We start from the raw sequence: 115343 nt of genomic DNA, 5'->3' as shown, positions 1-115343 counted from the left end.
ATACGTTCGGCTATATTCTCAAAATGATCGGGGGAATTTTATGTCCAGTGAACTAAATGAATTGAAGGAGCTGCTGCAATCGCAACAGAAGATGCAGTCACAGCAGGGAATGTTGCAGACAGATCAGCGGCAGCCGGAAAAGCCGTCTTCGAAATCGCTCCAGGCAAGGCTTTTCCGTCGGATCGTTTTTTTAACGCTTGGAGCAATGTTAATGGCGGTTGGATTGGAAATATTTCTGGTACCGAACCGTATTATTGACGGCGGCATTACCGGAATCTCCATCATGGTTTCACATATCACCCAGATACCGCTTGGTATTTTCCTTACCCTCTTCAATCTTCCATTCTTGTTTATGGGGTATAAGCAAATCGGCAAAACGTTCGCATTGTCTACACTTTTCGCCGTTTTGGTTATGTCGGCAGGGACGTATTTTCTTCATCCGGTGTCCCCGCTTACCATTGATCCGCTGTTGGCTGCTGTATTTGGCGGCGTCATTCTCGGTATCGGTGTTGGTTTGGTGATCCGGTCGGGTGGTTCGCTTGATGGTACAGAGATCGTAGCGATTTTGATTAACAAAAAAGCGCCGTTTTCTGTCGGTGAAATTGTGATGTTCATTAACTTTTTTATACTTGGCAGTGCGGGATTTGTTTTCGGATGGGATCGCGCGATGTACTCTCTTATAGCATATTACCTGGCTTTCAAACTCATTGATATTACGATTGAAGGTCTTGATCAGTCCAAGTCGGTATGGATCATCAGTGAGAAATATAAGGAGATTGGTGATGCCCTTACTAAGCGTTTGGGACGCGGCGTAACTTATCTGGACGGGGAAGGGGCTTATACGGGCGACAGCAAGAAGGTTATTTTTGTCGTCATTACCCGGCTTGAGGAAGCAAAGCTGAAATCCATCGTGGAAGATTGGGACTCTCAGGCATTTCTTGCGGTTGGCAATATCCATGATGTAAAGGGCGGAAGATTCAAGAAGAAGGATATTCACTAAAAAAACCGCTCCGGAGTTGAAGTGCCCCATCCACTTGTTAACAAATGGGGGCAATTTAGTTCCGGCGCGGTTTTTGAATACATCGTTATGAGATTGGCTGATCAGGACCTTGCGTATACCTATCTTTATAGGGAATTTGGGTGATGCCCTGGTAGGTATAAAGGTTGGGGATGAATTGACAAATATGTACAGCAGAGACGGGGGAAGAAGACAGAAAAAGCCTGCTCCAACAAGGAAGGTATGAGTAAGAGCAGGCTGTTTGTTTGGCTACAGGAAAACTTATTTATGTTTTGAAGATAGGTGACGTAGTATTGGTTCCAGCGGTTGAGGCGGGAGCATTGCCAGAAGGTCGCCCTTCTCCTGCAGCCGCTCCACGATATTGAGCAGATGAAAATCCACAGGTGAAACATCTCGGGATACCTCTTCCCAGGTAAGAGGGGTTGACACGGTAGCCAAAGGTCTTGCCCGCGGCGTATAAGGTGCTGCGAGTGTTCTCCCTCTGTAGTGCTGAAGGTAATCAAAATAGATTTTGTCGCCGCGGTTTTTCTTCAGTCTTTCAATGGTGAACAGCTTCGGGTGCTTTTCGGTAACATATTGGGCGACAAATTGACCGATGCTCCGAAGCTCGTCAAACGTAATTTTTTCCGGAATCGGTACGATGATCTGAACCCCGGTGGCCCCTGATGTTTTAGGAACCGATGAGATGCCAAGTGAACGGAGCACATTGCCGACAATGGATGTCGCTTCCATAATTCTCGGTTCTTCCGGTTGGGAAGGATCGAGATCGATCATCCATTCGCATGGAAGATTGCTGCCGACATAGTGCAGAGAGGGATGAAATTCAAGCGCGGCAAGATTACCAAGCCACAGCAGCTCAGGCAGCCCGTTCAGTACAACATAGTTGATATTTTCGTGCAAGGCTGTTTTGACGAAGGAAGGTATAGGCTCCGGTGCATTTTTTTGATAGAAGAACTCACCGGATACACCGTGCGGGTAACGGATCGTTGTGAGCAGTCTTTCGCGGCAATAACGGAGCAGATACGGAGAGAGGGCGGCAAGTTTCTGCAAATACATCGCCTTCGTTATTCCAACCTCGGGCCACAGCGGTTTATCGGGATTGGTAATAGGAATTTTCTGGCCTTCGATCGTTAATGTGCCTTTGACCTGTTTTTTCATAAGCGATCCAGTCCTTGAATTTGAAGCAGCTTTGGATGGCGCATCATTCCGTCCTGACTCCACTCCAGGAACGTCACCTCAACCGTTAATGGCGTACTTAACCAAACGAGCTGTTCTTTTTTTAAATCAGTATGCAGTTCCTTCCACCGCGCGCTTCCCGGATGTAGCCCGGCGTAGTCCAACAGCTGCCGCTTGCTGCGTTCGTTTAATCCGAGCGAGGCCCTGCCAATATAAGAGCCGTCCTTCCCCGTAAGGACGAGACTGGCAACACGTCCCTCCCGCATAATTAGCGCTACAGCCTCTGTTTTCAACCGTATGGATATTTTTTTCTTATACCAGTCCCGATGCTTCTTTCCTTCTCGATAGGGGGAAGATAGACGTTTGATGACAATACCTTCCCAGCTATGATCTTCAGCCCACTTCCATAGGTTCTCCCCGTCATTGAACAGGTCGGCGATCAGCAAGCCTGGCGTATTTTTGATCATCTGCTGCAGATGATGATGTCGCTCAATGTAAGGCCATGATTTCAGGTCCCGGTCACCGTCCAAAAGTATATCAAACAGTACATACGTAAACTGGGGAGCTTGTGTGCTAATAGTTCGAGAGCGCTCCCGCTGCAAAACTTTGTGAAACAATGGACGGCCTAGCTCTGGATGAAAATATACGATCTCGCCGTCCAGCAGCAGGCGTTGGTGTTTAAATGTAGACAGGGAAGAGACGATTTCCGGGTATAGTGCTGTCTTGTTCAGAAGCTTGCGAGAGAAGAGCGAAACCTCGCCTTGATCCAGAAGTGACAGGATACGCACGCCGTCCCATTTTAACTGATACCCCCACTCGTTTCCTGTTGGGATGGTTTCTGACGTAATGGGAGCCATAGGTTCTTTAGGAAGATAGTCTTTTAAGCTGTTCATGATTATGAACCTGTTTCGGTTTTCTTGGATTTCGTAGTGCGGCGTTTCGGTTTGGGTCCTTCGTGGTCAGGCCCTTCACCGCTCGCTTTGGCTGCTGTTTTCTTGGCAGCGGTCTTGCGGGTCGTTTTCCGCGGTTTCGGTGTCGTTCCCGGATCGGTGGCAACCGGCGCTTTAACCGCTTCAATGCTTGCCTGAAGGGCGGCCATCAGATCGACGACATTTGTTTCTTGACGGGCAGGGGCGATCTTCACTTCTTCACCTGCGACTTTGCTTGAGATCATATCGAGTAGACGCTCGCGGTAATCATCTGTATATTTTTCCGGATCAAAAGGGGAGGAGAGCTGTTCAATGAGCATGCGTGCCATCGAGAGTTCTTTTTCATTTACATCTGCGTTTTCCGGCAAATTTGGGACCTGAGAGATCGGGCGGATCTCATCGGGATAAAAAATAGTCTCAATCGCCAGACATTCATCGATAACTCGGATTGCAGCCATACTGCTTTTGGAACGGATCGCAATTTTGGCTATGCCGATTTTTCCAGATTGTCTCATCGCTTCGAGCAGCAGACGGTACGCATTGGCTCCAGCTTGATCGGGAGACAGGTAATAGGTTTTTTGAAAATAGATCGGATCAATTTCTGTTAAATCTACAAAATCGAGAATGGTAATATTTTTACTGTTTTGTCCCGACAGCTGATCAAGCTCTTCTTTTTCGAAAAGAACAAATTTCCCTTTTTCATATTCATATCCTTTGCTAATCTCGTCCCATCCGACCTCTTCCTCACAAACCGGGCATTTACGAACATAAGAGAGCGGACTTCCGCATTCTTTATGGATATATCTCATGGATATATCCTTGTCCTCGGTGGCCGAGAACATTTTGACTGGAACATGAACAAGCCCGAAGCTGATGGCACCTTTCCAGACGGTATGCATGTATCATTCCTCCCTATGCTTTTTTTAGTAGAACCCCACTTTTAGCTTGCCCCAAAAAAAGCTTCTATATAATAAACCTACTACTATTTACTCCTCCATTTTTCTTTCTATCTGTATAAATTTTTAAGCTTTGAGGCATATTGACGTTGGATATAGGGGGAGCTCTACCTTGTGCAAGGAGGTGCAGGAATGAGCTTGGAGCAGAAGGCCGACAAAGAAGCGCAGACAGATTATTCAGCCGAATCAGTGAATGGTGAACAAGTGGATTGGGAGAACGTAACCTCAACTGAAAGTGAGATCATACGCGAGTCCACGATGCTTGACATTGACCGAATGGTAAATGAGGGACTGGGTGGCGGCAACGTAACCCGGGATAACGGTCTGATCGGCCATACAACAACGGATACGATGAAGACGGTGGATGAAGCACCGGGAAATATGGAAAAAAAGAAGGGAGAATAACGGATGGATCTGGATCGCGCATGGCGTATTTTTAAATCCGAAGATACGTTTAAGGTAAATCTGGAAGGAAAGCCGGTTTGGATTGAGGAGATTGATAAGGCTAACGGCATGGCGACGGTTCAAGTTGGCTCTCGGCCGACCGATACCGTGACGGTAAACGTTGAACGTTTGGAAGAAGGCGAGTAGAAAATTTTTTGCTGTCCGTAATCACCGTTTGATTCTGTGACAGCTCCGCAGCATGAGACACCATTTCCCGAGTGATTGCCGGCTTAACCGACTTTCACCGGAGAATGGTGTTTTTTTATCGCTTGTCAGACTCCCTTGCGGCATACTGTGGAGACCGATATAATTAAGGGCAAGTTTAAGTCATACAGCAGTTATGTCATAAAAAGGTGGGTATATCAGTGGTAGGAAGCGGTAATGAAGAGCAGTTCCGTTACATTTCCAAAAGTCTGGCTCATACGGAGCAGCTAGCCGCCTGGCTGGCCCGGCGATCCATACCGGGAACAGTCATCGGTCTTGATGGGGATTTGGGAGCGGGGAAGACGGCGTTTTCTCAAGCCTTCGCGAAGCATCTGGGTGTCAGTGATGTCGTGAACAGCCCCACTTTTACCATTATTAAAGAATATGAGGGGCGTCTGCCTCTTTATCATATGGACGTCTATCGTTTATCTCTCGATGAAGCGGACGAGCTTGGACTGGACGAGTATTTTTTTGGAGAAGGTGTTTGTCTTGTGGAATGGAGCAGTCTTATAACCGAGCTCCTTCCGGAAGGTTACCTTCATATATCGATTGAGACGGAAGATTTATCGGAGCGAACCATTACGGTTAGCGGCTTGGGTGAGCCATACGGTCAGTGGTGCCGGGAATTAAATGAAAATGGGGTAAACATCGATGAATAATCATAGCATGAAGCCGCGCCAGCGGTTTTTGGCGCTGGATTCGTCCACGGCTCAGCTGGCAGTAGCCGTAATGGACAATGATGAACTGCTTAAAGAAATGAACGTAAGTGGGGAGCGCAATCATTCCGTGCATATGCATCCAGTTCTAGCACAGATCGTAGAGGAAGCAGGCTTGACCATAGATGAGATTGATGGGATTGCCGTTGGGATGGGTCCGGGATCATATACGGGCGTTCGCATGGCTGTCACGGCAGCCAAGACGCTTTCCTGGGCAAAAGGCATTCCGGTTGTTGGTGTATCCAGCCTGAATGCGATCGCGTGGGGAGGACTTTCATTTGCTATGAGAGATTACTCTGCCCCTGCGGACAATGAACAGCATTGGGTGATCCCGCTGCTCGATGCCAGACGCGGACAGGTGTATACGGCACTGTTTACCAGCGGAGTGGATGACGCACCGCAGCGGCTGGAACCGGATGCGATTCGGCTAATGGCAGCATGGATCGACATTGTTGCCGCTCGTTTGGATGCTCTTAAGGAAGAAGAGCGGCCTGCATCGATCTCGTTTATCGGTGATGTTGCCATTCATAAGGAAGCGGCTGAACGTCTTGGTGACGTATACGGCGGAGTGCTGAACATGGTTCCGTATGAACTGGAAGGCCGATGGGTCGGCCGATTGGGAGCGATGCGGCTGCTTCAGGGAGAGTCGGATGAACGGCATGCATTGGTACCCAACTATACGCAGCTTTCAGAAGCGGAAGCCAACCTGCAGCGCAAGCGGTGAAGGGAGTGCACAATCATGGAACAGAAACATCAGACACAGATTCATGATGAAGGCTTGTCCTTTCGGTTGATGACACTTAAGGACATACCGGATGTTATGGTTGTAGAACGTGATGCATTTACACTTCCATGGACGGAAGAAGCTTTTCAGAACGAGCTTAAGCTGAATCATTTTGCACGTTATATGGTCATGGAGTATGAAGGCCGTACGATCGGTTATGCGGGGATGTGGACGATTGTCGATGAGGCCCATATTACCAACATTGCACTGCTCGGAGCATACCGTGGGCGCAAATGGGGGGAACGGCTGCTGAACGAGTTGATGAAGACGGCTTCGTTTTTGGGAATGGAACGAATTACGCTTGAGGTCAGGGTCAGCAATGAAGTGGCCAAGTGTTTATATTTAAAAAAAGGATTTCAGCCTGCAGGCATCCGAAAAGGCTATTATTCAGACAACGGAGAGGATGCGCTGATCATGTGGGCCGATTTGCCTCCGTACCGTGAGTACGAAAGCGAGGAAGGAAGCGAAGGTTGGGTATGAATGTACAGAAGACAGAACAGCACAGCTTGATTCTGGCGATTGAGACAAGCTGTGATGAAACATCAGTGGCAGTTGTTAAAGACGGACATGAAGTGTTGTCAAGTGTGATTGCAAGTCAGATTGAAACCCACAAAGCATTCGGTGGCGTTGTGCCCGAAGTGGCGTCACGCAAACATGTGGAAAGTATTACAATGATTTTGGAGGAAGCTGTCGAAGAGGCAGGAATCGAGCTGCGGGATTTGTCGGCAATTGCTGTTACCCAGGGACCCGGTCTTGTGGGGGCGCTTCTCGTCGGTGTCGTTGCAGCCAAAAGCCTTGCATATGCGCTCGGAAAACCGCTGATCGGAACACATCATATTGCAGGTCATATATACGCGAACCGCATCGTTGGGCCGATTGAATATCCGTCCATGTCCTTGGTTGTTTCGGGAGGACATACCGAGCTTGTATATATGAAGTCCGAGGGCAGTTTTGAGCTTATCGGCCGCACGCGTGATGATGCTGTCGGCGAGGCTTATGATAAAGTGGCGCGTGCGCTCGGTTTTCCTTATCCGGGCGGACCTCATGTGGATCGGCTGGCTCTGGAGGCGGATGATGCAGTAGAACTGCCTCGTGTCTGGCTGGAGCCGGATTCCTATGACTTCAGCTTTAGCGGCTTGAAATCAGCTGTATTGAATGTGGTCAATCAGAGCAAAATGCGCGGAGAAGAGGTCAGAACCGGGGCAATTGCCCGTGGATTTCAGGAGTCGGTTACCGAGGTACTTGTCGAAAAGGCGGTTCGCGCTGTGAAGGCGTATGATGCCAAGCAGCTTCTGCTTTGCGGAGGGGTTGCTGCGAACCGCAGCTTGCGTCGGTTGCTCTCAGAACGATGTGATGCTGAAGGGATTCCTTTGACGATACCGCCGCATGAATACTGTACGGACAATGCGGCGATGATTGCAGCTGCCGCTCATCTGAAATGGAAGAAGGGGGACCTGACGCCTTTGGATATGAAGGCTGATCCTCAGCTGTCTTTAGAAAAATGGGCAGAGTAAACAAAGAAAATCGTCCTTGACAGCTGTTATTAAAGGACGTATAATCAACCTCAAATTCCAGATTGTTGAAACGCGAAGAACAGGAATAGTAGGGATCTTTTGGACTTAGAAGAGAGCTGCGGGACGGTGCGACGCAGTGGCAAGAGACCTGAAGCTCGCCTGGGAGCGGAACGAAGGAACACAGCGCAGGATCGCTGGCCGGATATGGTTCGGCATTACTTCGTTACGGCTGGCCGCCGTCAGAAGGCTTGAGCATACGCTGAGGATTCGATGTGGCGTATGACGATGAGGGGACTTGAAGGACCGGCATTATCTTGTGCTCGGGACATCCTGCAAGTCAACAAGAGTGGTACCGCGATAGCAAAGCCTGTCGTCTCTTGAATAAAGAGATGACGGGCTTTTTTTATATAAGGAAATGTATATAACAAACGCAATGAACGGGAGCAAGTAGAAGGGGACTGCCCGACAGAGAGCTGCGAATTTGGTGCGATGCAGCGGCAAGGAACCTTTGAATCTCGCCCGGGAGCGGAAGAGGGGAAATGAAAGGACATAGCTTATCGTTGTTCTGATGAGCTTGGAATGGGGCGAGCATCCCGTTCTAACGTCCCGAACAGTACTCTCTTACGGGTTCCTTTCGTGAACAGGAAGTTCCATAAGCAATGACCCGGCCGGCGTTGTTTATGGAGCGTAAAGCGGATGTATTGTGATCGGCAGGCATTATGCCAGAGATCCATGCATCAAGTAGAGTGGTACCGCGGAGGGTTGCAAGCCCGTCGTCTCTAATTCATAGAGATGGCGGGCTTTTTTTGCTGCCGGCAGCAGTTAGGGTGGGGTTGGCGGACGTAAGTCGACGTACGGACGCATATATTCAGGTGAGAAAGCAGGCAAAGGGAAGTTCGATATGGCATATGAAAAATAAGGGAGGAACCCAGGATGGTACAAGAAGTTCGAACAATTCGGTTGATGGATACAACACTTCGTGATGGAGAACAGGCTCCTGGAGCAAGTTTGCAGCCTGAGCAGAAGATTATGCTGGCCGCCAAGCTGGCAGAGCTGGGTGTCGATGTGCTGGAGCCGGGCTTTCCCGTGTCCAGTCCAGGCGAGTTCGCCGCTGTCCAAAGTATATCTCGCAATCTTCAAAATGTTGAAATATGCGGCTTTGCAAGAGCGGTGAAAGGTGATATTGACGCCGCTGTCCGGGCGACTGAAGATGCTGCCAATCGGCGTATTCACTTGTTTATTTCCTCGTCTGACATCCATATCAAACATCAGCTTCGTAAAACACGCAAAGAGGTTGTTGCAGCTGCCCGGGAAATGACCGCCTATGCGAAGCAGTTCTGCGATCGGATAGAGTTTACTGCGATGGATGCATCACGCACGAATATAGATGATCTGATTGAGATGGTGGAGGCTGTAATCGAGGAGGGGGCAAGTATAATCAACTTGCCGGATACCGTTGGATACGCGCTGCCTTTGGAATATGGGGACATGTTCCGGCGAGTGCGAGAAGGGGCACGGGGTGGCAGTACTGTGGAGTACAGTGCTCACTGTCATAATGATCTGGGTTTGGCTGTCGCGAATAGTTTGGAAGCGATCCGAAACGGAGCCAGTCAAATTGAGGTGACGGTGAATGGTGTAGGTGAGCGTACAGGGAACTGTGCCCTGGAGGAGCTTGTGATGGCTCTGGCAACCAGAGGGGACGTACTTGGAGCCGAGACGGGGATATCGCCTGAAAAGCTGTATGAAACGTCCCGTTTGGTCAGCAGCGCGATGCATTTTCCGATCGCCTTCAATAAGCCGGTAGTTGGCCGAAATGCGTTTCAGCATGAATCGGGTATACATCAGGATGGACTTCTGAAAGAACGAAGCACCTATGAGATTATGAATCCAGAGGCTCTCGGCATTCCACGCAGCATGATTATACTCGGCAAGCATTCCGGCCGCCATGCGCTGAAAGACAGGCTCACCCGGTATGGTGTATCCGTTCAAGAGCAAGAGATGGAGCAGCTTTACCATACGTTTAAGGAGACGGCGGACCGGCAAAAGGTAGTGAGTGACGATCAGCTGCTGCAGATGGTGAGCAGCACGCTAGGAAAGCCAGCCCAGGTGTATGAGCTGGGTGAGGTGCAGGTCGTATCCGGTAGCGGTGCGAGCCGTGTCGCCGCAGTCAGCCTGCGTCACCTGCATGAGAATCAGGAGACGACTCATTCGAGCGTAGCAGACGGTCCGGTTCAAGCTGTTATATCTGCGATCAGTCAAGGGATAAACAGCAGTATTTCCTTTGTCGACCTCGAACTTCATTCACTGAGCAGCGGAGAAGATGCGCATGCAGAAGCGGCTGTTACCGTAGAAAGAGACGGGAAAGTGTTCCGCGGTACAGCGGTTCATCAAGATATTGTGATGGCGGCGGGGCTCGCATATGTAGCTGCATGCAACTCGGCCCTCTTGTCGGTTTAACTAACATTTGTCTATATAAAAGGAACCTATATATAACGAATCGATTAATCTGTCAAGTTGTGGACAATGTTATCCACATATCCCTTTAAAAATGTGTAAAATGCGAAAAAACGTTGATATAATAACGATTTTTCAAAGCTGAAAAAAGGGGGCAACATTTTCAGAGACGAGTCGTTGAAGTTGTGGATAATGTGGATAAGTTAGTGGATAAACCTGGGGGTCTCGCGTGAAAAGCTAGTTTAAAAGTAAAAAAGGCATTGAAGAGGTCATTTTCAAGCCTGACTTATGCACGGAAACTGGGGATAAGCTTGTGGATAAGAAAAATAAGGAGATTTTCAAACATATCTATGAATTTTTTTGAAATATAATAAAACGCCGTCCTTTATCAAGGACGGCAAAGTTTTTTCTCCGATTTTTATAAATGAAATGAGACTAATGTTCCAGCAAAGCTTCCCACTCTGTGAAAACTTCTTCCAGCAAAGTCTTTTTAGTATCAACAGCTTGTTGGCGTTCTTGCAGAGCAATGTAGTCTTGATATATTTCGGGAAGCGTCATCTCTTCCTCCAGTTCAGCAATTTCGGTCTCCAGTGCATGAATTTGCTCTTCCAGGCTGGCCAGCTTACGCTGCCGGTTTCTTTCTTCACGCTTTGCCTGTTTATCAGCTTCGAAGGAAGCGGCCCCTGATTTTTCAGTTGAAACTTCTGCAGTGCTCTCCTGTCTGGCTGCTGTACGGTTAAATGGATCGGATGGCTCTTGGTTCATTTCTTCGAGCTCCTGCTTTTTATCTGTGTAGTCATCATAATTACCCAGGAAATGTTGAATGCCGTCTGGATGCAGCTCGATGATACGTTCAGCCATTTTGTTCAGAAAGTAACGGTCGTGAGAAATGAAGAATAGCGTTCCTTCGTAATCCAACAATGCAGACTCCAGCACTTCCTTGCTAAACAAATCCAGGTGGTTGGTCGGCTCGTCCAGAATGAGCATGTTGGCTTCGAGCAGCATTAGCTTGGCAAGAGCTACGCGTGCTTTTTCACCGCCGCTTAGTGCGCTTATTTTCTTTAGAACATCTTCACCGCTGAACAAAAAGTTGCCAAGAACGGTTCGGATTCGCGCCTCCTCCATATGAGGGTATGTGCCCCATAGCTCTTCCAATACGGTGTTTTTCGGGTTGAGCTCGGACTGCTCCTGATCGTAATAACCGATCTTGACCTTGGTTCCCCACTGCACGGTTCCTGAAGCGGGCTTCATATTGTCGATTAGGCATTTGAGGAGCGTGGACTTGCCGATTCCGTTCGGCCCGATCAGGGCGACGGTTTCTCCTCTCCGCAGATCGAAGGATACATTGCGGAACAACGCTTCTCCGGGCTGAAAAGCAGCGGAAAGGTTTCTAACCTGAAGGACCTCTTTACCGGACATGTACTCGATCTCGAAGGAAAAATGAGCTTTTTTCAAATCGCCCATCGGCTTGTCCAATCGATCCATTCGTTCGAGAGCTTTGCGCCTGCTCTGTGCACGCTTTGTCGTGGAAGCACGTACGAGGTTGCGCTGGATAAAGGTCTCCATCCGTGCAATTTCTTCTTGCTGCTTCTCATATTGCTTCAGCTGAGACTCATATTCGGCTGCTTTGAGTTCAATATATTTGCTGTAATTTCCGGTATAACGTTTTGACTGATGACGCTCAATCTCAACAATCGTTGTCACAAGACGATCGAGAAAATAACGGTCGTGGGATACAACAAGCAGAGCTCCGGAATAGCCGCGCAGGTAGTCCTCAAGCCAGGTGAGTGTTTCAATATCGAGATGGTTTGTAGGCTCATCCAGCAGGAGCAGGTCAGGAGCTTGAAGCAGCATCCGTGCCAGCGCCAGACGTGTTTTCTGTCCGCCGCTTAAAGTGGCGATCGATGTATCCGGTGAGAAATCTCCGAAGCCCATGCCATGAAGAATGCTGCGAATCCGCGTTTCTATCTCATAGCCTCCATGGTCTTTGAACCAGTCAGAACGAACGGCATATCGATCAAGCAGTTCCTGATATCGTTTCGGATCTTCACTGGAGGCGGGATCAGCGATTTGCTGTTCCATTTGGCGAAGCTCCCGCTCCGTTTCAATGAGCGGTGTGAATACGTCCAGCATTTCCTCCCATATCGTACGCTCTGACTGTAAACCGCTGTTTTGTGCCAAATAACCAATAGTTGTTTCTTTGGCTTTAAATATTTGACCTTCATCATAAGATATTTCCCCGGCCAAGATCTGAAGCAATGTCGATTTGCCAGCGCCGTTTACACCAACAAGTCCGATTCGATCGCGCTCAAGAATTTGCAGATTGATGCCCTCAAGCACCGGGGTAACTCCAAACAATTTCGTAATGCCATTGGCTTGCAAAAGCATGTGAGTTAAAACCTCCATCTATATATAGTTCCAGATTCATCGGTAGAAATTAAAGAGGGATATAAGGTAAGTTTACATGAAAAATGGTAAACAATCGACTGAATCATCGGATTTCGCTATTCTTGGCGAAAGGAGGGAACAGTGGTAAACTAATCTTAATTATAAGCGTGAAGGGAAAGACCTGTGTGAACATTTCGGGCTCTAAAAAAGAACTTCGGGCACTTCAAGCTTCTCTTCGAGATTCGATCTCGGCTCATGATCGTGAACAATGGTCTGAGCGGGCTTGCCGTCATGCGTCAGATTTGCTTGTATCCTGTCAAGCGCGCAGTATGCTGGTATATGTTCCATTTCGTTCGGAGCTAGATACCCGGCCGCTGATTGCCTGGGCGTGGGAGCATGGGATCGATGTTATAGTGCCGAGAAGTCTTCGGGAAAATCGCATGATGGAGCTGTACCTGCTCCGCAGTTGGGACGAACTGATTCAAGGTGCTTATGGCATTCCTGAACCGGACCCTGAGCGTGCAGAGAAGTGTCCGGTGGATGCTGCTTTGGATGTGATATGGGTGCCGGGTTTGGCATTTGACCTAAAAGGTGGCAGGCTTGGTTACGGAGGCGGATATTTTGATCGTCTGCGGGATCGGGTGTTGTCGGGTGCTGCAACTGGAAACAAGCCTCCTTTATGGATCGGGCTATGTTATGAAACCCAGGTTATAGATTTTGTGCCTATGGAATGCCACGATCTGCGTCTGAACGGGCTTATAACTGAAAGTGGATACATAAAAACGGGATACTAGCGGAAGGTGATGGGATGGAGCTGAGTCATTTTAATGATCAGGGGAGAGCGAAGATGGTGGATGTAAGCGACAAGGACATAACATCCCGGACAGCTGCTGCACGAACAACTGTGAAGATGCATCCAGATACGCTCTGCCGCATTCAAGAAGGTGGGATACAAAAAGGCGACGTACTTGCGGTAGCGCAGGTAGCCGCAATCATGGCTGCGAAGAAAACATCTGAGTTCATTCCGATGTGTCATCCGCTTCCCGTAACAGGTATCGATGTGGAATTCGGCAATAATGGCCGGGATGAATTATATATTGAAGCAACTGTAAAGACAACAGGAAAGACCGGGGTTGAGATGGAGGCTCTGACCGCCGTTTCTGCCGCCGCGCTGACAATCTATGATATGTGTAAAGCCATACAAAAGGATATGGAAATCGGTCCGACGAAACTGCTCAGCAAAACGGGCGGAAAAAACGGCGATTACCTGTACGAAAGCAATTAAATTACGAAAGCAATTAAATGGGAAGAAGATTCGGCGTAGAGGGAAGGAGAGGGTTCTCATGTTGTGGAAAACGGCGATCCTGACGGCGAGTGATAAAGGCTCGCGAGGGGAACGTGAGGATACGAGCGCCCAGGTTATTCGGGAATTGATTGAAGAGGAATTGGGCGGAGAAATTATCGAATATCGTATTGTTCCTGATGAAGAAGATGAGATTATTGCTGCGTTGATCGAATTGACAGACTATTATCAAGTTGATTTGGTAATTACGACCGGGGGAACGGAACTGGCGATCAGGGATGTCACACCTGAGGCAACCATGCGGGTTATAGAGCGGGAAGTACCGGGCATTGCTGAAGCGATGCGGTCTACGGTGATGCAAAAGAATCGAAGTGCTATGCTGTTCCGTGGGGTATGCGGCATTCGCGGTCGAACGCTGGTTCTGAATTTGCCGGGATCGCCCAAAGGTGTTCATGAGAACCTTGCGGCTATTATGGATCAGCTGCCGGAGGCGCTGCTTATGGTGACGGGACAGTATCGGGAAGAATCATAAGCCTCTGTACCCCAACCCAGAGCAAATATGTAAAAAATATCGTGAATCGGCACTTTTTATGTGATTTTTGTTATGGTATGATGACGGTATACATGTTATTAGGGCTGATTTCATGCTATTAGGAGGAGAAAGCTATGGGTCCAATCGGGGTACCGGGGATTATTCTGCTCGTCATCTTGGCTCTGCTGCTGTTCGGACCGAACAAGCTCCCTGAACTGGGACGTGCTGTCGGCAGAACGTTCCGTGAGTTTAAGGATGGAGCACGCGAGATTATCGATGATGAGCCGGCTTCGAAGAAGAAGGAAGAAGCGCCGCAACCTGTTGTGGCACAGGCCAAGACGGAAGATCGACGTCTTCCGGAATAAAGAGCGGTTTCGTAAGTGAATCCCCTCCTGACGGAGGGATTTTGTTTTCGCACTTTTTTGGTTAGAAACGGATCTCTTTTACATATAAGGGTATATCCGTTTCTCTTGTGCTGCCCGGGATACAGATGAGGTGGTGTCTAGCATGTCGAAAAAAATGGAAGAGATGCCGCTTGTCGAGCATCTTGGCGAGCTTCGCAGGCGTATAATTATGGTGCTGATCGTGTTTGTATGCGGACTGATCATTGGCCTTTTCATCGCTGAACCGATTTATCAGTATTTGACGGGGACGGAGCAGGCCAAAGCCTATGCATTCCATGCTTTTTCTTTTTGGGATGGTATAGGGATTTATATGAAAATTGCGGCTATATTTTCGCTTGTCCTATCGATTCCGTTCATATTTTATCAGCTTTGGGCGTTTGTAAAGCCGGGACTGCGGAAGGACGAGCAGAAGGCGACGATTCGGTATGTGCCTTATGCCTTTATACTGTTCATTGTTGGTATAGTGTTTGGTTATTACGTCGTATTTCCGATGACGCTGTCCTTTACAACAAGCATTACAAAGAGCATGGGGCTTCAGGAGACTTACGGCATTACAAACTATTTAAACTTCATGTTAAATTTGATACTGCCGTTGGCTTTATTGTTCGAGCTTCCGCTGATTGTGATGTTCTTAACCAAAATTCGGATTTTAAACCCGCTGCGGTTGAAGAAAATGCGCCGAGTGGCTTATTTTGGACTTGTATTTGTCGCTGTGATCATTACACCGCCTGATTTTATTTCTGATTTTTTGGTGACGATCCCGCTGATTCTTTTATATGAACTCAGTGTGTATCTTTCGGCCATTGTGTTTCGCAAACAGCTGCAGGCCGATATGGAACTGGAAAGCCGATATGTACGCGTTGATGAACAGTGATGGTGAATTATTGTATGTTCCAAGCATAAACAGCTTCCGTTGCCTTAACAAGCAAAGCTTAGGTTTCGTGAAGAAAATAACCCGTTTAACAGTTACTTCGTTGCAGTGTCTGTTAAGCGGGTTATTTGTATTATAATTTACTCCTCTTCATATCTGGCGAGCGTCTTCATCGCTGATTCCTGCATACGCTTTTGCAGAACCTTGCCCTCTATGATTTTTACACGGAGACCTAGAAAGCGGATACGTGAAAGCAGGAAATCACGCTCATCCTCTGGATATTGGACAGTCACATGATATGTATCTGTGTCTTCATCGTAGCTCACCGTTTTTTCAAAACAGGAAAATGCGTATAGAATTCTGGACAGCTCTCTGTTAAATTTTCGGTTGATTTCAATGACAGCATGTTCTTTTCGGTTGTCCATCAGATTGGCTAACCGTCCTTTGATTTCCATCATGCGATCGGACGGGAGAGTCGTTTCCTGAACGTATAAAATATTAAATAGCTTAGTATACATCAGGCTTTTGCGCTTTGCACTGTACCAGATCAGTACCCAATCTCGTTTAACCATCGAATATTCAAGTTTGTAGGGGAAACCGGAATGATTGCTGCGCAGATCGCCAAGCTTCGTTTTGTAGGTCAGCCGAAAGCCCCGCTCCAACATGATCAGGCGGCGCAGTGTGCGAAGAAGCGGGTGGTAGATGCTGCGTTCATATCCTTTTGTTTTTTCAAGAATAATGTCTTGCACATCTGCGCTCGTATTTTCCAGGTGAAGTAGTTCCTTTAGGTGTTCCAGCGTACCCGGAGTAAAAGCATGAACGGCTTCGGAATGAGCCAGCATTGTTTTTAACCAGGATCGTTCTTGAGACGTTATGGCGATAGAGTCGCTTTCATCAAGCCGTGTCATAATCTGATAATTAAATATTTTCTCAAACAGATTCATCCGCATAATAAGCCACAATCTCCTTCCATTCTTTAATGAACTCCTGCCTTAGAGAGCGGGGCGTAAGCACCTCACAGCTGGAACCGAAGCTGCGGAGCCATGGTTTAATTTCGGTTGTGCCGTTCACTTGAATTTCGTACAAGAATGAATCCTCTGATTCCCATGTAATGGTTCCCCATTGTCCCTGTGCACGAACTCGTTCCAATACAAAGTTCACTTTGCTATTTTCGGGGTTGTAGAACCTGACAACGACCTGTACCGGATTGCCGGTATCCGTAACCCAGCTGTGCTCAAGCTCAGACAACGCGTTATGAAGTTTGCTCTGAAAAAACTCCTCTTGTACTTGTTCCCCTTCTTCGAGCTGTGTCAGCCCTTCCATGCGGAATTTCATCAGCCCCTGCCTTCGATTATGCCCGATTAGGTACCATCTGCCGTATTGGTGATCGTATATGATACGAAGCGGAAGTACGACTTCTCGCAGCCCCTTAGACTCCCGATGAAACAGCGGATTCGTGTTTTTAGAAGCGTATCTTGAAGTGCTTTTTGGTGATAAATAAAGAAACTTGAGCTTAGTCCGTTTTTGAATCGCTTGAAAAATGGTGTATAGATGGGCTTCGTCCAAGATACGGGAGTGGTAATGGTATTTATAAATGAACGTGCTCATGGCATTGTCGGTAAATCCGCGCTGCCGCAGCGCTCTTTTTAAATTGTCCCGAAGGATGTACCCCTGAACGGATGGAAGCTGTGTGTTTGACATGACATCAACGAAGTCATAAAGATCGACCAGTTCGTCGTCAGATAATCGGTTAATCAAATCCGTGGAAGCGCGGTAACGGAAAGGGCGTTCTCCATCCATCCTTACGATGACGCCGACTTCCTCCAAATATTTAAGGTCTCCACGAAGCGTCTTCTCATCAGGCAGCGTCTCTTCATAAGCCAGATGGCAGTCAAAACGTTCGAGCAATTCCTTCGCTGTAAGACTTTGGTGCTGTAGCTCGGTCAAGATCAGTGACAGCCTTGCACTTTCGGATGCCTTAAGTGATTTGCCGCGAAATAAAAAGAGAAGGAGCGGATCGGCTGACTCGTAATATGAGTAACGGAGCCCTTCCGACAAAGCGGTATTTTGCTCTGTAGAAAGTTCCGGCTGGAGCGTTTCAATCATCAATTTTAAATTTTTGAGCGTTTTATCGTAGGTATGCACCGATATGCCGAGTCGGTCGGCGAGCTGCTGGCGATTGTAGGCGCCACCGGCCAGTGCGAGAATGCGAAGGAACTGAATTTCTTTATCGAAGCTTTCTCTTGCCATGGTGTCCTCCTTAAGAACAAATTTCCATCGGACTTCTATTCATTATAAATGGTATGGCAAGGATGGTCTCTTCTTTAGGTTTCGGAAACTTATAAATTCTAAGGTGTCAAGAAACAATTGTATATTCAAAAGGAAGTCGGCTGTCACGCTTAACTGCAAAAGTGCATTAAAAAGGTGGTTTTTTCGATTTTGAGAGTAATTAACTGCAACAGTGCAGTTAACATTCAAACTTTTCGCCAATAAGCTTGTATCGGGCGGGAATAAATGTATTTTTGCAGGTAAATTGCCTAAAAGAGAAAATATGGCTCGTTTAAATGTACTTTTGCAGTTAAAAAAGTTATTTCACGCTTCAATGTTCAGATTGCCATACTTTCGCCCTGTTGAAAAACGGTCTAATCGAAGACAATGAGTATATTCCAAATGACCAGTCGATAACAGAAATAGAAAAAGGAAGGGGGAGAACTCCAAAATGAATGTAACAGAGGAAATGAAGTTATACATACAGCAAGAACTTGAACGCATCGAACGAGATGAGCAGGTCGTCATTTTGTATGCCTGTGAATCAGGAAGCAGGGCTTGGGGGTTCCCGTCCGAAGACAGCGATTACGATGTCCGGTTTATTTATGTCAGACCTGTGGAGTGGTATCTATCCATTTTCGATAAAAGAGATGTTATAGAACGACCGATTAGCGACGCTCTCGATATAAGCGGTTGGGACTTAAAGAAAGCGCTGGGTCTTTTCCGCAAGTCCAATCCATCGCTGCTTGAATGGCTTGAATCCCCGATCAGATATTTGGAGAGACACAGCATAGCCGGCCAAATTCGAAGCATTTCACCCCTGGCGTTCTCGCCTAAATCTTGCATGTACCACTATCTCAGCATGGCAAAAGGGAACTACCGCAAATACCTGCAAGGGGAGTTCGTTAAGATTAAGAAATATTTTTACGTGCTTCGCCCGCTGTTGGCCTGTCAATGGATTGAACAATATAACGAAATGCCGCCTATGGAATTTGAAAAGCTTGTGAATCGGCTTTTGGAGGCGGACAGCGAGCTTAAACGAACGATCGATACGTTGCTTATCCGCAAAAAATCGGGCCAGGAGATCGATTTCGAGCCAAGACTTCCTGTGCTCAATGATTTTATTGAGGAGCAGATCAGCGTTTATGAAGGGCGGGTCCGTGAAATACAGACACAGGAAACGCAGCTGGATGATCGATTGGATCATCTGTTCCGCACCGCTTTAGCGGAAGCATGGGGAAGAGAAAGACCATGGATATGTAAACATTAGAAGGGAGAGAGCAGCTTTGGCTATTGTACAGTTAACCTCAAGGAACCCGCAATTTTCATTTTTAATCAAAAAAAATCCCGAGTCGGGGATGCAGCTGCGCAGCCTCCGTCAAGGAATGGCTTACGGCTGGTATTCGGAACCGTCCGTTTTCAATGTGTACTTCAAGGATGCGGATAACGACATATCCTATAAGCAGCATCAGGGGGATAGCTTTGAATATTTGAACGTATCGAGATATAACACGCCGCTGTTTCCGCTGGCCGCTATCAGTGAATTTTTCTCGGCTCCCTTCAGGAAGCAGGACGAACGGGATGTGGACGGTTATGAGCATATTTTTTTCATCAATCTCATTCATATTGAAAAGCTTCATTACATTGAGTTTTTTCGGAAGCACCTCGATGGATACACGTTCACTCTCCGGCATGAGGCTCATAAAAGCTATGCATTAACGATTTCTACACGGAAAGGTCTGTATGATCTTTTGCATACGGTAAGCGTGTTAAGCCTGTTTCTGTCGATGTTTGGCAACGAGTATCTCGATACGTCGGATGCTGTGCTTGAAAAATATATCCGAAGCCTGAATGTGATCGATGCACCTTACTACATACGCAGCCTTTTTGTACGCAATTTCCTTAACAACCGCAAACGTTTCAAAAAATACAAGCATGAGCTTGAGCAAACCGAAAAGTACAGTATTGATTTTGCTTATGGGAATACGGCGATGCAACGCAGGAGCTATATTGCGAGCGTGCTTCCACTGAATAAGCCGATTTTGGATATCGGCTGCGGTGAAGGATTCTATGCCTTGTCTTTTGCCGGAAAAATGGATGACTCCTACTACGCTGTAGATGTGAACGAGGATGTACTTGCGGTTGTTGAACGCAAAGCAAGAGTCAAAGAGCTGGATAATCTGGTGACCTATCCATCCCTGTCGCATTTTCTGGAAACGTACAATGAAGAGATGGTGGATGTGATTTTGACGGAAGTGATTGAGCATATGCCGGTCGAGGAAGCTGCCGAGTTTATACAACAGATTGTGCATAAGGTTCAGTTTGAGAAGTTGGTCATTACGACACCAAATGCTGATTTTAACCGTTATTACGAGCTTGCCCGCTTTAGGCATGATGATCATCAATGGGAAATGGGGCAGGATGAGTTTCGGTCGTGGATTAGCGAAATACTGCAAAATCAAGCTGTCCAGTATGAATATGTGATGATAGGTGACGGGGTGGACGGCATGCATACGACACAAGGCGTAATTGTGATGAAGGGGGAGTAAGGCGTGAAAATTCATACCAAAATGCATACGATCTTTTTGCTGGTAGGACCGACAGAATGCGGAAAAACGACGTTTGCGAAAGAAGTTCTTATTCCAGCGTTGCAGTGGGAGTACCCGCAAAAAAATTATAAAAGCAATGTCCAGTATTTGTCTTCTGATGCAATCCGGCAGGAGCTGCTCGGGTACAGCTACGATAAATATGATCAAGTGATGTTGGAGGCAAGTTCACACGCGTTCCAGTTATTGTTCGAACGGCTGAAATTGACGACTTCTTTTCCGATTCAGGCTGATTTTGTTGTTGTGGATACGACGGCGTTGTCGGATGATTTTCGAAGCAAAGTGCTTCAGGTGGCACGTGATAATAACTACCGGGTGGAAGTGATCCTGTTTGATTATCGCAAACGGGCAGACTATTACGCCTCGGATCGCTCCAAGAAGCTGATTTCGACACATATTAGCCGATTGAAAAAAGAGGTTCTTCCTGTTCTCGCGCGTGAGGGATATGATGCGATTCATAAAGTGCGGGCCAAGGATTTTCTGGCTTCAGATGGAGCGCGCCTGAATCCTGTCTATGAAGTGATTGTAAACAATAAAGAGGAATATTTATCTTCCATTCTTCTTCAAGATGAAAAATATATTATCGTTGGGGATGTACATGAACGTGTCGATGCGCTGCAGGGCCTTTTGAAGAGCTATGGATATGAGCTGGTTGCAGGCAAGCTGGTTGTCACGGATAGGGTGCGGAACACTCGTATTATTTTGGCGGGGGATTGGATTGATAAAGGGAAGCGTACGAGGGAAATCATTGATTTTCTCTATATTAACCGTGAGCATTTCCTGCTTTTGACGGGGAATCATGAAAACTTCGTCTACAAGTATATGAGAGGGGAGATCAAGGGCGCTGATCCGGAGCTGCTGCGTAGTTATTTTGACTCAACGGAAACGCTTGGCGGGGATGAGATGTTGCTGCAGAGGTTTAATGAACTGGTTAGTCGCTCTAAGCCCTTCTATCGATGGATCGGCCAAGGCGGGCCATCTTACTATGTGACACATGCTCCTTGTCGGAATAAATATATCGGTAAACTGGATAGCCATTCCATGCGTCACCAGCGGTCATTTCGTCTGGATCGACAGGAGCTTGAGGTTACGATCGAGCAGCAGCTTTCTTTTCTTGAAGAGGAAGCTGTCACTAATCATCCATATCATATATTTGGGCATATCGCTGCGAAAAAACCGTTTCGGATCAAAAATAAAATTCATATCGATACCGGAAGTGTACATGGGCACATGCTGACCTCGGTTGTGATCGGACAGAGGCCGGTCTACAGAAGCTATAAATCGCCGCTTATGGATGCAGAACGGTCCATTCTTCAGGAGGAACTGCCTGAATTGTTTAAGAGATCAGAGCAGAACAAGATCAGCATTGAGGATCTGGATCATGAAGCGCTGCGAAGATTGGATTATTGCTCCAAACATAAGGTCAATTTTATTTCTGGAACGATGTCGCCAGCTGATAAGGATATGGAGGCGGGAGACCTGGAGTCACTAGCACGTGGACTTGATTATTACAAGGAGCAGGGGATATCTGAAGTCGTGCTGGAACCCAAATACATGGGATCGAGATGCAATATTTATCTCTACCGTGATATTGATCGCTGCTATGCTGTTAGTCGTAACGGTTACCAGATTCGCGGCGTGGATCTGTCAGCTATTTATGAACAGCTTCAGGTAAAGTTCGCATCCTATATGCGAACGGAAGGGCTTGAAATGATGCTGCTGGATGGGGAGCTGCTGCCGTGGAAGGCGCTTGGAGAAGGCTTGATCAGAAGGCAGTTTCAGCCCATTGCTCGTGCGCTTGAGACTGAGACACAGTTTTTGAAGGAAACGGGGTTTGAGAAGGCATTCGGTGAACTGCTGGCAGCTTATGATGCAAGCGGGTTTGAGAAAGAACAGTTCCAATTTTCCAAATCGTCATTGATAGAAAAACATGGCTCCAGTCATTATCAATCTTATAAAAATATGAGGGCTGCCCGGAGATCCTATATGCCGCTATCAGAACATGAGAAAGCATATGCAATGTATAAAAAGCAGTTGGACATTTATGCAGGTGACGCAGAGCTCAGTTACAAGCCGTTTGCTATATTGAAGGAGGTTTTGGAGAGCGGGGAGGAACGAATTCCGGATATGAAGACCTCGGAGATGTTTCGCTTTTTGAATGAGGATGGGCATTTGGCATTGGATTTAAATGCGACGGACAGCTATAAGCAAGCGGAGGATTTCTTCTCCAAACTGACGACGGAAAAGCGAATGGAAGGCGTTGTAATAAAGCCAGAAAAAGTACAGGCTCACGTTGTTCCATATTTGAAGGTGCGTAATCCGGAATATCTGTCGATTATTTACGGATATGATTACCGTTTTCCACACAAATACGCCAAGCTGTTGAAACAAAAAAGCATACACAAAAAGCTTCGTACTTCTATAACCGAGTATCAGTTGGGAAATCAGATGCTTGCTGTAAAATACGAAGATATTACCCCAAATCATGAGGAATACAAATCGATAGCAGTCCAGCTGATGTTTGAGATGGAAAAAGAGAAGGAGATTGATCCGAGGCTGTAAGGGGGTTACCGTGAATACGGTTGGGAGTTGCGGTACTGCTACTGCCTGCGGTGCTGCGGTGCGGTCATATATGACCGCCTGGGCCTGGCGCGTGTAAGCCGCCGCCTGTGTCTGCAAGCGGGAGTGCTTGCCTGACGGCGGCACGAGATACGGGCTTTGGCGGCTGCAGCAGCCCGAAGCGCGGTAGCTTCGTGAGATAGAGCTTTAGGGCGCCCACGGTGGCAAGATCGTATGACTGAGGCATGTTTTCTCCAAGCATATTTTGCCTATCTACGGATAGAATGGAAGAATGGGTTTGCTGAAGAACTAGGTAAAATACATTTTAAGGGAAAAAAAGAGTAAAAAATAAATGCAAAGGACTTGAAATCTTTAAGCAACTTGAGTATCATAAAATTGGTTGTTAGCACTGACGGCAGTCGAGTGCTAACGAATAAGGCTTTAATCCAAAAGCACGACAACATATTTTAAAGGAGGCTATTTTTTCATGATCAGACCTTTAGGTGAACGCGTATTGGTAGAACCGATCGAACAAGAAGAAACTACGGCATTCGGGATTGTACTTCCTGACTCTGCTAAGGAAAAGCCGCAAGAAGGTAAAGTAATCGCTGTAGGCAGCGGCTCCATTAAAGATGGCACTCGCGTACCTTTGGAAGTTAAAGAGGGCGACCGTGTTATTTTCTCTAAATACGCTGGCACGGAGATCAAATACGAAGGTAAAGAATATTTGATTATGAAAGAAAGCGACATCCACGCGATCTTAGGCTAATGAACGCCTGAATATATCTGTTTAAACATTCATTAATCCACTAGGGAGGTAATGTAATACCATGGCAAAAGACATTAAGTTCAGTGAAGATGCTCGCCGCGCAATGCTTCGTGGTGTAGATGCTTTGGCAAATGCAGTTAAAGTAACACTCGGACCGAAAGGCCGCAACGTGGTTCTTGAGAAGAAATTCGGAAGCCCGCTCATTACTAATGACGGTGTAACGATTGCTAAAGAAATCGAACTTGAAGATGCATTCGAAAACATGGGTGCTCAGCTCGTTAAAGAGGTAGCGACTAAGACTAACGATGTTGCCGGTGACGGTACGACAACCGCTACGGTTCTTGCTCAAGCAATGATCCGTGAAGGATTGAAAAACGTAACCGCTGGTGCAAATCCTATGAGCGTTCGCAGAGGTATGGACAAAGCGGTTAAGGCTGCTGTAGCCGAGCTTAAAAACATTGCGAAAGAAGTTAAAAACCATCAGGAAATCGCTCAAGTTGCTTCCGTTTCCGCTGACGATGAAGAAGTAGGTCAACTGATTGCAGAAGCTATGGATAAAGTTGGTAAAGACGGTGTTATTACCGTTGAAGAATCCCGCGGATTCCTGACTGAGCTGGAAGTTGTAGAAGGTATGCAGTTTGACCGTGGCTACATCTCTCCATACATGATTACAGATACGGATAAAATGGAAGCTGTCCTTGACGATCCATACATCCTGATTACCGATAAGAAAATAAGCAACACTCAAGAAATCCTTCCGATCCTTGAGAAAATCGTACAACAAAGCAAGCCACTCGTTCTGATCGCTGAAGATATCGAAGGCGAAGCTCAAGCGATGCTGATCGTGAACAAGCTGCGCGGAACATTCAACGCGGTTGCTGTAAAAGCACCTGGCTTTGGTGATCGCCGCAAAGCGATGCTGCAAGACATCGCTGCATTGACTGGTGGTCAAGTGATTACAGAAGAGCTTGGACTCGACCTGAAATCCGCTACGATCGATCAACTCGGTACTGCTCGTCAAGTTCGTGTTACGAAAGAGAACACGATCATCGTTGACGGTGCTGGTAAAAAAGAAGATATCGAAGCTCGTATTAAGCAAATCCGTAACCAACTGGAAGAAACAACTTCCGAATTCGATAAAGAGAAGCTGCAAGAGCGTCTGGCTAAATTGGCTGGCGGCGTAGCTGTTATCAAAGTTGGTGCGGCTACTGAAACTGAGCTGAAAGAGCGTAAACTGCGCATCGAAGATGCTCTGAACGCAACTCGCGCTGCGGTTGAAGAGGGTATGGTATCCGGTGGTGGTACTGCACTCGTGAACGTATACAATGCTGTTGCTGCTGTAAATGTAGAAGGTGACGAGAAGACTGGCGTGAACATCGTTATGCGTGCTCTGGAAGAGCCAATCCGCACGATTGCATCGAATGCGGGTCAAGAAGGTTCCGTCATCGTTGAGCGTCTGAAGAAAGAAGACATCGGCATCGGATACAATGCGGCTACCGATGAGTGGGTGAACATGTTCGAAGCAGGTATCGTTGACCCTGCGAAAGTAACTCGTTCCGCACTGCAAAACGCAGCTTCCGTAGCAGCGATGTTCTTGACTACTGAAGCGGTTATCGCTGACAAGCCAGAACCAGAAAAGCCAGCAGCACCTGATATGGGTGGCATGGGCGGAATGGGCGGCATGATGTAAGTTAAGGTCTACAAACCTTATAATACCGCTATTTAAAAGGCTCCCGAGAGGGAGCCTTTCTTACAATTGAGTATCAATATTTAATATATCTGCGAAATAAACCTTTATTTTTTCGGTTACACGCTTTCTATTAGGGAGTGTGTTTTTTTATGCTTTCAGTTAGGTAAAGCTATCAAGGTAGATTAATCTAGTGGGAAGACCATCGAACAATCTTTGCATTTTATAGATTTATAATACTAACCGATAAGCTTCAACTAACGGGCAGGATTACATAACCGATTATGGAATATAATTGTATATCAAATCAATTATGTGAGGAGGGAAAATTTGCGTTATAGAGCATTTTCATCTTGCAGCTTACTAAATTTGGTTGTAGTAAAATTTTGGGAGGTAAACTTATGCACGAGAGAAAGCTTGCTCCTTACAAGCACTACTTATGCGGCTTGTTGACGGTTTGCTTATTATTTTCAATGATACCGCTATTAAGCAGTTCGGCATATGCTGAAGCTCTGCCTACAGAGATCTCTGCTTCTACTTCCTCGCAGCAGCTAACGGATCAGAAGCTAACTTCAGCCGCAGAGCTCCTCGAATATGAGGCACAAATGGCATTTATGGCGGCACTGCACGCTTGGCCAGCTTTGGACAAGCTATGGCCAGACACTCAGTATCAATCTCGTCTTATACTCCTCACGAATGGCGAACAAACGTACGAGATAACCACGTCAGGCTATAAGCTAGTCGAACCGTCCAATCCGGGACTACCGTTAGAACTGTATTTTGACAGCCAGTATAAAGCACTGGATTGGAACGGCAAGAAGGCAGTTGCCATTTTTGTTGATAAAGATAAGCCCCTTCAGGATCGATTCGAGCCTCATACGAGTACGCCAATAAGCTTTATAATCGCTACACATGAAATGTTTCATTTCTACGATCAACCGTCATGGCCAATAGTACAAGATCCGAATAAAAACTATTCCCGTTCATCCATTTATCCAGCTGAAGTAAAACCACGAATCCAACGAGCAATGCTTTTTCAGGCCTTGTATCAAGCGTATACGGATCCAGAAGCAACCCCCATGCATCTCGGTCATGCTGCTTATTGGTATCAACAGTATAAACAAGACAATCCTACTGAATACGAAAATAGTCTGTATTACGATACTATAGAAGGTATAGCATCGTATATTGACAAAATGTCAGTGATGTACAATGCTCTCGAAGGTAGCGCATCAGCCCAGCAAATACGTGATTTTTTCACAAAGCAGTATCAAGATATTAATATGAATGGCTTTATTACCTTCGATCAAGAATCATACCTAATTGGGAGTTGGTCGGCGTTCTTGTTGGATGCATTGAACAAGGATTGGAAGGGGTTGATGACAGAGGGGCATACTCCGATTGAACAACTTCTGGAGGGTGTTACGCCGATACCTCAGCAAGCGGATGACAAGATTATAGCAGAACGTGAGGCAACGATTGCACAGTTTAATACGGATCTTGCCATTACGCTTGATCCGCTGAAAAAAGCGTTGGATGACCCCAATATACCACTCTTATTGATTCCACCAGATATTAAAAGAGGTGCGTTCGGCACAACAGGATTTATTACATTGAAAGGTTATGAGCCAGGCTATGTCATTATGAAAATGTCTACCCAATTCTCAACGAGTGCTGGAAAGTTAGAATTGAAAGAACGCTCGATGTTGAGAATGCTTACCTATAATGAGACCAAAAAAGGAGATTATCTTATTACACCGCTGCAAGCAGACGAGTATGTAAGAACAGATGGCACGCTTACGTTCGATAAGAACGGGTTGAAGGGTACTGTCTATGTTAAGCCATTTAAGTATAATGGGCGTGAAGCTTATATGGTGGCACCGTAGTACGGTCATCTTTGGCTATTTTCAAGTGAAGAGTAGCTTTGCCATTCTATTAGAACAGAGAGCCGAATGTATTCGACTCTCTGTTTCATATGTCCCGTTCTCCAAATTTCTGAAAAGCTGATCACTCATATAAGTCTCTGATACCTTAGTTATTGTATAGAAGCATTAATATGCTGCTTGAAGTTATATTAATTAAAATGTGGGCTATCATAACAGGAAGAATGCTGCCGTTACTTTTCTTCTCAAGAATATAACCAAATGTATATCCTAATAAGAAAGCATTTATTATTCTAACAATAATGTCAATATAAGATGCTGAGCCGTTTATTACGAAGTGAGGTAAAGCAAATATAGCTGCTTGAATAAGGTTTCCTTTTTTATATCCTAAGATAGAAAATAATTTTTTGGCAATAAACCCTCTAAAAAATATTTCCTCAGCAATCCCTGTTTTGAGACCGTAAATAATAATGGACAAAACAATGGAAATCCCTGTATATTCCAGACCTTCACTACTTCGTAAACTGTTCCCGGACTCTATTACAATGATATTTGCAGCTAAAGTAATAATATAAACTGTCACTATCATAATTATTACTTCAAGTGAATTGAACTTCTTAGGTTTAAAAATACCAATGGATTGGAAGAAGCCCTTAAAGCTTTTATTCCGAATGATATACCAGATAAAAGGAACGGATGAAAATAACAATATATTTGAAATCATACTTATTATTTCAGCACTTAAGCTATTTATATAATTCATACAATCCCCCATGTTTCAATAATGCTTTAACTATAAGTTTACCTTATTTTTCAGCCTAATGATGTGTTATATGGATGTAGTTTTGTACATTGTCATAATTTTGATGTGGAAAGGAGAATAGCAATAGAATCAAGAAAACATTTAGGATCGTGGTATCACATTAATGTTTTTGTAAACATTGCAATCGAAAAAAATTAAAAGACGATCAGAGACTTGTCATTGATATCAATAAACTTGAGAGGAATCCTGGTGCTATTAGTCGATCATTATTTTGTGATTTCTGAAAAATTGGCTAATCAAATAAAAGGAGACTGATCTAATTGCTTTGTGGGAAATAAAAATAACGCCCGAGAATTGGGCGTATATCTCATGTTTTTATTAAATTGTTCAGTTAAGGGATGAAGGCAATTAGAGAGTGATGGATCCAAAAATCGAATTGTCACTTGGGTTTCTGAAGGTGATCGAAGTGATGCTTGTGTTTTCCGGCAAGGTAATCAAAATTTGGACAGTTTTTGTCTCGCCATTCAACAAATTAATATGGTCGTATGAGGAAGCTGCACTTATTTTTTTGCCGCCAATCATAGCATGATCAAAAAAATCCAAGGCTCCCCAGGATGATCTGTCCTTCGGATCAGCTTTTAACGTCGCTTCAAATTGGATGAGAGCAAACTTGTTTCCTTTTTCGGCAATCATACCAGATGTTGCTTCGGATGCATAAGGGATAAAATCGGTATAGTTCACGCCTTTTATTGTTAAGGTCATATCATTTCTAGTAACTGTTTCATTGAGCTTGAGTTTGAGTGGTTTTGGTGGCTCTGGTTGTACGTTTTTTTGTGTTGTTGGTGTTTGTGATTTATTTGTTTTCAATTCGATTTTTTTAGACTTGTTATCGACTGAAGACACTTCGGCATCTAACATACTTGCAATCTCACGAACCGGAAGGTAGGTGGTGCCTTTATAAACAAGTGGATCTGATTTAAGTGTTTGTTGTTCTCCGTCAACGATAATTTTAAACTTGGATAATACAGCTTGGACCGTATCGGGGGCAGCAGCCACTACAGTTGCTGATCCAATCATCATGCCTACTATTAATGTTGCGACAGTTTTGACAAAAGATTTTTTCAAGGGTGAACACTCCTTTTTTGTTTTATTATACCATTTATTTAGGAGTATATTGGATTTTTAGTTTTAGAGGGGGGAAGTATGAAGGCTGTACAAACAGAAATACTATAAAAATATCGTCATCAATCCAAACACTAAAAATATGGAGCCTAAGCATATCGTAATTAATCCACCGAATTTAGCCCATTCAAGATAGGCATAGCTTGGTTCAGGATCCCATTAAAATAAGAATCTCAACTTATTTATAATTAACTGTTCTATCCATTGAATCTTTATTAATTCCAAACATACTAATTGGTTTGTAATTGTCATCATATATCATAAGATTATAATCCAAGTTATTAAGTAGCAGCTCAATCTCTTCATCTGATAATTCATTGTTCATAAACAGTGGTAATTCTATAGCGTACTTTCTTTCCCCATCAGGTTCGATAGGTTGAAGTTGAAAATAATCGGATTCTTCAACTTTAAGAATATTTGAGACTTCTTTTGGAAAAAGTAATTTGTAATATATTTTTGGTTTTGTGTTTAATAATTTTTGATAAAATTTCTCGTGAAATGTAAATGTCCAAGTATAAACTAGTTTATTATTTCCAGACTTTATATTAAATGAACTTACACTGAAGTTGGCAGGCACAAACCAAAGATTATTTTCGGTTCCAGCGGCTTCATCCAATTGACGATTAATATTTTCAAACGACATATCCTGATAATCATTGCTACAGCCAGCAAGAAACAAACAGAGAACTATAACAAATAGTCGTAATTTAGGCATGTCTATTCACATCCGATGTTTTACTTCTTTTTAGGAGTATATTGAATTTTTAGTTTTAGAGGGGGAGGTATGAAGGCTGTACAAACAGAAATACTATAAAAATATCGTCATCAATCCAAACACTAAAAATATGGAGCCTAAGCATATCGTAATTAATCCACCGAATTTAGCCCATTCAAGATAGGCATAGCTTGGTTCAGAATCGCCATTTACTTTCCATCCTTCGTTGAACTGCCACCCGAAATCAGGCTTCTTTCTAATCCAGATCCCAAATCCAATCAATATAATGGCTATAAATAACAATAAAAATCCATTCATTTTATCAGCTCCCTTCAAGGTATATACGCAAGAGTCGGCGGATAGGTTCCATTATGTGTAAATTTCCTTCAGCCTTTAATTGATCAAAGTTTACAATGAAAACCTAAATATGGTAGGGTTTGAATGGTTGGGCTGGCCAGTCTACATGAAAACATCTATGAGATTTAACAATGAGAACAAGGCTTAGATTTCTAATTCTTACAGCTTACTTCGCAACGCAATCCATCGTATTACATTCGGAGGAAGATTTTTTTATGAGACTATATAAAATTATACTAACTATTCTCTTTGTGTTTTTGCTAGGCGCTAATCTTGTTCAGTATCATATTCACTCAGAAAATAAAAAGGAGCAGTTAACCATTAATTCTGATTTTGCAGCTGCGATCGGTCGAATTTCAGCAGGGCTAGAAGAAGGTAAACCTCCTTCAATCATATCTTTAGAGCATGCATTTAAGGCAAGTGCTTTGGAAAAGTATACTACCTACAATAAAAGTAAGATACGATTTATTTCCATATTAGCAAATACATTAAGACATGAATATCTAAATAATCAACCTATTAGTCATGTTGAAAAGATTCAAGAATCTTTAATGCAGTTATCTAATAATCCAGAGGATCGAGAGCTTGCAGACAATATCATATTAATGATCAAAAAAGAATAGGAATTTATTCTAAGTCAACATAAGAATTATAGGGTAGCACTTAAAAGCGTAAAATAAAAGCGATTCACTGAGGCTGAATTGAAAGCAGGAGGTGGTTTTGCTGCATTTGTCAAAACAATACATAATGAAAAAACATTGGGGATTATGGATAACTGTCTTTATAGTTGTATCTATCGCCATTTATTTTTATCTGTCTACCTTTACTTTGCTTTTTCTACCAAAAGGAGATTTGATTTTAAGCTTCGATTCACCTACTACGAAAATATTATCATAATTAATGATAAGCAGCTTGATGTAAACAAGGATAGTTATGATTTTAGAAAACATAGAAATTAGAAACAAACAACTAGGCAATATAAAAGAACAATTTATTGAGATCATAAATAATATCATATAATGAACATTTCACTTAGAAAGGCAATGTAAAAATGACTACACTACTCGTAAAAAATTTCTTGCTTGCTTTTGGCATATCTATATTTGTGAGCATCGTTATAGCCGTTAAAAACGCTTCGAAACCTGAATATCGGTTTGGGTTTACTGACATAAAACATAGTCTTTTTTTGTCACTAGCTTTGGCAATAATTTTTACGGTCATTGATTTATTGTTTGATTTCTGGCATCACATATAACGATATAAAATATTGTTAATGTGGTTGGAGGTGGTTATTCTTTCAAAAAGAAAAATACAATGATAAAGACCTCTCAAATTATTTGAATGGAGAGGTTTTTATTTTGCGAGTAAATCAAAGCCCCAGTTTATATGAATATATACTTTCATATAAATTTACTTGTAATTCCGGTATACTCGTAAGAACAATCAGTTCTAAAATGGAAATTACAGTTCACAACTGGACAACAGAAGCTTTGCTTAATCTGGTGAAGAATTGCTCAGAACATACACCGGGTGGGGGAAGCATAACGATTGCTTGCGATCAGAATCCGATCTGTACACAAATTGTTGTCGAAGATACAGGGTCTGGCTTTATAAAGGAGGATACTCCACATTTATTCGAACGATTTTTATAAAGGAAAAACGGCAAGCAAAGATAGCATTGGAATTGGTTTGGCATTGGCAAAGTCAGTTATAGAGAAGCTAAATGGTTCGATTCGAGCGGAAAATAAGCCTGAGGGCGGTGCACGTTTTGTTGTAAAGATCTATAACGATTGAGTTTCCTGCTGTCACCGTAATGTCATTTTGGCTTGGTACATTGAAGCCATCAGCAACTACAGGAGAAGATCAGCGTGGAAATTTTGCGTTGCAAGCAAGTTAACAAAATGTATGGGACGGGGCTAACGAGTGTAACTAGAATGAATCTACGATGATTGAGAGGAAAATTAAGTTTTTATTTTTCTCTAATGTTAAATTAACCTGCCATTAAGTCTTGCATCTTACTATATAGATAACTCCTTTATATATAGTGAAGTCCCTCTAAGCTCGGTTAGAGGGACTTCGTGCGTTTTTTATCTCAGACGCAATTAGTTTGAACAAGATTTATGTACCCCTAATGTTAATTTAATCTCTTATTAAGATTCAGGACTTATTATGAAAATACCCCTTATACATTTCTTTATATAAAGGAAACCCCTCTTACATTGATTAAGAGGGGTTTCGTGGGTTTGCACGGTTTGGAAAAACATACATGACAGAAGAGGTTTGACAACCCGATTTAAATTCAATATACTGACGTTAATCAAAAACAACAAATACAATGAAGGAGATAAGTAGCAGCTTTGTCCCTGTTTCCAGAAAGCTAGGGGTTGATGGAACCTAGCACACACAAACCTGTGAATTACACTCTGGAGTATCTTAGTTAACGCTAAGCGGTTTGGCAATCGATATCATTGCCGAGAGTGGCATTATTAGTGACTGCAGCGCTAATAATGCAAGCTGGGTGGTAACACGGTTAATAAATCGTCCCTATGTCTACAATAGACAAGGAGACGATTTTTTTGGTTTTTAAATACAATAAACACCACATAAAGGAGTGGAAATGATGAACATTATTGATGAACTGGAATGGCGTGGAGCAATTAACCAGCAGACTGATGCAGAAGGACTTCGCGAATTAGTAGAAAAGAAAAGTATTTCTCTATACTGTGGTGTTGATCCAACGGGCGATAGTATGCATATCGGTCATCTGATTCCATTTATGATGTTGAAGCGATTCCAGTTGGCAGGACATCGACCTGTAATTCTGATCGGCGGAGCAACCGGTACAATCGGTGATCCAAGTGGCCGTTCAACAGAACGTCAACTGCAAACTATGGAGCAGGTCCAAGCGAATGTTGATGCATTGACTGCACAGATGAAAAAACTGTTCGATACAGATAGCAATAATAAATTGAAAATGGTAAACAACTACGACTGGACACACAACTTAAACATTTTGGATTTCTTGCGTGACTACGGCAAAAATTTCAGTGTCAATACGATGTTAGCCAAAGATATCGTAGCAAGCCGTCTGGAAAGCGGGATTTCATTTACTGAATTCTCATACCAGATTCTTCAGTCGATAGACTTTCATCACCTCTTCAAGAATGAAGATGTTCAGCTTCAGATCGGTGGCGCTGATCAGTGGGGTAACATTACGAGTGGTCTGGACTTGATCCGTAAAAAAGAAGGACCTGAAGCGCAGGCGTTCGGACTAACCATTCCATTGATGCTGAAAGCAGACGGTACGAAATTTGGTAAGACAGCCGGCGGAGCTATATGGCTGGATGCGAACAAGACGACACCGTTTGAGTTTTACCAGTTCTGGGCCAATACGGATGACCGCGATGTCGTGAAATACTTGAAATTCTTTACCTTCCTCGACAAAGAAACGATTGATGGCCTGGAGGCAAAAGTGAAAACCGAGCCTCATAAGCGGGAAGCGCAAAAGGTATTGGCAGAAGAGATGACCCAATTTGTACATGGTGAAGAAGCCTTGAAACAGGCGAAGAAAATAACAGAAGCATTGTTCAGTGGTGATATCAAGTCTCTGACAGCTGATGAAATCGAGCAAGGATTCAAAGATATGCCAACCTTCGAAGCTTCTACAGAAACCAAAAACATTGTGGATTGGTTAGTCGATCTAGGTATCGAGCCTTCGAAGCGTCAAGCCAGAGAAGATATCGCAAACGGAGCAATCACCATGAACGGTGAGCGTGTCAATGATGTGAATATGGATGTCACACCTGACAATTCATTTGATGGAAGATTTATTATTATTCGTAAAGGGAAGAAAACTTATAGTTTGGTGAAGCTTGTTAAATAATACAGGCTCGGATAAACGCATTTTGCAGGTAAAAGGGACTTTTCCAATGCCAATATGGGCGATGGGAAAGTCCTTTTTTTGCTGTTGAAAAAATTCAGGTTTTTAGAATACAAATCCATACATTTAGACATCATAAAGCCATTCAGTGATAATCACGACCAAATACGACTTAAAAGGACAGAAAGAAGGGCAGATAAATGGCCAAATCAAAACAGTTAACACTATTTGGGTTGATCGGGATTACGATGGCTTTCTTTGGAACGGTTCGAAGTGTCCCGACACTATCGATCACAGGCTGGACGCAAATATTTTACATGCTTGTTGCAGCGATATTGTTCGCACTTCCCATCGCTTTGATGTCCGCCGAGCTTTCCACTGGATTTTCGGGAGAAGAGGGAGGGCCGCAAGTATGGGTAAAGAAGGCATTAGGCGAAAAATGGGGATTTGTAACCTCCTGGCTGCTGTGGGTTCAGATGTTCTTCGGCATGGTAATGGTGGCCTCAACCGTTGGTGTGCTCTTTGGATATGTCATTAACAAACCAGAGCTGTCTTCCAATAACCTGTTTATTTTTGCGGTTATTTTAATTTCGTATTGGGGGGTCACGATCCTAAATATTAAATTTGATATGGTAAAAATAGGGGGTAACTGGGGAGCGGTGATTGGGGTATACATTCCATTTGTGCTTCTCGTACTTCTCGGGTTGTGGTTCTTTTTTAAAAATGGAATTCAGCAAGAGAGCTATTTGGGCAACTTTCAGGCCAAGGATTTATTACCGAATTTTAGTGATTTAGGGAGCTTAACTTATTTATCAGGCATTATCTTTATATTCGCCGGGGTAGAAATCTCATCCGTACATGCGAATAATATCGATAATCCAAAGCGTAATTACCCGATTGCGGTTATTGCATCGGTTATTTTGCTGGTTATCTTTAACCTTGTGGCCGGACTTACGGTTTCCAATGCAGTGCCGTTAGGGAAAATGGAGCTGTCTAACATTACGCAGCCTTACCTTATTTTCTGTCAAGATCTCGGCATACCGCTTATATTTGTCAATATTATTTCGGCCATGATTCTGATTGGGGTATTGGTGCAATTAAGCGCATGGGTGCTTGGACCGAGTAAGTCCATGATTAAAGTTGCTGATGAAGGAAACCTGCCACCATTTTTCCAAAAGAGAGGCGAAAGAGGCATCCCGATTACGTTTGTTCTCATTCAGGCGTCAGTGATTTCCTTGGTGGCATTGCTATATGTTGTTGTGCCTGACGTCAATAGCGCCTTTTTGATGATTACCATTACAACCACGATTTTGTATTGTATCGTTTATGCTTTGATCGGCATTTCGGCGATTAAGCTTCGCTACACAATGCCAGATCTCGAAAGACCATTCCGGCTTGGAACAAAGGGGAACGGCTTAATCTGGTTCATCTCGATCCTGTCATTGATCAGTGTAGCCCTGACGATCGGTGTGAGTCTGATTCCGCCATCTATTCTTGATCCGAGCCAGTATACAGGCTACATCATATTCCAGGTTGGAGCGACAGTCATCATGGTAGCTATCGCTTTGATCATATACAGATTTAAGAAACCAGAGTGGAAGAAAGAAAAATAAAAAGTGGAGGAAACAAAAAATGCATAATGAGAAACTTGAAATTACGGATATTAATTTAAAGGCGTTATTTTTAGGCGATAAGGGCGAAAACGTCGATATCTTCAAAGAATTACTGCTTAAAATGATTGATGAACATGTAGGCTGGCGTCAAAATTATCAGCCTCAGGATGCTCCGGTTATAACTCCGTTTGATAAAAGCTCGGAAAGTTTTAATGATACGGTGGACCATGTTCGCAACGTATTTAATGAATTATCTTCCAAGCTTCGCTCGAAGTCGCTGCCTTGGCATACGGCAGGTCGTTTTTGGGGACATATGAACTCTGAAACACTGATGCCGGCCATTATCGCCTATTCAGCTGCTACATTGTGGAATGGTAACAACGTTGCTTATGAATCCTCTCCCGGCACTTCGGAAATGGAAGAAGAGGTCGGCCATGAACTTGCAACATTGATGGGATATCAGGAAGATGAGGGTTGGGGCCATATTTGTGCCGACGGTTCCATCGCTAACCTGGAGGGTTTATGGTATGCACGGAACTTGAAGTCACTTCCGCTTGCTATTAAAGAAGTAGCTCCAGAACATGTAGAGGGCAAGTCCGAGTGGCAGCTTCTGAACATGTCTACGAGAGAAACTTTGGAAATCATGGAGAAAATACCGGAAAAGCTGGATGATATCAAAGCTAAATCGGTTCGGAGCGGCAGACATATCGAGAAACTTGGCAAGTGGATTATCCCTCAAACGAAGCACTATTCCTGGCTGAAAGCTGCTGACATTATCGGTATAGGTTTGGATAATGTAATTTCAATTGATGTAGACAACAATTATCGGATGGACATTGAAAAACTGGAAGCGAAAATTCGCGAGCTTGCAGCGCAAGAAATACCTATTCTTGGTGTCGTTGGAGTAATTGGTACAACAGAAGAAGGCCAAATCGACCGGATTGACAAGATTGTCGAGTTGCGTGAAAAATTGGAAAAAGAGGGCATCTACTTCTACATTCATGTGGATGCGGCTTATGGAGGCTATGCACGATCCATCTTCCTTGATGAATATAATAAGTTTATCGATTATGACAAACTTGATAAAGTTTATAAAAAATACGGTGTCTTTCAAGGGAAAAATGAATGGCTAACGAAGGACATCTATGACTCCTTTAAAGCGATGGATAAAGTGGAGACGATTACGATTGACCCTCATAAAATGGGTTACATTCCTTACTCCGCCGGGGCCATTGTCGTTAAAGACAAGAGAATGCGTGACGCTATTTCGTACTTTGCTACGTATGTGTTCGAGAAGGGAGCCGATATTCCGGCACTGCTTGGAGCTTATATTTTGGAGGGGTCCAAAGCGGGTGCAACGGCTGCTGCGGTATGGACTGCACACAAGGTGTTGCCGCTCAACGTAACGGGCTACGGAAAATTAATGGGAGCAAGTATCGAAGGTGCTTTTTACTTCTATAACTTCTTAAAGGACAGAAAGTTCCATGTTAACGGGAAAACCATTAATGTTTACCCATTGACTAAGCCGGACTTCAACATGATCGATTATGTGTTTAATGAAGAGGGGAATACAGACCTTGGTGTAATGAACAAGCTGAACAATGAGTTCTATGGACACGCCTCATACGTTAAAGGCGGCTTGTATTACAATGAGTTCCTTACGTCCCATACAGACTTTGCTGTTCCTGACTATGGAAACAGTCCGCTGCCATTCGTAAAATCGCTTGGATTCAGCGAAGAAGAATGGGAGCGTGAGCAGAAAGTAACCGTACTGAGAGCTTGCGCAATGTCTCCGTATGTGAATGATAAGGAAGTATTTGATGAATATGCAGAGAAGATAGAAGCTGCCATTCAGACTAAGTTGGAGACCATTTTTAACGAAATGGAGAAAGCTTAAGAAAAAGGACGGAATGCGTGACGGTTCGTCACGCATTCCTTTATATCTTGATTCCACCTTAGAGCATCACTTTACGACAAGGAGCTATATCCATGGCAAAAGACGTGACTTTAAGAGAAAGCACCTTCCTTTTGATCGTAATATTGGCGATTATAGGGGTATGTATTATCGGCTTAGGCATGGACCCTCAAGTGCCGATTTTAATCGCTATAGGTGTATTAATTATCTTTGCAAAAAGCAAAGGTGTTTCATGGGATTCGATTCATAAAGGTTTTCAGAACGGAATTACCCCGGGCCTGATTCCAATCCTTATCTTTATGTTGATTGGAGCTTTAATCAGCGTTTGGATCGCGGCTGGAACAATACCTACAATCATGGTGTATGGATTCAACATTATGCTTCCTCAGTTTTTCCTTCCCTCGGTCTTTATTATTTGTGTCGTAGTAGGAGTCACCGTAGGCAGCTCCTTCACGACGATATCGACCATCGGTATTGCTTTGTTCGGCATGGGTCAAATCATGGGGTATCCTGGTGCCATGACGGCCGGGGCTATCGTATCGGGGGCCTTTTTAGGCAATAACATATCTCCGCTGTCTGATACAACGAATCTTTCCTCTGCCATTGCAGAAGTAGATCTGTTTGAGCATATCCGTAATATGATGCGAACGATGATTCCTGCCTTTATCGTTTCGCTTGTTTTCTTCATTATTATAGGACGCTCGAATGCATTGTCTACAGGGAGTCAGATCAATGAACTGGTTGATACGCTGCGTTCCTCATTTACGATCTCAGCGTGGACGCTGCTTCCTGTCTTAACGCTATTTCTATGTGCGTGGAAGAAGGTTCCGGCTATCCCCACTTTGCTATTGAGTATCGTGATTACAATCGGTGTCATTTTCTTATATGAGCCGCGCACCAATTTTCTGGACATTTCAAGATTGATGCAGGATGGGTTTGTATCGAATACAGGCGTAGCCAGTGTGGATGAACTGCTTACACGAGGCGGTATTCAAAGTATGATGTGGTCTGTCTCACTCATTTTGCTGGCACTTGCTTTAGGGGGACTGCTTGTCGAACTGAAAATTATTAGAACGTTAATCGACAGAATCTCTGCCTTTGTCAGCAGCAAGGGAAAATTAATTCTGATGACAACGCTGAGCTGTATCGGTGTTAACCTCCTCTTGGGTGAACAATATTTGTCCATTATTTTACCAGGTGAAGCTTTTAAACAGCAATTCAAGGAGCTTCATCTTGCATCCAAACATTTGTCGTCAACAGTCGCTAATGGTGGAGCAGCCTTCAATGCGTTGGTTCCTTGGGGGGTCAGCGGTGTATTTATTGCAGGGACTTTGGGAGTTTCTACATTAGAGTATTTACCTTATGCTGTATTCTGTTTTACCGCTCCATTACTTACGATTCTGTTCGGCTTTATAAGCAAGGGCAATAGAGATTTAAATCAGCAAAATGTATAATAAATAGTGGTACGACAGGTAAAAGTTGGCGCTAGCCAACTTTTTTCTTAGTCGTATAATGAAATCAAGAGAATGATTGATGAATAAAGCAAAAGTTTCGTGAATGAGTAATGTTTATCCTAAAGAGGAGGAAAAGATATGCTTATCGACAAATTAAGGGGTCCTATGTTAGATGAATTTTTTGAAGGTATACTGGCATTGGAATCCGTTGAGGAATGCTATGCTTTTTTTGATGATCTATGTACACTTAATGAAGTTAAAGCGTTAACCCAACGATATCAGGTTGCCAAAATGCTGCATAATGACCATACGTATATTGAAATAGAGGCCAGGACCAAGGCAAGTACAGCAACGATCTCTCGGGTAAAGCGCACGGTTACGAACGGAAGCGGCTCTTATGACATGTTGTTTAAACGATTGGAAAAGTAAAAAAACATAAATCATATCTCGAAGAAACGCAACTCAACTCATCCTAATGGCTGCACTGAAAGCGTTTCTTCTTTTATTCAAAAATTATTCAGTGGCTTATGCTTTAATTGGATTGATGTGCTTTTTTGCATAAATTATTTACTAAAAATATGAGTGGTGAGATTTACAAGATGAATAGAAAATTATCAAGTAAACAGAAAGAGGCTCTTAAAAAGGCAGAGCATAACGGCGGACGGCTGATCAGAGGCAAGGGGGGACTATGGACATACGAAGGAGCAGCCACTTCTGGAGAGACATGGTATGGGCTCGTTACCCCGGAATGGTATTGCACAACGAATACAATTTTTGCTTTAGTGCGGCGGGGACATATGACTTTGGATGATTTTGATACATGTTCCCTAGTAAAAGATGAGCAAGGACATAAAACTGGAGAACAAAAGGGAGATCAGTACATATATAACATTTAAAGTTTGAATGCGGAACAATCGTCTTCTATTTTTCTTGATATGATAAAGTTAATCGAAAGACAAGGGGGAAGTTTCGCAGATGGAGATGCATTTAAAGGCTATTGTTGTTGATGATGAATGGCTAGCTCTGAAAAAAATGGAGAATCTGTTGGCAGTAAAACAGTCCGGGTCTAACGTTAAAGTTGAGCTAGCCGGAATTTTTCATGATCCATATGAAGCTTTAAAATTGGTACAGAAAGAAAAGGTCGATATTGCCTTTTTAGATGTGCAGATGCCGGTAATCGATGGATTTGAGCTGGCTGAACGGTTACAGCAAATTCAACCGCATATTCGTATTATTTTTGTTACAGCTTATCAAGAATATGCAGTAAAAGCTTTTGAGATGAACGCACTCGATTATTTGCTGAAACCCGTACATCAGAGCCGATTGGTGACGACATTGAACCGTGCGGTTGGATCGGCATCAATAAGCAAACCGATGCCTGAACATGCAGCTCCGATTACCCTTTGTTGTTTGCAAAGCTTGCGCTATATCGATGCCCATGGCGAAGTTCAATTTTTTCCGTGGAAAACATTGAAGGCGCCTGAACTATTCGCTTATCTTGTGTACCACCGTAATAAAACGGTTAGCAAGCAAATGCTGATCGACTTGTTATGGCCGGGATACGATGCTGAAAGAGCAACGGCACAGCTGTATACGGCAATCTATCAAATCCGAAAAATTATTAAAGCAGCCGGTTTAGATCTGGAAATAAAATACAAGGATGAAGGCTATAGAATGATATGGGGGACCTTGAGATTGGATGTGGAAGATTGGGAGAATGATGTACGTCAAGCTGCTGAACTCACTTCCGATTCCCTTAACAAGCATTTATCGATAAAAGCACGTTATGCAGGTGACTATTTGGAAGAACATCGTTATCTATGGGCTGAGTACGAGCAAGAGCGGATTCGTCTGATCTGGCTAAGCCATGTGAAACAAATAGCGGAATATTATATTTCGCAAGATCAACATACGGAAGCAATACTGTTGTATCAGGAAATGAAAGAAAAGGTACCTGATATGGAAGAAGGATACTTTGGGTTAATGAAGCTGTACGCCTCTTTGAATTATCAGGCTGAAGTCCGAAAACAGTTTCAATTGGTTACGAACAAATTTAAAGAGGAGTTTGATGTCCCTCCAAGCAAAGAGTTAACGGATTGGTATGGTGAATGGAACAATGAAATGCAGAAATTAAATCTTAAGGTAGGGCAAATATAACATGAAAATAAAAATATCAGCTGCGCTACTCATTGTTTTTGGAATTTTTGTTCTTTTATATCCAACCATTTCGGAAAAATATTATGAGAGTCAGCAGCAAAAAATAGCAAGTGATTGGCTAACTAGTATGGCAAATATAAGTACAGGCAATGAGGATGTTGAACCGAAAGCACTGGTTAATGACAACGAAAATAACACCGAAGAAGCTGAAAGCGATGAAACCGCTGAAGACCGCAAAGATTCAAGTCTTTCAAGCTATAATCCGAATGCAGAAGGCATTTTAATGATAGAAAAAATCAATCTGCGTCAGCCTATACTTCGCGGGGCTACGACCAATCATTTGAATATTTCCGTGGCTAGTGTTGAGAACACAGGAAAAGCTGGCGAAGTCGGAAATTATGCTGTGGCGGGACATCGAAACCGTACGTACGGAAGGAATTTCAACAGGCTTGATGAGATGAAGAAAGGCGATAAAATTCAGGTTAACAACGGAGAAGAACAATTCGAATATACCGTTACGGAAAAATTGTATGTAAAGCCGGAAGAAGTATGGGTGCTTGAACCCAATGGTAAAGATAAAGAGATCACCTTGATCACTTGTCACCCGATGGTAAACCCTACACATCGCATTATCGTCAAAGGTAAGATCATGGAAGAGCCTAAAACTGAAACATCGTCTCTTTAGGGAGACGGTGTTTTTTTGTGTGTTTTCATAGGTTCTAAGGCGTATTCAGAAAAAATTCAACATGCTGCTGTATATTTTATGTGAATTGTCATTGCCTTGACCCGAACATCAAAAAGAGAAATATAAAAAATTAGATCATACCTGCTTTAACCAGGGTTGATGCATTGAATATGTGGATGAAACATAAGGGGGGGGATCAGGGGGCATAACACGTCTTTAAAGTTTGATTGATCCGTTTAAATCGCAATGCATCATGCACGGAAGAATAAATTAGGTGAAATATGAGGTGAACATGACTCGCTATGAGGAAAATCGGGAAAATATTATCTTTATTATTAACAGCAATGTTATTCATAAATCTCATGACTCCTTTTTCAACGGCCAGTGCTGCTGATGAAGTGACAGCTTCTCAAGAAGGGCAGAACGGAGCAACAGGACCAAATATAGAAGAAGGTACTGTAGGTGAAGGTGGCATAGATGAAGGTTCCATCAATGAGGATGCTACAGGTGAAGATGTTTCAAATGAAGGTGTCCCAGGTGAGGATACTACAGGCGAGAGCGCCCCAGATGCAGGTTCAGAAGGTGAAGGCACTACGGAAGGGGAGAAGCCAAGTGAAGGTGCAATAGATGAAGGCGCGGTAGAAGAAGGGACTGACGTGGCAACTCCGGAAAAGGCTAACATTATCACCGAAAATCTTATTACAGATGTGAAAATGAAAGATGGCGAAGATACGGAAGGTCAACCAGCGAATAATATTGAGGAGATTCGTCCAGAACAAGGATCGCGTGTCACGATTTATTTTGACTGGAGGCTTCCGGCCAATCACGGGTATAAGAGTGGAGCTACCTTCACTTTCAATCTGCCGGATAAATTTGGAGTAGATAGAGTGTTGAGCGGTAATCTTGATGGTGAAGTAGGGACGTATGAAGTCTCTCCAGAAGGCACAGTTACCTTCACTTTCAATGATTCAATCGAGGATAATGAAGAGCTGAAAGGATACTTTTTTGTATGGAGAGAGTTTGATGAAAGCAAGTTCGAGGGAGGAACACAGCAGGAGATTGTTTTCGAATTTATTGAAACGGATAAATTCACTATTCCTGTTCATTTCAAGAGTAAATCAAACAATGAAATCGAAAAACGTGGAATAAAAGATAAGGGGATGAACCCTAATGAGATCAGCTGGGAAGTTGATTTTAACATTGGAGAAAAGAAGATCGAGAATGCGCTCTTTACAGATGAACTGCCTGATGGATTGGAACTGATTAAGGATTCAATCGAGGTATATCCAGTGGAGGTTCAATTAGATGGAAGTGTCATTCCTGGATCGCAACTTACCGATGTGACACCTCATTTTAATGGCAGCACGTTTGAACTACAATTTGGAGATATTGACAGTGCTTATCGGGTAAAATATACAACCAAAATTACGAATACGATCGAAGATAAAACATACACCAATAAGGCAACTGTCTCTGGCAGCAATCTTTCAATGGAATTGCAGAAGTCGGCTAATGTATGGGTTGACTTCAGTGAGCCTTTGAGTAAAGCATCGACTGATTATGATTCCTCGACTCAAACGATTTCCTGGGCTATTCAGTATAACTACAATGAACGGGCCATCGAGCAGTCCAAGGCATGGATTGAAGATACGTTTCTTGACAAGAATCAGCGACTGGATTTAGAGTCTTTGAATGTATATGAGATGACGATTGATGATAACGGAAAAGCAGTACAAACAACAGGGACACCGCTCGTAAAGGACGTGGATTATACAGTTCAAATCAATAACGCAGAAGATGGATTCAGATTAGAGTTTAAGAATAATATTGAAGCAGCTTACGAAATCACCTACAAAACTTTTGCTAAAGAACGTGTTCATGATGATGCGTTAACGGTTATGAATGAAGTGGAAATGTATGAAGGTGAACCCGTAACAGGAAAGCGGAACATAAAACAGGTGATTTTCTGGAAATCAGTAGATAAAGTTAACTTTTCTGAAAAAACAATTACTTGGGGACTCCGTCTGAACGACGACAAGAAAACGATGAATGAGGTCGTCATTCGCGATAGCTTTGCTGGCCAGAATTTAGAGTTTCTTCCGGAAACCCTATCAGTTAGCGGTCTTACTCTAGATGAGGGAGACGGCAATGGAGATTACACTATTGAACCCAATACGACATATCATATGGGTTTTGTACTGAAGTTTAAAAATCCGGTATCTACAAGCCATTTTATCACTTACAAGACTAAATTTGATCCCCGCTTACCGATACCTCAACATGGCACTGAGAATGGGTACAAAAATAATGCAGTGCTGGATTGGGTAGAAAACAACACAGCTCATTCTATTACCAAATCAGCTCTAGCAAAACCGGATAACTATACGCAAGGAAACGGTGATAAAAAGGGTAAATATGATGCAACAACAAAGGAAATTACCTGGACGATCGATGTAAACTATAACCTCCACAATATTGAAGAAGCAGTTGTGCGTGATTTTTATACAGGTGAACAAACTTTTCTTCCGGAATCACTGACTGTTCATCATTTAACCCTTAACGGAGCGTACAATGGAGTACTTGTCGGAGAAGAAGTGCCGACGGATCAATATCGATTTGAAGTAAAAACGGAAGGCGACAACAATGGATTTGAACTCAATTTAGGCTCCATCCATTCTCCTTATCGTATTACTTACAAAACAAGTCTCAAAGGTCATCCTGTCGTTTCTGAGTATAGCAATTCTGCGACTTTACATGATCATAAACAACCAGACCACATACTGTTTACAGATACAGCTAGTGTTAAGCCTCAACATGGCGGAGAATATGTTTACAAAACAGGAACGCAAGGGACAGGTGCTGAAAGTGATTTGGCTTTTTGGGAAGTAATTATTAACCCCGGCCTATCACATATTAAAGCAGGATCTGAATTGACTGACACACTGACTGGCGATCAGATGCTTATTCCGGATTCGATCAAGCTTTATCACCATATTCCGAATATTTTCGGTGAATTGAGCAGAGGAAGTCTGGTAGATGAGTCACAATACTCATTGAATATTAATGGTAATTCCTTTGCACTCACCTTTAAAGATGAGATTGAAGGCGCGTTTGTTTTAGAGTATCAGTCATTCATTAATGCGGATCACGGTGCAATTATAAGCAACGAAGCTAAATTTAATGGACAATCCTCTTCAACTGTGACAGGGAACGAGAACGGGCGGATTGAAGTAAAGTTATTTGGAGCAGGTGGCGGAGCGATCTCTTCCGGCAAAGGCAACTTGAAAGTGATTAAGGTAGACGCTGCAGACGGAAAGCCGTTAGCGGGAGCTACGTTCGGACTTTATGACAAATCAGGAAAAATACTTTTGGAAGAGCTTGTGACAGATAGGAATGGGGAAGCGGTATTTAAGGAATATAAGTATAAAGATTACATTCTTAAAGAACTGGCCGCACCAGAAGGATACTTGATTACAGAAGAGTGTAAGAACGGGGTCAAAATTAAATTCAGAGATGATGCTACCAACTTTACCGTCGAGAACACAAAAGGCAACTGGGATGTAGAGTTGGCGAAGGTAGATCAAGGCGATGAGACCCGAACGCTAGAAGGGGCTGTCTTCAAGCTTCAAATCCATGATGGTGCTGGTTATGTCGATGTACCCGGGCAAACAGAACTTACTACGGATGCCAATGGGAAAATCCAGCTTACTGATTTAGAGCCAGGATGCTATCAGTTTGTCGAGATCAAAGCGCCTAAGGGCTACAAGCTTAATACTACTCCGATTTCATTTACAATCGAACCTAGCCAAACAACGCCTAAACAGCTGAAGGTATCGAATGAAATTTATGTCGGCTCTGTTGAGCTTTTGAAAGTGGATGCACACACAGGTACCGTTCTTGCAGGTGCTGAATTTGAGCTTCGAGATGCAGAAGGGAAGGTTCTACAGAGCGGGTTGATTACAGATCAAGACGGCATGCTGTTGATAGAATCTTTGAAAGCCGGAAGCTACCAATTGGCTGAAATGAGAGTTCCTGAAGGTTATCTGTTGAATGTTGAGCCGCTTGTGTTTGAAATTGTTGACGACCGTCAAATACAAGTAGTGTTTAAAAACACACCAGAAACGGGCTCGGTAAAACTGATTAAGATCGAACAAGATCAACCGGCGATTACATTGACTGGGGCGGAGTTTCGGGTGCTGGATGCCGATAAAGAGCCTGCCAAGAACAGCAAAAATGAGGAAATAGCAGTGCTTACTACGGATAGCCATGGCGAGCTGCACATTCCGAATCTTTTGCCAGGTAAATATTATATTGAAGAAATAAAAGCACCATATGGTTACAGCATCAAAGACGAGTTGACAGAAATTGAAGTACGCAGTGGGGAAGAAACCATAGTCTTCGTGGAAAATAATCGGGTTCCATCTACAGGTGGCGGGGGAATTACCCCGAACCCTCCTGACAATTCGGAAACACCGATCAAGCCTGATCCGGAAGAAACTGTAGATCCTGTAGATCCAACTGAGCCGACAGAGCCAGTTGAACCTACAAAACCTGGGGAAGAGACAACAGTTCCGACAGATCCGGCAGATGGCGAAGGTTCACAACCATCTGGTGAAGGAGAAACAGAATCAGATGATGTAGACAGCTCAGGCAAAAATCCAAATGAAGGTGCAAAACCTGTAGACGGAGGTAATGGTACAACCTCAACAGAAGGAAGACATCCTGAACATCCATCAGGCAATGTATTGCCAAAGACAGGTGAGAACAGTCCGCTTCCATTACAGTTGGCTGGGCTCAGCTCCATCATGATGGGACTTGGATTGCTTGCTTATAGGAAGAAACGAGCAATCCATAAATAAAGACAGTGATCTAGTATTTACAAAAGCAAGGCGGTGCAGGAACTTTTTCTGCGCCGCCTTTTCGTTATTTTATGTCATCTGATTATAGTCCAGTGGAACTTTAAAAGAAACTTTCGTACCTTGATTCGGCTCACTCCATATACTGAGCCCCTCACCATACAATTGCTTCAAGCGTCTGTCCGTATTCAAGAGCCCGATTCCCCTGCTTTCCTGAGCTTCATAATGAAGCAATCGATTCAGCTGATCTTTCTTCATTCCAAGACCATTATCCTCAACTGAAACTTCAATATGCTGCCCATGCTGTTCTACTCGAACTAGAACCGTCCCGCCCTTGGAAAGGCTGAGCACTCCATGTCTTACCGCATTTTCCACGAGCGGTTGTATCGTCAGCGGCGGTATCATGATATGAATACCGGATTGTATATCCCAAATGAAGTTCAATCGGTCCTCAAAACGCTGTTTCTCTATGTACAAATAAGAATGAACGAGATCAAGCTCATGTCGGATCGGGACGAGCTGTTGTGAATTCCAAAAATCAAAGCTGATTCTCAAGTATGAACTAAATGCATCAATCAGATCATTCATCTTTGGCAGATCAAATTCACTTAATGCCGTTATCGAATTCAATGTATTAAACAAGAAATGGGGTTTGATCTGTGCTTGCAGATAGGCTGCTTCCAGGCGCATCCGCTGGCGTACCGAACGTCTTAAATCAGTCAAGGCGGCAACCCTCGGCTTCAACTCGAACGCATGAATCGGTTTGGTAACATAATCATTGGCCCCTGCCTTAAATCCCGCGTTCACGTCCTCCGGCTGACTGCGTGCGGTGAGCAGCAAGATAGGAAGCTCCGAAATGGTGTAGCGTTCACGAATAAGCCGGGTCATTTCATAGCCTGACATTTGCGGCATCATCACATCGGCGATGACCAGATCCCATGAAGCGGAGTCCAGCTTGGAAATAGCGTCCTTTCCGTTGGTTACCTTCACCACATCGTATTGATCTGCCGATAGCATATCGCCAAGGATCTTCAAATTCACGATGTCATCATCAACGATCAGGATTTTAGGTTTGTCAGTCAATGAAATTATCTCTGCGGATGGTAGGACCTGATCATTGCCCCCTACTGCTATGTAAGATTTAGAAGTTTGAAGCATCGTTACAGCATTCATCTCTTCATCATCTGTCAGCTTGAGCGTGAAAGTGAATACGGAGCCTTGACCAGGTGCAGAACTTACAGTTAAAGTGCCTCCATGCAATTGAACCATCTGTTGGCAAATGCTAAGCCCAAGCCCGATCCCGCCAATCGTTGTTGACGTTCCCGTGCTTCCTTGTTCATAAGCTTGAAAAACCCTTTTCTTTAAATCTTCGTCCATCCCGATTCCTGTATCTGAAACATGAATCCATGCCTTTTTATCCCGCACCTCTGCGTTGACGGAAATCATCCCTTCATACGTAAATTTGATGGCATTATGAACTAGATTGTACAGAATCTGGACGAGTCTCTTCTCATCGGCAATAACACGGGGAAAAGAATCAGGTATATCCATGGACAAGGTGATCGGTTTGCCCTCGGTCATAAATTTAAGCATGTCCATAACGCCAGTTGCTATGGATTGAACCCGGATGCTGTCGAGTTCAAGATGGATTCGCCCTTCATTTAGTTGTGATAAATCAAGCAGGTCATTCAGCGTGTGGGACATGCGTTTGCCAACTGTCATAAGCAGCTCCAAGTTTTGAATGTTTTGCCGATTGATCGATTCCTTTTCTTCATTTAATACATGCTGAGCGATATTCATTATTCCATGAAGAGGTGTTTTAAGCTCATGTGATGTATTGGCCAAAAAGTCATCTTTCATTTTGTCTGCCATCTGAAGTTTTTTTGCAAGCAGTTTGGTTTGATTGGCTGTTTGAATAAACCGTTTGAACCAGAATGAAGCTATGGCGATTAAAGCGATAATTAAATCAAAAGGATAGTACAGCATATAAATGGAGCCAACATTTTTCATAATGCCCCAAAAAACATTGGTCGTCAGGGCAGAGGCTGCCAGCATTAACAATGCTGCGTCCTTGCTGCTTCTTAGCGCCATCTTTACAGCGAATAGCGGCATGGCCAGATAAGTAGGAAAATATAAACAATAAAATATCGGCAGTGAAAGCAGGATAAACTTCGCTGGTGATAGCAAAATGAACACGATATATATCAGGTTCAAAATGCTAAGCCAACGGAAGGATTGAGCAACTGTAAACTCGTGCAGGGTAAATCGTATACAATGAAGCAAAAATAGAGCAGTTCCTATATAAGACAGAAAAAATATTTTTACGCTCCATTCGTAGTTGATAGACAGCCAGTTAAACAGCAGTTGACTGTCGTCAATGAGTATACAAAAGATACCAAAAATCAAGGAAAGGGACAGAAAGATCAACGATTTCTGACGGTATCCGCTCATATACAAAATACTTGCATAAATGGCGTGCAGCAGCAGAACAACAGCCATCATAATTTGCAGACTTATCGTTAAGTTTTGCTCACTGCTGATTGAAGTTCCACTTCCGAAGCGGATGGCACTCAGAATGCCGCCTTCAAGGGGACTATTAAAGTTTGCTACATGGAGGATGAGCTCAATGTCATTCTCATTTGTAGAGAACGTTACGGTTGATGGTGCGGTTCGGGCTGTATACTGCTCTTTCGTTGACGATGGATAGCCTGATTTCGTTAATGAATGGCTGTTTACAAACAATTCAAACGAGGTTTGAATATGAGACAGGTGAAGGCTGTAGGTTTGGCGTTGGTCCGGATTAATCAAAATACGCAATCGATAAGATCCGTAACCTTCAGCGGTTTTCTGCTCCTTAGGGAAGTGGCTTTTCCAGTTCCCTGGAACCTGGATAAAGTCACCCCTTTCGGATGAATCCTGATCGGTTTTCTCATGCAGAAGAAACTCGTTTGGGTAGAACTCCCACTCCCCATCCAATGAGATCGGGCGACTGGATGATATATCCCAGTTTCGTAAATCCAAAACTCCCTGTACCGCTTTCGGTTGATTCGGCGCATTATAGAAAAAGATCCAGCCCAAACGCAGCAATGTGAGAGAAATTAAAAAACATATTAAGATGATAAATACTTTTCTTTTCGTCATCATGTTACCTATTTTCGACAAATCATTCGTTATATCCTTTATCGTGTAAATATTAAAAAGAGCTGAACACCCCGTCACGCCCTTGTGGTCACGCCGGCCTTGGTTCTGCTCTTCTAAAGCCATTGTATAGTATGAAAAGCATACCAGAGCAAGCCTTTTATTCAAATTCAATTTATTCCCCATTCTCGTCTAAAGATGATTCCGAATACAAAACATGCTACTATTCAAGCTAAGGTACAATAATCAATAGGGGGGACATTGAAAATGGCCAATATTAAAGAAATAGCCAAGCTTGCAGGCGTGTCGGTGTCCACAGTATCTCGTGTACTGAACAATCATCCATATGTTAGTGAAGAGAAAAGAACACGGGTAAACGAAACGATAAAAAAGTTGAAATATGCGCGTAACATGAATGCGGTTCATCTTATAACAGGAAAAACCCAAAATATTGCGATCATGCTGCCGTTTATAAACCATGCTTATTTTTCGATTCTGTTGGAGGGGATTGGCAAGGAAGCTCTCGCGAATCACTATCGACTGATTATATGTCAGACTGGTTACGACCAGGATGAGGAGCGCGAAGTGTTCGAAATGCTGAGGAACAGAGAGATTGACGGAATTATCGTGCTCTCAACCGCAACGCCCGTAGAAAAAATTGAGGAATACTGTAGTTACGGACCGATTGTATGTTGCCAGCAGGCGGGCAAGAGAGCTTTTTCATCTGTCTATATAGATCATGCACGCGCGTTCCGTTCGGCCATGGCGTGTCTCATTGACAAAGGCCATCGGCACATTGGCTTTACCGTTGGCCGCATGGATAGTCCAAGCACAAGAGCTCGTATGAGCGAATATGAGAAGGTATTGAGCGAGCTGGGAGAACCGCTGCGGGAAGAGTGGATTTTGGACGGATGTCTCGACATGGAGGAGGGGGCAGCAATTATGAAGCGTCTCCTTGATCTGTCCGAAAGGCCGAGCGCGATGCTGGTTACCGGTGATCATGTCGCAGCAGGATTAGTATGGGAAGCCAGAAGGCTCGGCATTTCAATTCCGGAGGAGTTGGCTGTGATCGGTTTCGATAATCAGCCCATTGGTAAAATGATCGGTTTGACGACCATCGATAATCGATTGTACGAAATGGGAGCTGAGGCGTTCCGCATTCTGTTTCAGTGTATAGAAAACCCTGATCAGGAATCCGTTCAAAAGGAACTTGATTTTGAGCTGATTAAACGTTCATCGGTATGAGGATATGGGAATAGCCGTCTACAAGTAATTACAAACTTCGACAAATATGATATTCTTAAGATGTTTAAATTTATTGTTTTCAAGATTGATTTTTTGCGTCTGCAAGATTGTTGCAGGCGCTATATTTATGATTGAAAGGAGGTCATCTGGTGAGTTTTTGGACACAGTTTAAAAAAGCTTCACGGATGCAGGTCATTCCGGTTATGTTGATTCCGGTAGCCCTTGGTGCGTTAGGGGCCTATGTATGGACAGATACATTCCACCTTGGGCTTTTTATCCTGACTTTGGTCGGTGCAGGAGCTGCCCATTTGTTTTCCAATATGGTCAATGATCTGTGGGATTATAAGAACGGAACCGATGTTGAAGCGAATAATAGTGTCGATGCTATATCCACAAACTCCGGTTTTTTGACCCAGAATAAATGGTCGGTACGTAAATTCAAAGCCATCACCTGGCTGCTATTTGCGATTGCGGCCTTGTGCGGTATTGTTCTTAGTCTGTTCAGCGGTTGGTGGGCATTCGTATTCGGCGCATTTGGTGGATTGATCGCTTATTTTTATGTGGCTCCGCCGATTCGCTTCGGATACCGCGGCAAGGGTTACAGTGAGGTAGCGATTTTGCTTTCCTTCGGTATACTGCCGGTGATGGGGGCTTATTATGTGCAAACTTCTCATTTGGACCTTCGCGCATTGCTCCTTTCGTTGCCGATCGGTCTTTTGACTACATTAATTTTGTTTAACCATCATTTTTTGCACTGGCAGGCTGATCGTCTGGCGGGGAAAAAGACATTGGTGGTTGTGTGGGGGGAAAAAAGAGCACTTCGTTTCTCAAGGGTACTGCTGTTGTTAGCTTGCTTGTCTCTGATTGCCTGTGTGGTTCTAGGTATATTGCCACCATACGCACTCGTAGCATTACTTACAGTGATTCCACTTTATTTAATGTATGGACGCTTAAAGGAAACCAATCGTTCAGAGGCGTATCTGCCGCTCATGAAAATATCGACCATTACAACTTTACGCTGCGGCGGGGTTCTCATCCTATCGCTGATCGTTCAGGGATTAATTCAATCTATATAAGAAAGAAGGGACTAACATGGAACAAGAACGTATTTTTGGTGATTTTCATACGATTTTGTCGGAAGGCGAAGTTTGGAAAATAGGAGGATTCTCTCTTCCGGACGGTACGTTCTGGGAATACCGGGAGCCTAACGCGGTTGTTATCGTCCGCAATGGCATCCTGTATGTTCGCGCTCCGCTAAGCCGTCAGCATGACCAGATTCAAATACTCGATAATGCAAAGCATATGTATTATTCCGTTGAAGAGGTGCAGGTGCCTGAGTCGGGTGAGGTTAGTTTTGAGCTGCAAATGCGCGCTCGGACCCAAGGGACGGCGCCGGGTGACTTGTACGATGGCTATGTGTCATTAAATTTGCTCGATTTTTCCACAGGCGCCGCACTGGACTTCTTTGCCTCCAATGATCAGTATGCAAGCGTGTATGCCGTACTTCAATTTCCGGGGGTGAAGGTACCGGAGTCGGACAAGACCCGTTATTTCTGTATTTTCAAAGAAGAAGACACCCATTTCAAACCGCGTGAATTCAACACCTATAAAATTACGTACAACCGCGGAAATGACGAAGCGATTTTTTATGTCAATGGTGAGGAAATTCGCCGGGAACAGAACGTTCCGATCAAATTCAATAAGTTCACGATTGCTCTAGGCATTATGACTGAAAAAGACTTAACACCGGAAGGCAGCGTGTCCATCCATGGCCAGACCGTCATCGCGGAGTATTCGCCGGTAAAAGTGACGATTAAGGAATAAAACTGGTCAACCTAGAATTAGGTTGGTACTATATTGGCATCTGTATGATCCTTTTTTGTTGTTGGCAGGAAGCTCAACAAAACAGGACTGGCAGATGCTTTTTTTGTTTAATACTATGGTCTTAGCTATTGGCTTTTGTTTTGAGCTTTAAGATTGGGGGAAATGGAAATGATCAAATCGGCTAAAATTTTAATTATTGATGATGATCTTGATTTGGGTAGACTGCTTACAAACTGTTTAAAAAAAGAAAATTATCTGCCAACTTATGTTGAAAACGGAATTTTGGGATTAGAAGAAATTAAAAAAACGATTTTTGATTTGGTTGTTTTGGATATTATGCTGCCCAAGATAGATGGTTTTTCCGTAATAAAAAGTATAAGAGAAATTAGCAATATCCCTGTTCTCATGTTAACTGCCAAAAGTGAAGAAGGAGACAAGGTTATGGGACTGAAGCTAGGAGCGGACGATTATTTAACAAAACCATTTGGTATTGATGAGTTCTTGGCAAGAGTAGGCTCGATTATAAGACGAGCAAACAGCTACAACCAGGAACCGGAGAGGGGAATTATAAAGTATGGAAATATTGAATTAAATAGCTATCAACGAACATTGAAGATAAATCGCGAAGAAATCATATTAACCAATAAAGAATTTGATTTATTGCATCTTTTAATGAGTAACAAAAATAAAATTTTCACAAAGGAGCAACTATATGACCAGATATGGGGAGTTGAAGAGTATGATTTTTATAACGAGAAGAATATGGTATCATTCATCAGCAAGTTACGAAAAAAGATATTTATCCATGAGAAAGAATACGGTGGTTTTATTGAAACAGTTTACGGATTGGGGTACCGATGGAGGGTAAAATAAAATGTTTTATATAAAACTATTATTTCTTCCTCTGTTTGGTTTGCTTGTATATTTAATGTATAAGAGATACCTGGAAAAGAAAAGGTTGCTTCAACTAAAAAAACTTTTAAAAGAAGTGAAATCCGGCGATTATGGCAGGCGTGGTATCATTGCTCCCAATGATGAATATTCAGAAATTTACTATCTTATCAATGAAATAATAAGGAAAAATCAGACTGATTTACTTCAGATCAATAAGCTTAATGAACAGAACAAGAGAATGCTTACAAGTTTATCTCATGATGTAAAGACCCCTGTTGCTTCGCTTTTAGGGTATTTAGAAGCTATACATAAAGGAATAGTAAATGAAGAAGAAAAAGAAGAATATTTTAAAGTAGCATTGGATAAAGCTTATAAACTAAAAGAATATATTAATCAACTGTTTCAACTGCTTCAGCTGGAATCGGGTGAATATAAATTGAGAAAGCAGCCTTGCAATATATGTGAGGAAACAAGGCGAATTTTTATTTCATGGGTACCTATGTTAGTGAAACTTAGCATAGAGTATACGGCAAACATCCCGGATGAAAGCATTATCATTACATTAGATGTTGACGCCTATGAAAGAATTTTGGATAACTTAATTAAAAATGCTGCAATCCATAGCAAATGTGAAAAAATATCGATTACTTTGTCAGAGGACGAGAAACTTTTACAAGTGATGATAGATGACGATGGAATTGGAATACCTGAGAACGCTAAAGAAAGGATTATGGATAGATTATATAAAGTAGATGAATCGAGAGCTAATGAAGGAAGCGGACTAGGACTGGCTATAGTAAAGGAGCTGTCAGAGAAATGTGACATGTCATTAGAATATACTAGTGAAGAAGGGAAAGGCACATCTTTTATTCTTTGTATACAGAAGACTCCATAAAAAACGTTATGCAGAAACGCCGTCGCATTTAAAAGAAGGGCACAGGCGTTTTTTCTTGTTGGTTATAATTCAGCAACCATTGATAGCTATAATGAGAGTAAGGAGGGAGAGGGATGCAAGAGGAAGCGATCATTCAGATAAGAGGATTAACTAAAAAATTCAATAACTTTTTAGCTTTGGATGATGTTTCATTAGAGGTCAAGAAAGGGAGGATTTATGGTCTTTTAGGGAAAAATGGAGCGGGAAAGACTACGATTATGAAGTCGATTCTAGGACTTGTATTTCCTTCAAGCGGAGAAATTTATATTAAAGGCAGGTCTGTAGACTATAAAAATAAGGAGCAGTTTTCAATAATAGGCTCGATGATTGAGACTCCTGCTTTTTATCCTAACTTATCTGCTAAAGAAAATTTAAGGTTGTTCGCTTTAAAAAGGGGGATGACGAAAAAAGATGGGGTAGAACAAGCTCTGGACTTGGTTGGACTAGAGGTTAACTCCGACAAACCTTTTAAATCGTTTTCCATAGGTATGAAGCAGAGATTGGGTATAGCCAATGCTTTATTACACGAGCCAGAGGTATTAATTTTAGACGAGCCTACTAATGGACTGGATCCAGTTGGAATTGTCGAGATTAGAAAAATATTATTAGACTTATGCAAAAATTTCAATAAAACGATTGTAATATCCAGCCATATCCTCTCTGAGATTGAAAAAATTGCGGATGATGTAGCTATTATTAAAGAGGGAAAAGTAATAGAAGAGTCATCATTAGAAGATATAAGAACAAAATGCAAAAAATACACTGACTATACTGTTTCAGATGTTAATAGTACTGCAAGATTGTTAAATGAGAACTTCAGTAAACCTAATTACTTAGTTATAGATGATCAAAAAGTTAGAATTTTTGGAATGGATGATCAAACAAGTATGTTTAACCGGTTATTTATAGGAAATGGCATTGATGTGTTCCAAATAGTAACTCAAAATGAGAGCCTAGAAGATTACTTCAAAAAAACGACAGGTGATGATGCACATTGAAGAATGGAATAATCGTTGAATGGAGGAAGGTTAGACATAATAATTTATTAAATATTGCGTTGACAATTATTTTTATTATGACAACTATTGTAGTGCTCAAAGATATTTTAATCAATGTTGGAGTTAAAGACTTGGGGCTAGAATCTTGGGTCGTATCATTAGGGACGATCTTGAATTATTTGTTGATACCCATTGTTAGCGGATTATTTTATACGAGAATGATGAATAGTGAATATACTGAAAGGACAATTATTAATTACATACCAGCTGTAGTCAAGAGAAGTATTTTTGTCTCTAGCAAAATAGTTGTTTGGATGGTTTGTCATCTTTTAATGGTTTTTATAGTGTATTTGGTAGCTTGTATAGGGTCATTAATATTATTTCCTATAGCCAATCCGCTTTTGAGACTATATGATCTGGGTATATATTTTTTGAAATCTGGTTTGCTTGGTTTTCTTTCTCTTGCATTGTTAGTGCCTACGTCTATTCTTCAAAGATCATCCTACATTCCTTCTATTGTAACAGCGATCGGAATAGCAATCATTGGAATTACAGCAACACAATTAAATGGGATGCTACCGTTCATATTCCCGTGGACAGCTGCTTTCATTTTAAGTCAACCAGTCGCAATACCTGATGCCTTGAAAATTACAGGTTATGCGGTTACAATTGCATCCTCATTAATGTTTTATACGCTAAGCATGGTAATATTTAATTCTCAAGATATATGAACTGGTATCATGATGATGATTAGAGTTAGTGTACCGTAGGGAATATTACAAAAACAAACGCCCTTTCAACTACTTAACATGAAGTTGAAAGGGCTGAAAAATCTTGTTTATTTCGTTTTCAAATCCTCAATCGAGTTAATGTCCATGTAAGATGGAACGACCAGTCCTGTTTTTACACCTTCCATGTTAGCACCCAGATCTTCTACCTGGTCCTTGAACTCGTTCCAGTAGTCTGCGTGAGTTAGTGGAAGCCAAGCGGCTACTGTCGCATCCACATCACCATTGGCAACACCTGTCCACATTGGACCGGCTTCAACCTGCATAGCCGTTACCGTATATCCGAGCTTCTCCTCAAGAATGTACATAACGAGATGTGTACTTGCGATCTCGGAGTCCCATGCTACATAGCCGAGTTTGATCTCTTTGTTTTCTACAGGCTCGATGCCTTCAATCCACTCATTGACACGGTCTGGATTGTTCTCAGCCCATTCCTTGGCTGCATCCACAGGTGACTTATTATCCTGGATGGCGGTCATGATTTCCCCCATCTCTTCAGAAGTCCATTTGAAATTTTGCAGGAATTGATACGCTTCAGGATGATCGTCTTTTAGACCTTTTCGAGCTAACGTATGAATTTCCTCAGCTTCACCGAATGTTTTTTTCGGATCTTCCAAATATTTAAGATCATACTTGTTGAACATCCAGTGCGGAGTCCAGCCGGTAATAATGATCGGCTCTTCCTTTTTGATTGCTTTGTCCAAAGTGGCGGTCATTGCAGCACCGGAACCTTCAATCAGTGTCCAATCCGTCAAGCCGTAATCTTCAATCGCTTTTGTGGTAGATTTCATAATGCCGGCACCCGGATCGATACCGATGATTTCATAATTCACCTGCTCACCGACTGTTTTCGCTGCAGCTTGATCACCTGTACTGTCTCCGCCGCCGCTGCTGCAGGCAGATAAAACAAGTACGGTTGCCAAACTGAGAAGCGTCAATAGCTTAGTTCTTTTCATGTTACTACGCACCCCTTTTTTTAGATTTAAATATATTTTGTGTGAAGCGGTCGAGTACAATCGCCAGGATGACGACAGCAAGACCGGCTTCAAACCCTTTACCAATCTGAAGTTGGGTCACTGCACGGTAAACCTCGGCTCCGATCCCTTGTGCTCCGATCATCGATGCGATGACGACCATGGAGAGGGAGAGCATGATTGTCTGGTTTATACCAGCCATCAAAGTAGGCATGGCAAGTGGAAGCTGTACCTTGAACAGCTTCTGTGCAGAGGTAGAACCGAATGCGTCCGCCGCTTCTGTCAGTTCGCCAGATACTTGTTTGATTCCGAGCTGAGTCAAACGAATCGTTGGCGGAATAGCAAAAATAACGGATGCAATAACACCTGGAACAACCCCGAGACTAAAGAAGGTGACAGCAGGCAATAGGTATACGAAAGCGGGCATCGTCTGCATGAAATCAAGCAGCGGGATGACAATCCGCGAAGTCGTTTTGCTGTAAGCACACCATATGCCGATCGGTACACCCAGAACGACAGATATCAGTGCTGAGGTCAGAACAAGGCTTAATGTATCCATCGTTTGAGCCCAGTAGCCCAGATTTTCAATAATGAGAAATCCGATGACCGTAAACAGAGTCAGTGATAATCGACCTGCCAGAAATGCGAGTATTCCAAGAATAACGATAAAAATAAGCGGATGAGGCAACATAAACAGATCACTGAACGCATTAACGATGCTTTCGATGACCGTTGCTATCGCATTAAAGAAGCCTGATAAATATTCTTCCATCCAGCTGACCAGCAATTCAATCCATTCGGCAAGCGGTATTTTAGGCATCGGTCTTCACCTCCCCGTTATTGTTTTCTCCGGCGAGGGCTCCAAGGACGGCTCCCCGCACAATGACACCGAGCAATCGATCGGCATCATCGACTACGGCGAGAGGAACCTTCGATAGACTTGTAATTTCAAACAACTCATTTAAAAGAGTATCAGGACCTACACGCGGCCCATCCTTTATAATAATATCTTCCAGTTTCTGGTTGTTTCGGTGCGCCTGAATTGCATCCTCTGCTGTAATAACACCGAGCAAGCGTTTGGAGCGGCCGACGACAAACAGGTTGGAAATGCCTCTTTCACGCATAAGCTCAAGCGCAACGCGAGGTCCTCTATCTGTTGTAATCGTCTCTGGACGGCGCATAACATGAGCGGCAGTCAATACTTTGGACAAGTCCACATCCTTAACGAAACGCTCAACATATTCGTTGGCAGGCTGTGTTAGTATTTCTTCCGGCGTACCGATCTGTTCGATTGTACCGTCTTTCATCAAAGCGATGCGGTCACCGATACGAAGCGCTTCATCCAGATCGTGAGTAATAAACACGATTGTTTTTTTCATTTTGTCTTGCAGCTCAACCAATTCGTCCTGCATATCACGGCGAATCAGCGGATCAAGTGCGCTAAAAGCTTCGTCCATAAGCAGAATTTCAGGATCGTTTGCGAGCGCACGTGCCAGACCGACACGCTGCTGCATCCCGCCGCTCAGCTCATCGGGCATTTTATTTTCCCAGCCCTTTAATCCGACAAGCTCCAAAGCCTTTAATGCAGCTTCACGGCGCTTTTTCTTATCCACCTTTTGAATTTCCAGACCGTATTCGGCATTCTCGGCAACAGTGCGGTGCGGAAACAATGCAAACTTTTGAAACACCATGCTGATCGTTTTACGACGCACGCTGCGAAGCTGCTCTTTGTTCATTTTTCTTAAATCCTGTCCGTTAATCAGTATTTCTCCTGACGTAGGTTCAATCAAGCGATTTAGCAAACGCACTAATGTGGATTTGCCGCTGCCGGATAACCCCATAATGACAAAAATTTCGCCTTGCTTAATGTCAAAGGTGGCGCGATTCACGCCAACCGTTATATTTTTTTCTTTAGCAACACGTTCTTTGTTCCAGCCTTGTTCAAGAAGCTTAATTCCTTGTTCGGCTTGAGGTCCAAACAGCTTACTTACATTTTTAACTTGCAAAATGCTCAAAGATACTCCTCCTTACAATGTATATGGATAATATTCGCCGAACGAAAAATGGTTTCGAAGCTTAAACCCATGTGCATCATTGTAACAATGTCGTATGTATTGTATCAAACGTTATATCCGTACATATAGTACATACAGTAAAAACTGTACGAAGTTATCCTTTCATATCCTCTCGTATGCTCCTTAATACTTCGCAGTACGGCTCTTTACTTTTAAAATAGCTTTCCCTACAATAAGACGAGGGAATGTGTAAAGGATTAACCTAGGCGGTTTTTTTCCTGAAGCAGCATGTTATTCAATTTTCCGCTTGGTATGGATAGGTAACAAGTACAGTGCGGGATCGTTACAGAAAGAGGAGGCTGCAAGCATGGGCTTGTACCAATTAGATGAAGAACGGCAGGCCGCCGTGCAAAAAATTCGTAAACGGGTTATTGAAAATATCGGGCGCAATATGGATTTATACGGAATTTCGATCTCGACGGGACATTTATACGGTCTGTTATTTTTTTCGGACAAGCCGATGAATCTCGATGAGATGGGACAGGAAATGAAGATGAGCAAGACCAGCATGAGTACAGGTGTGCGAACTTTGCTGGATTACAAGATGGTTCATAAGGTGTGGGAGAAAGGTTCCCGCAAAGATCTATATGAGGTCGAATATGATTGGTATCAGACGTTTGCTGATTTTTTTGATATTAAATGGAGAAAGTCAGTCGAGAGCAATATTTTAATTCTTGGAAGGGCACTGGATGAAACCAGCAAGCTGATGAAACAGCATGAAAACGATGAAGTTTTAACCGCTGTGCTGCTGGAAGACCAGGCTAAGATGAGAGAAGCTATTGCTTACTACAAATGGCTTGACCGGTTAATTGATACGTTGGTTAGCGGTGAAATTTTCAAGCTGGTCCCTAAAGAACCAACAGCAGATGACACTCCATAAATTTTAGGATATCGAATTGACGAGGTATAGCCCGTTTTGCGGGTTATACCTTTTTTGATAGGGGATACTGTGTTTACATCAATGTTTTTGTTCATTTAAAAAGTTAGTGTGCATTTGTTCCTGCGGTGAGTTAGGCATATACTTATGAAGTGTTTAAATTTCATCATGGTCAGACTTGGAGGATATTATGATTATCAGATCAGCAGTAAAAGAAGATGCAGCTGTAGCTGCCAGACTGCTTTATGATGCGCTGCATGATGTGGCTCATCAGCTGACAGGTCAGGATGGCGAAGAAGAGGCAGTTTCGGATTTGGAGCAGTTTTTTACAGAAGAGGAAGGGCGCCTTAGCTATCATCAGGCATTGATCAGTGAGATTGAAGGCAAAGTGGCCGGAATTATTGTGAGTTATGCCGGTGATGAAGCAGAGCGGTTGGATCGCCCAATGGTTGAGCGGCTGCGGAAGATGAAGAATGATCCGACGATTTCGCTCGATAAAGAAGCGGATGAAGACGAATTCTATCTGGATACGCTGTCCGTTTCTCCTCTTTACAAAGGAAAAGGAGTAGGGTCTGCGCTTATTCATGCGGCAGAGGAACAGGGAAAGAAGCGCGGTTATAACAAAAGCGCGTTAGCTGTTCTTACGACCAATAAAAGAGCGTACTCTTTATATCTAAGAATTGGATATGAGGTCGATAAAGAAATCATCATTAATGGCAATGTTTATTACCACATGGTGAAGCATTTGTAGGAACTTCACGGGACCGAACAGAAATAAAATAAAAGAAGCCGGCTTGAGTATTTCAGGCCGGTTTTTTTATAAGATAACTCCCGGCTTGTCATGCCCGTCTGCATAATGTGAACAAGTCCTTCATAGACATGTATCAATCAATTCAAAACATGTGCTGAAGGGGATGATGACATGCGCCGGATTTCGTGGGTGCTGCTCGCAGTTTTATTAAGCTTCACCTTGGTATTAGCCGGATGTGGGAAAAAGGACGCGGATGGAGTTATTAAGGATCTAAGTAAGGTCGCAGATAAGCTGGAGGGGGCAAAAGGAGCTTATCAGGGTGCTGGAGTAATGACCATACATACAGGATCGACTCCTCAGCAGTATCAGGTGGAGGTATGGTACCAATCCCCGTCTTATTACCGGATCAGCCTGACCAATGGACAAAAGGACATTACACAAATTGTACTGCGCAATGACGATGGGGTGTTTGTTCTTACACCAAGCCTTAACAAGAGTTTCCGTTTCAAGAGCGACTGGCCGGAAAAGCAAGGACAGGTGTACTTGTACCAGACGATACTCGGTAGCATTTTAAGCGACAACACTCGTCAGTTTGTGGAGGATAAAGATAGCTATGTATTTGATGTTTCTGCCAATTTCCACAGCCCATCCCTTGTTCGTCAAAAGATTTGGCTTAACAAGGACAATTACGCACCGAAGCAGGTACAAGTATCTAATTCTGAAGCCAAAGTGGTCGTTGATGTAAAATTCAACTCTTTTACTTTTGATACGAATCTGACAAAAGAATCGTTCGATACCAATCGAAATCTCAGCACGACAAACGAGCCATCTGAAAGCACGATGGCCGAAGTGGATGAGAACGGTATGCCTGTTACTTCAAGCGGAGAATCCGGAGAAGCCCAACAATCCGGCGAGGGACAACAATCCGGTGAAGCACAACAATCCGGAGAAGCTCAAGGATCAGAAGAGGCAGAGACAACAACTCAGCAGCTTGGATCATTCGGTATTATTGAGCCTGATTACACACCGGCAGGAGTTACCCTAAAACAAGCTCAGGAAATTCCTGAAAGTGAGGACCATGCGGTCATTCTCCATTATGACGGTATGTACCAATACACCATTATGGAGTCCCGTCCGCTGGATCGAGCTGCATCGCTTGCGCCGGGGACAGCAGTAGATTTGGGCTTTACTATGGGCTTGCTGACAGGTGACGCGCAAAGAACACTGACCTGGACCACCGAGGGGGTTGAATTCCGTATTACAAGCGAAAACCTCCCAACATCTGAAATGATACAAATCGCTGCTTCCATGCAGGAACAATCGGGTAAATAATACGATGAAGGCGGATACCGAGTATTGCAGACAGGTTAACCTTGTTTACAGTACAGGCCATTCGCCTCTTTCTTCAAAATGTAAGGAAAAGGAATGTTTCATCCTTGTTTCCTTATGTTTCAAGCGGGAATCATCTATATTCTGCTTGTCCGCTTTTTCGGATTTACAACTTTAGCTGAGCTGGAAAAACTGACCGAATTGACAGTTGCCTGCTGGGACATTACCATTAATTTATTGCAGAGCATGATGTTTTTTCAAAATGGTAAGAAGGTGACTGGAATTGCAAGTGACATATCGACCTACCCAAGCGGAAATCAATTTGGATCATTTGCGTGACAATTATAACAGCTTCCGGAATGCTCTTCCTGAATCAATGAAGCTGCTGGCCTGTGTCAAGGCGAATGCCTATGGACATGGGGCTGTAGAGATTGCACGGGAATTGGAAAAGCTCGGCGCAGATTATTTAAGCGTCGCCTTTTTGGATGAAGCGATGGAGCTTCGACAGGCAGGGATACACATACCTATTCTGGTGCTGGGGTATACACCTCCAGAAGGAATCGAGACGGCATGGAAACATGATATTACCGTAACCTTGTTCAGTCCAGAAGTTCTTGAAGCCATTAAAGCTCTGCCAACAACAGAAGAGCGGTTGCTGAAGGTGCATATCAAAATTGACAGCGGAATGGGCCGATTGGGTTTGCTTCCGGGTGAAGCTGCCATATCTTTTATTGAGGAAGTCTTTTCGCTGCCGCAGGTTATTGTCGAAGGTATGTTTACCCATTTTGCAAGAGCGGATGAAGAAGATAAAAATTATACACTGGAACAGTATCGGCGATTTAAAAACGTAGCGGACGCCCTGCGGGATTTGGGTTACACCATCCCGATTATACATACGGGCAATAGTGCCGCCGCCATCGATACCCCTGATCTATCCTATAATATGGTCCGTGTAGGTATCAGTTTGTATGGATTGTATCCTTCGGATGAGGTGAATCGAAAAGCGGTAAACTTGAGCCCGGTCATGACGTTAAAGACGCAGCTTGTCTACGTCAAACAGCTTCCGCCTAACTACGGAATCAGCTATGGAACGAAGTATGTAACCGAGGAAGACGAAATGATAGGAACCCTTCCCATCGGTTATGCTGACGGATATACCCGTATGCTGAGCGGAAAAGCAGAGGTGCTGATACGCGGCCGCCGCGTTCCTGTTGTCGGTAACATTTGCATGGACCAGTGTATGGTGTCGTTGAAATCTTTCGCCGAGATGGCGAAGCAAATCAAAGTCGGTGAAGAGGTTGTGCTCATCGGTCAGCAGTCTGGCTCGTGCATAACGGCAGATGAGCTGGCATCCAAGCTGGGTACCATCCACTATGAATTGGTCTGCATGATTGCCCATCGTGTGCCACGGGTGTATATACGCGAAAGCATACCCGTTAAAAGGATAAACTCCCTTTGGTAGCACTTCTTGTTGACGGCATTTTTTATTATTTTATTTGGGGAAGAAGGAATAAGTACAGCCTGTAACGAATTATGATTATAGACAGCAGTCTATACGAAAGTGCCGATTGTAGTTTATAATGGGATGCAGCATACTTGATATACTATCGGCATATATATTCTTTTGTATAAATTTCCTTGAATAACGTAATACTGGTGCAACAGGGCTAGAAGGTGTGGGGGTGGAATAGAAGGTGGCCAACATGCAGAACACGAAACGAATCATGATCAGTTTGCCGGATCATCTTTTGCAGGAAGTGGACGGGATTGCTCAGCTGGAAAATTCCAACCGTAGTGAGCTAATCAGGCAAGCCATGAAGCTGTATCTGAATGAACGTAAGAAGCGTTACATTCGTGAATCGATGCAGCGGGGGTACATGGAAATGGCTAAGATTAACCTGACTATGGCATCTGAAGCGTTTCACGCGGAGGAAGATGCAGACAGCACTCTGGACCGCTTAGTTAGCGGGGTGTAGACAGTGATCGTAAAACGCGGTGACGTATTTTTTGCGGATCTTTCACCCGTTGTTGGTTCCGAGCAAGGTGGTGTAAGGCCGGTCCTCGTTATTCAGAACGATATCGGTAACCGGTTTAGTCCTACCGTTATTGTTGCGGCCATTACCGCACAAATTCAAAAAGCCAAGCTTCCGACGCACGTAGAAATCGACGCGGCGTCGCATGGATTTGACCGGGATTCCGTAATTTTGTTGGAACAGATCCGAACTATTGATAAGCAGAGGTTAACCGATAAGATCACTCATCTTGATGAGGAAACAATGACTAAGGTGAATGATTCTTTGCAGATCAGTTTGGGTTTAATTGATTTTTAAGATATTCATGCTAAGCGCTGGCTTATAACAAACGACCCGCCGGGAATTTCCCGGCGGGTTACTCATCGTTATCTGCAGACATATAATAGGGTGATTCAGGTAATGTGCCGGGGCCTGTGTTTCCGTCGGGTATCATGATGTACGCAGCAGTGGTCAGGGCAATAAAAGTGGCAAGACAGAGTACTGACCATGTCCAGGCTTTCTTATCGTTCATTTGGTATGACCTCCAAAGACAAATGCTCTCTCTCTAATTTGCTTGTTTTCTTATAAGTGTATATCCGTAATCTTAAAATAAGATGAAATAAACATTAAGGTTTACTTAAATGGAGCTCGAATCAGGCAAGCTGGAAATGCAGGCGGAGATTTGGGATAATGGCTGTATAGTTTTTTTGAAGAGAAGAGGGATCAATATTGTCTGAATTAGAAGCTGTCGTGGAAGTGAATGAAGAACAGATCCGCCAAGAAGTAAACGAGAGGATCGTCAAACAGGTTGCCAAGGAGCTTCAGTTGTCAGTCAAACAGGTTCGTACAACCGTTGAACTGCTGGATGAAGGAAATACCATACCTTTTATCGCACGATACCGTAAAGAAATGACAGGTGAACTGGATGAAGTCCGCCTGCGGGACATCGAGGACCGCACCAATTACTTACGTAATTTGGAGGTTCGTAAGCGAGAGGTCATCCGGATTATTGAGGAACAAGGCAAACTGACAGACGAGCTCCAATTATCCATTGTACAAGCGGTGAAACTTCAGGAAGTAGAGGACTTGTACCGACCGTACAAGCAAAAACGGAAGACACGCGCTAGTGTGGCAAAGGAGAAGGGGCTGGAGCCTCTGGCCTCTTGGATCTGGGATCAGCCGAAGCAAGGGGATGCTCTTGCAGAAGCTTCGAAATATGTGGATGAAGAAAAAGGAGTAACCACGGCAGAAGAAGCGCTGCAAGGCGCAATGGACATTATAGCGGAGAATATTGCTGATGATGCCGCCATTCGTTCATGGGTACGGCGCTACACGCTGGATCATGGCATTTTAACCTCGGAAGCTAAAGATAAGGAAGCGGAGTCCGTCTACGAGAATTATTACGAATATCGTGAACTGGCCAAGAAAATGCCGCCTCATCGCATTTTGGCCATTAATCGGGGGGAACGTGAGAACATTCTCAAAGTTGGCTTGGAGGTTCCTCCGGAGTCGATTTATAATTATATCGGCAAGCAGGTGTTAAAAGGAACATCTATCGTATCCGATATGTTGCAGGCGGTGATCGAGGATGCTTACAAGCGTCTGATCGCTCCTTCCATTGAGCGGGAGGTCCGCGGCGAGCTGACGGAAAAAGGCGAAAATCAAGCGATCTCTATTTTTTCAGGGAATTTGCGGAGTCTTTTGTTGCAACCGCCGGTTAAGGGACGCTGCGTGCTGGGTGTTGACCCGGCATACCGGACGGGCTGTAAGCTGGCCGTTGTAGATGAAACTGGAAAACTGCTTGAAGTGGCTGTTACGTATCCAACACCGCCGAACAATAAAAAACAGGAAGCGGCTGTTGTTTTTAAAGAGCTTATTAACAAGTATGGAATTCAGCTGATTGTGATCGGCAACGGTACAGGCTCTAGGGAGACGGAGCAGTTCGTTGCTGAAGTCATTGCTGATTTAAAAGATACAGAGCTGGCGTATCTGATCGTCAATGAAGCAGGTGCCAGTGTTTACTCGGCTTCCAAGCTGGCTCAGGGGGAATTTCCTGATCTTGATGTGGCAGAGCGTAGTGCAGTCTCTATTGCCCGGCGTGTTCAGGACCCGCTTGCCGAGCTGGTGAAGATTGATCCGAAATCGATCGGCGTAGGGCAATATCAACACGACGTATCGCAAAAACGGTTGGAAGAAAGCTTGAAGATTGTCGTGGAGTCGGCGGTTAACCATGTCGGCGTTGACGTCAATACGGCTTCTCCATCGCTCTTGTCTTATGTGGCGGGGATTAATGCAACCATCGCCAAGAACATTGTGAAATTCAGAGAAGAGAACGGGAAGTTTGTGAATCGAAAGCAACTTCAGAAAGTGCCTCGTCTTGGAGCCAAAACCTTTGAGCAATGCGTAGGCTTTATGCGTATTTCCGACGGGGAAAGCACATTGGATCGTACGCCGATTCACCCTGAATCCTATCCTGTTGTGGATCGGTTGTTCAAAGAACTGGGCGTTAGCGCAGACAAGGTTGGAACAAGAGAACTAACTGAGCTGCTGGATGTTCAGTCCGTGGATAACCTGGCTGCGAGGCTGGATGTTGGCGTACCGACACTTCGCGATATAGTGGACAGCTTGCAGCGTCCGGGGCGTGATCCGCGGGAAGAGCTGCCGCTGCCGATCTTCCGCACAGATGTGCTGAAGATTGAGGATCTGATGCCAGGTATGGAGCTTCAAGGGACTGTTCGAAATGTAATTGATTTTGGCGCATTTGTGGATATCGGCATTAAGAGTGATGGGCTGGTTCATATTTCACAGCTCAGCGACGGGTATGTCAAGCATCCGATGGATGTTGTATCGGTCGGTGACAATGTGACGGTATGGGTACTGAATGTCGATTTGAAAAAAGGCCGTGTCGGTTTAACCATGCGTAAGCCCAAGGATCAATAAAATGAGCAGCACATACCAAAACAAGCCGGACCTTTAGGTCTGGCTTGTTCGCTTTCTGGAATAAATATGATCGTGCGCACCCGTTAATTACGTATCCGGGCTCTCACCTGGGGATTTTCGGTAAAAGAACCAGCACTCGTTCAATAGTTTGATCTGGCGTCTGTCCTTTTTGCGAAAGGCACGAGTCAGTTGATTGCAGAGCCATTGCGGCAAGGGTATCTCCTCCTCTTGCGATCTGTCTGTATGGATAGCATATGGGGGAAACACCCAAATCGTGCAGGTCTACTGAGTTTTTAAAATTTCTTCTTATACTGCCTCTTCCTCATACCACTGCTCCAGTTGTGCCTGAAGAGCACGAATTTCAGTGAGCAAAGATATGAGTGGGTACTCGGTCTCATCCAGGGAGGCAAAGGAGCTCTCCAATTCATTGATATAGTCAAGGCCGCTGATCGTTTGCGCAGATTCCTGCAGCAAATCCAGATTGTCACATTCAGCTACGGCGATGGGCAGCACCGGTTTGTCCGGTACAGTCAGCTTGCTGACCTCCTTATTAAGCCTGAGATTGAGCGCGCTAAGCTGGTAGGCGTAGTCCGAAGGCATTTCCACGTACTGTAGTTGATCGTTTAACTGCAAAATGACATAACGCATGTTTGACATGATTGCGAGTTCTCCCTTCATCCATTCCTGCTTTCAAATATCGTTGCAAACTAGATTCTGGCCGCTTGACAAAACCGTTCATTTGCATCAACCTTACTTGACAGTGTAGCTTAGAGGGAAGTTAGAATTCAAGTCGTATGCTGCATGATTCATATGACGAATACAGGAATAGGAAACAGGGAGGGGAATCAGACAAAATGCATAAGATGAGCGATGAAGAGCTTCAGGCTTGGGTAGAAGAGATTTCTTTAAACAGCTTCCAAGTGCCATTCAAACACCGTGCTACGTTTAATCGCAGGCTTTCGACCACGGGCGGACGATATTTTATGAAAAGCCATAATATAGAGATTAATCCGCATCAGCTTGAGGTTTATGGACGGGAAGAGGTTGAGAAGATCATAAAGCATGAGCTGTGTCATTATCATCTGCATTTGGCAGGGCGGGGCTATAGACACCGTGATTCTGATTTCAAAAGGCTGCTTCAGGCTGTCGGGGGAAGCCGGTTCTGTAAAGCGATTGTAAAGCCGAAAAACAAACAACGAAAGCCGGAACCGTATCGTTATTTGCTACGCTGTGTCGATTGTGGGACAGAGTATAAACGCAAGCGAAAAATGGACCCGACACGTTACCGATGTGGCCGTTGCGGCGGTCGTCTGCTTCTTCGGTCACTTGACTGAAAGCATAAATCATGGTAAATTAATAAGCAACTAATGTTCCCTGATAGCTCAGTTGGTAGAGCACTCGACTGTTAATCGAGTTGTCACAGGTTCGAGCCCTGTTCAGGGAGCCAGCTTTGGAGAGATACCCAAGTGGCTATAAGGGGACCCTCTGCTAAGGGGTTAGACTGCGTAAGCGGTGCGAGGGTTCGAATCCCTCTCTCTCCGTTCTGTAATACTTCATCAAAAGCTCCCGACACGAAAGTGAAGGGAGCTTTTTTGTAAAGGGATGAGAACCCTAAAAAGGGTTCGTCGGAGCATACGCTTCGATAGGAATAGCGTCGCAGTCTCGAACGAAGAGAGAGTATCCCTCTCTCTCCGTTCTGTAATACATCATTAAAGCTCCCGCACGAAAGTGAAGGGAGCTTTTTTTGTAGAGGGATGAGAACCCTAAAAAGGAGGCAAGTTTATGATGAAACAAATTATAGCGATGGGTGGAGGAGGATTCTCCATGGAGCCGGACAATCTGTTATTGGATGAATATGTGTTGGCTCAATCTTCTAAGAAATCCCCAAAAGTATGTTTTATCCCTACAGCTAGTGGTGATCAGGACAACTATGTAGAACGGTTCTATAAAGCGTTTAATACCTTGTCATGCACCCCCAGTCACTTATCGCTATTTAAACCTAATTTCAAGGATTTGGAATCCTACATTTTTGAGCATGACATTATTTATGTCGGCGGGGGAAATACAAGAAATATGCTCGTACTTTGGAGAGAATGGGGGCTTGATCAGGTACTTAAGTCAGCTTATCAACAGGGTGTGATCTTAACAGGCTTAAGTGCAGGTTCTATTTGCTGGTTTGAAGAGGGGGTGACAGATCCCGTGAATGCATCTTTATACAAATTGCAAGGCCTAGGTCTTTTGAAAGGAAGCCATTGTCCGCATTTCGATGGTGAGAGTTCTTATTACGAACTTATTCGCAACGGCAGTGTTCAAGCGGGGTATGCGGCGGATGATGGAGCAGCCATTCATTTTATAGACGGGCAAATGTTTCGTGTTGTAAGTTCCAGACCGAATGCTAAAGCATATTATTTGAAAAGTGAAGAAGATACCGTGATAGAGGAGATGCTTGAGACCCGTTTTTTAGGTGAATCCTAGCTTTTTTATTTTTTTGAAATAAATTTATAAAAAAGGCTTGTCATAGCTTTTAGGTTTATGCTATACTCATTCTTGTCGTCACGGCGATGTCATAAATATGGCCCGTTGGTCAAGGGGTTAAGACACCTCCCTTTCACGGAGGTAACAGGGGTTCGAATCCCCTACGGGTCATACTTTCTATACTAGCTCCAGGGGATGAGAACCCCTAAGGTTCGTCGGAGCACAGGCATCGATAGGAATACATCGCAGTCTCGAACGAAGAGAGAGTATCCCCTACGGGTCATACTTTCTATACTAACATACTTTTTCATGGCAGCTACATGATTGTCATCGAGAGCCATTAGCTCAGTTGGTAGAGCACCTGACTTTTAATCAGGGTGTCGAAGGTTCGAGTCCTTCATGGCTCACCAGTTTTTTTATTTTAAACCTTTCTATGCGGTAGTGGTGGAATGGCAGACACGCTATCTTGAGGGGGTAGTGGGTGTATACCCGTGGAGGTTCGAGTCCTCTCTACCGCATACTTAAAAAGCTCCTGTATTTTACAGGGGCTTTTTTTCATATATATGCAGGATTTATTTCCTGATCGCTAGCTTCTTCTTTGCATATTTGAGAATCGGCTCATGTTTCATATTAGGCCAAGCGGTTAATATGATACCGTGGACGAGCAACTTCCCAAAAACCTATAAGGAGTGATTCAAAATGGCTAGAAACAATAATGGTAAAATGAGCCGTGAAGAAGCAGGACGTTTAGGTGGAGAAGCAACTGCGAAGAACCATGATCGAGAGTTTTATCAGGAAATTGGCCGTAAGGGTGGCGAGGCAACCTCTAAATCTCACGATAAGGAATTTTATCAGGAGATCGGCCGGAAAGGCGGAGAATCCACGTCCGAATCCCATGGCAAAGAGTTTTATCAGGAAATCGGTCAAAAAGGTGGAGAATCCACATCCGAATCCCACGGGCAAGAATTTTACGAGAACATCGGTCGTAAAGGTGGAGAAGCAACTTCGAACTCCCATGACAGAGAATTTTATCAAGAGATTGGGCAAAAAGGCGGGGAGGCCCGCAATCGAAATGATGGAAATGACGGCAAGATGAGCCGTGAAGAAGCAGGGCGCAAAGGCGGTCAAGCCAGAGCGCGTCAACGACGAAACTCATGATGATATAACAGATGAACTTTAAATACAGGAAAGCCATAGTTCGGTGCATACCGGCTATGGTTTTTTTTGACTTCCCAGGAGCATGATGGCCAATAGCTGTTGCTTTTATAGACAAAGTGAATAACAATATGTTATTTATATGATGATGATAACCATTCTCAAATGAGGTTTAAAAAAGAGTTTGGCCTTTCTCCTTCAGCTTACATAAAAAAACGAAAGAACAAGATCGCCCTCTACGGCTCCACCTCCCTGTTAGGTTATTTAATTACGCTGAATGTCATTCCGTACGCTGCTCCGCTGCATCCCAAGTGGTCTCGCGATTATTATCATTCCTTTGGTCCGGATATCCCTGTACACCTTAATGCATTTCGGCAAAATCACAACAAAACAGCGAATCTGAAAAAGTTTGAACAATCTCAGCCCGAGTTCATTATTTGCACGCAGGACTTAGAAGTGTGGGAAAAGGAGCATTTGCAGCAGATTGCCCCGATTTATGAGCTTCCTGATGAAAATATGGGGTGGGAGATGGCAAAACGATATTTGCACCTGCCGAGCTGGCAGCCGGTATTGTGATATCCATTATCGGCGTGCTCTATTTTGTTTATTTGCTCATTCGAATGAAAAAATAAGGAGGGAGAAAATGAAGCATTTTGAACATGTTAAAGTCGGTCAAAGAGAAATTATTTTATATCTGCCGCCTTCATATACACAGCAACCCGATCGGCGTTATCCCGTTGCTTATGTCCAGGACGGGGGCTATCTTTTTACCGAGTGTTCAAATTATTTAGAGCATTTATTTACGATAGGTGAGCTTGATGAGCTGATTCTGGTCGGCATCACGACTTTAAACCGAAATGATGAATATACGCCATGGCCTGCGGAATCACTATTGCCTCATAGGAGCCCTTTTGGCGGCAAAGGGAAGGCATACGTGGATGAGGTTGCGGATGTACTCAAACCTTACATAGATGATCATTATCGAACACAAAAAGAAGCGGAATATACGGCGATCATCGGCGGTTCTTTTGGCGGTTTAATCTCTTTGTTTGCCGGATATTGGCGCCCTGAAACCTTTGGCCTTATCGGCCTGCTGTCAACATCTTTCTGGTATGAGGGAGTTATGGATTACATTCAGGATCATGAGGGTCTGAGTAATCGCTTGAAGGTGTTTATGTCCGTAGGCTTGTGCGAAGGGATATATAAGCAAAATGTACAGAAGCATATGGTGCCCAATACGAAAGCAGCAGCTTCATTGTTTGTAGAAAAGGGCCTGCCTGAACATTCCCTTCGTTTTGTGGCCGACCCCCAAGGTACACATGATGACTTGTTTATGATTCAGCGGTTCCCTGAGGCGCTTCAGTGGCTGTTTAAGAAGCGTGGAGATGTACAGAACCCACAGGACCCACTGGACCCTGCTGCAGAAAGCATAAGAGAATTCAGCATACCAGGGACTGAGGTGTGGGATATGAAGTCAGATCGTACCGGACGCTCGTACCGTATTCATATTGCCAAGCCTGCAGATCCTCCACCGGAAGAAGGATATCCTGTATTGTATTCGTTGGATGCCAACGCTTCATTTGGGACTCTTGCTGAGTCAATGAGGCTGCAATCCAGGCGTCCACATGGGATTTCACCGGCGCTTATCGTTGGAATCGGCTATGATTCGAATGATCCGATCGTAAGCAATGAGCGTTTTTATGACTATACGGTTCATGCGGATGAAGCTGAATTGCCCGCTCGTCCGAACGGGGAACCATGGCCGAAAACCGGCGGTGCTGACGAGTTCCTTACCTTTATCGAGGAAGAACTGAAACCTAGAGTGGAAGAGCGATACGCTATTGACCGTTCAAAGCAGTCATTATTCGGTCATTCTCTAGGAGGATTTTTATCTCTTTATTCGTTGTTTACCCGGCCTGGAACTTTTCAGCGATATATTGCCGCAAGCCCTTCAGTTTGGTGGAAAAACCATGTTCTCTACAAGGTATGGAATGACAGAGAGGAAGCTAAAGCGCAGCAGGAGAAGCGCCTAGAGCTGCTTATAGTCGTAGGAGCGGAAGAGAAGCCGTCTATGGTTAAAGATGCAAAAGATTTGTATGCGTTGCTGCAGGCGTCTTCCACAGGCATACACTCGATGCTGCAAGTGATCGAGGACGAAGGGCATGTATCGGTTATTCCTTCGTTAATCAGTCCCATGTTCCGTTTTATCACCCGATAAAGAAGATAGATATAAGCCTTCGTTCGTCATATGAGCAAAGGCTTTTTTTAATTCAAATTTGCATGATCATTTGTCCAAGAAGGAAGAATATTTAGGATACAGCTTCCGAATACAGCCTGGGCAAATATCATGAGTGAACTCAATCGGTATCTGTTTTTTCAGATAACTTTCAACTGGCTCCCACACTTCTGCCGTTCGTATATCCTTACATACAGCGCAGATGGGTACGTGGCCATGAAATGAGCAAGTGTGTGAAAGCGCCTGTTCGAGGTTAAGCTCTTTTTGCTTATAACGTGTTATATCGGAAAACGAAACAATCATTCCATGAGGCGCGACGTCATTTTCTAGGGTAAGGGAATGGGCTTCGCATAAGATCCAGGTAGTGTTCCTGCTGCTGTCTACTGAATATTCCACTGTATAGTTTGAATTTTTTCCTGTTAATACATTTTTCAAAGAGGTCGTATATATCGTGATCCAAAAATCGCTTACAGAGGATTTGCCAAAAATCTGAGGTGTCATTTCAAAAAAAGAGGTTCCGGTCCATTCAAAATGAGGTGATGCCCCGATCTTTAAAGCCATCTGCCTCCATGAATCGTTAACTTGATCTATTGTACCATCCGGACGAATGATCATCAGTCCAGTTTTTAGGAAATGAATTGCACAACTCCAAGGTGTGGATAAAGATTGTCGCAAATTACTCGCTCCCTTGGTATAGATACTTGGGAAAAGAGACAACAAGCATCAAGAGATGGTATAATTTAGACGTACATTCATCTTATTATACACTTATTTAAGTCATTAATCAAGTATAAAATCACTTAATTAAGTGTTTATTTTTTAGAGGATTGGGAAAGGCGGTTGTTTCATGCAGTCAATTTACCAACGAATCGAACATCTCATTGAAAGCCGGGGGATGACTAAAAAGGCATTTTGTGAAAACCTCGGGATCAGCACAGGGAATTTTGGTGACTGGAAAAGAGGGAAGACAACCCCAAGCACCAATAAACTGATTGAGATTGCCGGCTATTTTGAAGTGAGTCTGGATTGGCTTATTATTGGGAGAGGTTCACCTTCGCAAGGCGTGATGGAAGCAAAGGAAGACTATGAGGCCAATGATACACAGGAGACGCTTGAACAGATTATGGCATCGAGTTTGACGGATGATGAGAAGGTTTTTTTACGGGAATATTTAGAGTTTACAGAATACAGGAAATGTCGTGATAAAAATCCAGACGAAAAAAGATAATGGAAATAACGATATACAGCTGTATTTTTACATATGTAACGCGTACCGAATGAGGTAGTAAGTTATTTCCTCTTTACTTATTGATCAAATATCTATATAATAGGGGATGTTCTCTCTTAGAGACATTCCCTTATTATATGCGGTAGTGGTGGAATGGCAGACACGCTATCTTGAGGGGGTAGTGGGTGTATACCCGTGGAGGTTCGAGTCCTCTCTACCGCATCATACACGGATTAACAACCTTTTGCGTAGTGCAAGGGGTTGTTTTTTTATTACGGCATTGAAGTCTCGATACAAATTTGCAAATCGAAAATCAGTCTCCTTCGTTTCATAATTTCTCATATGTTTAAGACAATAGGGAAAGGATAAATTCAGACAGAGGAGATGATCGAAAGATGCAACCATTATACACAGCAGATGTAAAGATAACAGGAGGTCGTACAGGTGCGATCGAATCGTCTGATGGGGCTTTAAAACACAGCTTGAGCATGCCGAAAGAACTGGGCGGATCAGGCGGTGAAGGTACGAATCCGGAGCAGCTGTTTGCAGCTGGTTATGGAGCGTGCTATGAAAGTGCCCTGGCTCATATTGCACGTCAAGAAGGCGTGGAACTTAAAAATGTCGAGATTCATTCACAGGTAATGATCGGAAAAGATGAAAGTGCAGACGGCTTTAAATTAGCTGTGAAGATGGACATCAAAATGCCTGGAATCGAGCGCAGCAAGGCGGAGGAGTTGGCGGAAAAGGCCAATGCATTTTGCCCTTATTCCAAAGCGACACGTGGAAATATCGATGTGGAGTTGAATGTGGTCTAACTGTAAAGATTACAGTTTGTAAGGGACCGCTTTACACGTTAACTATTAAAAACATGCAACTGTAACCCCTCATCATCCGTAAGGTAATGTATGGATGTACTGAAAGGGGATACTCAAAAAAATGAATATTAAAGAAATGATAAATGAACGCTTTGAATGTTCTAAATGCGGGGGAACCTACTGTGAAACCAAAGAAGTATCGATGTCCGGGGCGGGCCTGAGCAAAATGTTTGATATTCAGCATAATCATTATCTGTTCGTGTCCTGTATGAATTGCGGTTATGTGGAAGTGTTCAATCCGGATGTATTAGAAGGCAAGAAGCGTGGACAGCTCGGCTCCGTGCTGGATGTCTTCTTTGGTTGACATCACCTTTAAAATTTTTTAATATGTCTAAGTACTAGAAAAGTACGAGGCGATTTAGCCGAAACTTAATAGATGGGTGATGGATGTGTCATACAGACCACAGATTTCTAACGTGATCAAAGCCGGAAGCAATGAGAAAGAAGGACTTTATGAGTTCATTATCAGTTTAGCTGACGGAACAGACTGCCGAGTGTTTTATAGTCGTTTGCCAGAATGGAAAATGACTTATGTAAACAGACTCGGAAAAACGCCTTGTCCGGTTTGCCGTAAAGATTTTATCTGCAATTGTATGGAGAAATACTCCATTGATATTGATCAACAGATGAAAGACGGCGATTGGTTTAACAAAGCATCTGCAGAGTAATGGTGCTCGGATAGAGCACGGGAGTTTTTCCCGTACTTTTTCTGCAAATATTAGAATTTTTATGTTTCGGGTATAAACATTTTAATATTTCTCGAAGAAACGCTTTTCGTCCTGTGCAGGATATAAGGAAGCGTTTCTTCTTGTATATAGGGATAATGAAAGAAGCTGTCGATATAATATGACCGTATCAGGAAGGTGAGATTTATGGGCGCAAAGCGAAAACAGGATCATCATGTGATTGTGCTGATCGATGGGGTATGTCATATGTGCCAGGGGCTCACAAAATTTATCATCGAGCGTGATCCTGCGGGTCTGTTCAAGTTTGCATCACTTCAGTCTGATATCGCAAGATATATGCTTCGGCAAGGCGGATTGCCTGAGGAAACGATGGAAACGGTTGTCGTTGTAGAAAACAATACGTACTACACTCGTTCTGCGGCTGCCCTGCGTATTATCCGTCGACTTTCTTTTCCTTGGAGATTGCTGTATGGGTTTATCATCATCCCGCGGCCGCTCCGAGATTTGATATATAAATGGGTAGCCAAAAACAGATATCGCTGGTTCGGGAAAGACGAGGCATGCATGATTCCGACCCCAGACATCCGGAGTCGGTTTCTTGAATAGAGCTGGCTTTCAGATAAGTTACCGCGGGGCACGAAAACCAGCTTGTTCAGCTTCTTTTACGCTGCAAAACCACTGCTCCTGCTTCGTTTGGTCGTAATATGGGGATTCAGTGGTATGATATATCTTTTCACCTTTGGAATTGATGTTGCCTTTAATATTGCATCCCTTCTTAGGCTTGTTGGTATTGGAATTTGTGCTTGCGGCAGTACTTTTCTTCCCATCGCTTTGCTCATCGGGATGAAAGCCATCTTCTTGCGCGTAATTCTCGATACTCCAAATCCCCAATGATTTATCGCGACTGATTCGCTGAAGATCGTTGAATTTATCGACATAGCGCACGTTGGGTTCGTAAATATAAGCTACCCGGGCAAGCCCTTGTTCCAATAGAAGTTCTTGAACCATTTGACCGTCTGCGTATACATACGCAAGCAGTCTGGAGTATTTATCCCGTTTCGGTCCGATATCGAACTCAAGCTCAAGCGTATCGGCATTTTCCACAATATCTTTAGTAAATGCTTTAGCTTCAGGGCCATAGGGCTGTACACCGAGCCGTGGATGACTCGTTTCCGGTGTATCTACCAGCAAAAAACGAACCTTTTCCGTTTTCCCTTCATATTGAACATGAATCGTGTCTCCGTCTACTGATTTAACAAGTTCTACTGGAACTCGCGGGATGTTAAGGTCATCGGTTGGATAGGCTTTATTATCGGTTTTTGAGGATTCTGACGGAGCATTGTTTGATGATGCTGTCCTAACCTCTGTGTTTGATTGCTTCGACAGTGCAGTGTCATCCAGCGTGAGCAGCGGGTCGCTGCAGCCGGACAATAACAGCAGGCCTGTAATAATGATCGGTAAAATACGTCGTTTCACAAGTTGTCACTCTCCTGGCTAAGATGCTATACATCAGGTGATAGGAGCTTCTATGTAGGTTGACGCTAAATAGAGTTCCTGCTAAGAACGTTTGTTCCTGTCGGATTCATTATGACGGTATTTCATCTTTTTGGCAAGGGGTTGACGGATGATTTACTGGATTTATAAAAAATCGCTTGCTGACTGTTCCAAGTTATGATATTCTTATGTAAAATTATAACAAGACAACGGAAGCACCGTTCAAAGATCGCTTTAATGCGGCTTGAACGGTGCTTTTTTTGTTGTCTGAGCGAAAGAAGGGATCTGTAAAACATGCTACCGCTCAGGGTTGTGCTGGCTGTACAGGATTCCGGATATGTTGAACCGCTGCTTCAATATATACACGGAAGTGATTACGTGAAGAAGCTTCAGGTAACGGCGTTCACCCGGACTGAAGCACTGCTGCAGTATAGAGACATACCGGATCTAGTTGTAGGTGAGACAAAGATGCTGGAAGCATGGCTGAGTGAAATGGAATCAACCATACCGTGGATTGTGCTTGTTGAAGGGGGAGAAGAACCGAGTCTGGATGGCGATGGGCTGGTGGCGGCGAAGTATCAGCCTCTGCCTCAGCTGCTGGATTTATGGATAAGTCATGTCGGAGGAAACCGGCTGGGAAAGAACGAGTCTTACTCTGGTAGTACCCAGATTATTGGTCTTGTTTCGGCACTTGGTGGGAGCGGCCGGACAACTGCGGCGGTTAACATAGCCAGGCAGCTGGGGATGATGGGCCGGAAGGTTTTTTATTTGAATCTGGAGACGATCAACAGCAGCGCTTTGTTTTCAGGTGGTTACCGAAGAGAAGGTACCTTCTCAAGGCTGCTCTATGACATTAAATCCTCACAGGAAAACGCCGGGAGAGCAGGGCTTACTCATACTCCTTATGTCATGGCACATGAGGCTTTGAAATGTGATGTATTCGAGCCGAGTGATCATTTGAAAGAGCTGATGGAAATAACGGCTGAGGATGTGGGCGCATTGATCGAGCTGGTCTCCGGGAGTGGAGAGTATGATGTCCTCGTCATTGATACGGATAATCAGTCTAGGGAACGTCTGGATGCGGTCATGGATCACTGCCAATGGCTTTTGTGGCTTTTGCTAGATGACCTGATCAGCATGCACAAGAGCGGTACATGGCTGGATTATCTGGAGAAAGAGAACCCGGATTGGTTCAGGGAGATTATGAATAAAAGCAAGTTTATTGTTAACCGCTATACCGGCAGTTTAGGAAATCCGCTTCCCCGCAAGGATATGAGGGTAGATGGCGCATTGCCTTATATTCCTTCATGGAAGCAGGTGCAGCAGGAAGAGCTGCTGCTAAGCTCTCCTATTTTTCAGAGGGAGATCTTGAAGCTATGCAGTGATTTGCTAGGGGAGCGTAGATGGCTTGCCGGTGAAAGCAATGGGGGACGCGCCTATGGATGAGGAAATGTTTCTCTCAATACGTGATGAAGTGCGCGCCGGATTGGATATTACGGCAGCTGTTGGAAATAGTGAACTGATGCTGTATATCGAGGAGGTGGTGTGGGCGCGGCAGGAGCTAAGTGAGCTGACTGCATCGGAAAGACGGATGTTGGTGCGAAGGGTGTTTGATTCCTTTCGCGGCTTGGATGTGCTTCAGCCCTTGGTTGATAATCCCGCGATTACAGAAATTATGATCAACAGTCACAAGGAGATATTCATTGAAGAGGAAGGTGAAGTTAAACGACTGTCGGTTCAGTTTGAATCCCAGTCCAGGCTGGAAGATATTATTCAGACGATCGTAGGGACGGTGAACCGGGTCGTCAATGAATCCACGCCGATCGTTGATGCCCGTCTGAAAGACGGATCGCGGGTTAACATAGTCCTTCCGCCCATAGCGCTAAAGGGGCCGACAATGACGATCCGCAAATTTCCCGAATCTCCGATGACGATGGACAATTTGGTGGAGAGAGAGGCGCTGAGCCGTGAAGCGGCAGATTTGCTTCGGACGCTAGTGATCGGCAAATACAACATTTTTATAAGCGGTGGAACAGGCTCAGGGAAAACCACTTTTCTAAATGCATTGTCCCAGTTCATTCCGGCTGATGAGCGAGTGATTACGATTGAAGATTCAGCTGAACTGAAGATTGTGACGGTACCCAACCTTGTGTCACTGGAGACGAGAAATGCGAACACTGAAGGACGGGGCGAAATATCGATCCGGGATTTAATTCGTTCGTCTCTTCGGATGAGGCCTAACCGGATTGTAGTTGGTGAAGTGCGGGGAAGCGAAGCGCTGGATATGCTGCAGGCTATGAACACTGGACATGATGGAAGCTTATCAACCGGGCACGGCAACAGTACCCGGGATATGATCAGCCGATTGGAGACGATGGTATTAAGCGGTGCTGAACTGCCGGTATCGGTTGTCAGGCAGCAGATCAGCTCGGCGATCGATATTTTTGTTCATCTTTCCAGGCTGCGGGACCGCTCACGACGCGTCACGGAAATCAGTGAAGTAATCGGGATGAACGGAGATGACGTTCTGATCAATCCGCTGTATAAGTTCCGGGAAACGGGCGAATCCGGGGGACGTGTACTTGGCAATCTTGAGCCTTGCGGCAATCCGCTGGTCAATATCGACAAGCTGCAAATGGCGGGGATTACAACGTGGCCACTTCAGAACGTTGAGGTGATGAAATGAGACCAAACGAACGTGTGGGTATGAACCGAGAAGTGCGAAAGATCCAACGAAAACAAAAGGGGGCTGATAAAGGTAACCTAGGCGCTGCACAATCGGGCTTGCCAAGAAACAGCCTTCCGGATTACAGGGTTTATAACTTGTCGAAAGGACAATGGTTTAGGTGTACTGCTGCGGCTGTGCTTTTGTTTTTTGGAGTGGGCTATCTGTTTTATCAAAATGTGATCATGTCATTCATACTCAGTGCTGTCGGATTGATTGCACCCAAATTTTGGAGAAAGTATCTACTGAATCGCAGACGAGCGATGCTGAAGCTTCACTTCAAGCAGGCTCTTTATTCTTTGTCTTCTTCTCTGTCGGCGGGGCGTTCCGTTGAGAACGGTTTTCGGGACGCGGTAGAAGATTTGCTGCTGCTGGACCCGGGTGCTCAAAATGACCTCATTTTCGAACTGAAGATCATTGTTTCACGGTTGGAGTTCGGTGAGCCGGTCGAAGCCGCGCTCCAGGATTTTGCCGTCAGAGCTGGTATGGATGATATAACAAATTTTGCTGACGTATTTTCAACTTGCAAAAGAACCGGAGGGGATCTGGTAGAGGTTATACGCCGGACATCTTCTGTGATCGGGGAGAAGCTCGATATCCAGCAGGAAATTTCAGTTATGATCGCCCAGAAAAAATTTGAATCCAAAGCACTGTTAGCAGCTCCGTTTTTGCTGTTATTGTTTATGAACATATCGGCTTCGGATTATATGAAGCCGATGTATGGCAGTGCGGCAGGGTACATCATTTCTACCTTTGCACTTCTAGTCCTTGGAGGATGCTTCTGGTGGATTACGAAGATGATGGACATTAAGGTGTAGGAGGTGTAGCCAATGCTGGTATGGCTAAGCGGTGCTCTCTTGATTCTGCTGGCGGGTGGCTGGGTGGTATTGAATCAAATGGGAGGAGAGCGGTACCGACGCTTCAGCAGACTGCCAATGGAAGGACTCAGGCTGGCGAAGCTTACGCCTCCCTTGTTGTTCATTCTGGAGAAGAGCAATATGCCCGTTCGATTTCCTGTTGTCTTCTTCCGAATACAGAGGTCGATACAGAAGATCCATGGCCTTCGCCATAGCGCGGAGAAGAGCCTACTCTTTTTGGCGGATGCGCTGGCGTATAGCTGGTTGTTTCTGATTGGTGGCTGTCTATTGTCGATCGGAACAGGCGAATGGGTCGGTCTTCTTGGGGGCGGCTTTCTGGGCATACTTCTTCCGGTTTCAACGATCAAGGATCTGAGTAAAAAAGTGCAGCTTCGAGATCAGGATATTATCATTGAGCTTCCTGAACTGTTAAACAAGATGATTTTGCTCGTTGGGGCCGGAGAGACCGTTCAAAAAGCGATCATTCATTGCGCAGAACGAGCAGGTGACAAGCAGCATCCATTGTATATCGAGCTCCGTAAAATGGTTGATGATTGGGAAGGGGGGCACTCTTTTCAACAAGCGTTTGAACAGTTTAGCAAGCGCTGTGCTGTACAAGAGGTGTCGATCTTTACGACAACGGTTCTGCTGAACTTCCGGCGTGGAGGGAATGATTTTGTTCTTGCTCTTCGAGACCTTTCCAGAGTGTTATGGGAGAAACGAAAGGCGATCGCCCGGACGAGAGGTGAACAGGCATCGTCCAAGCTGATATTTCCAATGGTCGTTATATTTATGGTTGTTATCGTATTGGTCGGCGCGCCGGCTTTTATGATGATGAATATGTAGAAGGGATTGATGATGAAGATGTTATCCATACTTCGTAATCAGGTTAGATCTTTTTGGAAGGATGAGAGAGGAATCGGCACGCTGGAGATGATCCTTATTATTGTAGTTATCTTGATCATTGCGCTCATATTTAAGGATCAACTTAAAAGTTTAGTAGAGAAATTGTTCAAGAACGTTAACGAAAGATCAGATGAATTCATTAGTTCGTAACAAGCGGCGGCTATGGAAGAATAATGAGGGGAGCTTCACGATTGAAGCCACCCTTGTTCTTCCTATTGTCCTCATCGTGACGGCGTTGCTTTTGTTTCTCTGTCTATACATTTATCAAAGATCCTTTCTTGTTCAGGCTTCATCTGCTGCCTCGGAACGTACAGCTTTTATATGGGATAACAGTCATAAGGATGCAGCTAACGGAGCGGTAGAGGAAGGGCTGTATGATCCCCTGTATTGGCGATTGACGGATGATCATTTGCTCAGCTCGTTATTTGGTCTGGGAAGCGACGGGTCAGCCGCGGTTGTAACGGTCCCTGGAGGAAACCAAGGTGGTGACCTGCCTGAGGTGAAAATGTCCAAAGGAGCCTCTGCTGTCCCCCAGGGGATGCAGGGTGAGATGACATATGACAATAAAGTACTTTTTCGAAAAGTAAGTACAGAACTGTCATGGCCTATAACAATCTCCCCGTTGGAAAAGGTGATGGGTGGGGGAACGGATCTTCGGGTCGCTTCACAATCTGTTGTTGCGGATCCTGTAGAGTTTATCCGAACCGTAGAGCTTATGCGGTATTACGGCTCGAAATTTAAGGGAGCGGGAGGAAGCAGAACCGATCCGGGTACAGCTTCCGAAGTGCTTCAGAAGTATAGGGGGCAATGATAGCGATGAAACGGGGCAGCCAAAACAACAGGTTAATCAGTAGAGCGAGAGCTTCTGATGGTTCTGTCTCTATCTTTTTGATCACCGCTCTGTCTTTTGTATTTTTATTCGTTGCTGTATTTATTGATTACGCCCGAATAGCTGCGATGAAGGTTCAGAGTGAGCGATTAGCCCGTGCATCGGTTCGGTCTGTCATGTCCTCTTATGATCCTGAGCTGCAGCAGCAATACGGTTTATATGCATTTGGAGATAGCAGCGGTGATTTGATCATGGGCAAGACGCTTAATGCTAGCTTGAGTCCGGGAAACAGAGGTGATGCTTTTAATCTGTTGCCGATGGAACTTGACAGCTCGGGCCTTATGCTGGAACGCCCATTAGGGAAATATGAGATATTTAATCGTCAGATTATAGAAGATATGAAATATAAAGCACCCATTGATTTTACGCTGGAACTGGTGAACAAGTTCAAACCGATGTCACAGTCAATGAAAGAGACATCCAATACGGTGGATGTTTTGAAAAAGCTGAGGAAGCTATATGACGAAAGGGAAGAAGCACTGGATGAAATGCTGGCGAAACAGAGGAAAGCCGGTAAAAGTGCTGAAGCGTTATCCAAGCTGATCATGGACCCTCCGGGATCATCGATTGTCGATACTGATTTGGGGGGAAGCATTCGTACAGCTGCCGATGCAGCGGCACAGTATAACGATTATGTTGCTAAATCGGAGGAGGATGCTGCCCGTCCGCCTGATGAAGAGAAACAGTATACGGATCTGATTCAGTCCTATCTGGCGGGAGTTTCTTCCCTGAGCAGCTCGATATCTCGTCAGGCGGAGAAGGCTCGCAAGGAACATGACAAGTTGTTGAAGGAAGCGAAGGAACGGTGGGAAAAAGCCCGTAAAATAAACGAAGAAATGAAACAGGTTATTAAAGATGCGGAAAACCGTTCTGGAACGGAAGGATACGATAAAGTGACCAGCATGAACACGCCGGGTTCAGATGGTTCAAGTGTTGGTGACGCTGAGATGATCAGGTCGATCCGGCAGCAGGCGGAGAAGCTTATCCATTCGGATGATTTAATGAATGGGCTGAACAGAGAGATCGAAGCCCAGAAAAACATGTGGATTTCGGTTGACAGTAAAATTTCAGAGCTTCTCTCCTCCATGGGGAGTAGCAGCATGAAAGGAAGTACAATTCGTGCCAGCAGCAGCCTTCAAGATTATCTTCGGAAATACAGCATGGCTGGGAGTGATAATGTACTGGATCGCCAGCTAGCGATGTTAGAGCAGTTTCGTTCTTCGGATAAAGAGCGAAAAGAAACGGAGAAGAAAGCCCGGATGAAGCTGAAGGAGGCGAGCAAGGCCATTGATGCGATCAGTCGATCGGGCGGACAAGGCAGTGAGGTCATGAAGCAGTTTCAAGAGCTGCAGCGTTATTACGAAGAGAGTCTTGCGTTTAACGAAGGCCAGGGTGGAGCTGGCGGAGCTCCCATGAAAGGAGCATCGCTTGGGAATGACCCTTATGAGGCGGGGAAAACTTCGATGAATGAGATGGACAGCGCCTATGGCTCGATGGGCAATATGCTGGAAGGCATCAGAGATGAGCTTTATCAAAATGAGTATGCAGTTCATTATTTTCAGCATTTTGATATGACCAAGGTGGATGAAATCATTGCCAATCCTTCATCGGTAAGTGGGGAGTTTGCCGTAGGCAATCAGGAAGTGGAGTACATATTGTACGGCTTTCATAATCCGGCAGGCAATGTTGCAGCTGCCTATGCCGAGGTGTTTGCATCGAGACTCGCCATACGAACGATGGAAGGCTTTGTAGAGAACAGCAAAATGGGTAACCCACTGCTTATTCTAGCAGCAGCGATTTTGTACGGTATTGAAAAGGCGATCGAGGATATGATCCAGCTTGGCAAGACAGGCTCGGTTCAGCTATCGAAGTACATACCTGTTGAAATAACATACAGGGATCATTTGAGGATGTTCTTATTTATTCATAGTAATAACGAGAAAAAAATGTCTCGTATGCTGGCGTTGATTCGGCTGAATACGGGGGTGAATCCAGCCGAGAGAGGGACATATGCATCCGGCGAAATCGTTACAGGAATGCGGCTTTGGTTCTTGCCCGGGGCTGCAAAAGCGCTCGGAACTGTGTTTAGCAGCAGTACTGACCGGGTGGAGGGTAATCGCTACATGGTAACCCGTAAAGCTGATTTTTCTTATTAGGAGTTTATACATGAAGAAAATGATGTTGATGAGGCTGAAGAGGAGGCGGGAGGTTCCTTCGTCTGAACAAGGCAGTATGGTTGTAGAAGCAGCGCTTGTACTGCCGATGTTCATGTTTTTTGTTATCTTTCTAATTTATATGGTTCAGATGACACTCATTTCAACGGCGTTGCAGAATACAGTGGCAGATGCTGTGAAGACGGTTTCCTCGCACATATATCCAGTTCATTTGGCAGTTAACAAGGAAAACGGCGGGAGCGGAACAACAGGACAGGCAGGGCAAGCCTCGCATTGGGAGATTCCGAAGCTGTCTCTTACGGATTGGGCTTCGCAGTACAGTGCTTTACTGCCCGCTCCTTTGGACCAATGGGTGAGAGAAGCTGCAGTAGCAGGCGACGTACCGCTTCAGCAGTTTAAAAATCAAACGGCAGAAGCGGTGCTCGATCCTGTGATCAAGCCGATCTTGAAGCCGTTTATGCCTGAAGGTTTTCTGGATTATGACCGTATTCATGTATCGAATGTTACGGTGCCCAATCTAAAGAGCGGCGAGCATCCGTACTTTGGAATCGAGGTCAGCTATGATCTGCCGATTCGAGTTCCTTTTTTAAATAAGAAGATTGTGCTTCAGGCCAAATCTGAGGAAAGGCTGTGGATTGGAGATACCGGCGAAGGCGGAGGCAGCAGCACAAATGGGGGCGCAGAACAAAGCGGGGGCATTCAGCTGCTCGAGAAGCCGGATCCCGCCATTGCAAGCCAACAGACTAAGGTTAGGGTGAAACTTCAGCCCGGTGCTTCGGCAAATCTGTCGGTGTATTACAAAACAGGAAAAAGCACGGCCAAGTATTTGGGCTGGAAGACGGCTGATGCGAACGGATATATCGAATGGGAATGGAATGTAGGCTTTAATACGACCTCGGGCACTTGGCCGCTCGTAATTGAAACGGCAGATGGGGAACGTATGGAAGTGATGTTTACGGTAATCGAGCGGCAGTAAGAGCGGTTTACAAGTGAAAGAGGGAGACAGAGACATGGAAATGGCCTATGCATTTTGTGCAGTTTTTTTGGCAGCAGCATTTTATACCGATGTTCGTACCATGACAATATCAAATCTTCTTACCGTACCTGCTATGGCATTAGGCTTGGCTTATCATGGAGTAACAAATGGCTGGGAAGGAATCCTTTTTTCTGTCAAAGGATGGGCTGTCGGCTTCCTGATCGTGCTGGTCATGTATTTTATAGGCGCAGTGGGTGCTGGAGACGTTAAATTATTCGGTGCGATAGGAGCTTGGTGCGGGCTGTGGTTTACGCTTCAAGCTATCGTTTACTCGGTGTTGTTCGCTGGAGCTATTGGTTTATTTATTTTAATTTGGCGCAGGGAAACGTTTAAAAGATTGAGAAGATTGGTCATTAACGTTGCAGGCGTATTTATACTCAAAAACCTATCTCCATGGAGAAGCCATCAGGAGGAGCATTTAAGATTTCCTTTCATGATTGCCGTTTTGCCCGGTGTCATCTTTACTTATTTTTATTATTAAGCTGCAGGAGGGATGAAATTGTACGGCTTGAGGCGAGATTTTGTACAAAATGGAGGAACCTTTATGGTTTTGGATCGACCGGAAGGTCTGTTGTCCAATCATCTCAGCCAGGTTCAACTCGGGATGATCCGCTCCTCCCGGATCCCCCATTTTTTACCGCTGCATACGAAGGAAGTAGATTTACGAATTACGCTGGAGTACAACATCACGGGAAAGAAAATGCTTTCACAAGCACTGAAAAGTGAAAAGCTGTCGCTTACGGAGTTCTATGGTCTTCTGCTTCAAATAACTACAGCTTTAAATGATGGATATATGTATATGCTTCGGCCGGAGCAGTATATTTTGGATGAAAGTTATATGTTTATTGAAGGACCTCTTCATCTGGGAAAACTGTACATGACTTATGTACCGCTTGATAAGGTTGAAGCTGTTCCAGATCAGATCAAAAATTCGATCAAAGAATTAATTACCCGCTTGATGTCCTCTATCTCTGAGCTGAGAGGTAACGGTGTGCAGGCGATGATGAATTATTGTAGTGATGAGGGATTTAATCTGGATGGACTGAAACGCCTCCTTATTGATTTATTGGCGAATGAAGCGGGACAGGGACACCCTGAACAACGAGAGGTGTCTTCGAACGTTTACCAGACGGACTCAGTGAATATGGTTTCTAAAGTCGGTGAAGCGGGGATAACTCCATTAAGCAGAGACAATGAAAAGAGCTTGGAAAACAGCAGAGATTTAACGGGTCACCCATCAACTCATCAACGAAACGGAGCTGTTGTAAATCCGTTGAATCACCGTGTGCCTCATGATATATCAAATAACACCTTCATGAAACAGGGAATTGCCAGCAGGGCTGAGCCGATAGAAAGAAAATCAAACTCGCCGTTTCCTTCAAGAAACCAGCCGGAGCTTGAGTGGGATGTGCAGCCGGACTCAGATTCAGACGAAAGCAAAGGATCATCATCGTTCAAAACCTATTGGTTGTTGGGAGGTCTTCTCGCCACGGCTGTGGTTTGGAGGTTCTTATATTTGAACAATCCAAGTGGAGTTATGCTGGCAGCATCGATTGGGTGCACAGCTGTACTTGGCGCCGTTTCCTTCATGGGCTGGAAGGGGAAATTCGGAAAATCTACTGATTTATCAGAAGATGATTCCGATTCATTTCCTATGTTTGATTCCATGGAGCTGGAGCCTCCCAAACGGCAAAAGCATAAAGGTTCTCGCCTTCAAGTCAATAAGTTGAGCGAGTGGTTCACGATGAGAGATAAAGCAAAGGATGATGATGAGGCTGAGCCCGCTGAAGAATGGAGATGGCCCAAACCAGCACCTGTGGCCTTTGAAAGACCGCAGCCGTCGGCAGGGCCATTTGCACATCGAACAATGGAGACAGAAAATGAGGAAATACCGTCTGCTGGAGAGTATTACAATCAGCTGTCCAACCGGACGGAAGTGCTATCTTCAGCTGGCGACGGAGGGACCGTGCTTCTTCAACCCAAGGGAGATACGATGCAAGATGAAGCGGTAAAAGCTGCTGTTTTTGCACCAAAAGCTTTTTTGAAAGTGGTTGGGGTAAGCAGCGACGGGGTTCCGGAACGAGTGGAACTGAGCCACTCTCATTTTATTATTGGACGATCGGCTGAGGTTTGCCACTATGTATCTCAAATCGTCGGCACTTCCCGCGCGCATGTGGAGGTGTCCCGTGGAGCTGAAGGGTATATGATCAAAGATCTGGGTTCCAAGAACGGAACCATTTTGAAAGGTGAGCCTATGGTTCCGTATAAGGAATATCCGCTGCAGGAAGGTGACACCTTCCTCATTGCCGGGGGGAAGTATACGTTTCATGCGTCTTGAACTCTACTAATGCACTTTCCTTTATGGTATAATATTCCATGATAACATACCTCTCTTTAAAGTTTATAGAGAGGTATGTTTATTTTAACAATAAAGGGTGGCTAGGGAAGCATGACAGAGATACAGATTATTCAAGATTACGAAAATAGTCGATTAATTGATACAGGTGTTTACGACGAAAATTATATATACATCTTTCATGAACTTGTAGATTCAAGTCATGACAATAGTACATCCTATGAGGCTTTAAAATATGATTACGTTAATAAAGAATGTATTTCTCTGCTTCCTTTTGAGAAACCAGTACATGGATTGCATCGATCACAAGGAAAGAAACATATATATTACTCTAATTTGGAATGGAATAAAAACGAGGCGATTATTAATATTTATCAAATCGATTGTGAAGTTATGAGGTCGAAGAAAGTATATACCTTATCTATTGTTGATATGTTTGCGAAGAGTGAAGAATATTCAAGTATTTGTAGATATGAGTTGTTTGGTATTGACGAACGATATTTATTGTTTGGCAAACCTGAGTTAAACCCTTCCACAAAACTGAATTCATCGGGCTTTTCTGAGTATATTTTGATAGATATATTGGATCAAAAAAGTTATTCAGTTCCTGAAATGATAGGTCGGCATGATAGTATATTGCATTTATCATATTTGAGTGTTTTTGAATGCTTGGATCAAAGGGAAATCATAATAGAAACTGGAAGGATAGCGCCTTGGGAAAAAAAACAATTATGGACTCAAAAGAAAGCAAACATGTCTGAAGGTGAAAAAAATCAAAGCGTTGTTGTCATGCCTTTGGATATTTTTATCGATAATATTAAAAAGGGTGAACCAATACAAGAATCATATATTATACAGAAAATATACGAAGATTCTGCATTAATCCAATTAGTTATTCAGGGATCAAACCTTAAAATATATAAAGGGAATTTCTTAGATGATAACTCGGAGATCATTACTTACTCTTTAATTAAGCAGCAAAAAACTGAGTGTGTGTTGGTAAATAGCATTTACTATAAATTGTTTTTTGATGAGAATGAAATATTTGGTTTAAAAAAATTAGATGACTCAGATGAGTTATATTGTTTGAAAAGTGATAAGTTAATCTATTCATCTAGAAGCTGTACTGATATTTACTGGGCTAGCCAAAAATATTTAATCACTCGTCAGTACCTGGAAAAAGAGGATTTAATAAGTCTAAAGCTTATTGATCTTAATACGGAGAAAACAATACACGAAATGATTGGGAATAATCCTAATTTTAGTTATATTCCTAGTGCTGACATTTTATTATTTTCATGATTTCACTATAAGGAGGAAAACCAACCTAAGGGAGATATGATGCAAGATGAAGCGGTAAAAGCTACTGTTTTTGCACCAAAAGCTTTTTTAAAGTGGTTGGTGTAAGCAGGGTTATGATCAAAGATCTGGGTTCCAAAAACGGAACCATTTTGAAAGGTGAGCCTATGGTTCCGTACAAGGAATATCCGCTACAGGAAGGTGACACCTTCCTCATTGCCGGGGGGAAGTATACGTTTCATGCGTCTTGAGCTCTACTAACGCACTTTCCTTTATGGTATAATATTCCACAATAACAGAATGGCTATATGGGCGAATCGGCTAATCTCCCGGAAAGGGAGGTGATGCCTGTGAAGGGTTACCAAGCATTGACGCTTATGAGTTCATTTGCGACATTGGTTGTGCTGATCCTCTCCCCTTCAACCAAAAGAAATAGACCGCCCTAGGTAAAGGATTGCGGTCTATTTTTGCAAACTTTTCAGCTTACCGCCCTTAAAAGCGGCTGTTGTTAAGGAGTGAGGATGTTGGAGCATCCTTGTTCCTTCCGTTATTATACTCTTATAATACCCATTTTATCACAATTTTTCAAGCATGCTAAACGCGGAATTGTCTGGTGCTAACTTCAAAGAACGGAGCTATTTTTGAACTGGTCGAATTTTCGACTGGTTCTTTTAGTTAGATAATATAGTAATGACTTCCCCTTAATGGAGGTATATGGTATGAAATATTTGTTTATGTTCATTTTCCTTTTAATTATTCTCTCATTTATTTTTTACTATATCGGTGAATATGCTCCATCCTTGATCCTGCCTATTTGGATAGCGATAATTATAATCCTTTTATTATTAATCATGTATTTAATCAGATATTATTTTGTCAAAAAAAAGAGATAGCGGCTTGCACTGTTTATAACCGAGTCTAACGATATAACCTATTTATTAATTAAATGCTGGTAAGGTGTATAATCGATGCCTTTTTTATGAAGAAAACTTATTAGAAATTTATAATCACGCTTTGGGGTTGCTATGATATATCCTTTAATGCAGTGATCCCGCGTAACCTCTTTGGCTCTGGCTTCCACCGCGATCTTGCCGATTTCTGCAGCGATGGAGTGTTTGGCGATGTCTCGGAAAGGACCGGGTACCGGCCTTACCAGTTCATCCAGAAACTGCTTGGAATCTTCTGTCCAGAGCGAACGGCTTTTCTCAACCCAATAATTCTGCCAGTCCAGTTTGGACTTACCATCGGATTTAGGAAGTACTTTCAGAAATTTGCGGAACATGAAAAATCCGCCGATGCACATAAGCGCAAGCATGATCCATCCCCAAAATGCAATGGAGTTCATAAACCATGAAGGCGGTGCACTGGTTGTTAAAGTCAAAGTCCGGTGGACAACCGTAGTGTGGAGCATCTTTATATCACCTCTATGATATATATCACATGATTGTTTCATGAGAATTATAACGCATTTCTAAACTTATTTCGAGATATGGTGCGAAAAAACATTACATCTTTTGAATGAACTGTAATTATTGGTGAGATGTCAGTGCGACCGGCTCGTAGTGTAAATTTTGTTAAAAAATTCTTTTGGTGTAGTAAAATGGTGGTTTATGTTGTAATATATCTCAATAATAATAAATTAAAGGAACTTCCCTACTTTTTGTTTTTGGGAGTACTAGTTCCGACCATGATAAGGAGGTGATAAGTATTCATTGGATTTATCTAACACTTGCTATCCTGTTTGAAATCGCAGGAACGACAAGTATGAAGCTTTCCGAAGGGTTTACGAGATTGGTCCCCAGCATACTGCTTGTATTGTTTTATTTAGGAAGCCTGGCATTTTTGACGCTTACGCTCAAGAAGATCGATGTTTCCGTCGCTTATGCCATCTGGTCTGGAATGGGAATTGTTTTAATTGCCATTATCGGCTTCTTTTATTTCAATGAGCAGTTTTCATTTGTTAAACTCTTTGCGATTCTATTGATTGTCATTGGTGTTGTAACTTTGAATCTGACAGTGCAAAAGGAAGAGTCACCTAAAGAGGCGACTTATCAGAGCAGCAACGAAAGAATCAATTTATGACAAATGCAGGGGGGACTATTTTGGATGTATTTGATAAGTGTATAAAATGGGACTTTGTAAAGAAACTTCGTTTAAATGATGCTTACCCTTACTTCAAGCCTATTCAGGAAAAAATGGGTACAAGAGCCATAGTTGATCATCGTCATATGATTATGATTGGTTCTAATGATTATTTAGGGTTATCAGGAGATTCAAGAATTGTTCAAGCTTCGTTCGAGACGTTACAGCGTTACGGAGCCTCCTCGTGCGGTTCAAGATTTTTGAACGGAACGACCACCTTGCACATCGAATTGGAAGAACAACTTGCACAGTTTATGAACAGGGAGAAGGCAATTGTTTTTTCGACGGGCTATCAGACGAATCTCGGAGTTATCTCTTCCATTCTTGGACGTAATGATGTAGCGATTATTGACCGTCAAGTTCATGCTTCAATCATTGACGCTCTTCGTCTTGCATCATGCAAAATTTTACGGTTCAAACATAATGATATGGAAGACTTGGAGAAAAAGCTTAAAACGGTTCCTAAAGATACTGCCAAATTAATTATCGTAGACGGTGTGTTCAGTATGGAGGGGGATATCGCCAATCTCCGGGATATTATAACGATCAAACGTCAATACGGAGCCCGGCTTCTTGTCGACGATGCCCACGGAATTGGAATATTAGGCAAGTATGGACGAGGGACAGGTGAGTATTTCAACGTAGAGTCGGAGATCGATCTCATTACAGGCACTTTCAGTAAGTCATTCGGAAGCTTAGGCGGATTTGTCGCAGGTGATTTGGATATTGTGGATTATATCCAGCACCAAGGAAGAAGTATGATATTTAGTGCTAGTATGACCCCAGCTAGCGTTGGGGCCAGTTTAAAAGCATTGGAGATCATTCGCAATGAACCTGAGCGAAGGCACCAACTGAATGAGAATACAAAATACTTCATCTCAGGATTGCGTGCACTTGGCTTCAATACAGGAAATAGTGAAACGCCCATTGTTCCAATTCATATCGGCGATACGATGCGCACATTTGTTTTTTGGAAAAGACTCATGCATTCCGGTATCTACACCAATCCCATCATTTCGCCGGCTGTTCAGGAAGGAAATGAACTGCTGAGAACTTCTTTAATGTCCACGCATACGAAAGAGGAGCTAAACACAGCTCTGCGTTTATTTGAAGAAATTGGACTTGATTTAGGAATTATTAGCGGTCAGAAGAAAAAAATAGTTGCCAAATAAGTAGATCATTTCAAAAAGAGGTATTCATATGATCAACAAAATTAAATTATTATCTAAACTTGGTTGGTACAAAATGACCCAAAAGTATGCGAACAGTTCACAGGATTATGATAAAGCGAGCGGTGATTACGATACTTTTTTTTCTGACAAAATGGGCAGGCATTCGATTCAATTGCTAAATAAATTGGATATCAAGCCTGGACAGGATGTTTTGGAACTGGCTTGCGGCACCGGTTTTATTACCAATGAAATTGCCAAACGGCTTGAGGGAAGTGGCTCCATTACAACGGTTGATCAATCTCAAGGAATGCTTGAAGTGGCTAAAGCGAAACTATCTTCTTATTCAACCTTAAAACTCAACATGCAACAGAACGATATGATGAGGTTTTTGGGCCAAACGCCGGACTGTCACTTTAACACGGTAGTGTGTGGGTGGGCAATTTGTTATACCAATCCCGTTCAGTTTATGCGGGAAGTGAATCGAGTTCTTAAGCCGAATGGACAGGTTGGCATAATCGAAACAAGAATCGATTCAGAAGAGTTATTGATGACAGCTTTTGAAAAGGTTTTGAGCAATGACCCATCTTATTTGCGTCGATACATAAACATAAAATTGCCTTCTAATAGCGATGTGTTGAAAAGATGGTTTTTAAAAGGAGATTTAAACACTACTGACTTATGGGAAGGAGAACAGCCTATTCCATGCGTTACATCAGAAGATGCATTGGAGTGGATATTACGGTCAGGAGCAGCTGCTGGGTTTTTGGACGTTATTGACCGAACTCGTGAGCAAGAAATGCTTGGAAAAATAAAAGAAGAGCTTGACCGGACGCTTCTTGAAGAAAAGAAATTAAGGCTAAGTCATACATATGTTGCCGGCGTTGCTTCGAAGGAGATATCCTGAAATGAGCAAGAAAATTTTTTACCTGGATAATATTAAAGTTTTTCTTGCATTCTTAGTTATCTTTTTTCATACGAATAGCTCTTACGGAGGAGAGGGCGGTTGGTATTACATTGAAGCATCAAACGATGAAATATCCAAATCCATCTTAACCTTCATCAATGCTTTGTTTCAAAGTTTTTTTATGGGACTGTTTTTTTTCATATCCGCATACTTCACACCACGATCCTATGACAATAAAGGGTTTCATTCCTTCTTGAAAGGAAAAGTAATGAAACTTCTTATTCCTGCATTGTTTTACTTCTTTGTACTGAATCCATTATGCATTTCATTAGTTAATCCTCAGCCTTATCTATCTTCACTCGGTTTTTACAACACGTGGTTTATCGTTGCGTTACTGTACTTCTATATTATTTATGCGCTTGTAAGGAAATGGACAGGCGGTCATACGCTAACTGCATCGTTTCCTAATAAAGGTGGTGTGCTGGTATACATCCTTGTTATAGGTGTACTTAACTTTTTGACAAGGCTTGTATTCTCCACGAATGAACTGTACATTCATGACTTCTCTCTAGGGTACTTTCCTCAATATATTGTACTGTTTTGGTTGGGGACGGTAGCTTATCGCAACGGTTGGCTGGAACATATCAATTCACAGATCGTTTCATTTTATTTTAGAGTTTCCCTTGTATCCCTACTCACATTGCCCATTGTCTTTCTGATCTCCGATCTTTATGCGGACGATTTCAGTGCTTTTTATGGAGGTATGACCTGGGAATCCTTATATTATTCTTTCTGGGAACCATTCACGGGTGTCGGGATTATGATGAAGATTGTTTATGTATTTAAATCGAAACTGAATTTTACGACATCATGGTTAGGCAAATTGAGCAGGTCAAGCTATGCGATTTATATTATCCATGCTCCGGTCATTGTCAGCCTGCAGCTTGCTTTAAAGACAATACCTGTTCATCTCATGATAAAGGTAGCTATTGTAACGGTTTTCACCTTGATTTTCTCCTTTTTCATCAGTTATTGCTTGCTTAAAAACCGAATGATCAGTCAAATTATTTAACTTACTTTGGAGGTAGCATGAAATTTCTAAAACCGTTTTTTCTAGTTACGGATATCGGATTTATTATTTACTGGATTGTAACATATTTCAAAATTATTCCAGAGTCGTGGGCCTTCAAGGATTACAATAATCCTATTTTGGTAGATTGGAATTGGTCTTTCTTCCCGCTGGACATATTAATTTCGATTACGGGTCTAAGCAGCTTGTATCTCTATAAGAAAAAACGTTCTTCCTGGCAGTCCTGGGCGTTGATATCTTTGGTATTGACGTTTTGCTCTGGTTTACAAGCCATTGCTTTTTGGGCCTTTGCTGGCGATTTTGATGTATTTTGGTGGGGCTTTAATTTATATTTATTAATTTATCCTTTGTTTTTCTTGCGACTGGTGATGAAACCTGCACAAACATAATGTTAAACTGCTCAATCAAAAACACATGAGGACTCTATGTTCTCATGTGTTTTTAAATCATCATCGGATCGATGACGATACTTTTAACGGGACGCTGCTTGAGTTGCTGTGATACTAGCTTAATGATTTCTGATGAGAACAACATGCCTGTTTTAACGGCATTTACGCCAATATCGCAGATAACCGTTTCTGATTGACTTTCAATCGCTTCTTAAAAGATACCGATCATATTTAAAAACACTACAATAATCGCAATAGGCAGCACATAACGAAGCAATAAAAGCCAAATGCCAAACCAACGTTTCGCACCAGGACTGCCTACGATAAATTCGGCCATCAGCACTTCACGCTTCATTTTTAAAGGGACAAAGATTGCAATCGACAAAGCCCCTAGCGGCAGCAAAATATTGCTTACAAGATAGTCAGCACAGTCAAATATGTTCTTGCCAAAGAGGGTAATGTTGTTTAATACGCCGTAAGACAGCGCAGAGGGGATTCCTAATACAGCAACGATGAATCCGACGATCCAGGTTGTCTTCTTGCGTTTGTTGATATCACCTTTGGATAGGGAGGCTACGCCGATCTCTAATAATGAGAAGGAGGAAGTTAGTGTTGCGAATAGGAATAAGATTAAGAAAAGGAATAAGAACAAGCTGCCAAATGGCATTTGTGAGAAGACAGCTGGTAGTACGATAAAGAGAAGGCCGGGCCCCTCGGCGGGTTCCAACCCGAAGGAAAATACAGCTGGAAAAATAGCTAACCCTGCTAAAATCGATACGATAATGTTAAAAATCGCAATGATTCCAGCCGAACGGGTGAGGCTTTCTTTTTTGCTTAAATAGGAGCTGTATGTGACCATGCATGAAAGGCCAACGCATAGGGAGAAAAACGATTGCCCCAAGGCAAATAATGCGGTTTCGCCTGTGATTTTTGAAAAATCCGGTTTCAGAAAGAAGCTTACGCCAGCCATAGCTCCTTCCAACGTTAACGAGCGAATAACGAGAATGATGAAGAAAATGAATAAAGCCGGCATTAAATATTTGCTCATCTTTTCGATTCCCTTCTGTACTCCGCGCGCGATTACGACGATGTTGAGTAACAGAAAGAGCAATTGCGAGCCGACTGCGGCAAACGGGTTGGAAATGATTTGATTGAACAAAGCATCATAAGCGGTCCCTGGTGAAACTAAGAAACCTATGACGCTCATCCCCGTATAAAGCAGCACCCATCCGCCAACGACACTGTAAAAGGAGAGCAGCACTGTGCATGAAAAAACGCCCATCTTCCCGATCCAGTCCCAATGTGTGCCTGGTGCAATCGCTTGATATGCACTAATAGCTTCTTTCCCGGTACTTCGTCCAATAACAAACTCGGCTAATAATAGAGGGAGTCCAATGAATAGCGTAAAAATGAGAAACAGTAAGAAGAAAGCGCCGCCTCCACTAGTCCCGGCTACATAAGGAAATTTCCAAATCGCTCCTAATCCGATAGCCGCTCCCGCTGCCGCGAGAATAAAGCCGATTTTCGACGACCACTGTTCTGTCCCGTTCATTTCATATTTCACCCTTTCCGTTTAATCGAAACGAGGACATTAGTTTTGTGAACGCATTCATATTATTTTTTGGAAACATGCCGCTTTACCTGGAAAGCGGCATGTTTAGCACTTTAGGTCTGTGAAGGTTTCCTATTTCTTGATCGGTTTCAGACGGGCAGTGAAGTGACGCAAAATAGGCGGTTCGTATGTGAACTCCAATCCAACTAGTGTGTTAGCACGATCTTTAATCGCGATTAAAGCATCGGCGATCACATCCATATGGTTGTTCGTATATACGCGGCGCGGAATCGTCAAGCGCAGCAGTTCAAGCTTGCTTTCCAACTGTTCTCCGGTCGTCGCATCGCGTCCAAGCAGGAATGAGCCGATTTCAACACCGCGTATTCCTGCTTCAAGGTACAATTCATTGGCCAACACTTGGGCCGGAAATTCTACACCTGGAATATGTGGCAGCATCTTCTTCGCATCAACGAATACGGCGTGGCCACCTGTCGGGGATTGGAATGGAATTCCGCCTTCCTGGAGGCGTTTTCCAAGGTATTCGACCTGGCCGATTCGGTAAGAAAGATATTGCTCGTTTACACCTTCGCGCAGGCCCCTGGCAAGCGCTTCCATATCACGTCCGGTTAATCCACCGTAAGTTGGGAAGCCCTCCATTGGAACGGTCATCGAACGAGCTTGGGTGTATAGTTCTTCGTCCTCTTTAAAGGAGAGCAGACCGCCGATGTTTACCAGCGCATCCTTCTTGGCGCTCATTGTGAATCCTTCTCCATATGAGAACATTTCGCGGACGATTTCTACGATTTCTTTATTTTCATAACCTTTTTCACGCTTCTTAATAAAGTAGGCATTCTCGGCAAAGCGCGCAGCATCGAGAAAAACACGTATGCCGTTTTCTTTGGCAATGGCGGATACTTCGCGAATGTTTTCCATAGAAACCGGTTGACCGCCTGCACTGTTATTTGTGACGGTAATCAGAATGAAGGCAATGTTTTCCGCACCTTTTTCAGCGATCGTTTGGCGCAGTCTATCCGTATCGAAATTCCCCTTAAATGGATATGGTGTCGTTGTATCAAAGGCTTTATCTGTCACGAGGTCAATCGCATGTCCGCCTGCAAGATCGACGTGAGCGCGGGTTGTGTCGAAATGCCAGTTGCTTAAGACGTACTGCCCTTTTTTGACAAGCAACGGGAACAACACTTTTTCTGCTCCTCGGCCTTGGTGAGTCGGGATGACATATTTATAACCGATAATGTCTTGTACTGCTTCGCAAAGATTGTAATAGTTGCGGCTGCCTGCATATGCCTCGTCACCCAACATCATCCCGGCCCATTGGTTATCGCTCATTGCGCTCGTGCCGCTGTCTGTGAGCAGATCGATATACACTTCCTCGGCCCGCAATAGAAATGGATTGTAGCCTGCCCGTTCTAAGGCACGCTCGCGTTCTTCACGTGAGATCATGTTCAGCGGCTCCACCATTTTAATTTTGAAAGGCTCAGCGAATCTCATTGTCCATACCTCCAATTATTTTAGTAATAAATAAATCAGGTATTTATAGAAAAGGAGTTTCCCAGCCAGGCGCCGATCTATCGCCGAATTTCGTCTAAATAGTTGTAAATGGTGTACTTGGATGTACCTAACTTTGAGGCTACGAGATCAATCGTACCTTTTACTAGAAAAACTCCTTTGCTATCGAGCTTGCGAATGATCATCAAACGTTCTTGTTTATCCATCAATTGAAGTGCTGTACCTTTGGCGTCAAGAGTTTCATCGATAATGTTCTCTGCAAACTCTTCGATGTTTTTAGCGAAATATTCATTTTGTTTCTGTGTATGCAACTCTTCTTTACTTTCGGTCTGAAACGGCTGGCAAAATCCCGCTAAAAAATGCTGTGCAATTTCAAACTCTTTTAAATTAAAATTAATGCATAAGCAGCCTATAATTTCATGGTCTTCCCGTAGAAACATCGTTGTCGATTTCATCGTCACGCCGTTATGGCTCGTTATGTATCCTAGACGATCCTTTGCGGCTTGGCCTTCATTTTGAATAATCTCAATGACGAAGTTCGTAAGGGGGGCGAAGAGGGGGCGGTTTGTCACATCTCCGATAAGAGCTACCAGAGAACGGTCCGGACTTTTTACATCGTGCAGCACCGTCTCGCAATTTGCTCCGAACTGGGCGACAATCGCCTTCATAATGGGAATATATTTTTGCAACTGAATATCCATATTCTCATCGTATTTAACTTTCATCCTCAACATCCCCTTAAATGCTTTTTATTCACAACAAATCATTAACAGCAATCGCCTCGATTTCTAGTTTAGCTCCCTTGGGTAGCCCGGCAACCTCTATAACGGAACGGGCTGGAAACTCGTTATTGCTAAAAAAGGAAGCGTAAACTTGATTAATTTGATCAAAGCAAGTGATATCTGTCGTGAAAATTGTTGTCTTTACAATATTTTTTAAGCCGGTTCCTGCTTGTTCCAAAATAGCTCGGATGTTCTTCATCGACTGCTCGGTTTGGAGCCCGATGTCTTCAGAAACAAATTCACCTGTTGCCGGATCGATCGGCAGTTGTCCGGATATAAAGAGAAACGACCCTGTCTTAATGCCTTGTACATAGGGACCGATCGCAGCCGGAGCCTTCGCGGTTATCACTTTTTCCATAGTCCTAATCCCTCTTTCTTATTGTAAAAGTTGATGGTTACCTTTTCATTAAGATGTGGTTTAATTAAAATTTTTTAGGACTTTACTATTTTTTTGAAATAAGATCTAAAATTTTTTTGTTTGTTGAACAATTTTTTGTATGTGATTTCATTATGAATGATAAATAAAGCGTTTTCAATGATGCCGATTGTTTTAAAATGACAAAACTGTGACTGAACATGTTGCTTTATGAACTATTTATTAGCGCATTATCCAACCTAGATTTATTTCGCTATACACGCTAAAATAAGTGATAATTGTGTGAAAAGGGGGATGCCACATGCTGAAAATCGGTTCCCACGTGTCCTTTTCTGGACAGGGGCTGCTGAGTGCAGCGACGGAAGCCAAATCCTATGGCTCCAGTTCGTTTATGATATATACCGGCGCACCGCAAAATACGCGTCGTAAACCAATTGATACGATGTTTTTGGAAGAAGGCAGAGCGATGATGCAGGAGTGCGGGATTGACGAAATCGTCGTTCACGCACCATACATTATTAACCTCGGATCGTACAAGCCTAATACCTATGAGCTGGCGGTAAGTTTTCTTCAAGAAGAGATTCGCCGTACACATGCTGTCGGTGTGAATAATATCGTTCTGCATCCAGGTGCTTATACAGATAAGGATGCGGCGTACGGGATTGATCGAATCGCGGAAGGACTGAATGAGGTTCTTGGCGGTACGGATGAGACGGATGTTAAAATAGCGCTGGAAACGATGGCAGGCAAAGGGACAGAAATGGGCCGCAGCTTTGAGGAAATCGCGCAAATCATTGACAAGGTGAAATACAATGACCGTCTATCCATCTGTCTGGACACATGTCACATTCATGATGCGGGCTACGATATTGTCAATGACTTCGACAGCGTATTGGACGAGTTTGACAAGCTGATCGGTCTGGACCGCCTTGCCGTTGTCCATATTAATGACAGCAAAAACCCGCGGGGGGCAGCGAAAGACCGCCATACTCCGCTAGGGACAGGCTTTATCGGATTTGAGACCATTCACAATATCGTTCATCATAACCGTCTGCAAGGACGTCCATTCATTCTGGAGACGCCTTGGATCGGCAAGGATGCCAAAACTCAGCGTCCGATGTATGAAATCGAAATTGCACTTTTACGTAATAATGTCGAGGAACGTTTTGGATCAGAGTTTATCGCTCAGGTTGAGGAGCTGGGACGCTTTTTTGCCAACGAAGGAATCGAAGGGCGTTCATTTGTACTGGACACATGGACTGTGCTGAAGAATGATGCCAAAGCGAGAAAGGCTGATCCGCGCGAACCGATGGAGCGTCTTTACGACATGGTTACCGTAGCAGGCTTGCTGCAGGACTGCACAGAAGAACAGATCAACCAGCGTATTATCGCCTGGCTTGCTGGAAAAGGGGAGCAGGCTTAAGGCGCAAGAGTGAGCAGCTATTGGAGGGAGCTTGTAGTTACATGGATATTCATATGAAAAAGAAATTGCCTTCAGCGGCAGACGAACATCTGAACCGAGCACGTATGCTTATTTCCTGTCCAGATGGACCCGGGATTGTAGCTACGGTATCACATTTTTTGCATCAGCACGGTGCAAACATCGTTCAGTCGGACCAATATACGATGGACCCGGCGGGCGGCATGTTTTTCATGCGGATTGAATTCGATTTGCCGGAGCTTGTGAGTAAGCTGTCTGAACTTCGAGAGTCCTTCCGCAGTGTAGCGGATCGATTCCAGATGGAATGGAATATAAACCATGTTGCGCGCAAGAAGCGGCTTGCCATTTTTGTATCCAAAGAGGATCATTGTTTGGTTGAGCTGCTGTGGCAATGGCAGGCAGGAGACCTGGATGCCGATATCGCTCTTGTTGTCAGCAACCATCTGGATATGAAAGAATATGTCGAGTCATTCGGTATTCCGTACCATCATATTCCGGTTACAGCGGATACGAAGCCGGAAGCTGAACAGCGCCAGCTGGAAGTGATCGGAGATGACATCGATGTGATTATTCTGGCTCGTTATATGCAGATCATATCACCGGAATTCATTAAGCATTACCGGAATCGGATCATTAACATTCACCATTCCTTCCTGCCGGCGTTTGTCGGAGGCAAGCCGTATGCTCAGGCCTATAAGCGCGGCGTGAAAATCATCGGGGCAACTGCGCATTACGTGACAGAGGAGCTGGATGGCGGGCCGATCATCGAGCAGGACGTTCAGCGAGTGAGCCATCGTGATGACGTCAATGAGTTGAAGCGCATTGGCCGCACCATTGAACGCGTCGTTCTTGCCAGAGCAGTAAAATGGCATATCGAGGATCGCATTCTCGTTCATAACAACAAAACCGTAGTTTTCTAGAAAAAAAGTGATGTAAAAAGACCGGACTTATATACTTGTTGGATCTGTTTTGGTTTACTGCAACAAGGATGACACCCTGTTCCAATGTGGAATGGGGTGTTCTTGTTTGTTCCAAAAAATGCTTTGGAACAAACTTTTATTCCAGGAGGCTCGTTATGAAGTAAGAGAGTGTTAAGAATCCTGTTATGAAGAACAAGGAGAAAATCGTTATGTTCACAGGGCAAACAATTGAAGGAGAGGGGAATCATCATTTGTCGTTTTATAAGAAGCTAGTGGGCATCTTGGTATTAACTGCGGTACTGCTGCTTACAACAGTGTTCCCGTTTCAGGGGGAGACCGTTTATGCCGAGAGTCCGAAAATCAGCATTAAAACAGAGCCAGGCTATAAGGGGAATATCAAGCAAGATAAGTGGAACCCGCTAAAGCTGATACTGACAAGCGACCGGGATATTTCAGGTGATATCGTTTTTCGAGTAAACAATGCGCATGGAATGGGGGAGGGGGCATATGTACAACATGTCGAACTTCCTAAGGATACGCCTAAGGAAATAACGATAGGTATTCCCGGATACAGCTATTCTAAAGACAATAATGAAATCGTATTTTATGAAAATTCGTACAAAAGCGGAAAACCGATACCGTTCAGCACAGGAAAGAAATATATACAAAAACCAACGATGATGGGCGCAGTCGTAGGCGTGTTGTCCGATGATCAGGACACCATGAATTTTCTCAGTACGTTGAATGGGAAGGGGAATAGTTTAGTCGTTCTCCCTTTAAAAGAAGAGGACATTTCGCATGATCCGATGCTTCTGGATGGACTGGATGTGCTTGTGATCAACAATTTTGCATCCGACACGCTTTCAGAACAGAAACAGGAAGCGATTAAGAAATGGGTACGGTCTGGCGGAACGCTAGTGTTATCCGGCGGAGCGGGATACGTCAAGACAGCGGCGCCGTTTCAAGATATTGCTCCAGTGAAATCAAGTGGAACTATAGCGGTGGAATCCTTGCCCGAGCTGCAGAAGCTTGGAGGCAAGCCGCTGAAGCTGGATGGGGAATTTACGCTTTCTGCCGCTGAACCGATCAAAGGTGCAGTTGTGGAGAGTCAGACATCAGGTGTGCCCCTTTTTGCTTCGCGGGATGTGGAGCAGGGAAAAGTATGGTATGCGGCTTATGACGTAGCTATGGAACCAGTCGCTTCCTGGGGCGGACACAGCGATGTGTGGGCTTCCGTATTGCGCAGTGATCTTCCGTTATCGAGCAATGTGTACTATGGATCGATGATAGACAGATTTAGCTACATACTGGACTATTTTCCTTCCTTAACGATGCCATCATTTCAAACGTTGATGTGGCTGCTTATTATTTACGCGCTGATTGTAGCGCCGGTTCTTTATTACATTTTGAAAAAAATGGACAAGCGGGAATGGTCCTGGTTTCTCATTCCTTTGATCGCGATCGTGGCGAGCGGGACTGTCTATATGATCGGATCAGCCGACAAGACGAAAGAGATGGCTCATACGATCAATATTATGGAACTGGATGGACAGGGAAATGCGGTTAAATCAACGGCTTCCGCTTTCTTTACACCTAGGAGCGGAGATTACGAGTTGGAATTTCCCGAAGACACGTATATAAAAACGATGGCTTCCTATGGTGCGTTGTTCGGCCAAGGGGGCGGAGAGGACAAAAACTATATCCGTGTTGGGGAGGAGCAAACCAAGCTCGAATTAAAAAACATGCCTCAATGGTCGCTGGCCAAAGTATGGGCTGAGTATCCGGCCAGTGAAAAGGCGGGCCAGTTAAAAATGGATTTGAAGCTGAATAACAAGGGTGAGATCACAGGCAAGATTACGAATGAAACAAAGAGCGACCTTAAAGAAGTTGTGCTTGTTATCGGTGGCAAAGCTTACAAGATGGGGGATATCGCCCGCAAGAGCTCCGCGGATGTTCCGACTTCAGGAAAATCCGTTGTGAGAATTTTGGGTGGGGATTTGGGCTCCTCTCTGTACCCTCCTCGCAATGATCAGTATTATCGCCAGCATGAAATAATATCGGCGTACAGTTTTCATGTAGATGGAAATAACAAGGATGCGTTTGTATTTGGCTGGAGTGAAGACAAGTTGACTAACTATACGCTTAAGGGCAAGGAGATACAAAGTGATCAGTTGAACTTCTGGGCACAGCCCGTCAGTATTGACTGGAATCAGAATGGGAAAGTAAACATTCCATACGGATTCCTTGTTCCTCAAGTAACGCAATCGAATGCTTCGATATTCTATGAAACTCCTTATGGAATAGAACTTGGACAAGGTTCGGTAACGGCCGAGTTTCCGCTGATGTCAGAACTGAAGACGAAATACTCCGAATTCTCCATCAAAGGAACCAAGATGGCCGGAGGAATGACGATGGAAATATGGAATGCAAATGAAAATGAGTGGGAACCGATCCCGGATCAGAACAATGTCTTTACGGTGAAGGGAAATACGGAGAATTATATTGTAGATAACCGAATACGCATCTCCATAACCGCGAAGGATCAGGCCATGCTTCAGATGCCGGAGCTGTCGTTGAAGGGGGAAGTTATAGAATGATTGAAATTCGAGAATTAAGCAAACGGTACGGAACTTTTGAAGCATTAAAAGGCATCAGCCTGGATATCGAAAAAGGAAGCGTGTTTGGATTTGTGGGCCCGAACGGAGCCGGGAAATCCACTACGATGTCTATACTTGCAACACTGGCACTTCCGACTTCCGGTACAGCCAAAGTAGGCGGATATGAGGTGACGGAACACCCTAAGGAAGTACGCAAGCGGATCGGATATATGCCGGATTTCTTCGGTGTTTACGATCAGTTCAAAGCAACGGAATATCTCCATTTTTATGGGGCGAGTTACGGTATTCCCCGGCAGGAACGAAATAAACTAATTCCCCAGCTGCTGGAGCTGGTGAATTTAAGCGATAAAGCGGACGCGTATGTTGACAGCCTTTCGCGGGGAATGAAGCAGCGTTTATGTCTCGCGCGATGTTTGGTGCATGACCCTGATGTTCTAATTCTGGATGAACCAGCTTCTGGTCTTGACCCAAGAGCGCGTATTGAAATGCGTGAAATTTTAAAGGAACTTAAACTGATGGGCAAAACGATCATTATCTCCTCACACATTTTGCCTGAGCTTGCGGAGATGGTCGATGAGATCGGTGTTATTGAACACGGTGAGATGATTGCTCAAGGTAAAGTATCCGATATTCAAAATCGACTGCAAGTGAAGAAGGTCATTCATATTCGCACTCTTGGGGGGGAGGAAGAGCTTGCCCAGAAACTGCGTGACGAGCCGTTTGTTACGTCTGTCTTGACGGACAATACAGGTGTTCACGTTCATTTCAGCGGGGATGACATCCAGCAAAGCGCTTTGCTGCGCCAGGTTATCTCCTGGGACGTTCCCGTTGTATCCTTCCAGGAGGCACAGAGCAATCTTGAAGATGTGTTTCTGGAAATTACCAAAGGGGGGCCCAAAGAATGAATTGGAGCAGAAAATGGATCAATCCGGTCATGGATAAGGAATTCCGGCTGCGAATGCGCTCTCCGCGTTCCATGCTGTCCATATTGCTTTATGTACTGGCACTCGGTGCAGTGGCAATGGGGTTTATTTATATCTTTTTGTATTTGGGACAGAACGGATCACACCGCTTTGATCCCTCAATAAGCCAGAGGATGTTTTATGTATTAAGCTTTGCCCAACTCATACTGATTGCTTTCATGGCACCGGCGTTGACGGCGGGAGTGATAAGCAGTGAGCGTGAAAAACAAACGCTCGGTATGCTGCTCACAACACAGCAAAGCTCTTCTACGATCGTTCTTAGCAAGCTGATATCGTCTCTGAGCTTCATGACATTGATCGTGCTTGCGACGCTTCCGATCTACAGCATTGTGTTTCTATATGGAGGCATTTCGCCTAAGCAGCTAATTTCGGTGTTCTTATTTTATCTGTTTATTATGCTGCTGCTCGGTTCGCTGGGGGTATTATTTTCGACCTTGTTCAAGCGGACAATTGTAGCGATTATCGTAACGTATGGGGTTGGGTTTGTCATTTTTTTGGTGACAGGACTGTTGTATTTGTTCGTTATGGGAATTGAGCAGCGAAGCATGTACATGTCAAACACACCACAAACGCAGACCTATTCGTGGGTCGGTTATTTGCTCGGTCTAAACCCTGGTGGAGCTCTGATTAGTCTGTTTGAGCCTTCATTTTCTAAGCACGCATTTCTGATGCAAGGAGCGTCCATAAACAGCAAGGCACCGATTGATCTTTGGCTTGAGTTTATTCTTGTGTATTCGGTCGTCATTGTAATTTCGTTATGGATCGCCATCCGTAGAATCCGCCCTGTTCGCAGAGGCAAGTTGCTGCGCAAACGCAAGACATCCAAGTCTGCCGATGTAATGCGGGAAGAATCCGGTGTGTAAAGCTGCAGAAGATCGGAGGGTAGTTCAAGGTGGAAAATATTATGCGTTTCATTGAAACAGCTCGTCGCAGATTGCAGCGGTTTCGAATGGCCATTTATGTGCTGTATGCACTTGCTGTCGGTTTTGCGGCTGCTATATTGCTTTTAATTATCGGAAGGTTCGTGCCGATTCCTTCGCTTTATACCATCGCGGTGTCCCTTCCTGTCGCCAGTGCTGCGATCGGGCTGTTGTGGGGACTGCTGCGCCGTGTACCGGTGAAAGAGGCGGCTTCTGTTATGGACGCCTCTCCTGAAGGGACAGAGCGAAGCGATATGATGGTTACCGCTCTTTCTTTTAAAGAGGATATGTCGCCTGCTGCACAATTTCAACGGGTACAGGCGGAACATTATGGGAGCCGTTATATAGCTGAAATCAAACAGCGGCTGCCTGCGCCTAAGCGCAAAAAACAGTTACTGCTCTGCCTGGTGGGCCTTGCTGTCATGCTGGTTATGGTGTTTATCCCTAATCCGATGGACAAGAAGGTTGAAGCGGCCAAAGAGCAGAAAAGCTGGGTGAAGAAGCAGGTGAAAGAGACGGAGAAGCTGGCTGAGGAGCTGAAGGAAAACCTTCACAAACCGGAGGATCGGGAGAAGGTTCAGAAGCAGATCGATGAATTGAAGAAGCAGCTGATGAATGGTAAAGATCCGGAGAAGGCTCTGGAAAAGATGGAAGAGGTCATGAAGGATCTGGAGAAAGCCGTTAAGAAGCAACAAGAGCAGTCTAAAGCCGTTTCTGAGCTGGCGAAGCAGATGAGAAATCATAAATCGTTATCAAGTGCAGGCAAAAGTCTTCAAGAAGGCAATTCCGAAGCGCTGAAACAGGAAATGAAGAAGCTGACGGAGCAGGTCAAAAAGATGTCGGAGGAAGAAAAGAAAAAGCTTTCCGATGCACTACAGAAAATGGCGGATGAAGTGGCTAAAAACATCGATGCAGACCAATTGAAGGAAGCCCTTCAAAAAGCTGCGGATACGTTAAAGAATGGCAAGCTGACGAAAGAGCAGGAGGAAGCGCTCCAAAAGCTTGCGGAGGAGCTCGCCAAAGCTATGGATGCCAAAAATGCCGCTGAGGGCGCGTCAAAGGCCGCATCTGATCTGGCGGCTGCATTAGCTTCCCAGGGAATGGAACTTGCTGAACAAATGGCCGCTGCCGGAATGTCTGTATCGGACACATGGAGTGCGGGCGGAGCTGCGGAAGCATTGGCTCAAACCGGGCTTGGTGAAGGATCGGCCAGCGGAGAAGACAGTGATGGTGAAGGCAGCGATGCAGAAGGCTCCGGTCAAGGCCAAGGTCAAGGGGGTCAAGGAAAAGGCTCAGGGCAAGGCTCCGGAAATGGTCAGGGGGCCGGTAGTGGTCAAGGTGCTGGATCAGGCTCAGGAGGTGGTTCCGGGTCAGGAAGCGGCTTCGGAGCGGGTCAAGGCGCTGGTGCCGGATTAGGGTCTGGCGGCCGTGATTTGGTAACGACACCCCGTGTATATGAAGGAAGCGGAAACGTGCAGAAGGATTCCGGTGCTTTGAGCGGAAAGGGAGGCGAAGTTCAAAAGGGCGGTGTTTCACCGACTGTATCCGGAACATCTCGTCCTTATGAAGAGGTGTATCAGGATTACGCGACCGAAGCTCGAAAATCTTTGGGACGGAACCAGCTGCCGGAACAGATGCAGGGATTGGTGGAAGATTATTTTACCCAGATCAATCCCAATCCGTAATTTCATAAATTTAGAACCATATAAGAGAGGTAGGACAGCTCATGTCGGAAATTACAGTGAAACCGCAGGAATGGGCGGAAAACATATCAAAGCTGAGAGAAAGCATCGGTGAAGTTATCGTCGGTCAACAAGAAGTTGTTGAGCAAATGCTCTGGTGTATTTTTGCTGGCGGTCATGCCTTGCTGGAAGGAATTCCGGGTCTGGGCAAGACGATGCTTGTACGGACCGTGTCCGAAGTACTCGATCTATCTTTTTCAAGAATTCAGTTTACACCGGACCTGATGCCGAGCGATATTACCGGAACGAATATTCTTTCGTTTGGACAGCAGGGGAGCACGGATATGACTTTTCAGAAGGGACCGATTTTCAGCAGCATTGTGCTCGCCGATGAGATTAACCGCGCTACGCCAAAGACACAAAGTGCGCTGCTTGAGGCCATGCAAGAAAAGACGGTTACGGTCGGTAGCCAGACGCACAGACTACCAAAACCATTTTTTGTATTGGCAACCCAGAATCCTCTTGAGAATGAAGGGACCTATCCGCTGCCGGAAGCACAGCTTGACCGCTTCCTGTTAAAGATTGAAGTTTCGTATCCGAGCTCAGATGAGCTGAAGGAAATCGTCAAGCGAACGACTTCCCCACACGAGATAGCGGTTCAAAGACAAATGTCTGCCGAAGATCTGATGGAAATACAGCGCGCTGCCAAAGAGGTTTTGGTCGCTGAGGAAATGCTCGATTACGCAGTCAAGCTGCTTATGATGACTCATCCGGAGGAAGCGTCCGCGCCTGACGAGGTTCGTAAATATGTCCGATTCGGCTCTGGTCCGCGGGGAGTGCAGTCTATGATATCAGTTGGCAAGGTGCGAGCGTTAATTAGCGGAAGAATGCACCTGTCAACAGGCGATATTCGTGCTGCGGCACTGCCGGCGCTTCGCCATCGTTTGTTCTTGAACTTTGAAGGTCAAGCCTCGGGGGTTAAGACGGACGATGTCATTCAAGCTGTGCTGAACAAACTGGAGGGATCGATGTGAGCGGGACGGGACATCTGCTGCCGCCTGAGTGGCTGACCCGTCTTGAACGGCTCAGCCTGGGGGCAAGAACGAGAGTTGCCGGCACGCTGCAGGGTAAGCGGCGCTCCCGCCGTCTTGGTTCATCCCTTGAATTTGCTGATTATCGCCAATATACACCGGGAGACGATGTGCGCAGATTTGATTGGGGTGTTTATTCTAGAACAGGAAAGGCGTTTGTAAGACAGTTTATGGACGAGCAGGAGCTGATGGTCAGCATCTACTTAGACTGTTCTGCGTCCATGGGCACTGCCATTTCAGCATCTTCCCCGGAATCTGCGTCTTTATCAGAAGCAATGAAGGCTGCGGGCTCGGACCAAGGTGGAGCCAAATGGCTGTTGGCCAGGCAATTGGCGGCGAGTATTGGCTATATGGCACTAGCTTCTTATGACAGACTGCAGGTAGCTTGTTACAGCCGTACACTGGACTTACGTCTTCCGATTCTTCGCGGAAAGGGTGCTGCACATCGGTTGTTTGCTCATTTGCAGCAGGCTCCGACCGGCGGGGATGGAAGTTTGGCTGCGGCGTTGTCGGTGCCCGGGGCACTGCCAAGACTTCCGGGCATGACCTGGATTTTCTCGGATTTTTGGCTGGAAGGCGGAGAAGAGGAGCTTTCAAGATCTTTGTCGCTGTTGTCAGGTGCGGGGCAGGAGGCCGTACTGGTTCAGGTATTGTCAAGAGAGGAATTGGAGCCGCGCCTGTCTGGAGATTTACGTCTAGTGGACAGTGAAAGTAGGACTGGCAAAGAGGTGGCTGTAACGGGCCGGGTACTGGATGCATATCGGGAGGAATTGAACAATTACCGTCAGATGCTGGCCAGGGTATGCGCGGAGCGCGGGATGACCTATGTGCTGATCCCGGCGGATATGCCGCTGCAAGAGGCGGTATTTGGCGTCTTGGCGGGTGCGGGACTGATTAACGGGTAGTCTGCCTGTGAGCTTGTTTCCTGGTAAAGGTTCGCAGGCTTATCAGGAGCCGCTGTTTTAAGGAGGAGACTTTTTTGGGAATTCAATCATGGCTCAGTCTATGGTTTGCTTTGGCTTTGCCGGCCATCGTGCTAATGTATTTGTTCAAGCGTAAATATGTAGATACGACAGTACCGAGCCATCTGCTGTGGGACCGGGTGCTTCGAAATATGGAGGCGAACCGGCCTTGGCAGAAGTTGCAGAACCGACTTTTGTTGTGGCTTCAGCTGCTGGCGGCGGCTCTCATCATCTTCGCACTGATGCAGCCCTTCTTGCGGGTGTCCGGAAGCGGCAGCCAGCATATTGTTATGGTCGCGGATACCTCGGGTAGCATGAGCGCGGAGGCGCAGTCTCAAGATGGCGAAGCGAACAAGAAAGAGGAGCAAAGCTTTTCACGAATGGATCTTTTGAAAGACCGGATGAAGGAATACGTAAAGGATGAGGGAAGAGGCAAAGATATCACTTTGCTGACCGTCGGCGCAAGGCCGGTTACTCATTTGTCCCGTGAAGAGGACGATGACAAGATTATGAAGGCGATCGATGCATTGCAGCCCTACTATGGTCAGGCTTCATATCGTGAGTCGTTGTCGCTGGCCTCAGCGTTAACTCGTGAACAAAGCGATGCTGAGGTGGTTGTCTTTTCGGATGGACAGTGGGAAAAGGATACGGTCCAAACGGTGTTCAACGTACCGGTTTCCGTTGAGGAAATTACCGGGGGAGATGTGGTGAATATCGCTGTAGAACAGTTCGGTATTTCGAACAAGAGTACGGAAGAAGCTTTAAATACAGCGGTAGCTGTGGTCAGCAGTAATTCAACACAGCCAGTACCGGTTGAAGTTAATTTGTATGGTGATAACAAGCTGTTGACCACCAGGGAAATTGAAGTGAAATCAGGGGCAAGGAAGACGGTATCTTTTGCAGATATTCCCTTTGCCGAGGTGTATCGTTTAGAGCTCACAGGAGCTGACGGCTATACTGCAGATAATGAGTCGTATGCATTCGGTACAAAACATGGAACCTCCAGGGTGCTGCTGCTCACGCCGGGCAATTTGTTTCTGGAAAAAGCGCTGCAGCTGAGCGGTGCCGAGGTGACCCGGGTTACGGTGAACAATACAGCCGATACCGAGGAAACCCATCATCAAGATGCAAAAAATAAGGACGATGCGGTACCCGTGCCGGATGGCCATTTCGATCTGATCGTGATGGATGGTCCGATGCCGGAAACGTTTCGCCAGGGAGAATGGGCGGAGCTGACAGCAAAGACTCCGCTATGGACCATCGGCACGGATGGGAAGGAAGCGAACAATCCGGGAGGACGCCCGGTCATATCAACTCATCCGGTAACCTCTTATATTTCCTTGTCAGGCGTGTACATCGGCAACCTGATGAATGAACATCCAGCGTGGGGAGAGGCGATCATCAAGCTTGGGGATACACCGATCGTTTATGCGGGCAAGGAGGGAGGACTTCCGCGGCTATCTTTTGGATTTTTGCTGCAGGACAGTGATCTTCCTTTATCTTCAGAATTTCCGGTGCTCGTCAATAATGTGATGCAGTGGATGACTTCAGGCAAGGGAAGCGGTCTGGGACGTTATATGGCCGGAGCGGCGGCGGATATTCCGATTGCCGCGGATACCGTAAAGGCGGCATGGGCTCCGAAGGGAGGGCTTGCGCTGCAATCCGGCGTTCAGCCTGCTGAGCCTGTACGAACGGAGAAGGGATACTCCCCGGCTCAGACGGTACCAGAGGTCCCCGGGTTATATGCGTTTGAACAAGAAAATGAAGCAGGAGAAAAAGTGAGCTACTTGTTGGCAGTCACACCTGATCCTTTTGAAGGAGACTTTTCGGCTAACCAGGGCCCTGGTGTAAACCTCGCCGCTGAGGGACAGCTGGAGACAGAAAATGATCGTGCGGCAGCAGGTACAACAGAAGATGCAAAGACCGGTGCAGCTTTAATGCCTTGGCTTGCATTATTGGCGCTTGTTGTGATCGTGGCGGAATGGGGGGTGTACCAGCGTGGGCGTTCAATTTAGTAGTCCGTGGTTTCTGCTGCTGCTGATTCCAGCTGGGGTATTTCTCTACTATGCTTATAAAAAAGATTTTCGGTTAAGCGGCTTTCGCAAAAAGCTCGCAGTGGCATTACGGGCTGTTGTTATTATATTACTTATTTTTGTTTTATCGGGCCTGCATGGGTTTACAGTCATACGGGATAAACAGGTCGTGTATTTGGCTGACCGGTCTGACAGCATGGGCGATACGTCCAGGCTTAGTGAATGGATTGGAAAATCCATGGATGCCAAGGGGGAAAAGGACGGAACGGCCGTTGTTTCCACTGGTCTTGATGGTGCGGTAGAACGGAAGCTTTCATTATCGGAGGAGGCCGGCTCTTCTTTAAACGCTGAAATTAAAGGGGAATTTACCAATCTTGAATCCGGTCTTCAGCTGGCAGGCAATTTATTTGAGGGAACGGTTGATTCCCGAATTGTTGTCCTCTCCGATGGTGAAGAGAATGTCGGGGATATGGCGGCAACAGGAAGGCTGCTCAAGGACCGGGGGATTACGGTAGACGTCCTTCCGGTTCCTCAAAGAGAAGTGCAGGATGTCGCCGTTGAGGAGCTGACCGTGCCGGATAAGCTGTATCAGGCGGAAGCTTTTTATGTGGAAGTGATGATCCAGAGCACTTACAAGACATCCGGTGAGCTTCGTATTTATGAGAACAACCGTGAAATTGGGCGAGAAGTGGTTGAAGTATCACCAGGTGAAAACCGCTTTGCGGTGAAGGGATTGGCTAAGTCGCCAGGACTTCACAGGTACAAGGCTGAAATTTTCATGGATGGTGATGAGTTCTCGGCGAACAATGTCGGGTTCGATTTTACCCGCGTTGACGGTCCGCCGAAGGTGTTGATCGTGGAGGGAAAACCGGGGACCTCCGGCAACATTACAGCAGCTTTGGAGTCCGGTATGATCGGGACCGAGGTGATTTCGCCTCATATGCTGCCGCTTGAGGCCGCCAAGTATGCGGTTTATGACAGTATTATTTTTAACAATGTGTCGGGGAGCGATGTCGGCGGCAAGCAAATGGAGCTGATCGAGCAGGCGGTTCGAAGCTTCGGTGTCGGATTTATGATGGCCGGGGGCGAGGACAGTTTTGGTGTGGGCGGTTATTTCAAAACTCCGATCGAAAAGGCGCTGCCTGTTTCAATGGAACTTGAAGGCAAGCGGGAAATCCCTTCCCTGGGACTGATTTTGGTCATTGACCGATCGGGAAGTATGTCCGGCAACAAAATGGAACTGGCCAAAGAATCAGCTATGCGGACAGTGGAGCTGATGCGCTCCAAGGATACGGTTGGGGTCGTCGCATTTGATGATAATCCATGGTGGGTCGTTCCACCACAGAAACTTGGCGACAAGGAAGAGGTGCTGGAGGCGATCGGGTCCATTCCAAGCGCAGGAGGAACGAATATTTATCCGGCTGTTGAATCGGCTGTCGAGGAAATGCTGAATGTCAAGGCGCAGAGAAAGCATATTATTCTCCTGACTGACGGGCAGTCCGCTTTTCAAGCCGGTTATGATGATCTGACCCAGACGATGGTGGATAATAAAATTACATTATCATCGGTTGCTGTCGGGGCGGACGCTGATATGGCGCTCTTGCAATCGTTAGCGGATTCGGCCAAAGGCCGGTATTACTATGTTGAAGATGAAACCACGCTCCCTGCCGTCTTCAGTCGTGAGGCGGTTTTGATGGCGAAATCTTATATTGTAGACAAACCGTTTGTTCCTGCTATACAAAATGCGGGTGAATGGGAGTCCTTGTTCGAGCAGGGCGTGCCGGGATTATACGGTTATGTGGCCACAACACCGAAGGCGTCGGCACAGACCGTTCTGGTCAGTCCGGAACCGGACCCGATCCTTGCCCGGTGGCAATACGGTTCTGGTAGAACGGTCGCCTGGACGAGTGATCTGAGCGGGAAGTGGTCGAAGGAATGGGTGTCCTGGCCTGCATTTGCCGATACGTTAACGGAAATCGTGAAATGGACGTTTCCGCAGTTCACCTCCTCACCTTATGAGGTGACGACGACCGCAGTAGGCAATCAGGTGAAGCTGCAGGTTGAATCGGGCAGCGATCATCCGCCGGAAAAGCTTATCGCCCAAATTGCTGGTGACGAGGCCGGGGAGCAGACGGTCGAGCTGGTTCAAGAAGCTCCCGGACGTTATACAGGCGAGGTGAATGTTTCAAAGCCAGGCGCGTTTTTAATGTCTCTTGAAGATGTTAGCGGCGGTGAAGGAGAGGCGGTTCAAGTGGCTCCGGCTACAGGCTTTGTCGTTCCTTATTCGCCGGAATATCGGATCTCTTCGGGCAGCGGGGAAGAGGAGCTGAAGAAGCTGGCCGAGATCACCGGCGGCCGCGTCCTTTCCTGGGATAAGCCGGAGGAAGTATTCGACCGTGAGGCAGCATCCCGCAAGGAGCTCCATGACTGGAGCTACGGTCTGCTTGTCGCGGCCCTCCTGCTGTGGGTCGCGGACATCGCCGTGCGCCGCCTGGCGCTGCCATGGGCCGCCATCGGCGCTCGCCTGGCCGCCCTCCTGCGCAGGCG

104 protein-coding genes, 6 tRNA genes, 3 pseudogenes and 2 other annotated features are annotated in these 115343 nt (G+C 44.5%); of the genes and pseudogenes, 89 read left to right on the top strand and 24 right to left on the bottom strand.

Annotated elements, in window-relative coordinates:
- Nucleotides 1–109: 109 nt before the first annotated feature.
- Complete coding sequence (locus tag C8268_RS05675; RefSeq protein WP_106769851.1) at nt 110–1000, top strand: YitT family protein; 891 nt, start codon at nt 110–112, stop codon at nt 998–1000.
- 279 nt (nt 1001–1279) lie between these two features.
- Here C8268_RS05675 and ligD read toward each other — a convergent pair whose 3' ends face one another.
- The 3 genes from ligD to ku are packed head-to-tail and all read right to left on the bottom strand — an operon-like array spanning nt 1280 to nt 4022.
- Nucleotides 1280–2176, bottom strand: coding sequence for a non-homologous end-joining DNA ligase (gene ligD / locus C8268_RS05670; protein WP_106766779.1), 897 nt, complete (start codon nt 2174–2176; stop codon nt 1280–1282).
- Complete coding sequence (locus C8268_RS05665; protein ID WP_106766778.1) at nt 2173–3087, bottom strand: ATP-dependent DNA ligase; 915 nt, start codon at nt 3085–3087, stop codon at nt 2173–2175. Before C8268_RS05665 ends, ligD begins: the two co-directional genes overlap by 4 nt.
- A gap of 2 nt (nt 3088–3089) precedes the next feature.
- The gene (ku, locus tag C8268_RS05660) at nt 3090–4022 is read right to left on the bottom strand and encodes a non-homologous end joining protein Ku (RefSeq protein WP_106766777.1); all 933 of its coding nucleotides are present in this window, start codon (nt 4020–4022) and stop codon (nt 3090–3092) included.
- 189 nt (nt 4023–4211) lie between these two features.
- Here ku and C8268_RS05655 point away from each other — a divergent pair, with 189 nt between their 5' ends.
- From C8268_RS05655 to C8268_RS05625, 7 genes are all read left to right on the top strand, one after another.
- A complete protein-coding gene (locus tag C8268_RS05655; RefSeq protein ID WP_106766776.1) occupies nt 4212–4484 on the top strand; it encodes a hypothetical protein in 273 nt (90 codons plus the stop codon).
- A gap of 3 nt (nt 4485–4487) precedes the next feature.
- Nucleotides 4488–4670: an H-type small acid-soluble spore protein gene (locus C8268_RS05650; protein ID WP_106766775.1), complete on the top strand. Its 183-nt coding sequence runs from the start codon at nt 4488–4490 to the stop codon at nt 4668–4670.
- Between the two features lie 218 nt (nt 4671–4888).
- Entirely contained in the window at nt 4889–5386 is a 498-nt protein-coding gene (tsaE, locus tag C8268_RS05645; protein WP_199794813.1) for a tRNA (adenosine(37)-N6)-threonylcarbamoyltransferase complex ATPase subunit type 1 TsaE, read from the top strand.
- Entirely contained in the window at nt 5379–6167 is a 789-nt protein-coding gene (gene tsaB / locus C8268_RS05640) for a tRNA (adenosine(37)-N6)-threonylcarbamoyltransferase complex dimerization subunit type 1 TsaB (protein ID WP_106766774.1), read from the top strand. Before tsaE ends, tsaB begins: the two co-directional genes overlap by 8 nt.
- A 15-nt stretch (nt 6168–6182) precedes the next feature.
- Nucleotides 6183–6707 (top strand): ribosomal protein S18-alanine N-acetyltransferase, encoded by a 525-nt coding sequence (rimI, locus tag C8268_RS05635; protein WP_106766773.1) that lies wholly within the window; start codon nt 6183–6185, stop codon nt 6705–6707.
- Nucleotides 6704–7741: a tRNA (adenosine(37)-N6)-threonylcarbamoyltransferase complex transferase subunit TsaD gene (tsaD, locus tag C8268_RS05630; RefSeq protein ID WP_106766772.1), complete on the top strand. Its 1038-nt coding sequence runs from the start codon at nt 6704–6706 to the stop codon at nt 7739–7741. Before rimI ends, tsaD begins: the two co-directional genes overlap by 4 nt.
- Before the next feature lie 66 nt (nt 7742–7807).
- Nucleotides 7808–8122: a binding site (T-box leader), on the top strand.
- A 552-nt stretch (nt 8123–8674) separates the two neighbouring features.
- Nucleotides 8675–10198, top strand: a complete 1524-nt coding sequence (locus tag C8268_RS05625) for a 2-isopropylmalate synthase (RefSeq protein ID WP_106766771.1) — start codon at nt 8675–8677, stop codon at nt 10196–10198.
- 432 nt (nt 10199–10630) lie between these two features.
- On the opposite strand, the gene C8268_RS05620 is transcribed toward C8268_RS05625, so the two are convergent.
- Entirely contained in the window at nt 10631–12583 is a 1953-nt protein-coding gene (locus C8268_RS05620) for an ABC-F family ATP-binding cassette domain-containing protein (protein ID WP_106766770.1), read from the bottom strand.
- A gap of 185 nt (nt 12584–12768) precedes the next feature.
- Here C8268_RS05620 and C8268_RS05615 point away from each other — a divergent pair, with 185 nt between their 5' ends.
- The 5 genes from C8268_RS05615 (at nt 12769) to tatC (ending at nt 15696) form a co-directional block, all read left to right on the top strand.
- Nucleotides 12769–13377: a 5-formyltetrahydrofolate cyclo-ligase gene (locus C8268_RS05615; protein WP_234032678.1), complete on the top strand. Its 609-nt coding sequence runs from the start codon at nt 12769–12771 to the stop codon at nt 13375–13377.
- A 14-nt stretch (nt 13378–13391) separates the two neighbouring features.
- A complete protein-coding gene (gene moaC, locus C8268_RS05610; protein ID WP_106766768.1) occupies nt 13392–13868 on the top strand; it encodes a cyclic pyranopterin monophosphate synthase MoaC in 477 nt (158 codons plus the stop codon).
- Between the two features lie 58 nt (nt 13869–13926).
- Nucleotides 13927–14418 carry a MogA/MoaB family molybdenum cofactor biosynthesis protein gene (locus tag C8268_RS05605; protein WP_106766767.1) on the top strand — a complete coding sequence of 164 codons (492 nt, stop codon included), beginning with the start codon at nt 13927–13929 and terminating at the stop codon, nt 14416–14418.
- Nucleotides 14419–14552: 134 nt separating this feature from the next.
- Complete coding sequence (locus C8268_RS05600) at nt 14553–14783, top strand: twin-arginine translocase TatA/TatE family subunit (protein WP_106766766.1); 231 nt, start codon at nt 14553–14555, stop codon at nt 14781–14783.
- A gap of 142 nt (nt 14784–14925) precedes the next feature.
- Nucleotides 14926–15696 (top strand): twin-arginine translocase subunit TatC, encoded by a 771-nt coding sequence (gene tatC, locus C8268_RS05595; protein WP_106766765.1) that lies wholly within the window; start codon nt 14926–14928, stop codon nt 15694–15696.
- A 137-nt stretch (nt 15697–15833) separates the two neighbouring features.
- Here the strand turns inward: tatC and C8268_RS05590 are convergent, their stop codons facing one another.
- Together C8268_RS05590 and C8268_RS05585 are read right to left on the bottom strand one after the other, a co-directional pair.
- Nucleotides 15834–16643 carry a WYL domain-containing protein gene (locus tag C8268_RS05590; protein WP_106766764.1) on the bottom strand — a complete coding sequence of 270 codons (810 nt, stop codon included), beginning with the start codon at nt 16641–16643 and terminating at the stop codon, nt 15834–15836.
- Entirely contained in the window at nt 16624–17943 is a 1320-nt protein-coding gene (locus C8268_RS05585; protein ID WP_106766763.1) for a helix-turn-helix transcriptional regulator, read from the bottom strand. Before C8268_RS05585 ends, C8268_RS05590 begins: the two co-directional genes overlap by 20 nt.
- A gap of 469 nt (nt 17944–18412) precedes the next feature.
- On the opposite strand from C8268_RS05585, the gene C8268_RS05580 reads away from it, so the two are divergent.
- From C8268_RS05580 to C8268_RS05550, 6 genes are all read left to right on the top strand, one after another.
- Nucleotides 18413–19231 (top strand): nucleotidyltransferase domain-containing protein, encoded by an 819-nt coding sequence (locus C8268_RS05580; RefSeq protein WP_106766762.1) that lies wholly within the window; start codon nt 18413–18415, stop codon nt 19229–19231.
- Between the two features lie 16 nt (nt 19232–19247).
- The gene (locus C8268_RS05575; protein ID WP_106766761.1) at nt 19248–20510 is read left to right on the top strand and encodes a class I SAM-dependent methyltransferase; all 1263 of its coding nucleotides are present in this window, start codon (nt 19248–19250) and stop codon (nt 20508–20510) included.
- Between the two features lie 3 nt (nt 20511–20513).
- Entirely contained in the window at nt 20514–23129 is a 2616-nt protein-coding gene (locus tag C8268_RS05570) for an AAA family ATPase (RefSeq protein WP_106766760.1), read from the top strand.
- Nucleotides 23130–23613: 484 nt separating this feature from the next.
- The gene (groES, locus tag C8268_RS05560) at nt 23614–23895 is read left to right on the top strand and encodes a co-chaperone GroES (protein WP_106766758.1); all 282 of its coding nucleotides are present in this window, start codon (nt 23614–23616) and stop codon (nt 23893–23895) included.
- Nucleotides 23896–23956: 61 nt separating this feature from the next.
- Nucleotides 23957–25585: a chaperonin GroEL gene (gene groL, locus C8268_RS05555; protein WP_106766757.1), complete on the top strand. Its 1629-nt coding sequence runs from the start codon at nt 23957–23959 to the stop codon at nt 25583–25585.
- 398 nt (nt 25586–25983) lie between these two features.
- Entirely contained in the window at nt 25984–27468 is a 1485-nt protein-coding gene (locus C8268_RS05550; RefSeq protein WP_106766756.1) for a hypothetical protein, read from the top strand.
- Nucleotides 27469–27613: 145 nt separating this feature from the next.
- On the opposite strand, the gene C8268_RS05545 is transcribed toward C8268_RS05550, so the two are convergent.
- The 4 genes from C8268_RS05545 to C8268_RS05530 all read right to left on the bottom strand — a co-directional run bounded on the left by C8268_RS05545 (nt 27614) and on the right by C8268_RS05530 (nt 30443).
- The gene (locus tag C8268_RS05545; RefSeq protein WP_158702684.1) at nt 27614–28228 is read right to left on the bottom strand and encodes a CPBP family intramembrane glutamic endopeptidase; all 615 of its coding nucleotides are present in this window, start codon (nt 28226–28228) and stop codon (nt 27614–27616) included.
- A gap of 408 nt (nt 28229–28636) precedes the next feature.
- Nucleotides 28637–29353: a stalk domain-containing protein gene (locus C8268_RS05540; RefSeq protein ID WP_106766754.1), complete on the bottom strand. Its 717-nt coding sequence runs from the start codon at nt 29351–29353 to the stop codon at nt 28637–28639.
- Between the two features lie 235 nt (nt 29354–29588).
- Nucleotides 29589–30125 (bottom strand): hypothetical protein, encoded by a 537-nt coding sequence (locus C8268_RS05535; protein ID WP_106766753.1) that lies wholly within the window; start codon nt 30123–30125, stop codon nt 29589–29591.
- 93 nt (nt 30126–30218) lie between these two features.
- The gene (locus tag C8268_RS05530) at nt 30219–30443 is read right to left on the bottom strand and encodes a DUF6199 family natural product biosynthesis protein (protein WP_106766752.1); all 225 of its coding nucleotides are present in this window, start codon (nt 30441–30443) and stop codon (nt 30219–30221) included.
- A gap of 254 nt (nt 30444–30697) precedes the next feature.
- On the opposite strand from C8268_RS05530, the gene C8268_RS05525 reads away from it, so the two are divergent.
- The 12 genes and pseudogenes from C8268_RS05525 to C8268_RS05470 all read left to right on the top strand — a co-directional run bounded on the left by C8268_RS05525 (nt 30698) and on the right by C8268_RS05470 (nt 47045).
- Nucleotides 30698–31105, top strand: a complete 408-nt coding sequence (locus C8268_RS05525) for a hypothetical protein (protein WP_106766751.1) — start codon at nt 30698–30700, stop codon at nt 31103–31105.
- Between the two features lie 124 nt (nt 31106–31229).
- A complete protein-coding gene (locus C8268_RS23595; protein ID WP_474646568.1) occupies nt 31230–31379 on the top strand; it encodes a DUF5412 family protein in 150 nt (49 codons plus the stop codon).
- A 557-nt stretch (nt 31380–31936) separates the two neighbouring features.
- Nucleotides 31937–32276, top strand: a pseudogene (locus C8268_RS23500) (sensor histidine kinase).
- A 532-nt stretch (nt 32277–32808) separates the two neighbouring features.
- Nucleotides 32809–33031, top strand: a binding site (T-box leader).
- Between the two features lie 71 nt (nt 33032–33102).
- Complete coding sequence (gene tyrS / locus C8268_RS05510; protein WP_106766748.1) at nt 33103–34365, top strand: tyrosine--tRNA ligase; 1263 nt, start codon at nt 33103–33105, stop codon at nt 34363–34365.
- 197 nt (nt 34366–34562) lie between these two features.
- Nucleotides 34563–35975: a tyrosine-tyramine antiporter gene (gene tyrP, locus C8268_RS05505; protein WP_106766747.1), complete on the top strand. Its 1413-nt coding sequence runs from the start codon at nt 34563–34565 to the stop codon at nt 35973–35975.
- A 19-nt stretch (nt 35976–35994) separates the two neighbouring features.
- Nucleotides 35995–37872: a tyrosine decarboxylase gene (gene tdc, locus C8268_RS05500; protein WP_106766746.1), complete on the top strand. Its 1878-nt coding sequence runs from the start codon at nt 35995–35997 to the stop codon at nt 37870–37872.
- Nucleotides 37873–37964: 92 nt separating this feature from the next.
- Nucleotides 37965–39344, top strand: a complete 1380-nt coding sequence (nhaC, locus tag C8268_RS05495) for a Na+/H+ antiporter NhaC (protein WP_106766745.1) — start codon at nt 37965–37967, stop codon at nt 39342–39344.
- 138 nt (nt 39345–39482) lie between these two features.
- Nucleotides 39483–39773 carry a YerC/YecD family TrpR-related protein gene (locus tag C8268_RS05490; RefSeq protein ID WP_106766744.1) on the top strand — a complete coding sequence of 97 codons (291 nt, stop codon included), beginning with the start codon at nt 39483–39485 and terminating at the stop codon, nt 39771–39773.
- Nucleotides 39774–39943: 170 nt separating this feature from the next.
- Complete coding sequence (locus tag C8268_RS05485) at nt 39944–40240, top strand: hypothetical protein (protein WP_106766743.1); 297 nt, start codon at nt 39944–39946, stop codon at nt 40238–40240.
- A 79-nt stretch (nt 40241–40319) separates the two neighbouring features.
- The gene (locus C8268_RS05480) at nt 40320–41501 is read left to right on the top strand and encodes a response regulator (protein ID WP_234032677.1); all 1182 of its coding nucleotides are present in this window, start codon (nt 40320–40322) and stop codon (nt 41499–41501) included.
- 1 nt (nt 41502) lies between these two features.
- Nucleotides 41503–42186: a class D sortase gene (locus C8268_RS05475; protein WP_106766742.1), complete on the top strand. Its 684-nt coding sequence runs from the start codon at nt 41503–41505 to the stop codon at nt 42184–42186.
- Between the two features lie 302 nt (nt 42187–42488).
- On the top strand, nt 42489–47045 hold the full coding sequence (locus C8268_RS05470; RefSeq protein WP_106766741.1) for a collagen binding domain-containing protein: 4557 nt from the start codon (nt 42489–42491) through the stop codon (nt 47043–47045).
- Nucleotides 47046–47114: 69 nt separating this feature from the next.
- Here C8268_RS05470 and C8268_RS05465 read toward each other — a convergent pair whose 3' ends face one another.
- Nucleotides 47115–50354 carry a hybrid sensor histidine kinase/response regulator gene (locus tag C8268_RS05465; protein ID WP_234032676.1) on the bottom strand — a complete coding sequence of 1080 codons (3240 nt, stop codon included), beginning with the start codon at nt 50352–50354 and terminating at the stop codon, nt 47115–47117.
- A gap of 93 nt (nt 50355–50447) precedes the next feature.
- On the opposite strand from C8268_RS05465, the gene C8268_RS05460 reads away from it, so the two are divergent.
- From C8268_RS05460 to C8268_RS05430, 7 genes are all read left to right on the top strand, one after another.
- Nucleotides 50448–51425, top strand: a complete 978-nt coding sequence (locus C8268_RS05460) for a LacI family DNA-binding transcriptional regulator (protein ID WP_106766740.1) — start codon at nt 50448–50450, stop codon at nt 51423–51425.
- 149 nt (nt 51426–51574) lie between these two features.
- Complete coding sequence (locus tag C8268_RS05455; RefSeq protein ID WP_106766739.1) at nt 51575–52501, top strand: prenyltransferase; 927 nt, start codon at nt 51575–51577, stop codon at nt 52499–52501.
- Between the two features lie 16 nt (nt 52502–52517).
- Complete coding sequence (locus C8268_RS05450; RefSeq protein WP_106766738.1) at nt 52518–53249, top strand: DUF6081 family protein; 732 nt, start codon at nt 52518–52520, stop codon at nt 53247–53249.
- Between the two features lie 168 nt (nt 53250–53417).
- A complete protein-coding gene (locus C8268_RS05445; RefSeq protein ID WP_106766737.1) occupies nt 53418–54122 on the top strand; it encodes a response regulator transcription factor in 705 nt (234 codons plus the stop codon).
- Nucleotide 54123: 1 nt separating this feature from the next.
- Nucleotides 54124–55038: a sensor histidine kinase gene (locus C8268_RS05440; RefSeq protein ID WP_106766736.1), complete on the top strand. Its 915-nt coding sequence runs from the start codon at nt 54124–54126 to the stop codon at nt 55036–55038.
- A gap of 113 nt (nt 55039–55151) precedes the next feature.
- Nucleotides 55152–56075 (top strand): ABC transporter ATP-binding protein, encoded by a 924-nt coding sequence (locus C8268_RS05435; RefSeq protein ID WP_106766735.1) that lies wholly within the window; start codon nt 55152–55154, stop codon nt 56073–56075.
- Nucleotides 56072–56806: an ABC transporter permease gene (locus C8268_RS05430; protein ID WP_106766734.1), complete on the top strand. Its 735-nt coding sequence runs from the start codon at nt 56072–56074 to the stop codon at nt 56804–56806. Before C8268_RS05435 ends, C8268_RS05430 begins: the two co-directional genes overlap by 4 nt.
- A gap of 107 nt (nt 56807–56913) precedes the next feature.
- On the opposite strand, the gene C8268_RS05425 is transcribed toward C8268_RS05430, so the two are convergent.
- Genes C8268_RS05425 through C8268_RS05415 form a run of 3 tightly spaced genes read right to left on the bottom strand, consistent with a single transcriptional unit; the run spans nt 56914 to nt 59852 of the window.
- Nucleotides 56914–57819, bottom strand: coding sequence for a glycine betaine ABC transporter substrate-binding protein (locus tag C8268_RS05425; protein WP_106766733.1), 906 nt, complete (start codon nt 57817–57819; stop codon nt 56914–56916).
- 4 nt (nt 57820–57823) lie between these two features.
- The gene (locus C8268_RS05420) at nt 57824–58657 is read right to left on the bottom strand and encodes an ABC transporter permease (RefSeq protein WP_106766732.1); all 834 of its coding nucleotides are present in this window, start codon (nt 58655–58657) and stop codon (nt 57824–57826) included.
- Entirely contained in the window at nt 58650–59852 is a 1203-nt protein-coding gene (locus C8268_RS05415; protein ID WP_106766731.1) for a quaternary amine ABC transporter ATP-binding protein, read from the bottom strand. Before C8268_RS05415 ends, C8268_RS05420 begins: the two co-directional genes overlap by 8 nt.
- Nucleotides 59853–60219: 367 nt before the next feature.
- Here C8268_RS05415 and C8268_RS05410 point away from each other — a divergent pair, with 367 nt between their 5' ends.
- The 6 genes from C8268_RS05410 to C8268_RS05380 all read left to right on the top strand — a co-directional run bounded on the left by C8268_RS05410 (nt 60220) and on the right by C8268_RS05380 (nt 65199).
- Entirely contained in the window at nt 60220–60792 is a 573-nt protein-coding gene (locus tag C8268_RS05410; RefSeq protein WP_106766730.1) for a GbsR/MarR family transcriptional regulator, read from the top strand.
- Between the two features lie 187 nt (nt 60793–60979).
- Nucleotides 60980–61540, top strand: a complete 561-nt coding sequence (locus C8268_RS05405; protein WP_106766729.1) for a GNAT family N-acetyltransferase — start codon at nt 60980–60982, stop codon at nt 61538–61540.
- 171 nt (nt 61541–61711) lie between these two features.
- Nucleotides 61712–62872, top strand: coding sequence for a LolA family protein (locus C8268_RS05400; protein ID WP_106766728.1), 1161 nt, complete (start codon nt 61712–61714; stop codon nt 62870–62872).
- A 280-nt stretch (nt 62873–63152) separates the two neighbouring features.
- Entirely contained in the window at nt 63153–64331 is a 1179-nt protein-coding gene (gene alr, locus C8268_RS05390) for an alanine racemase (RefSeq protein WP_106766726.1), read from the top strand.
- Nucleotides 64332–64563: 232 nt separating this feature from the next.
- On the top strand, nt 64564–64845 hold the full coding sequence (locus tag C8268_RS05385; protein WP_046681343.1) for a CopG family ribbon-helix-helix protein: 282 nt from the start codon (nt 64564–64566) through the stop codon (nt 64843–64845).
- 3 nt (nt 64846–64848) lie between these two features.
- Nucleotides 64849–65199, top strand: a complete 351-nt coding sequence (locus C8268_RS05380) for a type II toxin-antitoxin system PemK/MazF family toxin (RefSeq protein WP_106766725.1) — start codon at nt 64849–64851, stop codon at nt 65197–65199.
- A gap of 58 nt (nt 65200–65257) precedes the next feature.
- Here the strand turns inward: C8268_RS05380 and C8268_RS22620 are convergent, their stop codons facing one another.
- Complete coding sequence (locus tag C8268_RS22620; RefSeq protein ID WP_158702682.1) at nt 65258–65413, bottom strand: hypothetical protein; 156 nt, start codon at nt 65411–65413, stop codon at nt 65258–65260.
- A gap of 197 nt (nt 65414–65610) precedes the next feature.
- Between C8268_RS22620 and C8268_RS05375 the strand changes: the two genes are divergently transcribed.
- On the top strand, nt 65611–67821 hold the full coding sequence (locus C8268_RS05375) for a Tex family protein (protein ID WP_106766724.1): 2211 nt from the start codon (nt 65611–65613) through the stop codon (nt 67819–67821).
- Between the two features lie 87 nt (nt 67822–67908).
- Here C8268_RS05375 and cmpA read toward each other — a convergent pair whose 3' ends face one another.
- Both cmpA and C8268_RS05365 read right to left on the bottom strand, forming a co-directional pair.
- Complete coding sequence (cmpA, locus tag C8268_RS05370) at nt 67909–68034, bottom strand: cortex morphogenetic protein CmpA (RefSeq protein WP_106766723.1); 126 nt, start codon at nt 68032–68034, stop codon at nt 67909–67911.
- Between the two features lie 93 nt (nt 68035–68127).
- On the bottom strand, nt 68128–68478 hold the full coding sequence (locus C8268_RS05365; protein WP_106766722.1) for a hydrolase/acyltransferase: 351 nt from the start codon (nt 68476–68478) through the stop codon (nt 68128–68130).
- A gap of 206 nt (nt 68479–68684) precedes the next feature.
- On the opposite strand from C8268_RS05365, the gene C8268_RS05360 reads away from it, so the two are divergent.
- The 17 genes and pseudogenes from C8268_RS05360 to C8268_RS05285 all read left to right on the top strand — a co-directional run bounded on the left by C8268_RS05360 (nt 68685) and on the right by C8268_RS05285 (nt 77082).
- Complete coding sequence (locus C8268_RS05360; RefSeq protein ID WP_106769847.1) at nt 68685–69155, top strand: SprT family protein; 471 nt, start codon at nt 68685–68687, stop codon at nt 69153–69155.
- A gap of 37 nt (nt 69156–69192) precedes the next feature.
- Nucleotides 69193–69268: transfer RNA gene (locus tag C8268_RS05355), tRNA-Asn, on the top strand.
- Nucleotides 69269–69273: 5 nt separating this feature from the next.
- Nucleotides 69274–69362, top strand: a tRNA-Ser gene (locus C8268_RS05350).
- 244 nt (nt 69363–69606) lie between these two features.
- Nucleotides 69607–70296 (top strand): Type 1 glutamine amidotransferase-like domain-containing protein, encoded by a 690-nt coding sequence (locus tag C8268_RS05345; RefSeq protein WP_106769846.1) that lies wholly within the window; start codon nt 69607–69609, stop codon nt 70294–70296.
- A 99-nt stretch (nt 70297–70395) separates the two neighbouring features.
- Nucleotides 70396–70467, top strand: a tRNA-Glu gene (locus tag C8268_RS05340).
- 163 nt (nt 70468–70630) lie between these two features.
- Nucleotides 70631–70706, top strand: a tRNA-Lys gene (locus C8268_RS05335).
- Nucleotides 70707–70731: 25 nt separating this feature from the next.
- Nucleotides 70732–70814: transfer RNA gene (locus C8268_RS05330), tRNA-Leu, on the top strand.
- 181 nt (nt 70815–70995) lie between these two features.
- A complete protein-coding gene (locus C8268_RS05325; protein ID WP_106766721.1) occupies nt 70996–71454 on the top strand; it encodes a KGG domain-containing protein in 459 nt (152 codons plus the stop codon).
- Between the two features lie 162 nt (nt 71455–71616).
- Complete coding sequence (locus tag C8268_RS22615) at nt 71617–72027, top strand: hypothetical protein (RefSeq protein ID WP_158702681.1); 411 nt, start codon at nt 71617–71619, stop codon at nt 72025–72027.
- Nucleotides 71973–72083 (top strand): annotated as a pseudogene (locus C8268_RS23495) (iron ABC transporter permease); the annotation flags it as partial. The gene C8268_RS22615 and the pseudogene C8268_RS23495, both read left to right, overlap by 55 nt.
- Before the next feature lie 11 nt (nt 72084–72094).
- The gene (locus tag C8268_RS05320) at nt 72095–73669 is read left to right on the top strand and encodes an alpha/beta hydrolase (protein WP_106766720.1); all 1575 of its coding nucleotides are present in this window, start codon (nt 72095–72097) and stop codon (nt 73667–73669) included.
- An 865-nt stretch (nt 73670–74534) separates the two neighbouring features.
- A complete protein-coding gene (locus C8268_RS05310; RefSeq protein WP_106766718.1) occupies nt 74535–74915 on the top strand; it encodes a helix-turn-helix domain-containing protein in 381 nt (126 codons plus the stop codon).
- Nucleotides 74916–75054: 139 nt separating this feature from the next.
- Nucleotides 75055–75137, top strand: a tRNA-Leu gene (locus C8268_RS05305).
- A gap of 173 nt (nt 75138–75310) precedes the next feature.
- Nucleotides 75311–75730, top strand: a complete 420-nt coding sequence (locus C8268_RS05300; protein ID WP_106766717.1) for an organic hydroperoxide resistance protein — start codon at nt 75311–75313, stop codon at nt 75728–75730.
- A 121-nt stretch (nt 75731–75851) separates the two neighbouring features.
- On the top strand, nt 75852–76094 hold the full coding sequence (locus C8268_RS05295; protein WP_106766716.1) for a zinc ribbon domain-containing protein: 243 nt from the start codon (nt 75852–75854) through the stop codon (nt 76092–76094).
- A gap of 85 nt (nt 76095–76179) precedes the next feature.
- Nucleotides 76180–76458 carry a hypothetical protein gene (locus C8268_RS05290; protein WP_106766715.1) on the top strand — a complete coding sequence of 93 codons (279 nt, stop codon included), beginning with the start codon at nt 76180–76182 and terminating at the stop codon, nt 76456–76458.
- A 204-nt stretch (nt 76459–76662) separates the two neighbouring features.
- On the top strand, nt 76663–77082 hold the full coding sequence (locus C8268_RS05285) for a thiol-disulfide oxidoreductase DCC family protein (protein ID WP_106766714.1): 420 nt from the start codon (nt 76663–76665) through the stop codon (nt 77080–77082).
- Between the two features lie 18 nt (nt 77083–77100).
- Here the strand turns inward: C8268_RS05285 and C8268_RS05280 are convergent, their stop codons facing one another.
- A complete protein-coding gene (locus C8268_RS05280; RefSeq protein ID WP_106766713.1) occupies nt 77101–77952 on the bottom strand; it encodes a thermonuclease family protein in 852 nt (283 codons plus the stop codon).
- A 312-nt stretch (nt 77953–78264) separates the two neighbouring features.
- Here C8268_RS05280 and C8268_RS05275 point away from each other — a divergent pair, with 312 nt between their 5' ends.
- The 12 genes and pseudogenes from C8268_RS05275 to C8268_RS05220 all read left to right on the top strand — a co-directional run.
- On the top strand, nt 78265–79416 hold the full coding sequence (locus C8268_RS05275; protein ID WP_106766712.1) for a P-loop NTPase family protein: 1152 nt from the start codon (nt 78265–78267) through the stop codon (nt 79414–79416).
- A complete protein-coding gene (locus C8268_RS05270) occupies nt 79409–80656 on the top strand; it encodes a TadA family conjugal transfer-associated ATPase (RefSeq protein WP_106766711.1) in 1248 nt (415 codons plus the stop codon). Before C8268_RS05275 ends, C8268_RS05270 begins: the two co-directional genes overlap by 8 nt.
- Nucleotides 80653–81513 carry a type II secretion system F family protein gene (locus C8268_RS05265; protein WP_234032675.1) on the top strand — a complete coding sequence of 287 codons (861 nt, stop codon included), beginning with the start codon at nt 80653–80655 and terminating at the stop codon, nt 81511–81513. Before C8268_RS05270 ends, C8268_RS05265 begins: the two co-directional genes overlap by 4 nt.
- A 12-nt stretch (nt 81514–81525) precedes the next feature.
- Nucleotides 81526–82398, top strand: coding sequence for a type II secretion system F family protein (locus tag C8268_RS05260; protein WP_106766710.1), 873 nt, complete (start codon nt 81526–81528; stop codon nt 82396–82398).
- Nucleotides 82399–82407: 9 nt separating this feature from the next.
- Nucleotides 82408–82608, top strand: a complete 201-nt coding sequence (locus C8268_RS05255; protein WP_106766709.1) for a Flp1 family type IVb pilin — start codon at nt 82408–82410, stop codon at nt 82606–82608.
- Nucleotides 82589–83269 carry a TadE family protein gene (locus C8268_RS05250; protein WP_106766708.1) on the top strand — a complete coding sequence of 227 codons (681 nt, stop codon included), beginning with the start codon at nt 82589–82591 and terminating at the stop codon, nt 83267–83269. Before C8268_RS05255 ends, C8268_RS05250 begins: the two co-directional genes overlap by 20 nt.
- Before the next feature lie 5 nt (nt 83270–83274).
- Complete coding sequence (locus C8268_RS05245) at nt 83275–85503, top strand: TadE/TadG family type IV pilus assembly protein (RefSeq protein WP_106766707.1); 2229 nt, start codon at nt 83275–83277, stop codon at nt 85501–85503.
- Between the two features lie 10 nt (nt 85504–85513).
- A complete protein-coding gene (locus C8268_RS05240; RefSeq protein WP_234032674.1) occupies nt 85514–86497 on the top strand; it encodes a TadE/TadG family type IV pilus assembly protein in 984 nt (327 codons plus the stop codon).
- A gap of 34 nt (nt 86498–86531) precedes the next feature.
- On the top strand, nt 86532–87038 hold the full coding sequence (locus tag C8268_RS05235) for an A24 family peptidase (RefSeq protein ID WP_106766706.1): 507 nt from the start codon (nt 86532–86534) through the stop codon (nt 87036–87038).
- Nucleotides 87039–87101: 63 nt separating this feature from the next.
- Nucleotides 87102–88895, top strand: a complete 1794-nt coding sequence (locus tag C8268_RS05230) for a DUF6382 domain-containing protein (RefSeq protein ID WP_158702680.1) — start codon at nt 87102–87104, stop codon at nt 88893–88895.
- 111 nt (nt 88896–89006) lie between these two features.
- Nucleotides 89007–90215 (top strand): hypothetical protein, encoded by a 1209-nt coding sequence (locus C8268_RS05225; RefSeq protein ID WP_106766704.1) that lies wholly within the window; start codon nt 89007–89009, stop codon nt 90213–90215.
- A 113-nt stretch (nt 90216–90328) separates the two neighbouring features.
- A pseudogene (locus tag C8268_RS05220) lies at nt 90329–90463 on the top strand (FHA domain-containing protein); the annotation flags it as partial.
- A 680-nt stretch (nt 90464–91143) separates the two neighbouring features.
- Here the strand turns inward: C8268_RS05220 and C8268_RS05215 are convergent.
- The gene (locus tag C8268_RS05215) at nt 91144–91623 is read right to left on the bottom strand and encodes a DUF2621 domain-containing protein (RefSeq protein ID WP_106766702.1); all 480 of its coding nucleotides are present in this window, start codon (nt 91621–91623) and stop codon (nt 91144–91146) included.
- A gap of 296 nt (nt 91624–91919) precedes the next feature.
- Here C8268_RS05215 and C8268_RS05210 point away from each other — a divergent pair, with 296 nt between their 5' ends.
- The 5 genes from C8268_RS05210 to C8268_RS05190 are packed head-to-tail and all read left to right on the top strand — an operon-like array spanning nt 91920 to nt 95909.
- Nucleotides 91920–92294, top strand: coding sequence for a DMT family transporter (locus tag C8268_RS05210; protein ID WP_106769843.1), 375 nt, complete (start codon nt 91920–91922; stop codon nt 92292–92294).
- 20 nt (nt 92295–92314) lie between these two features.
- Entirely contained in the window at nt 92315–93526 is a 1212-nt protein-coding gene (locus C8268_RS05205; protein WP_106766701.1) for an aminotransferase class I/II-fold pyridoxal phosphate-dependent enzyme, read from the top strand.
- A 28-nt stretch (nt 93527–93554) separates the two neighbouring features.
- Entirely contained in the window at nt 93555–94430 is an 876-nt protein-coding gene (locus C8268_RS05200; RefSeq protein ID WP_106766700.1) for a class I SAM-dependent methyltransferase, read from the top strand.
- A gap of 1 nt (nt 94431) precedes the next feature.
- Complete coding sequence (locus C8268_RS05195) at nt 94432–95502, top strand: acyltransferase family protein (protein ID WP_106766699.1); 1071 nt, start codon at nt 94432–94434, stop codon at nt 95500–95502.
- Between the two features lie 17 nt (nt 95503–95519).
- On the top strand, nt 95520–95909 hold the full coding sequence (locus C8268_RS05190; protein ID WP_106766698.1) for a Loki-CTERM sorting domain-containing protein: 390 nt from the start codon (nt 95520–95522) through the stop codon (nt 95907–95909).
- A 52-nt stretch (nt 95910–95961) separates the two neighbouring features.
- Here C8268_RS05190 and C8268_RS23300 read toward each other — a convergent pair whose 3' ends face one another.
- The 5 genes from C8268_RS23300 to C8268_RS05165 form a co-directional block, all read right to left on the bottom strand.
- Nucleotides 95962–96114: a bifunctional hydroxymethylpyrimidine kinase/phosphomethylpyrimidine kinase gene (locus C8268_RS23300; protein ID WP_106766697.1), complete on the bottom strand. Its 153-nt coding sequence runs from the start codon at nt 96112–96114 to the stop codon at nt 95962–95964.
- A gap of 6 nt (nt 96115–96120) precedes the next feature.
- Nucleotides 96121–97461 (bottom strand): sodium-dependent transporter, encoded by a 1341-nt coding sequence (locus C8268_RS05180; protein WP_106766696.1) that lies wholly within the window; start codon nt 97459–97461, stop codon nt 96121–96123.
- Between the two features lie 132 nt (nt 97462–97593).
- Nucleotides 97594–98970: a tryptophanase gene (locus C8268_RS05175; protein ID WP_106766695.1), complete on the bottom strand. Its 1377-nt coding sequence runs from the start codon at nt 98968–98970 to the stop codon at nt 97594–97596.
- Nucleotides 98971–99047: 77 nt separating this feature from the next.
- A complete protein-coding gene (locus tag C8268_RS05170; protein ID WP_158702679.1) occupies nt 99048–99713 on the bottom strand; it encodes a helix-turn-helix transcriptional regulator in 666 nt (221 codons plus the stop codon).
- A 28-nt stretch (nt 99714–99741) separates the two neighbouring features.
- Nucleotides 99742–100128: a RidA family protein gene (locus C8268_RS05165; protein ID WP_106766693.1), complete on the bottom strand. Its 387-nt coding sequence runs from the start codon at nt 100126–100128 to the stop codon at nt 99742–99744.
- Between the two features lie 319 nt (nt 100129–100447).
- On the opposite strand from C8268_RS05165, the gene C8268_RS05160 reads away from it, so the two are divergent.
- From C8268_RS05160 to C8268_RS05115, 10 genes are all read left to right on the top strand, one after another.
- Nucleotides 100448–101569, top strand: coding sequence for a deoxyribonuclease IV (locus C8268_RS05160; protein ID WP_106766692.1), 1122 nt, complete (start codon nt 100448–100450; stop codon nt 101567–101569).
- Between the two features lie 41 nt (nt 101570–101610).
- The gene (gene purU / locus C8268_RS05155) at nt 101611–102507 is read left to right on the top strand and encodes a formyltetrahydrofolate deformylase (protein ID WP_106766691.1); all 897 of its coding nucleotides are present in this window, start codon (nt 101611–101613) and stop codon (nt 102505–102507) included.
- A 209-nt stretch (nt 102508–102716) separates the two neighbouring features.
- Nucleotides 102717–105104 carry a DUF7408 domain-containing protein gene (locus C8268_RS05150; protein ID WP_234032672.1) on the top strand — a complete coding sequence of 796 codons (2388 nt, stop codon included), beginning with the start codon at nt 102717–102719 and terminating at the stop codon, nt 105102–105104.
- Nucleotides 105101–106030 (top strand): ABC transporter ATP-binding protein, encoded by a 930-nt coding sequence (locus C8268_RS05145; protein WP_106766690.1) that lies wholly within the window; start codon nt 105101–105103, stop codon nt 106028–106030. Before C8268_RS05150 ends, C8268_RS05145 begins: the two co-directional genes overlap by 4 nt.
- Entirely contained in the window at nt 106027–106971 is a 945-nt protein-coding gene (locus C8268_RS05140; RefSeq protein WP_106766689.1) for an ABC transporter permease, read from the top strand. The genes C8268_RS05145 and C8268_RS05140 overlap by 4 nt, the downstream gene beginning before the upstream one ends.
- A gap of 41 nt (nt 106972–107012) precedes the next feature.
- Nucleotides 107013–108713, top strand: coding sequence for a phage tail tape measure protein (locus tag C8268_RS22900; RefSeq protein ID WP_106766688.1), 1701 nt, complete (start codon nt 107013–107015; stop codon nt 108711–108713).
- 41 nt (nt 108714–108754) lie between these two features.
- Entirely contained in the window at nt 108755–109744 is a 990-nt protein-coding gene (locus C8268_RS05130; protein WP_106766687.1) for an AAA family ATPase, read from the top strand.
- Nucleotides 109741–110706, top strand: a complete 966-nt coding sequence (locus C8268_RS05125) for a DUF58 domain-containing protein (protein ID WP_106766686.1) — start codon at nt 109741–109743, stop codon at nt 110704–110706. Before C8268_RS05130 ends, C8268_RS05125 begins: the two co-directional genes overlap by 4 nt.
- 74 nt (nt 110707–110780) lie before the next feature.
- Nucleotides 110781–112778: a vWA domain-containing protein gene (locus C8268_RS05120; protein WP_106766685.1), complete on the top strand. Its 1998-nt coding sequence runs from the start codon at nt 110781–110783 to the stop codon at nt 112776–112778.
- A partial coding sequence (locus C8268_RS05115; protein ID WP_106769841.1) for a VWA domain-containing protein occupies nt 112762–115343 on the top strand: 2582 nt, incomplete at its 3' end. The genes C8268_RS05120 and C8268_RS05115, both read left to right, overlap by 17 nt.

The sequence above is a fragment of the Paenibacillus faecalis genome (assembly GCF_900289175.1).
Classification (GTDB): Bacteria; Bacillota; Bacilli; order Paenibacillales; family Paenibacillaceae; genus Paenibacillus_AQ; species Paenibacillus_AQ faecalis.
Note: the sequence above shows the minus strand (reverse complement) of the source record. Positions and strands in the feature narration are given on the sequence as shown.

Excerpts from the sequence above, each read along its gene's own strand:
- C8268_RS05675 (WP_106769851.1), top strand. The coding sequence starts at position 110 with ATGTTGCAGACAGATCAGCGGCAGCCGGAAAAGCCGTCTTCGAAATCG.
- ligD (WP_106766779.1), bottom strand. The coding sequence starts at position 2,176 with ATGAAAAAACAGGTCAAAGGCACATTAACGATCGAAGGCCAGAAAATT.
- C8268_RS05665 (WP_106766778.1), bottom strand. The coding sequence starts at position 3,087 with ATGAACAGCTTAAAAGACTATCTTCCTAAAGAACCTATGGCTCCCATT.
- ku (WP_106766777.1), bottom strand. The coding sequence starts at position 4,022 with ATGCATACCGTCTGGAAAGGTGCCATCAGCTTCGGGCTTGTTCATGTT.
- C8268_RS05655 (WP_106766776.1), top strand. The coding sequence starts at position 4,212 with ATGAGCTTGGAGCAGAAGGCCGACAAAGAAGCGCAGACAGATTATTCA.
- C8268_RS05650 (WP_106766775.1), top strand. The coding sequence starts at position 4,488 with ATGGATCTGGATCGCGCATGGCGTATTTTTAAATCCGAAGATACGTTT.
- tsaB (WP_106766774.1), top strand. The coding sequence starts at position 5,379 with ATGAATAATCATAGCATGAAGCCGCGCCAGCGGTTTTTGGCGCTGGAT.
- rimI (WP_106766773.1), top strand. The coding sequence starts at position 6,183 with ATGGAACAGAAACATCAGACACAGATTCATGATGAAGGCTTGTCCTTT.
- tsaD (WP_106766772.1), top strand. The coding sequence starts at position 6,704 with ATGAATGTACAGAAGACAGAACAGCACAGCTTGATTCTGGCGATTGAG.
- C8268_RS05625 (WP_106766771.1), top strand. The coding sequence starts at position 8,675 with ATGGTACAAGAAGTTCGAACAATTCGGTTGATGGATACAACACTTCGT.
- C8268_RS05620 (WP_106766770.1), bottom strand. The coding sequence starts at position 12,583 with ATGCTTTTGCAAGCCAATGGCATTACGAAATTGTTTGGAGTTACCCCG.
- moaC (WP_106766768.1), top strand. The coding sequence starts at position 13,392 with ATGGAGCTGAGTCATTTTAATGATCAGGGGAGAGCGAAGATGGTGGAT.
- C8268_RS05605 (WP_106766767.1), top strand. The coding sequence starts at position 13,927 with ATGTTGTGGAAAACGGCGATCCTGACGGCGAGTGATAAAGGCTCGCGA.
- C8268_RS05600 (WP_106766766.1), top strand. The coding sequence starts at position 14,553 with ATGGGTCCAATCGGGGTACCGGGGATTATTCTGCTCGTCATCTTGGCT.
- tatC (WP_106766765.1), top strand. The coding sequence starts at position 14,926 with ATGTCGAAAAAAATGGAAGAGATGCCGCTTGTCGAGCATCTTGGCGAG.
- C8268_RS05590 (WP_106766764.1), bottom strand. The coding sequence starts at position 16,643 with ATGCGGATGAATCTGTTTGAGAAAATATTTAATTATCAGATTATGACA.
- C8268_RS05585 (WP_106766763.1), bottom strand. The coding sequence starts at position 17,943 with ATGGCAAGAGAAAGCTTCGATAAAGAAATTCAGTTCCTTCGCATTCTC.
- C8268_RS05580 (WP_106766762.1), top strand. The coding sequence starts at position 18,413 with ATGAATGTAACAGAGGAAATGAAGTTATACATACAGCAAGAACTTGAA.
- groES (WP_106766758.1), top strand. The coding sequence starts at position 23,614 with ATGATCAGACCTTTAGGTGAACGCGTATTGGTAGAACCGATCGAACAA.
- groL (WP_106766757.1), top strand. The coding sequence starts at position 23,957 with ATGGCAAAAGACATTAAGTTCAGTGAAGATGCTCGCCGCGCAATGCTT.
- C8268_RS05550 (WP_106766756.1), top strand. The coding sequence starts at position 25,984 with ATGCACGAGAGAAAGCTTGCTCCTTACAAGCACTACTTATGCGGCTTG.
- C8268_RS05545 (WP_158702684.1), bottom strand. The coding sequence starts at position 28,228 with ATGAATTATATAAATAGCTTAAGTGCTGAAATAATAAGTATGATTTCA.
- C8268_RS05535 (WP_106766753.1), bottom strand. The coding sequence starts at position 30,125 with ATGCCTAAATTACGACTATTTGTTATAGTTCTCTGTTTGTTTCTTGCT.
- C8268_RS05530 (WP_106766752.1), bottom strand. The coding sequence starts at position 30,443 with ATGAATGGATTTTTATTGTTATTTATAGCCATTATATTGATTGGATTT.
- C8268_RS05525 (WP_106766751.1), top strand. The coding sequence starts at position 30,698 with ATGAGACTATATAAAATTATACTAACTATTCTCTTTGTGTTTTTGCTA.
- C8268_RS23595 (WP_474646568.1), top strand. The coding sequence starts at position 31,230 with ATGAAAAAACATTGGGGATTATGGATAACTGTCTTTATAGTTGTATCT.
- tyrS (WP_106766748.1), top strand. The coding sequence starts at position 33,103 with ATGAACATTATTGATGAACTGGAATGGCGTGGAGCAATTAACCAGCAG.
- tyrP (WP_106766747.1), top strand. The coding sequence starts at position 34,563 with ATGGCCAAATCAAAACAGTTAACACTATTTGGGTTGATCGGGATTACG.
- tdc (WP_106766746.1), top strand. The coding sequence starts at position 35,995 with ATGCATAATGAGAAACTTGAAATTACGGATATTAATTTAAAGGCGTTA.
- nhaC (WP_106766745.1), top strand. The coding sequence starts at position 37,965 with ATGGCAAAAGACGTGACTTTAAGAGAAAGCACCTTCCTTTTGATCGTA.
- C8268_RS05490 (WP_106766744.1), top strand. The coding sequence starts at position 39,483 with ATGCTTATCGACAAATTAAGGGGTCCTATGTTAGATGAATTTTTTGAA.
- C8268_RS05485 (WP_106766743.1), top strand. The coding sequence starts at position 39,944 with ATGAATAGAAAATTATCAAGTAAACAGAAAGAGGCTCTTAAAAAGGCA.
- C8268_RS05480 (WP_234032677.1), top strand. The coding sequence starts at position 40,320 with ATGGAGATGCATTTAAAGGCTATTGTTGTTGATGATGAATGGCTAGCT.
- C8268_RS05475 (WP_106766742.1), top strand. The coding sequence starts at position 41,503 with ATGAAAATAAAAATATCAGCTGCGCTACTCATTGTTTTTGGAATTTTT.
- C8268_RS05470 (WP_106766741.1), top strand. The coding sequence starts at position 42,489 with ATGAGGAAAATCGGGAAAATATTATCTTTATTATTAACAGCAATGTTA.
- C8268_RS05460 (WP_106766740.1), top strand. The coding sequence starts at position 50,448 with ATGGCCAATATTAAAGAAATAGCCAAGCTTGCAGGCGTGTCGGTGTCC.
- C8268_RS05450 (WP_106766738.1), top strand. The coding sequence starts at position 52,518 with ATGGAACAAGAACGTATTTTTGGTGATTTTCATACGATTTTGTCGGAA.
- C8268_RS05445 (WP_106766737.1), top strand. The coding sequence starts at position 53,418 with ATGATCAAATCGGCTAAAATTTTAATTATTGATGATGATCTTGATTTG.
- C8268_RS05440 (WP_106766736.1), top strand. The coding sequence starts at position 54,124 with ATGTTTTATATAAAACTATTATTTCTTCCTCTGTTTGGTTTGCTTGTA.
- C8268_RS05435 (WP_106766735.1), top strand. The coding sequence starts at position 55,152 with ATGCAAGAGGAAGCGATCATTCAGATAAGAGGATTAACTAAAAAATTC.
- C8268_RS05425 (WP_106766733.1), bottom strand. The coding sequence starts at position 57,819 with ATGAAAAGAACTAAGCTATTGACGCTTCTCAGTTTGGCAACCGTACTT.
- C8268_RS05420 (WP_106766732.1), bottom strand. The coding sequence starts at position 58,657 with ATGCCTAAAATACCGCTTGCCGAATGGATTGAATTGCTGGTCAGCTGG.
- C8268_RS05410 (WP_106766730.1), top strand. The coding sequence starts at position 60,220 with ATGGGCTTGTACCAATTAGATGAAGAACGGCAGGCCGCCGTGCAAAAA.
- C8268_RS05405 (WP_106766729.1), top strand. The coding sequence starts at position 60,980 with ATGATTATCAGATCAGCAGTAAAAGAAGATGCAGCTGTAGCTGCCAGA.
- C8268_RS05400 (WP_106766728.1), top strand. The coding sequence starts at position 61,712 with ATGCGCCGGATTTCGTGGGTGCTGCTCGCAGTTTTATTAAGCTTCACC.
- C8268_RS22620 (WP_158702682.1), bottom strand. The coding sequence starts at position 65,413 with ATGAACGATAAGAAAGCCTGGACATGGTCAGTACTCTGTCTTGCCACT.
- C8268_RS05365 (WP_106766722.1), bottom strand. The coding sequence starts at position 68,478 with ATGTCAAACATGCGTTATGTCATTTTGCAGTTAAACGATCAACTACAG.
- C8268_RS05360 (WP_106769847.1), top strand. The coding sequence starts at position 68,685 with ATGAGCGATGAAGAGCTTCAGGCTTGGGTAGAAGAGATTTCTTTAAAC.
- C8268_RS05345 (WP_106769846.1), top strand. The coding sequence starts at position 69,607 with ATGAAACAAATTATAGCGATGGGTGGAGGAGGATTCTCCATGGAGCCG.
- C8268_RS05325 (WP_106766721.1), top strand. The coding sequence starts at position 70,996 with ATGGCTAGAAACAATAATGGTAAAATGAGCCGTGAAGAAGCAGGACGT.
- C8268_RS22615 (WP_158702681.1), top strand. The coding sequence starts at position 71,617 with ATGAGGTTTAAAAAAGAGTTTGGCCTTTCTCCTTCAGCTTACATAAAA.
- C8268_RS05320 (WP_106766720.1), top strand. The coding sequence starts at position 72,095 with ATGAAGCATTTTGAACATGTTAAAGTCGGTCAAAGAGAAATTATTTTA.
- C8268_RS05310 (WP_106766718.1), top strand. The coding sequence starts at position 74,535 with ATGCAGTCAATTTACCAACGAATCGAACATCTCATTGAAAGCCGGGGG.
- C8268_RS05300 (WP_106766717.1), top strand. The coding sequence starts at position 75,311 with ATGCAACCATTATACACAGCAGATGTAAAGATAACAGGAGGTCGTACA.
- C8268_RS05295 (WP_106766716.1), top strand. The coding sequence starts at position 75,852 with ATGAATATTAAAGAAATGATAAATGAACGCTTTGAATGTTCTAAATGC.
- C8268_RS05285 (WP_106766714.1), top strand. The coding sequence starts at position 76,663 with ATGGGCGCAAAGCGAAAACAGGATCATCATGTGATTGTGCTGATCGAT.
- C8268_RS05275 (WP_106766712.1), top strand. The coding sequence starts at position 78,265 with ATGCTACCGCTCAGGGTTGTGCTGGCTGTACAGGATTCCGGATATGTT.
- C8268_RS05270 (WP_106766711.1), top strand. The coding sequence starts at position 79,409 with ATGGATGAGGAAATGTTTCTCTCAATACGTGATGAAGTGCGCGCCGGA.
- C8268_RS05265 (WP_234032675.1), top strand. The coding sequence starts at position 80,653 with ATGAGACCAAACGAACGTGTGGGTATGAACCGAGAAGTGCGAAAGATC.
- C8268_RS05260 (WP_106766710.1), top strand. The coding sequence starts at position 81,526 with ATGCTGGTATGGCTAAGCGGTGCTCTCTTGATTCTGCTGGCGGGTGGC.
- C8268_RS05255 (WP_106766709.1), top strand. The coding sequence starts at position 82,408 with ATGATGAAGATGTTATCCATACTTCGTAATCAGGTTAGATCTTTTTGG.
- C8268_RS05250 (WP_106766708.1), top strand. The coding sequence starts at position 82,589 with ATGAATTCATTAGTTCGTAACAAGCGGCGGCTATGGAAGAATAATGAG.
- C8268_RS05245 (WP_106766707.1), top strand. The coding sequence starts at position 83,275 with ATGAAACGGGGCAGCCAAAACAACAGGTTAATCAGTAGAGCGAGAGCT.
- C8268_RS05240 (WP_234032674.1), top strand. The coding sequence starts at position 85,514 with ATGAAGAAAATGATGTTGATGAGGCTGAAGAGGAGGCGGGAGGTTCCT.
- C8268_RS05235 (WP_106766706.1), top strand. The coding sequence starts at position 86,532 with ATGGAAATGGCCTATGCATTTTGTGCAGTTTTTTTGGCAGCAGCATTT.
- C8268_RS05230 (WP_158702680.1), top strand. The coding sequence starts at position 87,102 with ATGGTTTTGGATCGACCGGAAGGTCTGTTGTCCAATCATCTCAGCCAG.
- C8268_RS05225 (WP_106766704.1), top strand. The coding sequence starts at position 89,007 with ATGACAGAGATACAGATTATTCAAGATTACGAAAATAGTCGATTAATT.
- C8268_RS05215 (WP_106766702.1), bottom strand. The coding sequence starts at position 91,623 with ATGCTCCACACTACGGTTGTCCACCGGACTTTGACTTTAACAACCAGT.
- C8268_RS05200 (WP_106766700.1), top strand. The coding sequence starts at position 93,555 with ATGATCAACAAAATTAAATTATTATCTAAACTTGGTTGGTACAAAATG.
- C8268_RS05195 (WP_106766699.1), top strand. The coding sequence starts at position 94,432 with ATGAGCAAGAAAATTTTTTACCTGGATAATATTAAAGTTTTTCTTGCA.
- C8268_RS05190 (WP_106766698.1), top strand. The coding sequence starts at position 95,520 with ATGAAATTTCTAAAACCGTTTTTTCTAGTTACGGATATCGGATTTATT.
- C8268_RS05180 (WP_106766696.1), bottom strand. The coding sequence starts at position 97,461 with ATGAACGGGACAGAACAGTGGTCGTCGAAAATCGGCTTTATTCTCGCG.
- C8268_RS05175 (WP_106766695.1), bottom strand. The coding sequence starts at position 98,970 with ATGAGATTCGCTGAGCCTTTCAAAATTAAAATGGTGGAGCCGCTGAAC.
- C8268_RS05170 (WP_158702679.1), bottom strand. The coding sequence starts at position 99,713 with ATGAAAGTTAAATACGATGAGAATATGGATATTCAGTTGCAAAAATAT.
- C8268_RS05165 (WP_106766693.1), bottom strand. The coding sequence starts at position 100,128 with ATGGAAAAAGTGATAACCGCGAAGGCTCCGGCTGCGATCGGTCCCTAT.
- C8268_RS05160 (WP_106766692.1), top strand. The coding sequence starts at position 100,448 with ATGCTGAAAATCGGTTCCCACGTGTCCTTTTCTGGACAGGGGCTGCTG.
- purU (WP_106766691.1), top strand. The coding sequence starts at position 101,611 with ATGGATATTCATATGAAAAAGAAATTGCCTTCAGCGGCAGACGAACAT.
- C8268_RS05150 (WP_234032672.1), top strand. The coding sequence starts at position 102,717 with ATGTTCACAGGGCAAACAATTGAAGGAGAGGGGAATCATCATTTGTCG.
- C8268_RS05145 (WP_106766690.1), top strand. The coding sequence starts at position 105,101 with ATGATTGAAATTCGAGAATTAAGCAAACGGTACGGAACTTTTGAAGCA.
- C8268_RS05140 (WP_106766689.1), top strand. The coding sequence starts at position 106,027 with ATGAATTGGAGCAGAAAATGGATCAATCCGGTCATGGATAAGGAATTC.
- C8268_RS22900 (WP_106766688.1), top strand. The coding sequence starts at position 107,013 with ATGCGTTTCATTGAAACAGCTCGTCGCAGATTGCAGCGGTTTCGAATG.
- C8268_RS05130 (WP_106766687.1), top strand. The coding sequence starts at position 108,755 with ATGTCGGAAATTACAGTGAAACCGCAGGAATGGGCGGAAAACATATCA.